The organism is Parashewanella sp. 2304DJ23-3 (assembly GCF_056591695.1).
In genome coordinates this window covers 1-115,343 of sequence record NZ_JBWQOH010000014.1, presented here as the reverse complement: position 1 = coordinate 115,343, position 115,343 = coordinate 1, and the positions used below count along the sequence as shown (strand labels likewise).

Sequence of the window (115,343 nt, the reverse complement as noted above, 5' to 3'; positions counted from 1 at the left end):
AACGTATAGGTATTGCAGAGTATTTCGAATTCATATTACATGCGGGTAATGGTCACCGAATGAAACCAGCGCCAGACATGTTCATTGAATCCTGCAATCGTCTTCAAGTGCAGCCACAAGAAATACTTCATGTTGGAGATAACTTTGCTGCAGATGTTGTGGGTGCTCGTTCATTTGGCTGTCAAGCGGCTTGGCTTAATCCAGCATTTGGGCGAGTTGAGAAGGAGCTACCTGGCTCACTATTACCGCACATAAGTTTAGATAATGTTTTCGAGTTAACTAACCTGATCTAGTTGCGAAGAAATTCGAGTAAGTAGCTGTGCTGTAGAGGTTGCTTACTCAGAACTCAGGTTAATGCTCTAACTGGTAGCTAATTACATATAAGTTATCGATATCAGGATAAATTTCACTGATGATTTTCTTAAGTTCGGGTAACGCCATGTATTCTTGTTGTGCGTGAAATTCATTCAAATCATCAAATTGAACAGGAACTACAGATAAGATTGTAATATCACAAAAGTGACGGTCAGTTTCTAAAGTATGAACAGACACAGTAGTGCCTGGCACGTAATTACTCTCTGATTCGTCACGAATGGTTATCGTTTTATCACCTGAAACAATGATAGGTTCAAATCGTTCAAAAAAGGTGATTTTTGTTGGTGCTCTGTCCATGAATTTAAAGTCCTAAAATAAAAAGCCCATTAAACTATTATATAAAGTTAAGGGCTCTATTTTAACGAGAATACAATGATCTAACCGTGCTGACGTTCAACTTTTTTCACCCAGCCAGCAGGTGCTTCAACAGTACCTAGTTGCATACCGGTATAAAGCTCATACATTTTCTTGATGGTAGGACCAACGTTGCCATCGCCTACAGTGATAACACGTTTATCTTCAAAGATGTAAGAGCCTACAGGCGAAACGACTGCCGCAGTACCAAAACCACCAGCTTCGACAATTTCACCAGATTCGATGTCAGCAATAAAATCTTTTAGGTAGACGGTTTGTTGTTTTACTTCACAGCCAAGCATCTCACCCATTTCTAACATTGAAAGCGAGGTGATTGATTTTAGAATGGTATCGGTAAACTCTGGAATAATTATCGTACCGTCTTTGCGCACGTGGAAGTGATTCATCGCACCCACTTCTTCAAGCTTGGTATTGGTTGAATCAAGATAAAGTACTTGCGCTGCACCAAAATCAGCCGCATGTTTAGCGGCACGTAATGAGGCTGCATAGTTACCTGCAGCTTTTGATGCGCCTGTACCGCCAGGTACTGCTCGATGATAGGTTTCTGTGATCAATAAACGAATGGCATTATTCGCACCCGTTTTGTAATAAGCACCACTTGGACTCATCACAACACAAAAAGTGTACTTTTCACTTGGGCTGACAGACAGTCTATCTTCTGTTGCAAAAATAAACGGTCGAATGTAAAGACAAGCGCCCTGCTGCTGGGGAAACCATAGACGATCAATATCAATCAATGCGTGAATCGCTTGCTGCTGAATGGCTTCATCAAGATGAGGGATACATACAATCTCTGCAGAATTGTTCATGCGCTCTGCGTTCTTATCGATACGCCATGTATAAATCTCGCCATCATCATGCATAAAGGCTTTAGCACCTTCGAAAATAGATTGGCCATAGTGAATGCACATTGCCCCTGGCATCATTGCAATTGGGCCATAAGGAACGATTCGAGCGTTATTCCACTCACCATCTTCATAGTCCATTAAGAACATATGATCTGTTCTTAAACGACCAAACCCAACTTCACCTTCTGGTATAAATTGTTGTTGACGACGTTCCGAATCTGACTTCAATTGGTAATCTATTTGCATACTAAAGGTTGTGCCTTTACATTGATAAATTTGGCGCCAGACTAGGTTTCAGGGTGATCAAAGTCAAGTTTGCGGCCAGATCAAACATGATATAGATCACCAAAACTCTGTAAAGATAACAGACCGCAATCTGCGAAAGCGATTATTTTTCTAACCAATCTCCTACAGCCTGAACCACTTTACCTTCATGCTCAACCCATCCGACCCACGCTAACTGTTTTGCTTCTTTTGACAGTTCAGGCATCGGCTTAACTGAACCAATAAAATGAGATTTATCGTTACTCGATAGTGTTTGAAAGCTGAGTACCGTAAAGTCTTGCTTTAACTTTTTACTTCGATTTTCACCACGAGTCACTTGAGTTACAAAACCGCTACCGACCAAAGCAAGGTGAAACTGATAATTTGAATGATCGACTAATTTTTCGTTAAGAAAAGCATCAATGTTCCCATTTTCAATATTCAGCGTTAATTTAGGTGCGTGAGACGTTTTTATTTGTTTCAGTGAATCATAATCTCGATTAAACCACCCACGCCATTCATGACTGTTTACAACAAATTGAGGAGTATACACTTGCCTAATATTGAGGAGATTCAAATGATCATACTGGCGTTTGCTATAACGGCGATCAGAAAAGGGATCTTTCCAGCCTAAATAATTCCAATAACTCACATGAAATGAAATAGGGAAATAAGTGTCCCACAAGCTATCATTTTTCATAAAAGTAGATATCCACTCTTCTGCTGGCGGGCAACTGCTGCAACCTTGTGAGCTAAATAACTCAATCATTATTGGTGTTTTATCGTTACTCTGTTTTTCAAACTGTAGATAGCTTTGAGCCTTTGCAGATACAGCAAAAGCTGACACAAAAAATATCAGTGAAACGAACTTTAATCCAAGCCTCATAATAACTCCTACTCACTTTTGTTATTTGACCAGCGAAGCGCTAAATACATTTCAGATGAAATATTGGACTAATTACTCAGGTCAATATTCTAGACAACCATAAATAAGAAGTACTAATGGACAAGTATCACCCAATAAAATGCGCACATTATGATCATATAGAGTTAGCTTGTATTCGCCAGAGAGCACTATTAGTTGAGCTCATGTGCGGTGAAAAGATTACAGGCAAAGCCATTAACGTTGAAGCCAGCGCCAATAAGTGTGAATGGTTAACAATAGAAACATCCAGCCAACTTCGAAAAATACGTTTAGACAAGATTGCCGTCATTCGACACCAACAAGAAGGCATCGCCCCACTGACACTAAAATAATTTTCCGGTAGTCAGCTATAATTCAGTTATTCCTCCATAGGATGGAGACTAAAAGCAAATGGAAAAAGCAATGAAACTATCAATAGTTACAGCAGCAATACTCTGTTGTGTATCCTCAGTAGTGTGGGCACATGATGACAATCAAGATCTTGAAGTTCAAAAACTCAAACATGAAGTTCGAATGCTCAAAAAAGAGGTTCGGCACCTAAAAGGTATTATCGCTAATGGCAGTTACGATAGAGGACCAAATATTAATATTGATGATGGAACTAAAGGCCAGTGGGGTTGTTATTTAGATGACATTACTGCGGGGGGGGTCTATGGCACAGGGCGCACTGAAGCAGAAGCAAGAGGTAAAACATTGGCCTCATGTAATAAAAAAGGCGGTGCTTGCTTCGATATGAACGTGAAATGCAATCGCTCTGATGAATAATTAATTAGAGGGAGCTACCTCCCTCAATGTTTGTTTATTCAGAAACTAAAACACTCGGAATCGGTTTAAGTTCTTGAGTTTTAGGGCTACGACTATTAACTGAAACCGTATCAACTTTCATTGGGAACAACCAATATTGAGAGCGTGTTTCATGGCATTTTGCCCAATCGCAATGATCGTATGACCAATTAACAACAAATTGAGCCTCTCCAAATTTATATTTATATAGGCATCGGTTACGTTGATCTCTAAATTGGTAATTGAAGTTATCTTTGTTGAACTAAACTTGATTCGATATTTGCAACGATAATCCCGCCAAAACTCTCCATCACTTCGACGATATCATTAAAGTGCTTAGACAGCTCGAATTTGACCGTTGAGTTATCTTTTACAACCACCTTCGTAAGCAAGAATACTGGTAACATCATCTAAATTTCCTTACTAAGCTACTTGTTTAGCTTGTTTTGGTAATGCCTCACAATAAGTTTTCAAACCACCCAGTAGTTTGCCAAATGCTATTGATGCACCAAACCTAAGCAATGGATATAGAGGATACGCCAACAGTTTAGGCTCAAGTGACAGATAGGTCCTTCCATTGGCATTCCCTCTCCCGTCTTCTTTTCTCCAATCGCATAAGAATGTGGAATCGGTCCCATCCATAAATGGGCTTTATCAAGTTCAGGGCCAAGAATTTGCCAAACATCAGCTACAGGTCGATTGATTACAATTGATTTTGTGATTTTCATATAAACACCTCAAATAATGGGTTGAAGATTTGTTGTACTGTTGAGGTGTAATGTAGAAGAGCGGTGATTGGCTTTTTTGATATGCCTTGCTGTGTTTACTTTAACTTCGGGGATCAACAGGAAACAATAATTAATCCTTATTAATACTGAACTCAAGTAAACCATGCGTCACGAAAAGAAATTCGTGTAATAAAACCCTCGCCGTTTATAGCAATTTTGAAATATTCACTTTTGAAAGGTTTATTAAGTGGTAATCAATGAAACCTTGGAAATATTAACTTCTACTCATGAATGCTGCATTTCTACGATTGTTAAAGCACTATAATGGTGACGTAACTAAGGGGTGGCATATGGCAGGCGTACATAGCACATCTGTGGCATCAACCAGCGAGATGTTTGAGACAGCTAAAACTTCTCATTTTATTGCCTCTTTGCGCCCTGAAAATTCTGAGTCGGTTACCTTTGAACTAAAAGGCCGTTGTAAACAGGTTAGCTATACCGTTTCTGTCAATAAAGAAAACCAGCTACAAGTAAAATGGCAGTTAAAATTTTTCTGCTTAACTATAGCAAGCAAAACAATCACCGCTGGAACCGATCACTCACGCTACAAGACTTCTCAACAGTTGGTTCAAGATCTAACGGCTTCAGCTCACCTAAATAAAGATATTCGGTTTGCAACGGTCGATAAACTAGTTTATCAAAAAGGTTGCACAAAAGAACTCAAGAATTTGTTTTCTGAAGAGGTTAATCAAGCTTCTCCAAGACAGAATCTTTCGCAATTACAAATCTGCTACCTTTTGAGACATGAGAAACTCACTGATGAACAAATGATTGATTTAATTGATTCTTCAAGGCTATGTAGTAAGTCTAAGTATATCGAAGGCATGACTAAATATTTGTCTCAAAAACAACTCAACAAATTAATAAACCACCTTATACAGGACGATAAAAACTATGACGTGGTGATGAAACTACTAGATGCGTTACCTGATGACCGTCATGGCACGATTATCATAAAACCCTTTTCATCATGCGTTAACTTTGCAGAAACATTGAATGCAAAACAGTTTCGATTACTTTGTGTCTGTTTAGATTACCAACAATCCATAGCCTTGTTACAAACAGAAGGCATATGCGCTGAGTTTAAAGAAGAAGTTGATGAACCTTCAACGATAACTGAAAAGTTTAAAGTGTTGACTCATGAAGCCTCTCTGACTAGGTGGTCAATAAATGGCGACGATGAATTTGATTTAGACACTTTTCCAAGTCCTAATTATCAAGCTCGAGAAGAACTTACAGAAGTGAATCAAACTAAAAAATTACAGTTAATTTTGCATGATTTACAACAACGCATGGCAACAAAACCAGCTGAAGCACTTGATGAACTGAAGAATTACACAACAACAGAAATAGCCACGATGCTTCCAACACTTTTTGCAGCTGGTTTTGTAACAGAAATAATTGATGCTATTCCAAAAGAAAAGCTAGCGATCATTATGCAACTGCAAAAAGCAAAGTCTTTATATACAACCTTAAGTTCAGTAAGTAATATTTCTAAAGATCATCTCTTAAAATTAACCAATCTCAGTTGTCGATGTCTACACATGGTGAAGTCCACAGCAGGAGAAATCGATTATCAAAAGAGAATAGAAAAAGGAGAGCAACAAGAGTTCTTAAAAAAAGTAAAAAATGAAGCTTAAAAAATATAAAAATCCAATATATCCATTTTAGAACGCCTAGAAAGCCACCATGCCCCCTATTATTAGGAGGCAAAACTAGAGAAACTTACCTACCGTCTTCAGCACGACGTTTTTTAAAGTCTGAATCCATTAGCCACTTTGGCCAGTCATCATTATTGGCAAGTTTAGTAAGAATATCGCTGATCAACGCTAAATCTTGTTTTACCCCGCCTAAACTCCACGTTGACGAGTATGTATCAGCTTCTTTATGGTACTTATGAGCAATATAATCTGGGTCAGTATCACCAAGGCTCATAAACAACAATCCCGGTACACCAGCTTGGGCTAATGCAAAATGATCTGAGCGGAAAAACAAACCATTTTGTGGACGAGGATCAGGCTTAACAAATCGACCTTGCACTTTCGCAGCATCAGCTAAGTAATGTTCCAATTCCGACATACCATTGCCATAACGCAAAATGTAATCGACACCTTTATTGACGTTCATACCATCAATATTGAGAAAAGCGACAATATCTTTGGTAGGCACTGGTGGTGCTTTTGCAAATTGCTGTGCGCCAATTAACCCTGTCTCTTCTGCGGTAAAATTAGCAAAAAGAATATTGCGCTTGAATGGTTTATTTTTAGCCATGACTTTCAAATTGCGCGCCAAGTCTAAAACGCCAGCACTGCCTGAAGCATTATCAACAGCGCCGTGATAAGTATGTACTTTGCCTTTACTGTCAGTTATCTGCCCCAAGTGATCCCAATGCGCTTGCATGACGACGGTTTCACTTGTGGCTGTTTTAGCCGGTAATTTAGCAATCACGTTATATGATGTTGCTTTTTCAATCGTGTTATTTAACCTTAAATTTGCATTTATCTTTAAATCGACAGCTTTGAATTTATTCGAAATTGCCTTCTGTTTTAATTTATCGAAGTCGAGTCCTGCTTGTTTAAAGATTTTTTGAGCCGTTTGATGTTGAATCCATCCCATTACAGCAACTTGATCTTGGTTATCATGAGCATCAATTAAGGTTAATTTACTACCACTATTTGAGTTTCTAACCACTCCCCAACCGTATGCCGCAGGTGCTGTTTCATGAACAATGAATACTGCTTTTGCGCCTTGCCGAGCCGCTTCCTCATATTTGTAGGTCCATCGACCGTAATAGGTCATCGCATTACCAGTGAACAATTTAGGGTTTTGGGTGGCAAAACCAGGATCATTGACCAATACAATGACGGTCTTACCTTTAACATCAAGGCCTTGATAATCATTCCAATGGTATTCAGGTGCGTTAATACCATAACCAACAAAGACGACATCACTCTGTTTTAATGCAATGGTTTTACTGATCCTTTGCGTTCTCGCCGTAAACTCGGTTAAGTTTTTAAACGACTCATCACCAACCTTAAGGGTCATATTTTGATCGGGCGTGATCTTCGCCATTGGAACGGGTTGTAGGAATTTTCCTTTGTATCCTGGCTCTAAACCCATTTTTTTATATGCACTCACTAAATAGTCTGTAGTCAGTGTTTCTTGTGGACTCAATGGTGCTCGACCAGCAAACTTAATCGAAGACAGTGTTTTTACATCTTGTCGATATTGCTGTTCGTGAAATTGGTAATCCGATGCAGCAACGGTAAAGCTCGTCATTGCAAATATTCCTAGAAGAAAACTCGATTTCATAGAAGTAATGTCTTGTGTTGTTGTAGAGTTTTACTGACCTTATCATTTTGACTCGTAAGAAAGATCAGCACCGTATTGATTCAATTATTTCGGTTCAAAAGTAAAAGCTTGTCCAGCAACAGAAGCCTCAACCATGAAACCAACTTTAGGAATAATATAAATGGACATGCCATTCACATAAGAGCCAACTGATGTTTGAGCACCACCTGACTGACCCGCTCCGGCAGAGTTTCCTGTCGTTCCAGCTTGTGCAGAAGCCCCTAAATTTACGACTACCGCAGAAGCTTGAGCATTGAGTTCAAAGTTACCCTTAATAAATTTGTCATAAGCTGATTTGTCTTTAAAAAAAATGATTTCGCTGTACTCTTGGGCACCAAATTGAAACCCGATTGAAGCTTGAGTAATTTTTGAGGTGCCAATAAACTCACCTTGCTTGTATACTCGGCCTTTACCGTAAGCCCCACCAACAACGAAACCTGCTTTACCTACACTGGGAAACAAAGCGTATCCGTAAGCAGAATTAATGTATTGGCTTGTTTCTGATGCATGAGAAAAGTTGTCGAGCGCATTCGTATATTCGTCCGCTGCAAAGGCTGAGTTTGCAGTGAGAAGAACGAAGCATAAAAGTCCTGTAAAACGTTTAATGGATTGAATAAACATCACTACCTCCAAACAAAATAGGTATTACTTCTTATCTTTAAAAATCGTGGATAAAAAATCCTTTTCTTCATTATCGAGTAAATCAGTATGCCGCTTATCTTTTTTACCATAATTTTGGGCAATTAAGCCATTTTGATATGCGATTACCGTCAATTGCTGCAAACGATATATGGCTAGCACGTAAAGTGTGATCAACAAATTAAACCTAGTCAGCGTTTGGGCTATCAGCCAATATTGGTCTCCAAAAACAAATGGAAAACTCGCCAGTAAGCAACGTATTAACCAATTAATAATGATCGCGACCGCCAAAACTAAGAGCCACTTGAGCTTTAGATCGTCTACTGCGGTTCTAGGCAAAACGGATTCAATATGCCTTTTAAGTCTCATCACCCGAATAATGGCAAAAAAGTACACCACCGTTTGCGTCAGCAGTAATGTGGGCAATGTCATACCTAATAATGAAAACGTATTAATATTACTGACTTTGATCGTTTCACTGACTAAAAATGCCTGAGTATTAAAGTGAGTTAGGGTAAAGAATAAAACAACCAATGCGACAACCAGTGCCGGCATGTAATGCCAAAATAAAGATTTACTATTGAAGACGACTTGGCAATTCAATTCCGATTTACAATATAGATACAAGAGTGGCATCAACAAGAAGTACATTGGCGTTATCATGGCCAGTACGATATGAATAGGCAGAGGAGCATTCTGCTTGCTGATAATCCCAGTAAAGAAATATAGTGATAATGTCACGAAGATGGCTACCACTATCATTTGTTGCGATCGATTTGATGACGACGGCTTTAACCACAGTAAAGCAGCAAGAACTGCGCAGTGAAGTCCTCCAAGTAAAGACAGCCACCAATAAGCTTGTTGAAAAAACTCAGATATCGACTCCAAAATCCCCCCTAAAAAGCAGATAAATGACCTAAAAACTCGATTTAACGCAAAAAAAACAATATTTTTTAGTAATTAGTTAATAAAAGGTAATAAAACACTTGCATTTAGTATGCTCAATGCTCTAAATATAGCCACCGTAGGATGATAATTCGACAATTTTATATCATCTTAAACACATATTTATAAATAGCTACTAGGGGACAGGACTGTGAAATTTGTGCTGCTACTTATCATTGTTGGCGTTTTCGTTTTTCTTTATATGCGCAAAAATAACGAAAAAGACAATAAAACAATGACAGAGGATACTAACCAAACTCATACAGAAGCTAAAACAGAGCAAGAGGCTGATGTTGAGTCAGTAAAAGTAGCTCAGCCAGAAGTAGCTTCAACTCAAGAGACCATTGACGAAAGTGAGCCTGTAAAAGAAGTAGAAGAAACTCAAGAAGTTGATGAGCCAGAACCCGTATTGGAAGAAGCAAGCTCAGTACAACTCGATTGGGCTAATAGCAATCTCACTAAAGCACTAGAGCTACAAAATGCGGCGTCTAACGCAGAAGACACATACTCTGCCATCACTGCAGCCATTTCTGAGTGCTATAAGCAGCGAAAATCTCAGCAGTATTTGATTTATGGTTATTCGCTAGCAAGCGAGTATGAAAAAGCTTTTGAACAATATCTCGCTTACCGTAGCGAAAATAACATTAAGTCTGTTATTAAGGGCACAGCATTTATGCAGTTAGCGACCTTAGCTCAAGACAATGGTAACTTTGAGCAAGCAATTGAAGTATGCAATAAAGCCATTGCTCATGAGTTGACTGACGGCACTGTTACAGGTTTCGAAGGCCGTATTAAACGGATTGAAAAAGCGAAAGAAAAAGCCTCAGCATAACAAACCAAATCCGAGTATAATCTGTCAGATAGACTGTTAAATTATATTCGGATTATTTTGACTGCTCCAATCTCTCTTCACTCCATCCAATTTGATTTCGAAAGTAAAAACGTATCATTCATTGCTGACATTGAGTTTGAACAATTCAATGCGTTTGCTGAGTCTTTTGTGGCATTGATAGACTCCAGAGTCATCCAACGCCATTGGGGAGCAGACAGACATCAATGGTTACTCGAATTCGAAGGCTGCTTTTTTACCTTAAACTATGAATTCTATGCCGATGTTTGTTGGTTACACGTAGAGCAAGAAAACGATTGGGAAACGCTAGAGTATTTAGCCAGCCTAATCGCTAAAATAAACCATGTTTGTCCTAGGAGTAATGCTAGTGAACACTAATCAACCATCAGGTATGGATCATCACAGTGCAGAGTTTGATTATCGTGCATTGACCCCCGATTTAATTCTTGATGCAATTGAAAGCATTGGCATTTACCCTGAAAGTGGTTTATTAGCTCTGAATAGTTATGAAAACCGTGTTTATCACTTTCGTTGTGATGATGGCAAAAAGTATGTCGTCAAATTTTATCGACCTGAGCGTTGGAGCACAGAACAAATTATAGAAGAACATACGTTCTCTTATGAAATTGCAGAAGCAGAAGTACCACTTGCTTTACCGCTGACCATTAACCAACAAACATTACATGAGTACAAAGGTTATCGGTTTGCGCTATTTCCTTCTATGGGAGGCAGAAACTTTGAAGTCGATAATTTAGAACAATTGGAAATGGTTGGTCACTTTATTGGTCGCTTACATCAATGTGGTAAAAGTAAGGGGTTTAATTATCGTCCGGCATATACGCCGCAATCTTTAGGTGACGATTCCATTGATTGGCTTAAACAGTCGGGTCATATCCCCAGCTCACTAGAAACCGCATTCTTTACTATCACAGAACAAGTTCTGACTGCCAGCAAGCAAATTTGGCAAAAGCAAAACCCTTCTCAATTCCGATTACACGGTGATTTGCATCCAGGCAACATTTTGTGGACACCTGATGGACCTGGCTTTGTCGACCTAGATGATGCTCGTACAGGCCCCGCCATACAAGATTTGTGGATGATGCTCACAGGGGATCGTCCTCAAAAGGTCATGCAACTTGAGATTTTGCTTGAAGCTTATGAAGAGTTTTGTGATTTTGATACCAAAGAGTTAGCGCTCATCGAACCGCTTAGAGCAATGAGAATGCTCTATTACAACGCATGGATTAGTCGTCGCTGGCAAGATCCCGCCTTTCCTATGCACTTTCCTTGGTTTAATACTGAGAGATATTGGGAAGATCAAATTTTGGCTTTCAAAGAACAACTTGCGGCGTTAGATGAAACACCTTTAAGTTTGATCCCATATTAAAAGTAATCTGCTTCATTTCAATGAAGCAGATTTTTTATACACTTTCCACTCTATCGTGTTCAAAAAAAAATAAATCACTTTACTTTCATAAAGTTAAAAAACAAAAGCATTCTGGATTGTGATTAATTTTACAGCGCTGCCTGTTTGAACGTACAGAAAAATTCGATATCGACCTACTGCCGGAGTTAAGCCACTACCTCATTTTCTTAAATTCCATCGAGTTATAGAGCAGGCTTTAATTTACCGCTATACTGATAAAATTCATAAACCACTTGAGTTATAACAATAAAAAGGTTTATGTTAACGACCAAATAATTGAAGTCTGTTTTTTAGTCAGTAGGAAAAACAATGAAGAAGATACTTTTAATGGCTGCAGCGCTATTGCTTGCACCAATGCTTTCTCAAGCTGCAACAGTTTATAAAGAAGGCGTTCACTACAGCGTTATCAACCAAGGACCTAAAACGAAAACACCGGAAATTAAAGAGTATTTCTCTTTCTTATGCCCTCATTGTTTTCAGTTTTATCTAAACGTACTTCCTAAACTTGAAAAGCAGTTACCTAAAGGCGTTAAGTTCACTCAGTCGCACGTCGACTTTTTAGGCGGTGATATTGGTAAAGACTTAACCCGCGCTTTTGCTATTGCAGAGCTTTTAAATGTAAAACATAAAATCGAAGGTGCACTATTCAACGATATTCACGTTAAGCGCCAACGTATTTTAGGTATGAAGGACATCCGTAAGATATTTATCGCCAACGGTGTTGATGCTAAAGAATTCGACTCAGTAGTTAATTCTTTTGCGGTCAATGCACGCGTCGCTCAAATGGCTCGCGATGCAAAAGACGATCAAATTAACGGTGTACCAGAATTGGTTATCAACGGTAAATATAAAGTACTTAAAAAAGAAATTAAAACTTGGGATGATTTTATTAACATCGCAGTTTGGGTTGCTAAAAATAAGTAAATTGAACCATTGATTGAAAAAGGAGCTTAACGGCTCCTTTTTTGTACGCGTTTGTTTGTGTTATGTTAATAGAAAATGAACAAGGAAACGTATAATGAAAAAATGGTTTTTAGCACTGACCCTTATGATTTCTTTTGCGAGCGGAGCAAAAGATTTTACTGAGGGCACGCATTATTCCAAATTGGATACTCCACAGCCTACAGCTTCACCAACCATCACAGAGTATTTCTCATTTTTTTGTGGTCACTGTTTCCGATTTTCAACATCTACAGCCCACACGTTAAAAAGTAATTTACCCGAGTCCATTAAATTTAGACAAGTCCATACATTTATCCCCAATCATGTGACTGAAGATTTAACGAAAGCTTATGTTTTAGCTGAGCGTTTAGGGAAAGAGAAACCTGTTGAATCTAAAATTTTTAATTCGATTCACGTAAAAAGAAAACGTCCAACCAGTGCAGATGATGTTGAAACGATGGTAATAGACGCAGGGGTAAGCCCTTCAAACTATAAAGAAGTCAATGCATTTACCATCAGAGCAACCGTTGCAAAGCAAGGTGCTGAGATAAAAAAGCTTGGCATAACTACTATTCCAGACTTAATTGTCAATGGCCGCTACCGTATTCACCGTCCATCGCTCAAATCTGATGACGAGTTAGTTGAATTAATTCAACACCTTGCAAGTAAATAACAATTAATGAGTGTAACACTGGAAACTTTTATACAATTTCTCTGTCCAATAAATGCAGACAATAAAGACACGTATGTCATGAGGTGTAACAATGAGAAGGTTTCCGGTTTACGCTCCTAAGTTAATTGCTAAGCACGTTCGAATTTTTGCTAGCGGAGCCATTTGGGTTAAAGATCTTGGTGTACTTCACTTTAAGCAAGGCCAACTGCTGATGCCACGATGGTGTCGCCCTAGAGTAAAGCAAGCGATCTCTGAAATGAATTCTTTGATCAGTTTGTCTAAAGAACCCGTTTTTTGCTCTTAATTTTCCCTCTTAAAAAAATTATGCAGCGATAATCGCTGCATAATAAAAAATAGAATTACTCGCTGATCTCATCATTAAGTAAACCAACTAGACCGTTTACTTTATCGTTCCAAGAATTTAAATCTTGTTTCAACTTTTCATTTTCAGTGTTCAATTCGGAGTTCGTTTGCTTTAACTCGTCAATTTCCATCTTTTGTAATTCAATGGCTTCTAATGCATTCTGGATTTTAGATTCCAGCTTCGATAATAATTCTAAACTCATGGAAATCCCTATAATTGCTGGGTGATGGCTAGATTTTAACAGTGGTTTAGAGTTGATTAACAGCGAAAAGTGCCCTTATTCGTAAAAAATTACACTTATCGCCACTGAAAGTAACTATTCGTAAGCATGAGCAGTGAAACATAAGCTCGACAACTCTGGTCTGTTTCACGGTATACTTAAACTGACATCAATGAATAATTTTCAAAATGAATGAATTACTGATACTTAGCCCACTGATTCTTACTCTTATTCTGGCGTTAACTCTGCGTAATACGCTCCTAGCATTAGGTCTAGGGACACTTTTTGGCGCTTTAGTACTCAATCATTTTATATTTTCATCAAGTTTTAATTATCTTTCTGAGCTACTCATTGAGCAGTTTTATGATAAACAACAGTGGCAAGCTTGGCATATTGATATCATCATAACCATGTTTATGCTTGGCATCATGACTAAAATGTTGTCGCAAAGTCATGCCGTTGAGTCTTTCTCGAATTGGCTACAGTTACGAATAAAAAACCAACGTCAGGCTAGAATAGGTGTTGTTTTTCTTGGCTGGTTTGTCTTTATTGATGGCTTGTTCAGTTGTTTAGCGGTCGGTAATGTTTGCCAACCATTGAGTGAAAAGTATCGTATATCCTCTTCTCGTTTAGCATACTTTGTCGATTCAAGTGCCTCGCCAGTAACCTCACTCATTCCTGTATCCAGCTGGGGACCTTTTGTTATTGCCCTGCTCGCAAGTTTATCCTTTTTACAGGGAAATCCGTTCAGTAATTTTATCGACATCGCTCAGATGAACTTTTATGCGATTATTACACTGCTGATTTCATTCTATGTGGCGTGGTCAGGCATTGGGTTTGATGATAAAAACCAAGATATTACGTTTGAACATTCTGAATCAGAAGCCAAAGGTTCCCCATGGTTATTGATCGTTCCAATTTTAAGCTTGTTAATTGGCTCAATCGTATTGATCGTGTGGTCAGGGTACCATGCATCAAACAGCCCACATTTCAGCGATTGGATTGCAAACGCAAACATCGGTGAAACCATGCGTAATGCAAGCCTATTTTCAGCACTGATTACATTTGCCCTTCTAATAAAAGATAAAGTCAAAGTTGCCGATTTACTCAAATCAAGTTGGATAGGTATTAAAACCATAAGCTTTGCCGTGACGATTTTAATTTTCACATGGCTTATCGGAGCGGTAATCAAAGAACTCCAAGTCGCAAAATTACTTGCGAGTTGGTCTGGATTGTATTTATCTAAGTATTATCTTCTTAGCGGGTTGTTTGGTTTATGTGCACTCATGGCATTTGCTACAGGTTCAAGCTGGGGTACGTTTGCCATTATGATCCCAATTGGCGGAGAAATTGCCCACATTATTGACCCTATGATGCTGATACCCGCACTCAGCGCGGTTATGGCAGGGTCTGTTTTTGGTGATCATTGCTCACCCATTTCAGATACTAGTGTGTTAAGTGCCACTAGCAGTGGCTGCGAACCTTTTCAACACGTCACCACACAACTACCATTTGCGTTAATTGGTGCATTCAGCGCCTTTATAGGCTTCCAACTGCTAAACTTCGAGGCACCTTATTGGCTTGCACTGTTTGCTGTCATTATCAGTGCTTACATCACTATTCGCTGGTGTTATCGACCGAATGCTGCTGTCTCATTTCAGAGTTGATTTTCCAAGCCAGTAATGCGGAAACTAATAAGCAACAACCGCACACTTTAAACAAGAGATAAAAGTCCATTGTTTGAGTGAAAATAAACACAACGCCATATCCCATTATGGCTTGTGTCGTTGCAAAAGATATCGTCATCCATCCCCAAACCTGTTTGTGATGAGCTCGACCTACAACATCGAGTGTAACCGCAGAGACTAATGAAACAACTCCAGAAGTTAGCCCACCAACAAATAACGAAGAAAGCATCAATGCCCATGTATCGGTTGAATATAATGGTAAAAACACAGCGACCGATTTACAAATAAAAGCGCCAATAAGCACCCTTTCTAAACCTACTTTATCCCCCAAGTAACCTGTTAAATAGGGCCCAACGATGGCTCCAACACCAAACATAACCCAATAAAACCCACCTTCCATGAAGCTCATATTGAGATCCTGAACGATAAAGTTTACCCAATAAATCGTGTGTGCTAGAAAACCAACGGCATCAAGTGCATAAGCGGCTAATAACATCACAACCACTTTTTTATGAGGACTGTTAGTTAATGTGTATGCTTCTTTTTTTGCATATTGATGTTCATAGCCATTATTTAATTGTTTAAGTGGAACCCAAAATCGCCACGAAAGTAATGTAAAAAATAGTGCAGCTGAACCTAAGCCTATCCATGCGGATGAAAGGCTAATGTTTAATAGGTGTGGGACAATATAGCCAGAAACGACAACACCGAGACCTATTCCAGAAAATATCGCACCACTTACCCTTGCTTTGTATTCTGGTGCAGTTCTATAAAAAATATAACCTGGAGCAATAATTGTGAGCCACGCACCTGCTATTCCGGCCCATAAACGACAAAAAACAAACCATGGATAATTAAACGGATTAAAACATCCAAAATAAACAATGGTAATGATCACCATCGACAACTTTATAGTGTTAGCTAAACCAAACTTTTCTGATAAACGATGAGCTGTAATTCCCCCGATTAAATATCCCAGTAGTGTTGACGAACCCAAGTAACCCGTTAATGCTTCGCTATACCAGTCATGACTCACCATTGCCGGAATTAACGGTACAAACGCAAAACGGCCTATTCCCAAACCAATGATTGTTGCACAAATGCCGCAAACACCCGCCCAATATATATTGCTGTATTTATTGTTGTTGTCTTCGTTCATACCCATCTGCCTTGAAGGACTGTGATTTAAGCATGGTTATAGTTGACCAAAAATCAAGCAACCCCCTTGTTAGCATCTATACTTTGTTTGAAGTAATTTAAAAGGATTTTCAAAATGCAAAAAGTTCGTTTTATTGGGCTTATAAGTTGTATTGCAGCTGCTGCCTTCATCACCGCTTGTCACGATAGTAACAGCGATAAAAAAAACGTCATCTCAGAAAAAAATACTAAATTCCTCTATACCAGCACCAATAGTAGTATTGCGAGTGAAGGTAATAAGGTCATTGGTTTTAAAATTGCTGAAGACGGCTCACTGACTGAATTCGATCACTTTCCAACAGGCGGTATTGGTGATGCTGATGATGGTGACTTCGATGCTCAGGGTGCAATGCGAGTGATCGGTGACAAATTGTTGGTGGTTAACGCTGGAGAATCTACGCCAGAGATTGACGACCGAGTCATAGCGGGAAATGGCTCTATCAGTGTATTTCAAATCGACGATATCACTGGCGATCTTGCTCGAATTGATCAACGCCCTGACGTTGACGGTGTGCACAATATGGATTCTTTTGGTCTCCGCCCAGTTACTTTAGATTCGCTCACTGTCGACGGAACCACTTGGGTGGTTGTGGGTAACCAAACAGACACTGAGCACTGCATTACACCAGCAGAAGTGAACCCGACTCTCGAAACCTGCTTAGGTCATGGTACAGAAAACCTCGGTGAATACTTTCAACGTGTTGCCTCTAAGAAAGCTTTCAGAAATATTTATCTGTTTAAGTTTGAGGGTGGCGTGTTAACTCCGGTGAAAAAGCTTGCTGACTACGATGCTAGAGTGAGCGGTCCAGCTCAAGTAGGGTTTAGCCATGACGGCACCAAATTAGCTGTCACGACTATTGGCATCGGCCATATCAACCAAGTTTCTGATAAGAATCTACAAACAGCTGCACGTACATATGTATACGATGTGACTGCGGATGGTGAAAGCTTCAGCATTAATAATGCTCGTTGGTTTGGAAATCAAAGTATTGCCGTTTCAGTAGGTTTTAGTTGGTCAAGTGATGACGAGTATATTTATGTATCTAATGCCATTCTTGCTGAAGGCTTTACAAATTACAGTTTGATGTCACTAGAAGTATCAAATACCGATACGGTATTCACGAGCGACGACAATTCCATCCCGTCAGGTGATGGTGGTATTTCAATTACACTAAATTCACAAGCTGACGACCGCCCAGCGGCATGTTGGACGTGGTTAACTCCAAAAGATGAATACTTATTTGGTGTCGCTTTCAGAACGAATTTAGTCCCGAGCTATCAAGTTGAAGGCGCTATGCTTTCTCGCATCCAAGAAGTGAAACGAAGGAACATTGATGTTCATGACTCAAAAGATATTTACGTGTCTGGAAATGGAAAAACATTGTATGTGCTCGGTGGTTTGCAAACACATACCGTTTCAATCTTTGATCTAGAAAGCGGCTTTTTAACAGAAAAAGTTGGCTCACCTCTGCAAGTTAAAGCTTCTATTAATCCTGACACAAATGAAAACAGGCCTAATACAGAGCACTTTTATTTAGGTATAGCTGGTTACCCAAATTACTACACTGGCTTTTAATTTCATGCCTACCCAAAGCCGTATTTATGCGGCTTTATTCTAAAGGAATTAATCATGGCATCGTTAGTATTTAAGCATGGCTTTTTAGCTTCTTTATTTGTGTTTATTATTGGCTGTAATACAGATTCAGACAATAAGCCAAACCCACCCATTCAGCCAGCAGGTGAGACCAAATTCTTATACATCAGCACCAATGATGTTGATGGTAACCAAGTGGTTGGTTTCAATATTGGTGATGACGGAGCATTAACGGAATTTGTCTCCCCTTTTGATACAGGCGGTTTCGGTGACGCTGATGATGGGGATTTTGATGCTCAAGGTGCAATACGTATCATCGATGACTACTTACTTGTTGTAAACCCAGGAGAAACGACTAACGACCCGAGCATTGTCGAAGGCAACGGGAGTATCAGTGTCTTTGCGATCGACCCTGATGATGGTCAGTTAACTCTTATTGATCAAAATGACACTATGTCAGGGATACAAAACATCGATTCCGGCGGTGTGCGTCCTGTCAGTTTGGATTTTACTACAATAAATGGCGAAACTTGGGTCGTCGTGGGCAATATGCAAGACGGTCCAATTTGTGTGAACCCATCACAAACGAATGATCTTGAAACCTGTACAGATCAGTATAATCGACCGCTCTCTGACTACCTTAACGATAATGCAGATCAACAACGTAGTGTTAATTTATTCCAATTCGACAGCGGAAAATTAACCTTTGTTAGCAATATAGATAATTACTCACCTGAAGTAAGTGGTTCTGCTCAAGTGAGTTTTAGTCCAGATAAAACCAAACTTGCTGTGACTACCTTAGGTATTGGTTATGACGCTTATGCATCACAAGAGTTACAACTCCAAACTCCAGCACATACCTTCATTTACGATATTTCAACAACAAGTAATGGGAACTTATCATTCAGCAACCGCCGTTATTTTGCCAACCCTAAAATCGCTTTTTCGATTGGTTTTAGCTGGTCGCCTGATAGCCGCTTTTTGTATGTGTCCAATGCCATATTACAAAGTAATGCGACTGAAGCAGAAATAATGACATTAGACACTCATGATACGCATAACGTATTCACTAGCGATAAACAGTCCATTCCAACTGCAACTGGACCAATATCGATGAATGAAGATGATGCAACTTGCTGGACATGGATTACGCAAAATGGGAAACGCTTATATGCAATTGCAGCGAACACCAACAAAATCGCAAGCTTTCAAGTTGGTAACGATGGTGCTCTAACCCTAGAGCATACGACTCATCGTCAACGTGCTTTTGAACCAGAGTCTACCGATGTTTTTGTCACGACTAACCAAAAAAACATGTACGTCGTTGCCAATGTTGGCAGTTTTTCTATTGCAATGTTTGATATTGATGCAAACGGTCAACCTTTAGAGAAATCTGAATCGCCTTTAGCAGTCAAGGCCTCAAGAGTCGATAATCAGGAACCTGATGCTACCAAAGAGTTTTACTTAGGTATTGCAGGCTATCCAAACTACTACACAGGTTTTTAAGTTTGAATAAGCCATTATACCGCAGCAATAATAACTTCGGTATAATGGTATAAATTTTGTAGCTAAGTTATTTATCTCGTGATTCAAGTATTTACTAAAATCCATATCTCAGCATTAGACCTCGAAAGCCTATGTGTCAGTGTTTGCGGCGCAAGCGCTCAACATAGTTATAGATTTTGTTTAATTAGGCCTATAAAGCGGGTGATAGAACATGCTTAAAATTTCTAATTCCATTACGCTTGCAAGTTGGGAGATAGAATTAAATGCCATTCGCGCTCAAGGTAGTGGGGGGCAGCGAGTTAATAAAGTCGCAACGGCTATTCACCTAAGGTTTGACATTAAAAGCTCATCATTGCCTTTATTTTATAAAGAAAGATTACTCAAGTTTTCAGACAGTCGTATTACTGATGATGGTGTCATTATCATTAAGTCACAATCTCACCGGACTCAAGAAATGAATAAGGAAGACGCTCTAAACCGTCTTAAAGAGCTTATTTTATCTGCAACTGTAATACAAAAAGCAAGAAGAGCAACTAAACCGACTAAAAGCTCACAACGAAAGCGAATGGATAGCAAAACAAAGAAAGGGCAAACGAAAGCTTTACGCCAAAATAAAATCAAGTTTTAACCAAGGTTTGATTCTCAATCAACAGCAGATTATGCTGTGCTGTATAGCTTGGTTAAAATGGAAGTGCAATGAAAAAAGTTTTACTGGTCAATGGACCAAATTTAAATCTGTTAGGCACCCGCGAACCGCAGCATTATGGCAATCAAACGTTAGCTTCAATTGTATCGTCTCTGACAGAGCAAGCACAATTAGCCAATATCCATTTAGACCATATTCAATCCAATTCTGAGCATGAGTTAATCAATGCTGTTCATCAAACTGACGCTGAATTCATTATCATCAACCCTGCTGCCTACACTCACACAAGTGTCGCATTACGCGATGCGTTAACTGGGGTGAAAATCCCATTTATTGAGGTCCACCTCTCTAATGTTCATGCTCGCGAATCATTCCGTCACCATTCTTACTTTTCAGATAAAGCAGTGGGTGTAATCTGTGGCTTGGGTGCAAAGGGTTATCATTATGCCCTAGACTTCGCAATTGAAGCATTGAACACCCCATGACTAAAGTTAGCGCCAACTAACTGGCAATTTGACTTGGGACCACAAATCTGAGCAAAGAGCTTCATGCTCTTGCCAGTCTCCTTTCTCAATCCATTTCACAAGGCTGTCTCCAACTTTTGGATACTTTACTGGTTCAGGAGATGACTTTTTTAACCAGCGATTTAAGCTATCCTCATCCAGCTTTTTCATAGCATCGGCCGCCGCAAGTAGCTCCAGTGCAGCCACATTAGAGAGTTGTTCAAACTGACCCAGTAAAGGCTTAACTAATATTTTCTTTCCTAAGGTTAATGCTTCACTTACCAGTTCAAAACCTGCATTGCATACTACACCACCACATGAGGCAAGGTTTTGTTTAAAGCCAACCCTGTCAAAGCCATGCCAGATGATATGTGAAGGTACCTCTATGCTTGGTTGTTCTGCGTGGTAGATTAAAAACTGGTAGTCATCAAACCTTGATAAAAACTTCACTATGGCGTTAGGTGCTTCAAATGGCAAATACACCAATACCTTATGATTATATTCAGCCTTTATTTCACCGACATCTACAAACGGTGGCAGAATGGGAAAACCAAAGTGATGCCAGTGGCAACCGAGTGCAATATCTACTGGTGCAAAATGATTTACGAAAATATCGTTAAACCAATTTTTTCCAACTTTAGGTACATTATGCTTCATAGCTGCTTGGTGACTAATGCTGATTGATTGAACGCCTTGACGCTTGGCTGCCCATGCGGAAATAGGTTCATAGTCATTTAATACAAGATCATAGTTATTAAGATCCAGTGAATCGATGTCTTTGAGAATGGAAGTAGAAAAGTTACGGGAAACTGTTTTGGAAACATCTATCCGCCCCGCTTTGGTTTCAAAGGTCATGCCTCGCATGACTTGATAATCACCAAATGGGGCCATATCGAAATAACCATCAGCTTTTCTACCGCTGAACATATAATCGACATGAATGTCAGATTTTTTAAGTGATTCAGCCATGACTCTTGCACGGCTTAAATGCCCATTCCCTGTACCTTGGACACCATAAAGAATTCGCATCTATCTTCCTTCTGCCCCAAGATAAAATGAACGGAAGCTTCATTTTTCTAGCGACAATTATCCGGCAACATAGGTGTTCGCTATCATGACTGATGAAACACCCAATATCGCGCCAGCAAAAACATCAGTTGGATAATGGACTGCAAGAGCGATGCGAGATAAACCAATTGCGATTGCCCAAACAAACCATACCAACCCAACTATTGGGAATACCATGAACACAGCACTGGCCATAACAACGGCACCTGCGGTATGTCCTGAAGGTAAACTAAATTTGTCTGAAGGTTCAAAGTCTGCACTCAGACCTTGAAAAGCATGGCAAGGACGAATACGTCGAATGCTATTTTTGAGTAATAAATACAACGGCATCTCAATAATAAAGCTCATCATTAATAAGTTGAATAGAGACTGGCCTTTAGGGTGAAGTAATAAACACGCCACTGAAAAAAGCGCATAGATATGCCCATCACCACTGGCTGATATCCGTCTCACTAATGAACTTAAACCCAGTAGACGAGTTTGACGGACAATCCAGTAGAAGCTACCTCTATCTAACTCATTTATGATCTTGAGCATTCGATTCACTCCACGCCTCAGACAAGGTAAATATAGTCAAGAGATATGACGCTTGGGTTAAATATCAACGAAAGATTTATGACAGCAAAAGGCCGTAATGAGCTACCCCATTACGGCCTTTTAAATTTTTTATTGTTTAAAGCTTAAGCAGCTGCTGGCTTTAATGCACCTTCACGATACATTTTTACTAAATAATAGATGTTGATGCACGCAATGAATGCATTCATGCCCGCTACAGGCCAAGCTTCGATTAACGCACCATAGCTAGAGAACAATGCACAACCAATAAAGTTCAAAACACGTAGCTTAACGATGTCTTTCATCATTAACGAAATAGCTACCATCACTGATGCTAGATAACCTAGGATTTCTACGTAGTTTAATGATTCCATCTTACACCTCATAGCTGCTCATTATCTTCCCAGAGCTGAACGGGGGATCCTTGCCCCTAGAGCTTTCTTTAAATTTAATAACTCGATTGGGTATATGCTAACAAAGGCAGCCAAAAGCACGTAATAAAAAAACGTAAATAAATGACACTCGTCATATTTAAAATATTTTTTGCGAACAAGTAGACAAAATTTAACCAATGTTATTTGCTTGTTAATGCTTTTTTGAGGTAAGGCTTAAAGAAAGCGTAAATCTTCTTGAGATCAATCAAAATTTTGTAGAATTCGGCGATGAGATTTCTGCATTTTGATGACTTTTGTGTTTATACTGGGTCGAAAGCAATTAAGCGAGTACTCGTGGGAGAGAAATATGGAATACAACACTTCAGAGCTTTGCGACATGTACTTAGACGTTGTTGATGTTGTCGAGCCAATGTTCAGCAACTTTGGCGGCTGTAGTTCATTTGGTGGCTCCATTGTAACCATTAAGTGTTTCGAGGATAACGGACTTATCTCAAGCATGTTAGCTGAAGATGGTGCCGGTAAAGTTCTACTTGTTGATGGCGGGGGCTCTCTACGCCGTGCATTACTTGATGCAAACCTTGCCGAAGTTGCATCCAATAATAATTGGGAAGGCATTGTCATTTATGGTTCCGTGCGTGATGTAGATACATTAGATGAACTGGATATTGGGATTCAAGCCTTAGCTTCCATTCCTATTGGCGCAGAAAGCCATGAAGTGGGTGAGACTGATTTACCCGTCAATTTTGGTGGTGTAACTTTCTTACCTGGTGATCATATCTACGCCGACAACACAGGCATAATCCTCTCACCAGAACCTCTCGATATTGAATAATAAACATAACAATAAAAAAGCTGACCTTATGTCAGCTTTTTTATTTGTTACCTCTCAGCCATTGAATAAAGAATAAAAAAAGCGCTCTTTTCTTGGTAAATAGTAATTATCATAATTCAATGACATCACCACAGACTTAGCACTACCAATAATTTCACTTCGTGGTACAAAACCAATGACTCTAGAGTCTGCACTGTGATCTCGGTTATCACCTAACGCTAGGTAATACCCCTCAGGTACAGTAACCTCTCTAAAACTCGCTAAAGATGACGGCGTTTTAGACAAGCGTACTTGATGCTTCAGACCAAGTAAGTTTTCAATTTTATCGCTCGACACTGCATTGCTCGAAATATTCTGGTAATCAAGCTGATCACCATTGATGGTGAGTTGGTTATGGCTTAACACGACTCTGTCACCTGGTACACCAATCACTCTTTTGATTAATCGATTATCAGCCACCTTTGAATCAAAAACGATAATATCACCACGTACAGGATTTGAAACTTTATAGAGTGAGATGTGAGTGAAAGGCACTCGTACATCGTAGGCCATTTTGTTGGTATAAATTCGATCACCTTCAAGAATTGTGGGCTTCATGGAGCCTGTTGGAACCGTATACCAATCCGCGACAGCACTACGAAACACACTCATCAAAACTAAAAACAGCAATAGTGATTTATTGTCTTTTAATGATCTGATTAACCAACGTTTCATAAAGTTCCTTCTCACTCACAGTCAAAATAATTTTTTTATACTGCGTAAGTAGACGACATTCTCTTAGTAAGGTTCACATTCAAATGTAACTTAATATTTATATGAGAGTTTCAAACCGACCACTTCGATACATTCCCATGATGAACCCCGTACTGCCGCCTATCACACCCGTACACCACCCTATTAAGCATCCTATTTTTTCTTTTCTAAGCTGCTTTTCGATTTGAGTTAACGATAAGCCTGATTGGTTTTGTATCCTTGCTGCGTTAGTTCGATAAAGCACAGAGACAAAACGATTAATACCAAAAATCACCACAAGATATGCCAAACATGGGAGTAACCACCCTTCACTAACGGCATAACTCGCCACCAGCAAAAATGTACTGAACGCTAAAAATAGATTTTGCGCTTTTCTATTTTTGTTAAGCAAAGCAATATCTTCTGGATTATCAAACTTAGCAATGGCTTTTTTAGCCACAGTATTACTGACAAAAATCGCAATTAACCCTCCAACAAACGCACCGCCCAATACTGATACTATTTTTAATAACCAATGGCTTTGTGATGATGCAGCTGCAAAACCAATGCTCGCTGCTGCCGTTGGAGAAGCGGTCATCGCAGCAACGGCAATGCTTGACGAAATACCTATCGGCACCGATGACAAAATCAATTTGCCATATTGAGAAAGTACCCTCTCTTTTAAATGCTCTCTGACTCGCTGCAAACGCTTACGTACCAATGATTCACTGATCTCCAATAATTCGGCTACAACTTTAGTACTTTGATCTTCTCGATAATACAACACCACAATCTCTCGACTTTCATCTGTTAATTGCTCAAGTAAATGGCTAATCAAATGGCTTTGTTGCTCTTTTATCAATGACAGATCATGGTCATGACTATCGTCGCAAACTTGATTAAGCATCTCATCGATATTCTCAGCGTCTAACTTACTGCGATCAACCATACCTAAATCACGTATATGATTGATGGCAGTGTACCTTGTTAATTGCCTGACCCATGGCAAAATGCTGCTGTTGCTCTTAAGTTCATCAATCTTCTGCCACACTTTAATAAAGACTTGTTGAGTTACATCCTCGCTATACGCTACATCTCTGGTAATGGCTAAAGCAATTGAGTTAACAGTATTTGTGAGCTCCTTGACCAATATTGGAAACGCTTTTCTATCCCCAGATTTGATGCGCTCAACTATAGGTTCAAGTTGCAACATTATAAGCCCTCTACAAAATCTGAAATTTGTGCTTGTAACCACTGAGGCTCATCCCACATTAGAAAATGCTTACCTTGAGTATTCATAGTTAATTGAGCCTGTGCTTGTTTAACTATTTGCCCTTTATAAAGAATCTCCATGGCTTGTTTGTCCTTGTCTAAATCAAACCCACCAGAAGCTCCTAACAGTAAATAAGGAACGGTCAGCTTCGATAAATCTGGTCGTAAATCTGTCGTCATAACACTGTACATTGCACTGGCTGCGGTTTGAGGATCGGATTGTTTTGCCATTTCCAGCAACTCTGACACCTTTCCTTGTTGTTTAGTTTGAATATGCACAGACTGCATTGTCATCATCACCATCTTATCTGGTGTCGCAGTTTGATACATGGTCTTGATAAACTCGGCTTGCCGACTCAGATCACTCACTTGGGTCGCATTGCTTCGGCTGAACACAGGGCCAATAAATGGCAATCCATCTACCGATAGTACCCCTGCAATTGTGACGTCCTGATGTAGGGCAATATCTAAAGCCAATAATCCACCCATGCTGTGGCCTACAATACTGATATTTTTTAATTGATTTATAGTGATGTAGTTTGAAATATCACTCTTAGCCGCCTCGTAGATATTTGCAGATTGATTACACTTTGGTGTTTCACCAAATCCTGCAATACTGATAATGTGCACGCGATGTTGAGTCGCCAACTTTGCTGCAATGGGTTGCCAGACTCGTTTATCGCTGATAAACCCTGGAATCAAAACAATATTACTTTCTTTATTAGTCCCTAAAGAATCCACTTTTATGCATGGTTCATTGGCATTTGTGAAAGCGCTCACGAGTACAAAAGATAAAACGATAACTTGATTAATAACGTTCATTAGTTTTCCTTAACTGATTAATGCTTTTAAATGCGTTATTAACTAAGTCACGGCCAGTGAATCATGTGTGACAAATTAATTTAATTTTTTAGAAAAATTAAAAAGCGATATGTTTCAAGCTACATTATTGAGCTTCAGCGTTATAAATACGTTTTAAACCAATTCACAATTTCTTGTTGTTGTTTGTCTCTATTCTTAGAGAAGTGGTGATTATCTTCAGGGTAAACCACTAATTTATGTGGGATCTTGTGTGTAGTTAATGCTGCGGCCAGTTTCACTGAATGTTCGACAGAAACTCGTTTATCTTTAGCACCATGAATCAGAAGTACAGGCACATCTTTAGGCAGTTGATGAACCCATTGAATCGTTGAACGTTTCTCTAACTCTTGAAGTTTATTAACAAAATAGTTTGGAATTCGATGTTTATATACGTTTTCCATAGCAGGACGAATTTCCAGTCCTCGAACTAAATCATAATTTCCCGATGAGGCTGCAACGGCTTTGACGTTACTCACTTCTTTCAAGGCTAAAAAGGTTTGCATTCCGCCACGACTGCCGCCGAACATTCCTATGCGCTCAGCATCCGCCCCTTCGATATTTTGAACCAACTTAAGCAACTCAATGACATCATTGACGTCCTTACCACCAAATTCATCAAGGTTGTCTTCTTTCGTTAGTGAGCCTCTATATTGACTGCCAACGATCACAAAGCCTTGCTCTGCGATGGGAAATAAACCTCTCATCATATTGGCGAAAATCATCGTTCCGTACCCCCCATTTCCACCGCGGTTATAAACCAGTACTGGATACTTTTTATCTGTCACCTTAGGCTTAATCACAAAGCCGGCAACATCGATACCGTCAACTTCATAGCTAATATTTTGACAAACGAGATGCTTTTTATAGTGATCGTATTTTTCTTTACCAAAAATCCTATCAAACCCTTTCATCACCCTGCCGAGCTTGTCTTTGTCACCTTTGAGCTTTTTATTGTTCTTTTTTTCAATAAATCCGTACCAAGCCTCATAACTTGAAAATATGGAACGAAAACAGTCTTGTTGAACTGTGACTCGCTCATTATTAATGATATTAGTAGCTTGGATCGCAAAGCTGGATAGAGCTAACGATAAAATGACGAGACTTTTTTTCACAATAATTCCCTGTGTTTGATGGCAACAAGTGCTGACGTACCCTGATTCAATCGAATGAATAAAATCCTACAATAGCAATTAAGATATTGATTTAAAAGCTAACAAACTGGCAAAATACCGAGTATAAAAACGACTTCTAAGGATAGAATTATGACGCTGCTGAATAGGCTGTTTTTGTTTGCTCTTTGCGGATTAATGAGTATTTCTTGTTTTGCAGTATCTAAAAAAGAAATTCCTACTGCCCTCAAGCCCTGGCAATCTTGGGTACTGACACACGATAAAGAGTTGCAATGCCCATTCATTAATCGTTCTTCCTACTCCGATCCCCAAAACCACATTTGTGCTTGGCCCAGTGAACTTAGTATTAATGCTTCAGACGTAAATGCTAAGTTTCAACAGACGTGGCAAGTGATGGTTGATACTCTGGTTCCATTACCCGGTGATAAACAACATTGGCCGACCTCTGTAACGGTTAATGGTAAGGATTGGCCGATAATTAATCATGAAAGTAAGCCTCATATTCAATTGAATCCTGGTCGTCATCAAATTGTAGGCAAACTAAATTGGCCTCAGTTACCTAAAGTGTTATCGCTTGCGAAGTCTACCCACATAGTCAAACTCAAGGTCGATAACGATGAGATTGCTTTCCCGAAAATCGAACGACACCAGCTTTGGTTTGATCAGCAAGCTGAACCGACATCAGGGCAAGATTTAGAAACATTAGAAGTGGTAAGAAAAATCAGCGACGGCGAACTTTTGAAACTTGAAACACTCGTTTACCTCGATATTTCAGGTAAAGCTCGAGAAGTGAATTTTGGTCAAGTTTTGCCACAGGGGTTTGAATTAGCAGGTATCACTTCTGCCCTCGATGCTTTTATGAATGCTAAAGGTGAGCTTTATGCATTAGTGAAACCCGGCGATTGGTCGATCAAAATCGTAAGTTATGCGCAGCCTACAACATTATCCTGGCAGCGACCTTCCCCATCGACCATTTGGCCTAAACAGGAAATATGGGCATTAAAAGCCGATGAAAAGCTGCGTACAGGAAAACTTGAAGGCGCAAATCTCACCGACAATAGCCAGGCCGATATGCCAAGTTCTTGGGAAAAACTCCCGAGTTATTTAGTCACCGAAAACACAAAGCTAAATTATGTTATTCAACACCGAGGGAGCCCAGCTCACCTTGAAAACCAGTTAACACTAAAACGGCAATTATGGTTAGCTTTTGACGAGCAAACGTTCACGTTCAGTGACGCAATCACTGGCAGCATGAGAAGTGACTGGCGGATGGATATGTCGGAACCTTATGTACTGAATTCTGCAAAAGATAATGACGGTCCAATACTCGTAACCCAATTTGATAAACATACGGGCATCGAAACTCGTTACCCTAAAGTGAATATTCAAGCGCAAGGGCAACTCACAAAAAATTCGATGATTCCTGTCACTGGTTGGCAAGATAATTTTGATACCGTCAATATCAAACTTCATTTACCACCAGCAACGATGTTATTGGCTGCCTTTGGTGTTGATCATGCCAGTGGCAGCTGGTTAGGCAAATGGACGATTTGGGTGAGCTTTTTAGTACTGATTTGTACGGTCATGACTTGGAAAGTCATTGGAAAACCAGAAGCTATGGTCACTTTTGTGCTGTTATTACTCATATTCCATGATCAAGCAGCACCGATTGTATCAGTCATCAACTTTATCATTGCTTCAGCAATCTATCGTTTCCAGCCTTTTGAGAAGCTGCAATCTATCAGCCGCAATTACTGGATATTAAGTTCTGCGATCGTATTTTTATCTTTACTGTATTTCAGTGCAATACAGCTTAAATCGACGATTTATCCACAAATCACCCATGCGCATAATGTGAAATTGCAACAGGTATCATCGCTAACAAGCCATGCAATAAAACAAACGCAGTCTGAGCAATACACTAAAGAAAGACGCAACGCCGCAGCTTTAAAGACCCGTCCTATGGCCGACAGTGTAGAAAGAATTCAAGTAACAGGAAGCCATATCAAACAAGTCGATATGCTCGGGCGATATCAAGCTGACACTCAAATTCAAGCCGGAACAGGGATGCCAAATTGGCGATGGCAACAACATACGATCAACTGGCAAAGCAATGTGGCTAATGGGCAGACTTTCAATCTGTATATTTTATCAGGCTACAGTTACCTTGCAGTTAAATTAGCTGGGATAATTATGGCTCTACTTTGGCTTGCGGTTGTGCTTCGAAAGGAGTCTCTACTCTTCGTTGAAAAGCTAAAGAATCAAACGCAACTTAAAACTTCTGAAGCTAACTCAATTTTCGCAATTGTATTATCAGCGGGTTTATTGTCATTGACGCCAACCACCTCAGAAGCTCAAGACCTTCCCGAAAAGTGGATGTTAGATGAATTACATGCCAAGCTCGTCCAAGCTCCAGATTGTGCACCACGTTGCGCTTCAATTAACTATTTACAGGTCGAGACGTATAAACAGCAATTAACGGTAACACTTGAAGTTCATGCGACACATGACTCTGCGGTTGCGATCCCAAGTTCGCCATTTTGGTTTGTTCAACGTGTAGATATCAATGGACAAAGCTCGAATTTGTTAATCAGAAAGCACGATAAGACTTACTTACCCATAAAACCCGGCATCACTGAAGTTAAATTAATTGGAACCATTGCTGCAATGGAAACGTTCCAACTTAGATTTATTGATAAGCCATTGAATATTAAAGTTATTAAAGGCGACAACTGGCAAGTTGTTGGCACTCTAGAAAACCGTTTAACGAGTAACACGCTTGAATTTACTGCGGTTTCACCAAAACAACATCAATCTCAGCAGTCTCGCTATGCCGTTAAACCTTTAGTTAAAGTTCATAGACGTTTATTGCTGGATAATGAATGGTCTGTCTATACCAGTATCGAGCGAGTAGCGCCAACTACTGGAGCGATAAATCTCTCTGTGCCGCTACTTGCAACTGAGCGAGTATTTTCTGATAAAGTTAACGTTGAGCATCATCAAATAAAGATAAATATTCCTGCAGGTTCAAACCGTATAGCTTGGCGTTCAAAAATTAGTAGAAGTAATGAAATCAAACTCAGTGCCAAAGCCAATTCTGGCTTTGTAGAGCATTGGTCTTTTATCATAACACCAACTTATCACGCTGCTTTTACTGGTTTACCCAATGTCATCGAGCAGCAAGACAACAGTGACTACTATCAATATCACTTTTATCCTCTACCCGATGAAACCTTGACCGTTGCAACAGAACGACCTCAAGCCGTAAAGGGAGGAACGCTCGCTATCGACTCGGTGAAGCAAGTATTAGATCAAGGTCTACGCAGTAGCACCTTAACTCTCGACTTTGCTTACCGAAGTACACAAGGTGGTGAACATACGATTGCTTTACCCCAAGATTTCGAGCTTAAACAGGTCGAGCATGATAATAAGTTGATCAATATTCAAACTGAGCAAGGCAAGCTTACTTTGCCTATATCACCTAAAGAACATCGTTATCGCATAATTTTACGATCATCAGCATCGATTAGTCCGTGGTTAACATCGCCTGAAGTCAATTTGAATGCCCCAATCAGTAACATTGAAACACACTTAAATATCGGAACAGGCCGATGGATCCTATGGGCTGATGGCCCAACACTTGGCCCTGCTGTTTTGTATTGGGGGGAGTTGTTAACATTTATTTTAGTCGCTCTCGTACTGACTCGAATACCATTCTCACCACTATCTACTGTGGCATGGTTAATTCTCGGCTTAGGGTTAAGTCTAAATAATTGGGGGTTCTTAATTTTACTTTTCGTCTGGTTTGCGGCCTTGTCTGCTAGCCAATACCGTCCACAAACGTTATCTCGCTCTTGGTTTAATCTCAGTCAGTTGTTGCTATTTGGCTTAAGTGCCATTGTTATACTCAATTTAATTGCCATTATTCCACTCAGTTTGCTTGGTTCTCCAAACATGGGCATCATGCCGTATGCTGGCAGCTATCAACCTCTATCTTGGTTTTTGGATAAATCGGCTGGCGAATTGCCACAGATTCAGATCATTTCTATTTCAAACATTTGGTACAAACTGATCATGCTGATGTGGGTGTTGTGGCTATGCTTTTCTTGCCTCAACTGGATTAAGTGGGCTTGGCATAAATTGGGCGCTCAAGGTTTTTGGAAATCGCCAGAGAAAAAAGTTCTTAAACCAAAAACACCCAGCAACGATAAAAGCTGATAAACACGATACTGATGTTGGCGCTTCAATTGTTGGCGCCAAGCATCATTTTACAACACTACGCTTCTAAAAATTGAGAAAATGCCTGCTGCACGAACTCAGCGTAATATTCAATTTCCTCAGTAGAAGTAATCTTATTATCCAAACTTAACAACGAACGTTTGTGGGATAAATTTCTGAAAAATTCATAACTCTTAACCAATTTATTCACTAGCTTAGATTCAATCATTTCATGATCTGAAAGCGTTGATAAGATATTGATATTATCTGTCCATTGCGTCACTTCTGGATTATGGTTGGCATAGGCCAACACCAGATACTGCGACAAAAATTCAATATCGACAATCCCACCTGAGCTGTGTTTTAAATCGAATTCACCAGCCTTGGCCGTTAACAAATGTTCAGTCATTTTGGCTCGCATCTCACGCACATCCGTCACCAAGGCTTTTAAATGCCTGACTTTGGTTAATATCTGATGTCGTATGTCAATGAACTCTTGACCTAAGCCCGCATCACCATACACTTTTCTTGCACGTACTAACGATTGTTGCTCCCAAGTTTTCGCTTGTTGTTGATATCGCCCAAAACTCTCAATTTCACTCACAAGTAAGCCGGAAGCACCTGATGGTCTGAGACGCATATCCACTTCATACAATTCTCCTGAGTTAGTTCGAGTCGAAAACAAATGTATGATTCGCTGCGCTAACTTGATATAAAAACGATTGCAGTCGATGGGTTTATTGCCATCTGTCTGTGCAAAATCGTCTTTATTGCCATGCAAGAACACCAGATCCAAATCTGAGCCATAGCCAAGTTCTTTTCCTCCGAGTTTGCCATAACCAATAACTGCAAAGCCCTTTTCATTATTCTTTAGGTAACTTGGCTTACCATGTCTTGCAGTGATCTGTTGCCAAGCTTGATTCACCACTTGCCCAATTATCGCTTCAGCTAAACACGTTAAGTGATCGCTGACCTCAGTAATTGGCAAAACACCGGTAATGTCTGCCGCAGCAATTTTTAATTGTTGTGTGAGTTTAAATTGACGCATGGCTTCCATTTGCTGCTCCATGTCGTCCTCTGGAACTCGCAAACTGTATTGATGCGCTTCGCTGGTATAATCTTCAAAGTCAGTGGTGTTATAAAGTTGAACGGGATCAATCAATTCATCAAGTAACATTGGGAAATGCGCTAATTGCTCTGCAATCCATGGACTAGCAGCACAAAGACGGACGAGTTGTTGGCGAGCCCCCGGGTTTTCATAAAGCAATTCAAGATAAGTGGTGCGACACACAATTTGCTCGAGTACCTTACCTACAGGCTTCAACACAAAAGTGGGATCAATGTGCTCGGCCACTTCGGCAATGATAAATGGCATCAGTTTATCGAGTTTATCTTGCCCTTTCGGCCCAATAGGGCGCTTAAGCACTTCACTGCGCCACTTATAAAGCACGGAAACAAATTCAGATTGTTTTTGGTGTTGATTAATCCAGACAAACTCGCCTACATCAGACTGCGCCTCATCCCATAGGTGTTCAGCCCAAGTAATATGATCCTCTTCTTCTTGCTCACCACCAATTGACAGCTTGAATAACGCATTGACTGACTTCATTACCTGCTGAATTCGTTCTCTTAACTTGGTTTCATTATCCATTTGCATTGACCAACAAATACGTTGCCAGTCTAATTCATCCTCAGGTAAGGTTTGGGTTTGCTTGTCATCAATCGCTTGTAATAAATTTTCGAGCTTTCTTAAAAAGGTATAATTGTTCCTAAGCTCTACCACATCGTTATAGTCCATCAAGCCCTGATGAAAGATGCTTTCCATAGACGCATAGATACTCTGCTGGCGAAGGTTCGCTTGTCGTCCACCATGGATCAGTTGATAGTGTTGCACAATAAACTCAATCTCACGAATACCACCTGCACCCAATTTAATGTTATTGATCAGATTACGTCGTCTCACCTCTTGAGAAATCATGTTCTTCATCTTACGCAACGAATCAATCGTGGTGTAATCAATATAGCGACGATAGTTAAACGGTCGTAATAGCTTGATAATTTCTGTTCGCTCAGAACAATGAGGGCCAAGAATCCGCCCTTTTACCATGGCATAACGTTCCCATTCACGTCCCTGATCTTGATAGTAATGCTCAAGTGCGTTGTAACTGAAGACTAATGGACCGCTATCGCCATAAGGTCGTAACCGCATATCAACTCGATAGACAAACCCATCAACGGTGACTTGATCTAACAGCGCAATCAATTTTTGTCCCATCTTTGTAAAAAACTGTTGATTATCGAGCTCTTTTCGACCGCCCTGAGTGTAACCTGCTTCCGGGTAAGCAAAAATCAAATCAACATCTGAAGAAAAGTTCAGCTCTCCACCACCGAGTTTTCCCATGCCAAGAACCACGAGTTTTTGTGTGTCGCCATCTGAGTTAACTGGCGTGCCGTAGCGTTTGCAAAGCAGATCAAATAGCCAGTCTCTGGTTACTAAAATTGTTACTTCCGCTAATGTAGAAAGATCCACTAACGATTGCTGCACATCACCGACATTTAAAAAGTCCCGCCAAGCAATAGAAATCATATGGCGATTACGAAAATCTCGTAGCACCTTTTTGGCCTGCTCAATATCAGTAATTTCAGATAATTTTTTTTGTAAGATGCCTCGATAAAATAGACAACGATCATCTTCTAAAACTTCATCCACAATGGCCGGTATCCAGTGTGGATGCCGAGACAACTGGCCATACACGAAATCACTTAGGCCTAATACGACTTCAAGCTGATATCGCTGCTCAGTAGAAAAAGAAGCAAGCACATCAGGCGCTTTTTGGCTTAGTTCATCAAAACGAACGGCTGCAAGTTGCTTTACATCTTTTGATAAAGGCTTGTTTGCGTTAACTTCAGAGGTCATAATCTTTGGTAACACCTTTTATTCGACATATTATGTCATTGGTGATATATCTATCTTTTGATCCTAATGGTCAATCTTAAAAAAGGCCATTAGCAATAAGCAAATTCAGTGTTTAATACTGATTATATTTTGGAGCTCATATGGCAGGAATGCTAAAACGGGTGCTCTTATCCAGTCTTTTGTTACTTTCCATCATTGGATTGTCAGGCTGTGGCGATGATAGACCCGACAAAATTGCTCAATATCAACAATTAGCCGCCAATCGCATTGATGTTCTCGCATCAGAGATAAATAGCGGAAAAATTCGTAATGCTGTGCTGTTAAAACAGTATGCTGAAGTTTTGGAAACTAAAAAACCTGAACTTTTGCCACTGCTAGAACAGCTTTCTCTTGATGCAACAACTGAAGGTCCTATCTATCAAGGGCTAAAGAGTCGAATGCAAGATTCTCGCAACGCGAGTAATTTCATCGATTTAGATGCCCAACTGAATGAAGTCGAGAATATCTATCAGGCTGCAGACCCAAGCTTGTATAACGACATGTTATCAGACCCGTTAAATGCCATTGCCGATATGTCAGACGGAGCATTGGCCCGAATTAACGCCATGAGTAAAGCTTCTGAATTACTTGCCAATGGTTCAGAAGATTTTGGCGCTGGCAGCCAATTAGTTGGTAATCCGTCTTATGGTAGCTGGCAAACTAACAGCAGTGGTACATCATTTTGGGCGTGGTATGGCATGTACTCCATGTTCTCTAACCTGTTTCATCGCCCAATTTATTATGACAACTGGTCAAGCCGCCGAGGTTACAGCTATTACGGTGATTACGGGCGTAACCGCTATACATCACCAAAACAACATAAACGCCAAGATAAGCTATATCAAAACACCAAAAAGCGTTTTAGTAATCAAGGCCGTCAGTTTAAAAGCCCGTATGCGAAGACTCGTACTGGTTCGAGTAGTTTAAGTCGCTCAAGCCAAGCTGCACAAAAGTCCTTTAAAAGCTCGGGCAGTAAATTCCGTTCCAATTACTCAAGCAGCGCTAAAAGCAGTAGCAGCGGTTTCCGAAATTCATCAAGCAGAACATCACGTGGCGTTCGCCGCGGTAAGTAAGGAAAGATTATGTTTTCACTACAGGAATATGGCCTAACACAAGATTTATTGATCATCCTATTGATTGATCTGGGCATTGCGATGTTACTGCTGACGTTAATGCGCTACCTGTTGGGTTGGAGTGCAAAAGTAGACAGTAGCCATGAACTCGCAGAAAGAGATAATTTTGCGTTTGGTATCAGTACCGCTGGTGCCATCGCTGCTTTGGGTATTGTATTAACCGGAGCCATTACAGGCGAAGCGGCTCATAACTATTCAACAGAAGCGATTGGTCTAACCGCTTATGGTGTTTGTGGCATCATTTTAATCAAACTTGGACGTCTACTGCATGACAAAGTTGCGCTGAATGAGTTTAATAAAACCGAAAGTATTTTAGGCGGAAATGTGTCTGTCGCAATTGTAGATGCAGGCGCTTCTATTGCTACGGCTATCATCATTCGTGCAACGTTATTGTGGGCAGAAGATCTCACACTTGTGACTTTTATTGCTATCTTTAGTAGCTTTATTATCTCGCAATTAATGTTGGTACTGCTGACTCGCTGGCGTGAACACAGCTTTGCGAAACGCAACCAAGGCAACTCATTCCAAAAAGCACTTCAGCAAGGAAATGTGGCTCTCGCCGTTAGGCATGTTGGTTATATGATTGCGATGGGATTAAGCTTCAACGCTGCAAGCCACTTTATTGAATTTTCACCTCATGCGTATGTCAGTAACCTCATTGCTTGGTTGGTATTTTCCATCGTGATGTTGATTGTGCTGTCGGTCTTACAGGGTATTGTAAAATCCGTCGTGCTTTCGAAAATCAACCGTACCGTTGAAGTTGAACAACAACATAATGTCGGTTTAGCCTCAATCGAAATGGCGATCAGTGTTGCTGTTGCATTAATTCTTACTGCATTAATGGCATAAACATACTATGACGCAAACCGTGAGTATTTCATCAAATTCGAGACAGTCGCTGTCTCGAGTCGATGATATGTTGTTACTACTGATCATGGGAGTGCTTGCCGCTTGTGGTCTGATATATGAATATCTACTTTCCCATTATGCAGGGCGTATTTTAGGTGCACTTGAAGCCGCCATTTACACCATGATAGGCATTATGATTGTCTCAATGGGGTTAGGCGCATTTGCAGCACGTAAAATTAAAGATGCTTTTACGGGTTTTGCAACGCTCGAATTAATTGTGGCCATCTGTGGTTCGAGTGCCATTATAATCACTGCTGCTGTTATTGGTTTTACCTCTGAATTTCCACAAATCATTGCCAATACATTTAACTTGCCTCCCGATCAGCTACCCGATGGTGGCAGCATTCAAACCATGCAGGCCGTGGTCAAATACCTTCCTTATGTATGGGGCACGATTCTTGGACTAATGATAGGTATGGAGATCCCACTGATTGCTCGAGTTAGACAATCGCTTTCAGAGGAACACTTACTGCATAATGCCGGAACCATTTATGGTGCTGACTATATTGGTGCAGGGGCTGGTGCTGCTATCTGGGTTGGCTTTATGCTCGCAATGGACATTGAGCTAGCTGCAACCTTAACAGCCAGTGCTAATTTAATTGCAGGCTTTGTGTTTTTGTTCCGTTTTCGTGATCGCATCAAGCACTTTTCTTTATTGGTTGTTGGGCACGTTTTAGCCAGTTTTTTATTGCTTGCATTAGCGACTTTTGGCCCCGACTGGCAACAAGGTTTTAATAACTTGTTGTATAAAGACAAAGTCGTATACAGCCAAGCGACTCGTTTTCAACAGTTAACGTTTACAGAGCGACTACGAGGTAGTGGTCTTGAGCCTGTTTACTCTATGTACATCAACGGACGTTTGCAGTTTTCCAGTGAAGATGAACATATTTATCACTCGTTTTTGGTCGACCCTGTCATGGCTATCAGCCCAAGACACGACAACATTTTGATCATTGGTGGTGGAGATGGTCTGGGTTTAAAGCAAGTTCTAAAATGGGATCCTAAACACGTTACATTAATGGACTTAGATGGTGAATTAATTAAGTTATTTTCCAGCGATATCACCGCAATGCCCAGCGCCTTAAATAAAGCTTTACGCCGATTAAATGGCGATGCTCTAAACGACTCTCGTTTGAAGTTGATGTTTGATGATGCCTTCAATGGAGTCGATAAATTAATTAGAAGCCATCAGAAATATGACACCATCATTGTCGATCTGCCTGATCCAAGCCATCCAGATTTAAATAAACTGTATTCTGATGCGTTCTATCGCAAGCTTAAAGAGCTACTCAGTGCTGACGGTGCGATTAATATACAATCAACCTCACCCTATCATGCAAAAAACGCCTTTATTTCTATAGGTAAAACGTTATCTTCCACAGGGTTCCAAGTTCAGCAATATCACCATAACGTGCCGAGTTTTGGCGAATGGGGCTGGACTATTGCAACCCTGAGTGGCAAAAAACCTGAAGCCCGATTGGAACAAGTAAAGCAATTCCCTATCAAAGAAGAATGGCTTACGCCCTCTTTAGCTCGTGCAGCTTTTGAATTTCCTGGGAATTTTTATCAACATGCTAATCATGTAAAGCCCAATATTTTAGGGTCATTGCAGCTTTATCGCTATCACCAAAAAGCGTGGGCGCAAGAGCAAGATGTTGAAGTATTTAATTAATGGTCGCTCCAGTGACTTTATTCAGATTGTGAAGGCACTGGATTGCGGGCAAACAAAATTGTCGTGATGTCATTTCCTGCTTTTATGGAGTGACAGAAGAAAAAATAAAAGAATCAAAAAAAGCGCTTGACATATTATGTCTAGTTGCTAAAGTTGAACTCAAGACATAATATGTCAACAAGGATAAACATGAACATTCACACGATTGCGAATTATTTAAATGGACTTGGCGATCAAGGGCAAACTGGTTTTACTTTTGATTGCATACCGATTGACGGTGAAGTTGAAGTACTACAAGTGAACGTAGTAGACCGAGAAGAAATTCCGGTGTTTATTTCGGTAACCGAGAACCAAGTTTTATGTATCAGTTACCTGTGGGATGAGAGTGAAGTCGTCCTAGAAAAACGAGCAGAAATGTTCCAAACCATGCTTGAGTTGAATATCCCAATGCCACTGTCAGCATTTGCTAAAGTTGACGAAAAATATGTGGTATACGGTGCATTATCATTGAACTCAAGCATGAACGAAATTGAACAAGAAGTGGCGGTTTTATCCGACAACTGTATTGAAGTCATCGACGAAATGGTCGCCTATCTGAAATAAGGAGTAATACCATGGGCATTTTAAATAAAATCCTAACCGCATTTCGTGGCGGCGCTACTGAAATCGGTGAAAGCATTGTAGATGCAAATTCAACCCGTATTTTCGAACAAGAAATTCGCGATGCAAAGAAACACTTAACCAACGCTAAGCGTGAGCTAACGGACGTTATGGCAAAAGAAATGCAAGCCAGCCGTGAAATTGAACGCCTAAAACGCAGCGTTGAAGAGCATGAAGGTTATGCAACTCAAGCGCTTGAGCAAGGCAATGAAGAACTTGCACTTGAAGTAGCTGAAAAAATTGCACAGCTTGATCAAGAATTATCTGAGCAGCAATCTGCAAATGACAGCTATAACCAGCATGCTGCACGCTTAAAAGAGTTGGTGAAGAAAACCGAAAGACAGCTTTCTGACTATCAACGTCAGCTTAGCATGGTAAAGACTACTGAAAGCGTACAAAAAGCGACAGCGACCATCACAGACTCTTTTGCATCTAGCAACTCGAAGCTGATGAACGCTAAAGATTCATTAGAGCGCATCAAAGCGCGTCAGCAACAGTTTGACGACAAGCTGAAAGCTTCAGAAACACTTGAAGACGAAAACAGTGATAAGTCGTTACACGCTAAATTAGCTGAAGCAGGTATTGGTGAGAAGAAGTCTGATGCAAACGCTGTTTTAGACAGATTGAAAGCCAAGAAAGGCTAATCTACTTTCGCCACAGCTAGCTTGCTAGGTGTGGCAACGCACAACCATTGCTCGTGAAGCTCGTTAATTTAAAGCTTCCCTGTTGTACCGATTGATTAACTCCTCCACTGGTTTTTGAATTGGTTTTTTTGCGACTAATGCAGGCCGTCTCCCAACCATCCTGCATTATGTCGCTGTTTTGCTTTCAATGGTGTGTACTTTCATAAAAGGAATTTGAAATGTTTGCCCAATTATTTCTTTGCGTTGGCGGTTTGCTTAGTATCATCTTAGGTTTCAAAGAGGGTGATTATCTATTGTCGCTCTGTGGTGTTATGGTGCTTACAAGCACTGGCTTGTCTATTTTCCAATTAAAAACAGGCAAAACATTATCTTTGTGGCCAAAAAGCTAATCTATATTTAATTTCAGGAGTTCAGTTAACTATGGGATTTTTTAAATCACTGTTTTCAAAAACAGAAGAAGTAACTTCGCGCGAGTTAACTCAACCTGACGATCTTATGATTGGTGATATGATCACCCTTGATGACAGCTTTGCCTTACCTTCACAGCTTAAAGGTAAACAACTTAAAGTCGAAGCTGTTAATACCTACGAATATGAACATCGCCGTGTCACAGAGTGGCAGCTGAAAGGCATTGATAATCAAGCTATCTTTCTTACTCTAGATAAAGATGACGAAGTTTATTTAGCACTTTCAATAAAAGTAACCCGTGACAAAGTTGAGCAACTGTTCGATATGGAAAGCTTTAGCCAAATATTTGAAGAACCTGGCGAAGTTGAACTCTCGGTAATCGAAAATCATCCGCTGAAAGATCTCAGTCAATGGCTCGGACAACACTATCGTCAAACTACTTTTGCTGATTTCGGCTATTATCACCCTAAAGATTATCGAAAAAGTCGTCCTTCACAATCTGAAAATGAGAATCAAGGTGATCCATTTGAAAGTTATCAGCTGATGGATGACACCGAAAGTTACGCATTAGATATTGAAGTATACGAAGGTGGTGAAACTGAAGTCAGCTTAGTGCTTTATCGACCAGTAACAGATATTCGTGAATATTGGCCGATCTAAAAACGAGGAAGCATCTCTTTCTGGCATAAGTGCTGTTTTTTGGTAAGATTGACAGAATATGACATAAAACTGATCAACATTATTCAGGCATAGGTAACGCTTTCCAAATATGAGTAAAACCAAAAACAGTTTGCCAGAGCAATGGCAACAAAACCAAAAAGCAGCCAAAGCAACACAAGTTGCTTTTGATTTAGACGAACACTTCCAATATTCCATTCGAAAAGCGGCCCTTGATGCTGGGGTAAGCCCTTCAGATCAAATTCGTACGATTCTTGGTTTATCTGTATCTAAACGTCCTAAACGCCCTCGCTTGACGGTATCACTCAGCCCTAATGATTATGTACTTCTTGCCGAGAAATACGGGTTAGAGTCGGACTCGCAACTTGAAATCAAAAAGCGCGTACTCGATGATTTAGTGAATTTCGTATCCGAAGAAAACGCATAATCTGGCGACTGTTCCAAAGGACTTGAGTAATGATCAATAAAAAATGGCTCGAAGATAAACTTGAGGGCCCTTCTCCATTTGAATTAGCAATGATGCTGTTATCACTCATTGCGGTGATCATTATGCTCACCCTCACCTTTGGTAAGTTAGATCCGCAAACCCATAAATTACTATTCTTTATTGATACGGGTATCTGTCTCATTTTTATCACCAATTTCTTCTTTGGTTTTTTTCGAGCGGACAGTAAACGCCTCTACTTTAAACAGCATTGGATAGATCTCGTTGCTAGTGTTCCTGCAGTGGAGCCACTTCGAGTCGCACGAATCTTTCAAATTTTACGAGTGGTTCGTTTAATTCGTGCCAGTCGCTCTATCTTGCTCCCGCTTGTAAAACAGAAACGAGAAGCGACGATGGCCAGCCTTCTAGTGGCTGTTGTTACCATTCTTGCCATCGCATCTATCGTCATTTTGTTGGTTGAAAGTGGCGCAGAAGGTGCCAACATACACACTGCAGAACAAGCTATTTGGTGGGCATTAGTCACTATTTCTACCGTGGGTTATGGTGATTATTACCCTGTGACCACAGCGGGACATATCATTGGTGGCCTAGTTATCATTTCTGGTGTGAGCTTTTTTGGTGTGGTTTCTGGTTATATGGCGTCGATTTTTGTCGCCCCCGATGAAAATAAAATCAACGAGCAACAAGAAATTCATCAAGAAGCGATCAAGCTTGAGCTTCAACAAGCATTGAAACGTATGGAAGCTAACCAAGAACAAATGGAACGTAACCAAGCTCAAATGTTAGCTGAAATAGCTAGTCTAAAAGAACAACTTAAATAGCTTTTTTCTTCCTAATCATGCAGATATGCGTATCCACATTTACAAATGTATATTTTATGCTAGCTTATAAATGCAATGGTTAATTTATAAGCATAAGAATTCATTAGTACAGTAAATTAACAATAATAAGTATTTCGTTTAGGGAGCAAATGAAATGGAGCAAGTAAAGGAATTACTGTTTCTACATCAATCAGATGAACCATGCTATTTAGCAGCTTTAGCTGAATCGTTTGGCATTAAAGTTACTGTACTTAATGACCCATCTCAAATCACTACATTCGCAGATACTCATCAAGCTTTGTGTTTGATTCCGCAAAAAGGGATGCAACTTGATCAAGATGGTATTCCTATTGAAGCGCACAAACTGATTAATGAGTTACCCATTGCTTTATACCAAGCTGATCGCAATACCATTTCAGAAAGTGCAGCAATCTTGCTTGGTGTTCAAGGGCTGCTTTATAGTGACATCAGTATGGATTTGCTCATGTCGAGCCTAACAAAAATGCTCAAAGGCGAACTATGGTTCGACAGACAGTCACTGAGTGAAACTGTAAGAATGCTTATTAAGAGCTCAGATCCAATAATCACTTTTAATCAATCAAGTAAACAAACACCGCTACCCAGAAATTTAACTTCCAGAGAAATCACTATCATCAAGCTTGCATCCAGTGGTGCTCGCAACAAAGAAATTGCAGAAAAGTTACAAATTAGTGAGCACACTGTCAAGGCACATATTTCTTCTATTTTTAGAAAAACAAATTCAAGAAACAGAGTGGAACTTATGAGGTGGGCAGGTATTAATCTAGCAAAACAAATGGCATAACAAGTTATGCCATTGTTATTTTTTTGAACACATATTAGCTCATTTTAAGAAGCTCATAGCCTCTTTTCGCTTTACTCTCTGAACCAGCTTTTACCTCTATCCAAGAGCTCAATGTTTCAGACAAAGACAAAAGATCCTCTTCTGAACCTCGAATCAGTTCGAGTTCAACCTCTGAAATCGGACACTCTCTGTCGTTAGCAATGATTTTTCCAATATCTAATACGACTTCTATTTCACTTTGCTCAAACTCTACATTCCATTTTTTTCGTAAAAAATTAGTTTCAAATAGCACTATCAAGTCAGCTTGAGTCGTTTCAATATTGGCATCACTCGGCCAAATCTCACTAGGGAAAAGCGATAATTGAGGGCAGATAAACGAAAACGGGATATCTACGTTAAATTCTGGCCGTTTGTGTAATCCACCTTCCACTTTTCCTGCCGTTTTCAATGTTTGCTCTTTATGTGTATCCACTTGGCGAATACGAAGCCCCATATCCCAAGCTCTCAATGTCAATGAGCGTGTATCAAAGTATTGGTTTACTAATTGTTTAGCGCCAACATACTTCGAATTGAGCTTCTTATGAATAACGTCTGCTGCACGCTGAGCGTCATTTTCTTTTATTAATAGTTTTACTTCAGTTTCAATAGTCATAATTTGAACAAATTGTAATCAAACATTCTTTTTTCTGTCATCTTAACGACACAATGTAACATTGCTGTCATATTTGGTCGTCAAAATGCCACTTGCGATAACGAAACGGTCGCAAAAAATGAATCTGAGTTGCAAAAACACTCGATCGCTGTTTTTTTGAGCGAAATAAGTGCACAATAAGCAAAATTAATCGGCTCAATTGTGAAAACACAGTTTCAAAATGCGAATGCTTAGGTTAACATTCGCCCGCTTTTCCACATAGGTGGAATAACCAAAATAGCCATAAGCGGGAAATACCCGATACCTTATAGGTAAATTGGATATTTTCAAATTAAATAGGTACACGGCAATGCCAGTAAACTCTATTTTAGGCGTGTTTGCAAAATCGCCAATTAAGCCTCTTCAAGAGCACATTGACAAAGTATTCGATTGCGCATCGGAACTTACACCTTTCTTCCAAGCCGCAAATAAAGGCGACTGGGATGAAGCGATTAAACGTCGTAAAACTATCAGCATGACTGAGCGTGAAGCTGATGTTTTGAAGCGTGACATTCGTCTTCAACTTCCTGGCGGTTTGTTCATGCCTGTTGAGCGTACCGATCTTCTTGAGTTAGTCACTCAGCAGGATAAAATCGCTAACAAAGCAAAAGACATTTCTGGACGTGTTATTGGTAGAAACATGACCATTCCAGAAGACCTCCAAGAACTCTTTTTTTCCTATTTAACACGTTGTTTAGACGCTGTTTCTATGGCAAAAGAAGCAATCAATGAGTTGGATGATTTACTAGAAGCCGGTTTCCGTGGACGTGAAGTCGATCTAGTAGCAAAAATGATCCACGAACTCGATAACATCGAAGATGACACGGATGACTTACAAATTCAGTTAAGACGCCAACTTTTTGCGATTGAGTCTGACATGAATGCCGTCGATGTTATGTTTTTATATAAAATCATCGAGTGGGTTGGTGATTTAGCCGATTTAGCTGAGCGTGTCGGTTCTCGTCTTGAGCTTATGCTCGCCCGTGTCTAACTAGTTTTCAAGGTTTATAAAAATGGTTGATGTATTAGTCACCAATGGCCCATGGCTTATTGCTTTTGCGGCTGCGTTCGGATTTTTAATGGCATGGGGTATCGGTGCCAACGATGTAGCAAATGCAATGGGAACCTCTGTCGGTTCTGGTGCAATCACAATTAAACAAGCAATCATTATCGCAATGATATTTGAGTTTGCCGGAGCTTATTTAGCGGGTGGCGAAGTAACCAGTACGATTCGTAAAGGCATTATTGATTCTGCGTATTTTGTTAATGCGCCAGAGTTATTAGTCTACGGTATGATCGCCTCATTACTTGCAGCAGGCTTATGGTTAGTGCTTGCTTCAGCTCTAGGCTGGCCTGTATCAACCACTCACTCTATTGTTGGTGCAATTGTTGGTTTTGCCGCAGTGGGTGTTGGCTCAGATGCAGTTGAATGGGGCAAAGTTGGCGGCATTGTTGGTTCGTGGATTATCACTCCCGCAATTTCTGGCTTTATCGCATTTTTGATTTTCCAAAGTGTACAAAAACTGATTTTCAATACAGAAAATCCATTAGCGAATGCTAAGCGTTATGTGCCTTTATACATGGGTTTTGCTGGCTTTGTAATGTCTTTAGTGACGATAACGAAAGGCCTCAAACATATTGGATTAAGCTTCACAGCCGTTGAATCCTATACCCTCGCAGTTGCGATTGCCGTCATCGTTGGCGTGATTGGTAAAGTAGTAATTGGCCGTCTTAAGATGGATGAAAAAGCGGACAAGAACGATCACTTTGGTAACGTTGAAAGAGTATTCGCTGTATTAATGGTTGTAACGGCGTGTTGTATGGCATTTGCTCATGGTTCAAATGACGTAGCCAATGCGATTGGTCCATTAGCAGCTGTTGTTTCAATTGTTGAAGCTGGTGGTGAGATCAGCAAAAAAGCAGCGCTTGTTTGGTGGATTCTACCTCTAGGTGCTTTCGGTATTGTATTGGGTCTAGCTATCTTTGGTAAGCGAGTAATGCAAACCATCGGTAAAAACATTACTCACTTAACACCAAGCCGTGGTTTTGCAGCCGAGCTTGCAGCAGCGTCTACTGTTGTTATCGCTTCAGGCACTGGTTTACCAATCTCTACTACACAAACTCTAGTGGGTGCAGTATTAGGTGTTGGCATGGCGCGCGGTATTGCTGCGATTAACTTAAGTGTGGTTCGTAACATTGTTGTATCTTGGGTGATTACACTACCTGCAGGTGCAGCGCTATCAATTATGTTCTTCTTTATGATTAAAGGTATCTTTAACTAAGAAGCGTTACTTGATATTAATCACACTTAAGAGGGAAGCATTCATGCTTCCCTCTTGCATTAAGTGCAACAAATCCATAGCATTACAATTATTGTATTTTCGAATGAGATCGTATTTGTGTTAAAAAAGCTTGCTCTATCACTGTGCTTTTTAGTTCTTCCTTTTCAGTTACAAGCCGAAGAAACTCGCTATATCTCTGAAAATGTTTATGTTTATTTACACTCAGGCCCTGGCTCACAATATAAAATTCTAGGCAGCGTAGCGGCTGGACGAGAAGTGACCCTTCTGCCGGAAGCCCAAGGTGGTTTTTCAAAAGTCATCGATAACAAAGGTCGAGAAGGTTGGATTCAATCAAAAATGATTGTAAAAGACCCAACATTTAGAATCACCGAACCCAAACTACAGCAACAAATAGATGACTTACAAAAAGAGTTAAATACTGTAAAAGCGGTGAACGCTATGTCTTCTCAAAGTACGACAGAACTTGAACAACAATTAGCTTCAGCGATTCAAGCTCGCAAAACGGCAGAAAGCAGCCTTGCGGCAGTTAAACAGCAATTGTTAGCCGCCAATCAAGATGAAAAGTATCGCTTCTGGCGTGAAGGCGGCATGATTGCAGGAGTGGGTTTATTGATTGGACTCATCTTAGCTTACTTCCCGAAACCTGGGAGAAAGCGTAAGACGAGTTGGTAAAACACTAAGTATTCATTAGAGCACTTATTTTAAGTGCTCTAATGGTTACTAGAACCAGGCATTCTGCTATAGGCATCACTTCGTCCGATAGCACCATTAAATTTCGACACTAATGCTTCTCTTGTTTTACCAGACTCATACTCTTCAACACCTAGGCTGTCAGGAAGCTTTGACGAGATTGCTGACCAGAGAAAACCAAATGCCCCTGCAATTTTCGATCCTATAGCCTCTCTCTCTGCACTGGTAGCATGTAGTTTCCCATTTGCGCTCACTACATTTATTCTGTATTCACGCGGTGATTTGCCTTCCGAACCAGATTCTACAATGAAATGCCCTTTATAGTTTTGGTTTGTTTCAGCGAAGTCCTTATTTTCCCGAATGAAACGATTGATGCTATTACCAACTTCATGTTCATTATTTAAATTTGGATTAGCTCTGGAAACAGCCATAATGACCTCATGTGCTCACGGTAAGTTCTGAATATTTTATTACCTTTTGATAAGACTTAATTAAATTAATGATAAAGATATGATTAAGCTTTATTCATCAACTTCAAAAACCAAAACCCATACAGATCAAACAAAGCCAGTATTGCCGTTTTAAATAGTGTTCTAAATCACATTTTGCAGGTATAATCCGCAAAATTTCCAATATTGTATACAAAACCGAGCTCATCAATACGTCGTATTAATTCAAAATGAACTCGAATAATAATAGCGCACAGTGCCCTGCATGGGCCTAGATGGAAGCATAACTATGTTCAAAGCGAGTGAAGTTCTGGCGGGTCATTTTGACCAAGCTAACCTCTCTGAGTTGTTTCAAGCAATTACTGATAATTATGTAGTTGATGAGGAACAATATCTGTCTGAGCTGATTAAACTGGTCCCGTCATCGGAAACAGAAATTAATCGCGTAACTCAGCGTGCACATGACCTCGTTCATAAAGTACGACAATATGAAAAAAAAGGTTTGATGGTGGGTATTGATGCCTTCCTTCAACAATATAGCCTTGAAACGCAAGAAGGCATTATTTTAATGTGCCTTGCCGAAGCCCTTCTCCGTATTCCCGATTCAGCAACAGCTGACGCCCTGATTGAAGACAAACTTTCTGGCGCTAAGTGGGACCAACACCTAAGCCAAAGCAATTCAGTATTGGTTAACGCTTCAACTTGGGGCTTAATGCTGACGGGTAAAATCGTTAAGCTAGATCAAAACGTTAATGGCAAACCAAGTAATTTACTGGGCAAGCTCGTCAACCGTTTGGGTGAACCTGTCATACGCCAAGCGATGCTTGCCGCAATGAAGATCATGGGCAAACAATTTGTACTTGGTCGAACCGTTAAAGAAGGCTTAAAGAATAGCGAATCTAAACGTAAACTTGGTTATACCCACAGCTACGACATGTTAGGTGAAGCGGCGTTAACTCTTAAGGATGCCAAAAAGTACTTTAACGATTACGCCGATGCTATTCGTGCATTAGGTGAACAAAACTATAACGAAGCCGAGGCACCACGCCCGACAGTTTCGATTAAGTTAACCGCACTTCACCCTCGATACGAAGTCGCCAATACCGAACGCACACTTACAGAGCTTTATGATCGTGTTATTGAGTTAATAACCCTAGCACGCAGCGTAAATATCGGTATCCAAATTGATGCTGAAGAAATGGACCGCTTAGAGTTATCGCTTGAGCTATTTAAAAAACTATATCAGTCAGAGACAGCTAAAGGCTGGGGACAACTGGGCATTGTAGTACAAGCTTACTCTAAGCGAGCACTTCCAGTCTTAGTTTGGCTAAACCAACTTGCAAAAGAACAAGGCGATGAAATTCCGCTGCGTTTAGTAAAAGGCGCATATTGGGACAGCGAACTAAAGTGGGCGCAAGAAAATGGCGAGCCTGGCTACCCGCTTTATACTCGTAAATCGGGTACAGATGTTTCATACCTAGCTTGTGCACGCTTTTTATTGTCAGACAAAACTCGTGGTTACATTTACCCACAATTTGCGACCCATAACGCACAAACGGTTGCCAGCATTACCGATATGGCCGGCGATCGACAATATGAATTCCAACGTCTGCACGGCATGGGTGAAGAACTATACGATACCATCCTTGCTGAAGCTGGCGTAAAAACTGTCCGTATTTATGCCCCAATTGGTGCTCATAAAGACCTACTGCCTTATCTTGTTCGCCGTCTACTTGAGAATGGCGCAAACACATCATTCGTGCATAAGTTGGTTGACCCAAAAACACCGATTGAATCATTAGTCGTTCATCCGCTTTCGACACTGAAGCGTTTTAAAACCTTAGCTAATAATAAAATTGTTCTACCAGAAGATATTTTTGGTGAAGAGCGTAAGAATTCCAAGGGAATGAATATGAATATTGCTTCTGAGTCTGAGCCATTTTTCAAAGCTCTCGATCAATACAAAGACACTAAATGGTCAGCAGGCCCTATCGTCGATGGTGAAACACTTTCAGGGGATAAGCTTGATGTCGTCAGTCCATACGACAACCGTGAACTGGTTGGTCAAATAACTTATGCTGATGACAGAGCCGTTGAACAAGCAATGAGCTCGGCACATAACGCATTTTATTCTTGGGCACGTACACCTGTTGAAGTTCGTGCTAATGCGCTGCAAAAGCTTGCTGACTTACTTGAAGAAAACCGTGAAGAGCTGATTGCGCTTTGTACTCGTGAAGCCGGTAAAAGCGTTCAAGATGGCATCGACGAAGTTCGTGAAGCTGTTGATTTCTGTCGTTATTACGCAGTAAACGCCAAAAAGATGATGGCACAGCCTGAAGTGATGCCTGGACCAACGGGTGAACTTAATGAGCTATTCTTACAAGGCCGTGGTGTCTTTGTGTGTATCAGCCCTTGGAACTTCCCATTAGCAATTTTCTTAGGCCAAATCACGGCTGCGCTTGCGACAGGTAATACCGTTATCGCGAAACCAGCTGAACAAACTTGTATTGTTGGTTACCGTGCAATTAAATTGGCTCACGAAGCGGGTATCCCTAAAAACGTGCTGCAATTCCTACCAGGGACAGGCGCAACTATTGGAGCTAAAATCACCGCTGATGAACGTATTGGTGGCGTGTGCTTTACTGGTTCTACGGGTACAGCTAAACGTATCAATATGACGTTAGCAAACCGTGATGGTGCGATTATTCCTCTGGTTGCGGAGACTGGCGGTCAAAATGCAATGGTTGTTGATTCAACGTCTCAACCTGAGCAAGTCGTCAATGATGTAGTAGCTTCATCATTCACCAGTGCAGGCCAACGATGCTCTGCGCTTCGAGTTCTCTATGTTCAAGAAGATATTGCTGAGCGAGTGCTTGATGTCATGCAAGGTGCTATGGATGAACTCAGTATTGGCCACCCAGGATTAATTAAAACTGATGTTGGCCCTGTAATTGATAAAACTGCACAAACCAACTTGAACGCACATATTGACCATATCAAGCAAGTCGGTAAGTTAATTAAACAAGCTGAGCTGCCTGCTGGAACTGAACACGGTAACTTTGTTGCACCAACAGCCGTAGAGATTGACTCTATAAAAGTACTTGAGAAAGAACATTTTGGACCAATCTTGCATGTGATCCGTTATGACAGCAAAGATTTAGAAAAAGTGATTGACGATATTAACAGTACAGGTTTTGGTCTAACTCTAGGGATACACAGTCGAAATGAAGGTCATGCATTAGCCATTGCGGATAAAGTGGGTGTCGGTAATGTTTACATTAACCGTAACCAAATTGGTGCCGTTGTGGGTGTTCAGCCGTTTGGTGGTCAAGGTCTTTCAGGTACCGGCCCAAAGGCTGGTGGTCCTCACTATTTAACTCGCTTTGTGACAGAAAAAACTCGTACCAATAACATCACTGCAATTGGTGGTAATGCGACGTTGCTGTCATTAGGTGATAGTGAAGATTAATTTTTGATCGAATATGGATGATCGCAACTACTTATTTCGGTGATCATCCATTCTATCTCTAGTTTGAGATGCTTAGCCAACCATCATCAGTATCGATAACCTTAATTTTATTTTCATTGTGAAATGCCGACATCTCTTTGCTTAACTTACCTTCGTTTGTTGGAATCCCTTGCCAACAATTACAAAAATCATCAACTTTTAGCAACTTTTTTTGTAATTCCTTACAGGTTTTCGGGTCTTGAAAACCATGGGCGGCATTCTTTAAAGCCGCAGCTTTAATTTGCCAAATAGCAAAACTCTCCCCACTTTGTCTATTAAAGCTAGCAGTATAGGATTCATAAAATTGGCCATCCTTTTCTACTGTCACCCTTCCTTGTGCCAATTGTTCTAATCCATCATCCAACCATTCTATTTCTACATTCAAAGTATCACTAACTTTTAAGTAGTAACTCATGTTAACCTCAATAGATATTCGCTATTTACAATATAATCTAATTATCAATTCGCTATGATTATTGTTTGTTAATGTATTTAATAGCTTATATATGAGTCTCAACTAAATTAGGAAAGTTCATGGAAGCCAATTATCGCAGTGACCTTATAAACCTCTATAACTCAGCACTAATCATCATTGATGTTCAAGGTAAACTTGCACAATTAATGTTTGAAAGTAAGCGATTGCATGAAAACATTAAAACCTTGATAAAAGGCGCAGAATTGCTCGAAATACCTATTTTCTGGCTTGAGCAAACTCCTGAGAAACTTGGCCGTACATCTGAAGATATTGCTGAACTGCTATCTCCAAACATTCAGCCTATTTCTAAGAAACATTTTAGTGCTTGGCAGAATGAAGAATTCAAACAAGCATTAGAGCATTCTGGTAAGACTCATTTTTTAGTTGCAGGAATTGAAGCACATATATGCGTTTACCAAACTTGTAAAGACCTACAAAACAATGGCTTTCAAACTCATATTGTACGTGATGCAATTTCATCGAGAACAGAAGAAAATAAAGTTTGTGGTATAAAAATGATGCTCGATTGTGGTGCCAATTTATCTAACGTTGAGTCAGCTTTATTTGAACTGCAACACGTTGCTGAAGGCGAGCGATTTAGACAGCTCATAAAATTGGTAAAGTAGTAGCTCTCATACGATGTTCATCAAAGGTAACTTTTCGTGGCCTCACTGATCTATTTTGATCATCGTCAGTTTGGACGATGTGTCGATGTTTATTGAAATGGGAAAACTCAAAATCATCAAATTTTACAGCCTTCCTTTTGACCTCATTCATAATGCTACTTTTTCTGGCCAATTGTAATTGCAAAGACTGTGTATATACATCAGTGATATCGACAGATGGTATATCTGCTGACGGACTACTCACAAAGTGTCGTAGACTTCGATAAGCGCTGCCAAATATTCCAAATGAATGGCTTTGTAACCCTTCTCTAACAACAATATCCCAAACGTCCATATTTGGCGCTGAATCAACATTCACCCATTCATCAGCTTCATTTAACTTATGTTGCTCCTCGAAGAAAGTGCGACTATCCACAATAGACACTTTCCATGCAGGTCCGTCTCCAGAGCTTGTTTTGGTCACTCTGTATAGCTCTCTATTCAAGACTTCATGATTAACTGTAGATTTAATAACAACAGAAATAACATAAGATGTGTAATCTGAGCTTTTGTCACAATATGAAGATTGAATTTCAACTAAGCCTGTAGGGCACATAATTTCAGGTAACATAACTAGAGGGTTTGAACCATAATTTACAGAATGATATCACTTAAAATTGAACCTAAGCTTTCTACACGTTTGAGTTTTGAAAAGACGTTCTGAAATAATAGAACTTAATTAGTGATAGTTGCGAATACAACCATACAGAGTGTATATCTTATTGTTACTTCCTGGCTTACAACACGGCAATGGTGGAAAGTGAATATTCTGACAATCAAGTCGTAATAAGCTAAAATGCTCCCCATTTTTCGCTTTCATTATTATCAGTATTTACCATGAATTCAGAGCAAACCTCACTGTCAGAGTCTTACCTCCAACGTTTCGCAGGCATCGGCCGTTTATACGGTCAACCAGCACTGCACAAGTTTTCTCAATCTCATGTGGTCGTGATAGGAATTGGTGGTGTAGGTACATGGGTTGCTGAATCTTTAGCTCGTTCTGGTATCGGTCAAATATCTTTGATCGATCTTGATGACATTTGCGTGACTAATACCAATCGCCAGATTCATGCGCTAAAAGACACTATCGGCCGATCAAAAGTTGAAGTCATGGCTGAGCGTATCAAAGACATCAATCCTGATTGTATCGTTAACGAAATTGAGGACTTTATCACCTTGGATAATCTTAATGAGTATCTAATCTCTGCTAAGCAAGGTGGTGATATTGATTACGTCATCGACTGTATTGACGCCGTAAAACAAAAAGCGGCATTAATTTCATGGTGTAAGCGATACAAATTACCTATCGTAACCGTAGGCGGTGCTGGTGGCCAGATGGATCCTACTCAAATTCAATTGAGCGATCTTGCTAAAACCTACCAAGATCCTCTACTCGCTAAAGTAAGAAATATTTTACGTCGTGAGTATAACTTCTCTAAAAACACCAATCGTCGTTTTGGCGTCGATGCTGTGTTTTCTACTGAGCAACTGGTTTACCCGCAAGAAGATGGTACAGTCTGTGCCAATAAATCTGGTTCTGACGGCAATATGCGGATGGATTGCGCTTCTGGCTTTGGTGCAATAACAACGGTAACCGGCACTTTTGGATTTGTTGCAGTAAGTAAAGCACTCAAGAAACTCGCCGCTAAAGCGTAAAGAACGGCTATACCCCTTCATTAAATGGCATAGTTCCTGCTTTCTATTCAACACAACATTTTAATGGCAGTTGGATAGAAAGATGAACAAGTTTACTTTATCTTCGCTGAACTTTTTCTCGGGACGCATACTTTCAAAACAGTGGATGTCAAGATCCATGCTTTGGTTGGTTGTGTTATGTGCGAGTCTTCTGTTTTTGCCGGAGAACATACTAGGCAAACTGGGATTATATGAGCATATTCAACCATACAGCCATTTTGTGGGCCTAGGGTTGGTTATTGGTTGTGCTTATTTTTGCAGTCGAGTTTTTGACTACTTACTTGATATTGGCATCAATCACTACAGTAGTAAGCAAGCGACAACGGCGATTGAAAATAAAATCCACTACTTAGATCCTACAGAGAGAGCCGTACTCAGGGAGTTCTTTTTACAAAGCAGTGCAACGTTAACCTTACCTAAGGATGATGTCGCCGTTACAAGCTTAATGAATGCACATATCCTAGAGTGCATCGGTAATGAATTACACTATGCGATTCAGGGGCCAACGGCTGATTTCAAGATCACATTAAAAGCTCGAAGCTATTTAAATCGCCAAATTTTACGCTTACCGAATGGAAAGCCTAACGAACTTGAATTGAAACAACTGATAAAAGCCAGACCTGCATTTATTCACAGTCTCGTACAGCAAAGAAAACAGGCTGCTTAAATAATACGTTACGTGAGGGAGAACGAGTATGCTTCTCCCTTTTAATCCCCCAAAACTCTCAACCCCAAACTACATCACGCATTCAAGATGATGAAATACGTATCTCTGTTTGCTATTTGTTGTGGAATGTAGAACCGAATTTTTGTACTGAAAACACATCAGACGCATTTCAGACATAAAAATACAGCTTGCCAATGGTAGCTAATTAAGGCGGTTGAGGGGGGAAACCTTAATTCAACTGGGCAAGCTGCTTCTATTCGTGACAATAGTATTTTACTAGACCGTCACGTATCTGTATCACGAGGCAAGCGAATTACTTACTTTTGCTCAAGTTGCTTATTTTTCAGGTTCTTGGGCAGACTTCTGTACGAACATCCATAAGATGTAAGACACAATGCCCATTGTGGAAAAGATCACGATCATTGATAATAAACCGATCCAATTTCCGAACATTAGATCTAACCAGAATGCCATAATAGAAGTCCTCTTTCGTTGTAATTCAACTTGAGTTTAGGACATCACATTCTCTTAACTAATGATCAGGATCAAACTCTTCTCCTAATCCTTGTCATTCATATGGAGATCGAATCAGTGCTTGATCTAAGTCAATTTTTAAACGATTTGGAATTAAGACTAACGTATAAAATCTTCAAAACTTTCCAATACATTTTGAAAATCTTCAAAACCGCAATAAGCGAATGATTCAGCGCTATAAAGATTAAACCCTTGCTCTATTTCTTCTTCTAATTCATCACCAAGATTTAAACTATTTTCAAATACAGTAACTTGCTCTGAGCTAATCTCAATTGAAATTTCTTTGCCGACTGAACGCCACTCCTGAATACGTTTATCAAGCACACTTTCTAAAGCACTTTTTACGTCAGCAAGTTTTACTTTGTCGGTACTTAGCTCTTCAGTAAACCAACGACCGAGCACTTGATGCTCCATTGAAAAAATAGCTACTACACCGTCATCAAGGGTATTACGACGAAATTCAAAATCCATGAGTACAACCTACAACAAAAAAGTGTTCCTTATATTACAAAAAAGTTTCTGGTATCAAAACGAAAAAAGGCGCAAATTGCGCCTTTTTACATGGAGGTAACAACTATTTATTTAGTTGCTGATTTTGGCTTTGCTTCTTTTTTCTCAGCTTTTGGAGCTTCAGTTTGCGGTTTTTCGATTGAAACAAGTTCAACCTCAAAAATCAGCGTAGAATCTGCAGGAATGGTACCAGTATCACGGTCACCGTAAGCTAGGTTCGCAGGGATAACAAAACGGTACTTAGAACCCACTGTCATCAACTGAACACCTTCAGTCCAGCCTGGAATAACACGGTTTAATGGGAACTTAACTGTTTGCTTACGCTTGTAAGAACTATCGAATTCAGTACCATCAATCAAAGTACCTTTATAGTTTACTTCAACCGTATCCGTTGCTTTTGGATGATCGCCTTTACCTTCACGAAGAACTTCATACTGTAGACCTGAAGCCGTTGTCTTCACGCCAGGCTTTTTCGCATTTTCAGTAAGGTACTTTTCGCCAGCAGCTTTGTTCTTAGTCGCTTCAGCTTTAGCATGCGCTTCACGTTTTTCAACTAAACGTTTATCAAGACCTTGAAGTAACTTTTGCATATCTTCTTCAGACAACTTCACTTTATCGTGAAGACCGTCAGAAAAACCTTCAATGATTAACGCACGATCAACTGGCATACCAAGATCTTCTTGTTCTTTAATGTGCCCGCCCATGTATTTACCAATTGAAGCACCTACACTGTATGACTCTTTCTGTGCCGGAGTTGTTAATTCAGTACCAGCTGACTCTTTGGTGGTTTTTTGCTCTTGATTACATGCAGAAAGCCCGAGTACAGCCAACGCAACTAACGACAATTTATAAACAGTTTTCATGTAAATGCTTCCTCAGCGTGTTTCATAATCACAATCAACAAATTGATTTTAAACATAAAACCATTCAATTCGGAATGACTTATAACCATTTTTGATAGTGATTCAGGTTCAATATAATTAATAGGGTAAAATTATGTAAGTTACTGTTTTAACGGCCTAGACCAGTGCTGTCAAGGTTTAGAGTCTCTGCTTTATAAGAAGTTCAGCAATAATTCAGTCATTTGAGTAGAATATGGGACAATAATTCTCAAAAAGAAACTCACATGTCAGAATTGCAAAAACAAGTTGATGATTTGGAAACTAAATTAAGTTTTCAGGAACTAACTATTGAAGAACTTAATCAAGAAATTATCCGATTGAACGATATCGTTGCTGATCAGCAGCATAAGCTACAATTATTAATACAAAAAATAACGGCAATTGAACCAAGTAACATTGCTAGTCAGTCTGAAGAAACACCACCACCGCATTACTAATGCAGTGATGGGAGTCGAGGTGCAAAATGAAGCCTGAAATTCTAGAGATAGCGCAAGTCGGTGAAGCAGTATTAACTGAAAAAGCTAAGCTGGTCACTGAGTTTAACTCTGAGCTGTTGAAGCTCTCAGAGCAAATGATGGTAACGATGGTTGCAGCTGAGGGGTTAGGCATTGCAGCCCCGCAAGTGCATCAATCTATCTCAATGTTTATTATGGCTTCAAGACCCACACTTCGATACCCAAACGCTCCAACAATGGAGCCGACGGTGGTTATAAACCCGACCATATTAACTCACAGTGAAACCATGCTCGTTGACGAAGAAGGTTGCTTGTCAGTTGCGAATAGAAGATTACCCATTGCGCGTTATGATGAAATTAATGTGCAGTACCAAGATTTGCAGGGACATGTTATAAAACAAACACTCACAGGCTTTCCTGCACGAGTGTTTCAGCATGAAAATGATCATTTACTCGGTATCACCGTTTTAGAACGATCCCAAATGCCTGAACAAGCTTTCATCGAACAATAAATTATTGAAGTAAACAGAAAACTAAGCAAACAGGATATTAAGCATGAAGCGATTGGCCGTAGGCTTTTTTCTTATAGCAACACTCACTGGCTGTGCCACCAACAGCTTATTTGTGAGTTATCCTTCTCAGCTTAATAAACAACGCCAAGCCCTTACCACAGCACAGCCCTTGTCATCGATTCAATCCGTTTCTGATAATACGTCTGGAAATGACGGTTTATTATATGCCCTCGAAGCAGGCCGAATCGCTCAAGTTGCTGGTGAATTTGGACAAAGTGAAAAGTTTTATCAACAAGCTGTAAAAGACTATCAAGCCTTTGATGACAAAGCGACGATCAGCCTTTCAAGTGTAGGAGCTAATGCAAGCTCACTGCTGTTAAATGACAATGCTATTCCATATCGTGGTCCAGGATACGAACGAGTGTTATTGCACCAATATCAAGCTTTGAATTACTTATTCCAGAATGATTATCAAGGTGCGTTAGTTGAAGTCAGAAGAGCAAACGAATTACAGCAAACCGAACAAGACAAGTATGCGAAGTCGAAAAAATCAGCTCGACTGTTGGAAAATGGTGCCGTCTCAGAAGAAGAAAAACGGCTCTCAGCCAATGCGGGTTCAGTAACCAGTTCATACCTCAACGCTTACAGCTTCTTTATGACAGGGTTATTGCACGAAATGCTCAACCAGCCCAATGATGCTTTTATCGATTATCGAAAAGCGGCACAGATTTGGCCAGGAAACCCTTACCTAGAGCAGTCTCTTGTTCGCTTAGCAAAACAGCTTTCCATGCCTCAATATGCTGAATTTAAAAAGCGTTGGGGTGAAGCAAAGTTACCGAGCAAAAATCAGGGTGAACTGATTATTGTCTATGAAAAAGGCTTTGTACAAGAAAAGCAAAGCTTCACTATCCCATTTACGATCAACGGTAGCTGGCAAACTGCTTCACTAGCAACTTATAATCGCCCAGCGGCCAACCTGAATCCTGCGACCGTAAATATCAATAATACGGAAGTGATACAAGCGAGCCCAATCACCAACATTGACGCTTTAGCCATTAATGCTTTAAAAGAAGAATTACCGTATGCTTTAGCAAGACAAGCGGCACGTATTGCCGTGAAAGCGGAGCTGGCAAGAAAAAGCACCAGCAAACATAAACGAAGAAATGATGAACTGGATTTAGGATCTATTGCTGCTCAGATCTTTAACGTTATCACTGAGCAAGCAGATAGGCGCAGCTGGTTAACCTTACCAAATCAAGCCCAAATTGCGCGGGTAAATCTGAACTCCGGCAGCTATCCTTTGTCTATCGATAACAGTAAACCGTATTCAATTAACGTTGAGGCCGGTCGTAAGACATTGGTTTGGGCAATAAAAACTGGAAATGTAACTCGTTTTTATTCAATAATTATTTAACTCAAGTTTACAATCAAAATGGAACTGACTATGAAACATTTAAAATCTGTATTGATGCTTGCCGCAGTTCTTGGGCTTTCGGCGTGTCAATCAAAAGTAGAATACGGTGATGCGAAAGAAGTAGAAACCGTCAATGCCAACTTTGGCTCAACGGATTTACAAGCTATCACAACCAAAATGGTTGATAGTATGTTGACGTTCCCACCAGTGTTAGCTTTAACCGCTAACAACAACCGTCCAATTATTTTTGTTGATAGCATTAAAAACAAAACCTCTGAGCATATTGATACGGAATCCATTACCGATTCAATCAGTAACCGCCTGCTTCGCTCTGGTAAATTCCGCTTTGTTGATATGACCAAAGTTGATTCTGTGCGTAAACAACTGGATTACCAAAACAACTCAGGTCTCGTTGATCCTTCAACAGCGATTAAGTTCGGCCGTCAAATTGGTGCCCAATATATGCTTTATGGCAACCTTTCGAGCATTGTTAAACAAGGTGGCAGCACGAAAGACGTATACTACAAAATGACCATGCGTTTAATGGATCTACAAACTGGATTGATCGAATGGTCTGATGAAAAAGAAATCCGTAAAACGAGAACAAAATCGTTTTTAGGTTTATAAAATATTGATACATCATATTTAAGGGGCTTCTGATTAGCCCCTTAATTTTGGAATAGCTAGAACATAAGAGCCACGGATGCGCTTACTGACTCCTTCAATATCCACTTCTTATTAATTGCTTGCAGTTCAAAAAACATGAACAGTTCAATTATAATCTAAGCTACTTCAAGTGTTTATGATATAAAAAAGTAACTTGCGTAATTACTTGTAACTCATAAGAATAACCTTATGACATATTCGCTCTTATAATTGTGTCATTCAGTTTCAAAATTCCGTTTGTAATTCCTAGTCAAATTAACAAGGCTGAGCAAAACAATTGAATAAGTGAGGCTCCAGAGTGAAAAGAAGCATTTTCTTACTACCCCTTGCAATAATGATACTTGGTTGCTCGAATATTTCGCTGCCAAAAAACTTGCAACCCCAATCAAAATATCTGACAGAAGAGCAAGCACAATTACGTGCACGGCAAGTTTCAGATGTTCATTACCAGTTAAATTATCAGTTAACGGGACAAGAAAACTTTCGTTCGCAAACCACACTTAACTTTAAATGGCACGGTGGAGATCTCCCTCTGCGTGTAGATTTAAACCAAGCTCAAATTCATAAGGTAACCATAAATCAGCAGCCATTCTACCCTGATTACAACGGTGATTATTTGCTGTTTAAGCCTGACTTGTTAAAAAACGGGGAAAATAAAATCGTCATCAATTTTACTCGTAAGCACAGCACCAATGGCGAGGGCTTAAACCGCTTTGTCGACCCGGTCGATCATAAAGTGTATTTGTACTCTCACTTTGAGCCTGCCGCCGCACAGCAAATGTTTGCTGCATTTGATCAACCTGATATCAAAGCGACATATCAACTCACGGTGACTGCGCCCAGTGATTGGACGGTGATCAGCGCCACAAGAGAAAGCAGTGTTCAGCAGCAGGGAAAAAATAAGATCTGGCATTTTCCCGTTTCACCCAAATTAAGTACATATAATTTTTCAATGCATGCTGGTCCTTATAAAATATGGCAAGATAATAGCGGAAAGTACCCACTTCGCTTAATGGCAAGACAATCTGTCGCATCGCAAATTGATCCCAAAGCTTGGTTTAAATACACCAAAGGTGGGCTAAAATTCTATGGAAATTATTTTGGAATACCCTATCCATTTAAAAAATACGATCAAATCCTAGTACCTAACTTTTTATATGGTGCGATGGAAAACGCTGCAGCCATTACCTTCGCTGAAAGTGCATTTTTACATAAATCCAAACGCACAGAATCTCAAAAATTCATTCTTGCTGAGGTAATTCTGCATGAAATGGCACACCAATGGTTTGGTAACTTAGTCACCATGAAATGGTGGAATGGTTTGTGGCTCAACGAGAGCTTTGCTTCATTTATGAGCATCCTAGCCACTGCAGAATCCACAGAATTTAATTATGCATGGCGCAGTTTTTATTCTGGTAGTAAGCAAAGTGCTTACCATCAAGATGGGCTTGTAACCACTCACCCAATTGAAGTTCCTGTGGCTTCAACAGCTAATGCTTTCGACAATATTGACGCCATAACTTACAGTAAAGGGGCTGCAGTACTGGCGCAATTACGTCACTTATTAGGTGATGAAGTCTTTAGGCAGGGTGTGCACTACTACTTAACTCAGTACAGTTACAAAAATGCCACGCTTGATGACTTTGTTTCTGCTCTAGGCCAAATAGCAAATCGCGACCTGTCTACGTGGCAACAACAATGGTTATATAAAGCGAGTCTCAATAGTATTCAGGCCGACTATCAATGTCTCAACCACAAAATTACTTACTTCAACCTGTTGCAGTCGCCAACTGACAAAAACTTCCCAACACTGCGAGAGCAAAAGGTTAACGTTGGGCTATTTAAGCTCGGTCATAAACGTATTTATCAAACCAAAAAAGTCACCGTCACCTACCAAGGTGCGAAGACACCAGTTAGCAGTCTTGTGGGTGCGGCCTGCCCTGATCTCGTCTATCCAAATCTTGATGATTGGGGCTTTGTTCAAGTAAACCTCGATACTAAATCGTTCCATACCGCAGAAAAAAATCTTAACCTTGTTAAAGACCCACTGTTGCGCTCAATGTTATGGCAAAGCCTGTGGGATAGTGTAGTTTCAGGTAAATTATCTTTAAGTGATTATATTGGTGTGCTTTTAGTCAATGCACCAATGGAAACGGATTACACTATTTTGAGTCAGCTTACTGGCAGTATGGTGCGTGCGAGTGATTATTTATCAAAGATACAGCCAAGCCATCCTGATTATGCCGATCAAGCTCAAAAAGCGTTATCTCAATTAGCGATTCGTATGGTCATGAGTAACACCCATGACTCAAGCATTCAACGCTTATGGTTTAACACATACATCGATTTAGCTTCCAATAACGAATCACTGACTCATCTGCAACAATTATTGCAAGGCACTGATCCACTTGATGGTATTACATCTGAATCACAAGCTTTAGATCAAGATACGAGATGGCACATTATCAAGCAGCTTAATCGTTATGGCGTAGAAGGGTCAGATCAATTGATCAAAGACGAGCTTAAACGTGATGCTTCTGATACTGGACAAAAAGCAGCGATTGCCGCCGAAGTTATTCGTCCAGTTGCCAGCATTAAACGTGAATGGCTCAATAAGATATTTGATAATAAGCTCACTTTTTCCAAGTTACGCATTGCGATGAAAAATTTATACCCCAGTGAGCAGCGTTTACTGAGCGAAGCCACTGCAGAACAACGCCTGAGCATGCTGCCCAAGCTTGATAAACTTGGTCCAGTGTATATGAGAGCTTACAGCAGTAATTTGATACCATCATCGTGTGATCAACCAGGTATTGATCGCATAGAGCAAGTGCTCACTAACAATGAGGGACTATCCGAATTAGTAAAACGCAGTTTGCGAGAGTTTAAGCAAGCAGAACAACAATGTGTTCTGATCAAAGAGACTTTGAAACCTTAAAGCTTTTGAAATTTTAATATTTATTAAAGACTTAGCATCAAAAATGTCATGCCAGCTTTTCTGGCATGACTACTTACATTTATTCAAATAAATGCTTGATCGCTGCTAAATCACCCTTGCCCGCCGCAATTTCTTCTGGCGTTAGCCCTGATACTTCATGTGGGAATACTAACCATTCATCTGACTCATGAACAAAGTAATCAGGGGTTAACTCCACTTTTTTGTTTTTTGGCTTGTAGTAAGGCGTTGCTATACGAATATCTTCCGGTAAGTTCAAGCGCATTTGCTGCTTTAATTTTTCAAGTAAGGCTTCTACGCTTCGTCCTGAATCAAATACATCATCAACAACTAAAATACTTTCGTCGGCATTCGCATGCTCGATGATGTAGTGCAAACCATGAACGCGAATTTCTTTACTTTGCTTATCGGTACCAATACCGTAATAAGATGAGGTACGGACGGCAATGTGATCGGTCTCTATTTGCTTATAATCAAAAAACTCTTGAACAGCAATACCAATGGGCGCCCCACCACGCCAGATTCCGACGATATAGTCAGGTCTAAAACCACTTTCATATACTTGCGCCGCTAAACGAAATGAATCTTCGAGTAACTGCTGAGCACTAATATAATGTTTTTCTATCACAGGTAGGTCCCCAATTGTTTTTATTTTGATATCAATTGGTTTGAGAAAAGTAATACCAAACCTAAATGCACACAGATAAAATGCCATGTGAATTAGATAACAGTATAACCAAGTTTTCTATCTCAAACTTGGCGGTGTATTTTACTTTAAAATGGCTTACTTGGTTGAATTAATTTAGCTAAAATTGCGGATGATCAAAAAAGCCGCTAATTAACAATACGTAGCGGCTTTAAGAAATACATAAATTAAAGAAAGGGCTATACCAACTCAGCTACACCAGCCATCATCGTTTTAGTATGACGCTTAGTTTCATCTTCTTTAAACTCTTTTGACAATACGGTATCAACGTAATACCAGTTACTTTCTACTTTTTCAGGCGTAAAGGTTACTGTCATAAACCCGCGATCACCCATATTGGCGTATTTTAAGTCTTCAACCAACTGTAAAACTGCTGCTTCAGTTGCAGGTAACTCTGGTTGCGGTATTTGTAAGTAATACTCTAACCCCGGAGAAGAAACTGAAGCGGTTGCAAATTCGACTCCAACCACATCGCCATTTACATCACGAAGCTCATTTGCCCACGCATTATGAGTATCCCCTGCCAATACAACAAAGTTCTGTTGGCGAGATTTAGCTGTGCCGAAAATCACTTCACGCTCGTAAGCGTATCCATCCCACGCATCCAAATTATATGGAATCGATGGCAGCTGTAACATGGATAACACTTCTGGTGTTAATAAGTGCTGACCAGCAGCTAATGCCTGAAGCTCACCAGCTGTCAATGTCGGATCGCCAGCTTGTGCTCTTGCCGCTATTTGTGCAAGTTGTGCTAATTGAGCAAATTGCGAAATGCTGATTTGCTGTGTTGCAATGGCTGCAGGTAAAAACACTTTCCCCATTAGCACTTGCTGACCCAAAACTTGCCATTTAGCCGTTGATTGCAACATTTCACCTTGCAACCACAATAACTGAGTTAAGCCAAGCATTGTGCGATTGGTATCGGTAACATCAGCCATGAAGCTGTCGCCATCAAAACCACCCGTATTTGGGTCGATATAGTTTTCGAATGCAAGTTGTTTGTCACGACCTAATAGGCGTGTATCAAGCATGTGCAGATCTAATAAATCACCATATGAGAAACTACGATAGATCTCTTCATGACGACCTTCACGCCAAGGGCGGATCGGTAACCATTCAAAATACGCCTGTAACGCTGCTTGTTTACGCGCAGCAAAATCGCCTTCTTCTTCTTGATGATTCTCAGCACCATCTTTATAAGAATCATTAGAGACTTCATGATCATCCCATACCATGATGAACGGGCTTTGTTGATGCAGCTTTTGTAGGCTATTGTCCGAGCGATATTGTGCGTAACGTTGACGATAATCGGCTAAATTGACAATTTCACGATCCGGCATGACTTCACGGCCTTGAACTTTATTGGTGCCATTAGCAGAGCTGTCATTACCGTATTCATAAATGTAATCACCGAGATGAATAACAGCATCTATTTCCGATTGCTGCGTCGCAAGCTCGTAAACATTGAAGTAACCTACTGGGTAATTAGCACAAGATAGAACAGCAAACTTAACTTGAGCGATCTCGCCTTCAGGTAACGTTTTAGTCATCCCTACTATCGACGTGTTATCACCAGACATAAAGCGATAATAATACGTTTGCCCTGGTCGTAAACCTACTGCATCAATTTTTACTGTGTAGTCACGTTCAGCAGAGGTTGTCATACTGCCATCACGAATTACGTCGCTAAAATCACTGTCCGTTGCGACTTGCCAACTAACACTGACTTCACCTTGCTCATCAGGTGAAACTCTCGTCCATAAAATGACGGCATTGCTTGCAGGATCACCACTGGCAACACCATGAAGAAACTGTCCAGAAATTCGGTCTTTCTTATCATCACTGCTACATCCCATCAAACCATACGACAGAACTGCGGCCCCAACACCTTTTGCAGAAAATGCTAAAAAGTCACGACGGTTATATTTTGTTGTCATTATTATTCCTTGTTATTCTTTTCCCTGAGCCAACACAATGTGTATTCGCTAAAGAGGTCTGACGTCTTATAACCCAGTAAGGTTACACAAATGTTTAATATATGTAACTATGTTCTACTACTTTTTTCTTAGTCCTTTTACCATTTCAGTAATTAATAGCTATAATCGCAAGAGAAAGTGCCGATGTATTATTCAAAGGTTTACCTTTTTTCGTAAAAGGTCGTATTGTTTAAAAGTAAACGATTAGATAATCATCATTTGATAGCGCCATAAGTCAGAAGAATCTTTGGCTGCATAAGGAATAACTTGAGTGGAAAAAAAAATCACAACATCTTCTGCTAACAAAAATGAAGTTTCTGCTCGACGTAAGGCATTGAATTTAGGTGGTCAATTAGGCTTAGTGGCTGATGGTGATTACAAACCAGCCAGTGCTTCAGTTGCTGCACGTGGTGAGCACCGTCAAAGGAAGCTCATTGCGAACTATCAAAAAAATTTAGAATCCATTTATCAGTTAGCGTTAGATCATACCCCCTCAGACGTTACAGGCATCGACTTGGATCCAGATTGGTTATATCACTTTTTTGAAATGGCAGAAAAAATCCATAACCCTAAAATGCAAGATCTATGGGCTAGAATTCTGGCAAGAGAAATAGTAAAACCAGGTAACTTCACCATTGAGACTTTAGATACGTTAAAGAAACTGACACAACGTGAAGCGCTGATTCTCGAAAGGGCGTTAGGGCTTGGTTCTACGTTTAATAATGAAACGCGTTTGAAACTGTTAAGTCGCTATAGAATCACAGGCGGCTGGACGAATTATTTTAGAAATAACCCAATCCGATTAATCGATTTATCAAAATGTGGACTCCCTTATTCCAGCATTTTAACTATGATCCACGCTGGCATTTTGCATCCAGAAGAATTTGAAACTGGCAAATTAACCAAAGGAGAAGAGGTAAAAGTCACATACCCTCATAAACAATTATCATTGACACCAAAAATTCCACATATCGTGATTGGCTATTATCGATTTACCAACATAGGAAATGAGCTGGCGCAGTTGGTGTCCCCAAGATTAGAATCCAATGTTTTTGAAGTGATCAGAAGTACACTAATTGACGATTTTGTAATTCAATGAGCCAAGGCTAAGATTAAACATCTTTAATTTTAGTATCATACTGTATTATGTATGGTAAATTTGGTCTTTAAGTTCGTTGACGCAAAGGGTTCATGGCCACAACTTTCATTCAGTGTAATTATTTAGCCGTAGGCTTTACTGATACTGGCCAGTTGCAATCGGTTTCTCAGTACATCGAGCTACAAAAACAAAAGAAAACGCATCTTCCGACACTTATGCTTTATATGCATAGGAACAGTAGAATTTATCCTGTTGAATATACTGTCGTTTGGCATACTCTTCGTGGGCCAAACAATCTAACCCGCACATTTGCTGAACTCGAACCTTACAACCAAACTTCTATTTCACATTCGTTGTTATTACAATCAGTTGAGTCTGATTTCATGCACAAATGTAATTGGCACTTACGGGCGAGCTGCGCTTTTGAACCATTAGTTAAGTTTATAGATTCACAAACCGCTAAACCTAGAGGGAAAATTGAAAGAACAAAAAGCCTAGCAGTCCTTGGCACCAAATTTGATTTGGACTCTTTTCCTTCTAAAAAGCTAGCACGTTCCACAAGTTTAAATGACTTACCTTCGGAGACAGATGACGGTCAGAAGTGGGCCCAACTTCGCACACAACGAGATTATTTTGTTGCTAACAAATCTTCACCTAATTCAACGCGCTCTGAGATCCGGGCACAGCTAGAAGAAGCTGAGGTGATCAGAAGCAAATTCATGTTTCAATTGTTAGAAGAAGATATTGATCCTAACAATAAAGTTGCCGTTAAGACGTTTTTAGATAACAAAGCTAAAGCCCAAAACATAAGCTCACTGCCTACCTCTGAAACAGCACCAGAATCTGTAGAAAATAGCTGTAAAGACTATGTTGTTATAACTCCTCCCCCAGTAAGGAGAGGTTCGCCCAATGACGACGTTGAATTAACAGGACTGCTGCTTGCCCAGTCCACTCAAGAAATCGAAAAAGAAAAAGAAAATATCACCTCATATCAACTATCAAGTGATAAACCTGATTCCTTCCTAGATGGTTGTCTAATGATAACGACTAATTCGACACCTGAAACTGGTGTCGATTGTTTAGATTCACTTCTAGGTTCAGAGCCTTCCCTAGCTCAGTCTGAAGAAGATGAGACAACCTTTACAACGCAGACTCACTCTTTTGATGGCTCTACCGAGCTTGAATCTTCAAATAGTTCTGAGATCCAAATTGATGACTTCACAATTGTGTCAGCATCAACCTGTTTAGACGACATAGACATTGTTGAGCCCATATCATCTAAATTGCAAAGTACTGAAACCAAGATCATTGAGTATTTTAAAGCTAACAAGATTGACTTCGTTCCTCCCTTAGAAATAAATTCTCAATTTGAAATAACAAAGGGCAATGATTTTGTTAATGCTTCCCAAATAGAGTCTTATCAGCAATCATATGTATCTATCGAATTCGATACTGTGCGGATCTCGCAAATGAAAAAAACATTTCAAGCGTTCAAGGGAACCATTAAACGTTACTTTGACAAACAACTCCTCAATTCAGGGAGAAAGAATATTGGCCAAGGTGGGGTTTATGATTGTTATGTTGCACTACAGGGGTTTTCAAGTGCTAATCAACTAGAAAAGCACAGTATTGATATACATGAGGAGCTTTCTGTTAATGACTCAATATTAGCCTCAAGTTTGCTCGCACACCATTCAGCGTTTACAACACAAGCTAACTCAAAACTATTGCTTATCCCTGTTGGTGTACACGCTAAGCAGTTAGCCTTTCTTGAATCTCATCACGCCATTCTATGTGTGTTCACCAAAGAGCGTATTTTTGTTATCGATTCAAAAAATAAGTTTGCTTCGCTGTTCAACAAGCACCCTAAAATTACCTATATTTGTACTCAGTTGCAATCGTTAGGTAACACGGTCGATTGCACTCGATTCGTCACCCATACAGCCATGCATTTGATCACTTGCTTGTTAAAGGAAAATCCAGATGAAACGTCTGATGAAACTGCAACCATAATGCGAATTCTTGAGAGTGTACCTCAGCCTGAGGAAATGGAAGAAGCGGCTAAAGAAGCCGAACATGATGAAGGTGAGGTTCAACCCTTCTGTGAGCTATAACCTATTGCGTCGATAATGCTTAATCTCAAAATCAAATCTGAACCCCAAAAATACTTGATTTGCTGTTTCCGGTTTTTGCTTTATCAATTGCCACTCAACAAACCATTTTAATTTGTCCGTTTGAAACCATTCAAAGGTAGTATTGACGAGTTGCTGTTTTTGATGCCTATCTGAATCGGGTTCAAATTGAGAAACGCCAAACTTCAATTTATGCTCAGCCGTTAATTGATAGGACATGGCGACATCTGCAGTAAAGCCATCATTCTGGTTAAATCGAGTTTGTTGAAACGACGTTGCCCAATACAGTTTTTCTGTAACTTGGTGAGACAGGGATAGACCAATGACTTGCTGTATATCAAGTTCAAAATCTTCTTGATAATACGCCACAGCAAAATACATGTTTTGCCAATGATAGCGTCCTCCGAAACCAAGATAATGGTTACGAGTATGCCAAGGCTTATTATGAGTTCGTTTATCAATTTGCCAGTTCCAATCACCACTCTGTAATTGATAACTCACCATGCTATTTACTCTTGCAGGGCTGATAATGTCATAACCTAATGGAGATGCTAAGCGATTAAATATATCAACAGGTTCCGCGATTAAGTTATATTGCGCCGCATTTTGCCTGCCATAGGTGAGTTGGCCCCAATGTCCTGCTAAACCAACATACGCTTTTCTGCGACTGCCAAACTCATAATCACTTTTCATTGTCGGGCGAACATCGCCATGAGCCACTAATCGCACATTTTCAATGAAAGTATACTTTAGCTTCACGCCAGTTCGCGAAGAACTGTCATCCCACTTCCAAGCTTGGTCACCCCAATCTAATATCCCAAAGCGGGGGCGAAGCGACAAATAATACGTTAGCGCATCTGGGTCATCCATTATCTGAGTTGGTAACTCGGGGAGCATAGACATATCATTTGAGGGCTCTCTTGGAATGATATCCTTAGCCAAACCTGAAAATGGTAATCCAGTAACGATCAACCAGATAAAATTTCTAAGCATTGTTCCTCCGTGAATAACGCTTAGATTATAGTCAAAGTAATTTAAGCTGCTGAGGCCGCATCCAATGCCAGTAGATACTCTAAAATTGCATGCACTTGCTGACCTAAGTCACCTTTGCTGGTGTTAATAGTGAGCTCGGCCGCTATGGGCTCTTCATACTCAGCATCGATACCTGTGAAATCTTTGATTTCTCCAGCTCGTGCTTTTTTATATAAGCCTTTGGGATCTCGCTGCTCACATACGTCTAAAGGAGTGGCTACGTGAATCTCAACAAATTCATTTTCGGAGAACTGGCTACGCACCCATTCCCGCTGTTGCCGTGAAGGTGATACAAATGCGCCAAGAACAATCACACCAGCATCAAGCATTAACTTACTCACTTCGGTCACTCTGCGCATATTTTCATTACGATCACTTTCTGAAAAACCAAGATCGTTACATAAACCATGACGAACATTGTCGCCATCAAGCAAATACGTGGCAAAGCCCTTCTGATGTAAGATCGACTCCAGAGCGCCAGCTAAAGTAGATTTCCCTGAACCAGACAAACCAGTAAACCATAACAGCCTCGGTTGCTGTTTTAGCAGCTTTTGACGCTGAACTTTATCTATCTTATGTGAATGCCATGATATGTCAGACATAAAAGCTCCTTTTTGTTGTTGAATTAAGATCAGTTAAATGGAAACCACATTGGGACAAGTATTATCACCAGTGTTGAATACAGCAGTGACAACGGTAACCCGAGTTTTACGAAGTCGATAAAGCGGTAGTTACCCGCATTGAACACCATTAAATTGGTTTGATAGCCGTAAGGTGAGATGAAGCTCGCACTTGCACCGAATACAACAGCAATAATGAAAGGTTTAGCATCAACACCGAGAGTTTCAGATATGGCCAAAGCAATGGGAAAGGCCAATGCAGCTGCAGCGTTATTGGTGATGAGTTCGGTTAATAGAACTGTCATGAGATATACACCAATAAAAGCACCCAGAGTTCCATAACCCGAGAATAGAGACATCAAGCCATTGGACAATTCAGTCGCAAGTCCGGTACTCATCATCAGATCAGCCAAACACAATGCACTGCCAACGATGATAAGCAACGAAGTAGGAAAGCGTCTACGGATGTGCTCAAGATCTAATACTCGAGTCAACAAATACATCAATAACAATATCACTAGACTCTTTGCCAGTGACACGAAGCCAAGTAGACTTGTCGCCAATGCAACAGCAAAACTCGCCATCACCCAATGGCTGCGCCTTGGCGTTAACTGCACAGATAAGTCCAGAGCATTGATTGAGGCGAACTCATGCCTCGGCTGCTGTTGTTCAAACTCACTACCTGGCGTCACCAGCAGTAAATCGCCAGACTGTAATTTCACATCACCAAGGCCACCTTTAAGCACTTGGTTCCCACGACGAACACCCAGTACAGCAGCAGAAAACTTTTCTCGAAATTCGGCTTGTTTCAACGATTGTCCAACGAGATGACTGCTCGGCGCAATCACCAGCTCTACTAGGTTTTGACCATCCGCTTGGTGTTTGCCAAACCATTCCAAGCCATCAAACTGTTGCAGTAACTCTACAGAATCTACTGCACCACTGAACCTCAGTTTATCGCCCTCCACCAGCACCATGTTCGGTGGTACGGGAGACATCGCAACACCATTGCGTTCTAACTCCGCCAAATACAATTTTTTGAGTGCACGTAATTGATTATCATGCACGCTCTTCCCGATCAGTTTTGAGCCCGCTATCACTTTAGCTTCTAACAAAAAAGGTAATTCTGTTTCGGCTTGGGTGTCGTCACGTTCAGGTAACCAATGAGATATCACAATGAGTAACGCCATGCCTGCCACCACGAGCACCAAGCCTACTTGGGTAAACTCAAAAAAGTGCAGTGGTTCTAATCCAGCATGCTCAACAAACGAATTGACAATTAAATTGGTGGATGTACCAATTAAGGTCAACGTTCCCCCCAAGATAGTGGCGTAATTTAATGGCAATAATAGCTTAGAGGCGGCGTGGGATTGATTTCGCTGAATAGGTCCAATTAATGAGGCTACCACAGCGGTATTATTGGTGAATGACGACAACAAAGCCGTCGAAAAGCCCAACTTCGCCAAGGTCGACGTAAACGATCCTTTGGCGATCAATTGACTCAACTTAGCGAGTAAATGTGTTTTCTCTAAGACACTCGCAGTCAGAATAAGCAAAACCAACGTGATCAAGCCGCTATTGGTAAAGCTAGTCAGAGCATGAGAAATATCCACCAGCCCAAGTAAATAACAGGCAATGACAGCACCAGCAAAACACATTGCTGGCGACGCTTTACCTGAAAACAACCCGCCAAGTAACCCAATTAAGATGATACTTAACCACGCCGCATCGGTCATTTACTGATGTCCAACGCCTGCCAATGTGGATAGTTTTTTCTCACCCAAGTATTCAATTCGATTTCCGACTCTGAATATACCTGCTCGAGTATTTCCTGCGCCTTAACTTCTGTCACCATTACCGCCGCTGCGGTCGCATTGGTTAGGCGATCGATAATGATCATCGCTCCAGTAGTGTGGTTTTCTCTATATGTTTCAACGAACATCGACTCTGTGAATGCCATTTTTACTTTAGCGATCGTATTTAACCCAACGGTACTTTCAGCACGTTTGTCCAGTGTATTCACATCTGTGACGTACTCAATATTAGTAATTTTTACTTGAGTCAATTTGCCTGCCACTTTCACATCATAAAGCTGATTAAGCTTCAGTGGTGACTCTTGCATCCACACCAACTCAGCACTTACTTGACGAGTTGGCGTTGGCAAGATGTCTTGGCTTTTAACGATGACATCTCCACGTGAGATATCGATTTCATCCTCTAGCACCAAAGTTATTGCTTCGCCTTTCGTCGCCATTGATTTGTCACCGTCAAAGGTCACAATGTTAGCAATCACTGAGGATTTCTCCGACGGCAATACTGTTATGGCATCACCCACGATGATATTGCCACTCGCCACCGTACCAGAAAACCCCCTGAAATTAAGATCAGGGCGCTGTACATATTGCACCGGAAAACGAAAATCTTGTTGTTCGCTATCAATGTCAATGTTTTCCAGCACAGTCAGTAGCGGATCAGATGTGTACCACGGCATATGCTTTGAAGCGGCAACAACGTTGTCGCCAGTCAATGCTGACAGAGGAATATATCGAATGTCTGCTGGTGCCAGTTGCTTGGCAAACTGGTCAAAATCAGTTCTTATCGAATCAAACACACTTTGCTGGTAATCCACTAAATCCATTTTATTAATGGCGATCACTAAATGCTTAATACCCAGTAAACTCGCAATGTAAGCATGACGTTTAGTTTGGGTTTGCACACCATGACGAGCATCGATCAGAATCACAGCCACATCACAAGTCGATGCACCCGTTGCCATGTTACGCGTGTATTGTTCATGTCCCGGTGTATCAGCAATAATAAATTTACGTTTTTCACTGCTGAAATAGCGATAAGCCACATCAATGGTAATGCCTTGCTCACGCTCGGCTTGCAAGCCATCGACTAACAAAGCTAAATCTAAAGCTTCGCCAGCATTGCCTATCTTGGCACTTTCTTGCTTCAGGGTGGCTAATTGATCATCGTAGATCTGAGCACTGTCATGCAGTAATCGACCAATCAACGTACTCTTACCGTCATCAACACTCCCGCAGGTTAAAAAGCGAAGTAGTTGCTTTTGTTGTTGATGAGCCACATATGTTTCAATATCTAAGTCTTCGACTCTTTCAGCGACCATTAGAAGTACCCCTGACGTTTTTTCATTTCCATCGATCCCGCTTGATCGCTATCAATCAAACGCCCTTGTCGCTCACTTGAACGTGTAAGTAACATTTCTGTAATGATCTTATCGAGATCATCCGCATTAGAGGGCATTGCAGCCGTCAAGGGATAACACCCAAGGGTTCTAAACCTCACTTGCTCATAACGAACTTCATCAGACTCATGTGGCAAGCGATCATCATCTACCATGATCATCATGCCATCACGCTCAACGACAGGGCGTTCAGCAGCGAAGTACAATGGAACAATCTCAATATTTTCTTGTTTGATGTACTGCCAGATATCAAGTTCTGTCCAATTTGATAATGGGAAAACACGAATGCTTTCACCTTTGTTAATAGCACTATTAAAGTTTTTCCACAGCTCCGGACGCTGATTTTTTGGATCCCAGCGATGATGTTCGTCTCTGAAAGAGTAAACCCGCTCTTTGGCACGCGACTTTTCTTCATCTCGGCGTGCACCACCGAATGCGGCATCAAAACCATATTGATCTAGCGCTTGTTTAAGTGCTTGAGTTTTCATTACGTCAGTGTGTTTTGCGCTACCATGATCAAATGGGTTAATACCTTGTGCGACTCCATCAGGATTCGTGTGCGTCAGTAACTTAAAGCCATATTTTTGAGCTTGACGATCTCGAAATTCAATCATTTCTTTGAATTTCCACGTAGTATCAACGTGCAATAGTGGAAACGGTATCTTTCCTGGATAAAAGGCTTTACGTGCTAAGTGCAGCATCACCGATGAATCTTTACCAATGGAATACAACATCACGGGGTTACTAAACTCTGCAGCAACCTCTCGTAGGATATAAATACTTTCTGCTTCCAATTGCTGCAGGTGAGTCATCGTTTGGGTCATAGCATTTGCTCCAATTTATCGCTATTAAATACCGCAGCCATCTCTTGCGAAGTGTGTTGTATATTTTGTGGCGACTGACTTTGTTGTGGTAAAAACCAATTCAAATCTTGATGTAAACTGGCCACTTCACCGATTATCATCATCGCAGGATCTGCGATATCAGTTTCAGCTATCAGTTCACTGAGTTTTTCTAATGTGCCAATCATCACTTTTTGTTTTGTGGTGGTAGCGGAATAAACTAAAGCAACGGGAGTGTGGGGCGAGCGTCCACCCTCAATAAGCCCAGCTTTAATGTTCGGCGCCTGTGACTTACCCATATAAATTGCGAGTGTATGGTTAGATTGAGCGTACTCTTGCCATTTCACTTTTTCACCCGCTCCAGCTTTGCAATGGCCGGTAATAAACGTGACGCTTTGCGCAAGTTCACGATGAGTCAATGGGATCCCAGCATAAGCTGAAGCACCTGCTGCTGCGGTAACGGCAGGTACCACTTCGAAATCAATTTCTGCAGCAACTAAGGTACTGACCTCTTCACCACCTCGACCAAAAATGTATGGGTCACCACCTTTCAAACGTACGACGTTTTTGTGATGAAATGCCTTCGTGATCAACAACTGATTAATATCGTCTTGTGCAGCGCTGTGTTTGCCTGAACGTTTACCTACAGCAATTACTTCACAGTTAGGATTAACAAGCTGCATGATCTCGTCGCTGACCAGTGCATCATAAAGGACTACATCGGCTTGTTTAATGAGTCGCCACGCTTTAAGGGTAAGTAGATCTGGATCGCCAGGGCCAGCACCAACAATATAAACTTTGCCTTTTGCGCCATTATCGGTCAGCGGCACCAGTTCCATTTTTTAGATTCCAACTAGATTAAAACTTGTAGGAAATATAGCGAAGCTTTTATATCTTTTTAAATATATAAAACGGAAAACTTATTACCTTTTAATATAAGAGAGTTGTTTTTATAACAATTTCTATTACAAAGACAAAAATAACTAAATTGGCAGCTTAATTCAAAAAACGTATAGTAATGCTCAAATTTTAATGTTTGCTCATTATTTACTATGAAAAAATGGACTTTAATTGCTAGCACTTTTTTGGCTTTATCATTATCAGCCCACGCTGAAGATTCGTTGCTGGAGCGACGGGTATCCCAAGAACTTGAAGTCTTAGATAACCCGTTTGCATTGAGCTCGCATAAGGTGAATTATATTCTACCAGTGACCTATAACAGCTCACCAAACGAAGCTCCGTTTATCAATCGGGATGATTATTATCCTTTTGATAATTTAGAGGCAAAGTTTCAAGTCAGTTTAAAGTTCCCAGTCTGGTATAACATGTTTGGTGACAATGGCCATTTGTACTTTGCTTACACCAACCAGTCGTATTGGCAAGTCTATAATCAGGAGCACTCTTCTCCTTTTAGAGAAACAAACCATGAGCCTGAAGCGTTACTGCTGTTTAATAATGATTGGAAAATTGGTCGCTTCGAAAATAAATTTTTAGGTTTAGGCATTACGCACCAGTCTAATGGCCGAAGCGGTAATTTGTCACGCAGCTGGAATCGCATTTATGGCCTTGCGGTGTTTGACCATGGTCCCTTCATTTTTTCGGCGAAAGTTTGGTGGCGCATGCCTGAAGAACCTAAAAAAACACCTGCTGATGCGAAAGGAGATGATAACCCAGATATCAACAAATACATGGGGAATTTTGAGCTCTATGGCGCCTATGCTATTGATAAACACCGCTTCACATTAAAACTCAGAAACAACCTCCGTAGTGATAACAAAGGATCGGCCGAGTTCACCTACAGTTACCCACTTGTTGGTCACATGCGTTTATACGTTCAGTACTTTAACGGCTACGGTGAAAGTTTGATTGACTACAATGTTAACACCAATCGTCTTGGTGTCGGTGTGTCAATTAACGACATTTTCTAGTTAGACTAACCATAAAAAAACGGGCTTATAGCCCGTTTTTAGTCTCAAAGGTTCAAAAGATTACTTTTTGTAAACAATTGACTCTTTAATCACAATCCCTTCATCTTGCACATCAAAGCTAAACTTGAACTGATTATTTCCTTTCATCATATCCAGTTCTTTTGGCATAGGTTGACCTGATAATTCAGACGCTTTGATCAGGTGCTTCATCAGTTTCCCCTGATCCATTGCCATCGAAAGAATACCATTTTCTGTAACAGCTTCATTACTTAAACTATCCGCCAGCTTTTCACCTTTAACATCGGTATAAACCACCAAATGTTGACCTTTTAATGCTAACTTCGGCTTGATGTTCAATTGCGGTGGAATTGGAAGCAATGTCGATAAATCAACAGCATCACCATTTGCTTTCAATTCAACATTCGCCAGCATAGGCACAAACGTCTTAAGGGTGTTAAACAGTTGCTCTGGCTTATCAGCAGAGACACTCACGAGTGCATCGAGTTGACTGATTGAAGGACCTTGAGTTCCATCAAATTCGAGATCAATAATGGAAGCGGCAATACCTTTTAAGCCTGCAGCCATTCCTGTTGCCATTCCAAGCATCGCAGGGCTTTGCTGGGACAATTGGTGCTGCATTTGCGCTAACGGTTCGCACTGGTAAGCTGGCGTTTGCAAGTCTGACCAAACATCCGTTAACCCACTAACAACATCGCTGGTGTTCAGCGCTAATCCCATAGCCATCACACTGTCTTTGTCGTTAGCAACAAAGTTAGGAATAAAACCACGAAGCTTTTTAAGGCCGTCTATCATCGTTTTATTATTCGATTCAGCAATGACCGAAACATCCATTTTTGCATGATCAGGCTGAATATCTAATGCCGTTAAGCCTGCTACAGTACGTGGCCAGTTTTCTGCAATGCCTTGAAGTTCTTGTGCACACTCAGGCGTTTGAAATTCAGATAGTGGGTTCTCGCCCGCTAACGCAAACATTGAAGTTAATTGCTGAGCAAAATCATTACCGTCTGTTGTCGTAATGCCTTTCACTAATGCTTTTTGGTTGATGTAAAATACACTTCTTGGATCAAAGTCGTATTTATCAATTATCTGTTCTAACTGTCCAGACTTAGCAAGAGAGTGCTTTGGTTTTACTAAGCTGAATGCCTGTTTTAAAGCGCTATTATCCGGAGCAAAGCCAGTCAGTGTTATTGTTAATACACCATCTTTTTCAGCAAAGATCAGATCCATTGGCTTACCATTCGCACCTTTATCCATAAGTTGATAAGCACGATAAATGACGCCGTCTAATTCTTTGATTTGATGATTGAAGCCACTGTCTTTTTCCGCACTATCAAGGTGCTTCCAAAAAGCATCGGGTGAGGCTAATTCTACTTTAATCACTGGCATCGCACCTACGGTATACATAAATGACTTGCCTGAATCTGGTAACCCGTATGACTGTGCGAAGGTTTCTGGCTCTGTTACCGCCTGCTGAAACTGCTTTAGAAGAGACAGTAAAAATTTAGTATGAGTCGACTCATTTTCACCAAGATTATCAAAAGCGGATGTATCCATTGGCATCATACTGGTCGCAGTATGAGTAATGTAATCTTTTAAAGGGAAGTCTTCTAAACTGCCTGAAAATATTAAGGTATCAGCCGGAATATATTCTAAATAGACAGAATCTGAGGCCGTCGACGATGAGTTTTGAGTGTACCAATACCCTGCCGCACCTGCCGCAACAACAGCAAGGGCGATAGCCGCTTTTTTCATTATAAGCTCCATTTATTTATGCGGAAAATCACGGCTATAGTGAGTGAAACATTATGTTAACGCAAGGCTTATTCTAGCTATCTTCAGCTTTTTGCACTTTAGATGCGAAATAAATCAAAAACAAAACAGGTATTCCAATTACACTTGAGGCAATGAAGAAATTTACATACCCAAAACTGTCAACATAAGCACCAGAAAAACCAGCAATAAACTTAGGGAATAACTGCATTACAGAAGACAGTAATGCATATTGAGTTGCGCTGTATCCTGAACTGGTCAAACTCGAAAGGTATGCAATAAATGCTGATATTGCGATCCCCTGACTGAAGTTATCGACAGAAATAATGGCCGTTAGTAATGGAATATTATGACCCACCACCGCTTGTATGGCGAACAACGCATTGGTAAATATCACCAGTACCGCCCCAAGAAACAGGATTTTCATAATCCCGTAACGAGCGGTTAGTAAACCACCAGCAGCAGCACCAACCAAGGTCATAATAATGCCAAAGACCTTGCTGATTGCGGCAATTTCTTCCTTGGAAAACCCCATGTCTACATAGAAGACGTTCGCCATAATTCCCATCACAATATCAGAAATGCGATAACAGGAGATGAGAACCAAAATCAGAATAGCGTGTTTACCATAGCGTTTAAAGAATGCCACAAATGGGGTAATACAAGCTTGATGAAACCAAGCCATAAAGTCCGCCATTGTTTTTGGAAACTGTTGACGGTATTTTTTCTGTAATTGAATTTGATTTTCAGTTATTTCCGTCTTATCAACTTGCGGCTCTGTACTCAATAACGTCGCAATGACACCCACGATCATTAACCCTGCCATGATTTGATAAGATACCTGCCAAGCATGAAGGTTATAGGCATCGTTGCCAGGCTCTATCCAAGCAGCGATCGTTAACGCACCAGCCGTGGCAATGATCATTGCGCCTCGATATCCCACTAAATAAGCCGCGGAGAGTGCGGCTTGCATTTTTTCGGGCGCTGATTCAATCCGGAAAGCATCAATCACAATATCTTGAGTGGTTGAAGCAAAAGCAACAATAAAAGCACAAACGGCTAAGTGCTTAATATTTTCTACTGGATCACTAAACGACATGCCCAATATCGCAAAGAACAATGCAAATTGTGCAATCAGGATCCAGCTTCGCCGCTGACCAAATCGTTTACCAATGATCGGAATACATAGCCTATCGACCAGTGGAGACCACAACCACTTAAAGCCATAGACCAATGCAATCCAGCTAAAATAACCAATTGCGGTTCGATCTACACCCGCTTCACGTAGCCAGAATGATAATGTTGAGAACACTAACATCAAGGGTAAGCCAGAAGAAAAGCCAAGAAATAAAATGCTCACCACACGCTTTTGAGCATAGACAGAAAGCATGTCAGACAGACGAGACAAAAATGCCATTAAAGAAACCAATAAAAAAATAACTGTTTCAAGCTTACGAGGGGAGTATGGCTAAATCAACAGCTTTAATGCAGCAAAAAAAAAAGCCCGCACTGATTAGTGCGGGCTTTCTGTTTTTTATCCTACTCGATGAAGCTCTGCTGTTTCTGGACTAACCCCAATTACGCCTTTGGGAACTGCGCCATTTCCACTCAAAAATTCACAACATTCTTTGATTTGTTTTCGCAAAACTTTGTTACCCCGGATTGCCCAGGCTGGCCACTTTTCAAAACTGTAAAGTAGATGCCAAAAAACGGTCTCGATGTCTGATTCCGATTGTGTTTCACCCTGAAAGTTATACTGCTGCCACTCTTCCAATGTGTCCCATAAATACATTTTTACTTCATTGTAATCAATCTGCTGACAAAGAAATGCCTTGCCGTAGTGAGCAAGCTGGGGCGCTTTTTCATCGATGAAATTTTGCTTTTTCATCGTTCGCCTCAATATTATGTTTTTGTAGCTTATCCAGTATAAACACTAGATCGCGATCGCGATTGTTTTTTTAATAAAAAACTGTTTATTTTGATCGGAATTATTCCGACCTAGGTAATAACGTCGCTTTTTTCAAAATAATCGCCTCAACAGGAACATCAGGCCAGTCGAGTGTTTTATTGAATTCCGTTTTCACTAGAGCCATTTTCTGTAAGATATCTAACCCTTCTGTGACTTCACCAAACACCGCATAACCCCAACGTCTAGGTGATGGATCTAACCGTTCATTATCCGCTACATTAAAATAAAACTGTCTGGTTGCGGTATGTGGCGAGTTCTCTCGAGCCATAGCAATCGTACCTAAACCGTTCGATAAACCATTGCCTGATTCATTAACGATCGGATCCATTTCTTTCTTTTCTTTTAGATCAGGATCGAGTCCGCCACCTTGAACCACAAATTCAGGAATGATTCGATGAAAAATCGTATTATCGTACTCACCTTTAACCACATAAGTTAAAAAGTTATCGACAGTGATCGGGGCACGAGTTCGATCTAATTCGACCACAATCTTTCCCATTGAAGTATCAAGTTCGACTTTTGGATACAACGTATTTTTTTGAATATCTAACGCAAGCGCAAATTGACTGACGCTCAAAAGAATGCCGACGAGCAAAGCACGTAACATAGTGTTGTCCTTAATCTATCTCTAGTTTTGGCTGATAAAGCTTTGTAATTGCTTGTCGTTAATAATGTCAGTAGTCAACTTATCGATCAAGTTATTCAATTCTTGCTCAATGGTAGCATTATCTAATTTGAAGGCACCGTTCATCGTGCCCGAAACCGTATAATCTTTGCTGAATGTTCGATTACTGCTATTCCCTTTTACTTTAAGCACTATCGATGTCGTCGCATCATAATCGAAGCTTGACTGTTTAACTTTTACTAAAAGTTGCTCAAGATTAAACGTAAGTTGAGTAGGTGCTTGTGCGTTGACACTGACATTGGCTTTATTAAAGCCTGCTATCAAGGTTTTTTGCAGCTGTTGCCTAGGAGGCGTAGCAGGAGAAAGCAGCTTTCTTTCTGCATCCGAAGCGCCATTAACTTCAACAAGGTAATTGGCTTTCCTTTGATCGACAACCTGAATATTGATGGGTAATTTTGCAAAAATCTGATGATTTATCACCGGTACTTTAGGTGAAAGTACAATCGGTTTAGGGGCTGAACTACATGCTGATAATGACAATACTGAAAGAATGATCAACCAATTTTTCATTGCAACCCTCGATATTACAAGTGTAATTATTTATTCAACACCTTTGAAATATAGTCATTAGCGTTGGAAAGACTACCAAATGATTTGATTAAATTGTTACGTCCTTTTTCATTAATCTCAGGAACGTTAGATTCCACCATCATCCAAACCCAAGTTTTAATCAACGCCAGTGGCGGGTATTTGGGCTGTTCTTTATCTAACATCGGAGCATCCATAGTATTTTGTTGTAGTAGATTTGTACTATGGACACCGAGGGTATCAAAAATAATCTGAGATTGGAAAGTAATTGCACTAAATGAAATTGAATTATTTAGTTTGCACGACTGAACAATAATTTAATGGGTTAACGTCTGATTCTGAAAACAATATATTTATTCACTAACACGTTAAACATGCACTTATATCAAGTCGTACAATACATTCCATCAAACTTTTTATATCTCGTAATGCAAACCACACTCTCGTTTCATACCGTTAAATCGAGTCTCTTCTTCCAGCATTCCTAATTCTAAAGGCTTACTTGAATGCGTATCGCCAACAGATACGTAATTTTCGTACCACAGTGGATGATAAGGCAACTCGTTATCGACCAGATATTGATGGATGTCTTTATTGCTCCAATCAATAATCGGAAGTACTTTAAAACGGTCACCATGAATGGCTAATACATCCAATTGGTTCCGACTTTTTGCTTGCTCTCGTCTCAAGCCTGCAAACCAAGTGCCTGCGTTTAACTCTTTTAACGCTCGCTGCATTGGCTCAACTTTATTAATGCGATTGTAGCGCTCAAGGGCATCCAAACCTTGTTCCCATAATTTGCCAAAGCGAGCTTCTTGCCAAGCAGAAGACGTTGAAGAACGATACACTTTCAAATTCAGTGATAGTTTCTCGGTCAGTTCATCAATGAATTGATAGGTTTCCGGAAATAAATATCCAGTATCAGTGAGCACGACAGGAATATCTGGACGAGCCTGAGATAACAAGTGAAGCATAACCGCCGATTGAATCCCAAAACTTGAAGACACTATCGCTTGCTCAGGCAAATTGTCTAGCGCCCAAGCAATACGATCTTCAGCGGATAAAGCCGCAAGCTTTTCATTTAACTCGACCAACCCTAGCTGTTGTTCACTTTTTGAAGCTTTTAGTAATGCGTGAATCTGAGCCTTATCCATGAAAATCCCTTGCAGCTTCAATCACCGCTTTTACGACGCCACTGCGTACCACAAAATCACCGAAGCTTTCACCTGCATGACGTTGCTGAGAATATTGCTCAAACAAACCATCGAGCTCTGAAAAGATCGTGTCTTCATCCACATTATCTTTATAGAGTTTGTTCAAGCGCTTACCTTCAAAGTCAGCACCTAAATAAAGGTTATATCGACCCGGCGCTCGACCAACAAGTCCTATCTCCGCTGCAAACGGGCGAGCACAACCATTTGGACATCCCGTCATTCGAACAACAATCGGGCGCTCTGCGATATTATGTTTTGTCTGTAGTGCATCGATTCTGTCCATGAACTCAGGAAAATAACGCTCTGCTTCAGCCATGGCCAATGGACAGGTTGGCAATGCGACACACGCAATCGATCGACCTCGACTTTGAGTTAGCACTTCGCCCATTAAGCCATGCTTGCGGGCAATACCTTCAATTTGCACTTTCTCTGTTTCGTCAACGCCAGCCACAATCATGTTTTGATTCGCTGTCATCCGAAAATCGCCATTATGGATCTTAGCGATTTCTCGTAACCCTGTTTGTAATAGCTGGCCTTGAGTGTCTTTAATACGCCCACACTCAATAAATAAAGTTAAATGCCATTTACCATCAAAACCTTGAGTCCAACCATAACGATCGCCACGATCTTTTAGTTCAACATCTCGCTTTGGTCCAAATTGGATGCCCGCACGTGCTTCGACTTCAGCTTTTATCGCTTCATAGCCTTTATCAACAAGCGTGTATTTGAAACGCGCACGTTTACGATCAATACGATTACCCCAATCTCGTTGAACGGTCATTACCGCTTCTGCAAATTTGAGCACATCCTGCGTTTTTACAAAACCAAACTCTTTCGCCAATTGTGGGAAAGTATTGACATCACCATGTGTGGATCCCATACCACCACCAGCAACAAGGTTAAAGCCAACCAACTTGCCCTGCTCTGCAACGGCGATAAAACCAAGATCATTGGTATAAACATCGACATCATTTTCTGGCGGTACTGCTACCGCCATTTTAAATTTACGAGGCAAATAAGTATTGCCATATACTGGCTCAACCGTTTCTTCTTCGGCACTCACCAGTTTTTCATCATCCAGCCAGATCTCAGCATACGCTTTCGTATGTGGCAGCAAATGATCCGACAACTCTTTAGCTACAGCATAAGCTTGTTGATGCAATTCTGATTGCACAGGATTCGGATTACACATTACATTTCGGTTTACATCACCACAGGCAGCAATGGAGTCTAACGCTTGTTGATCGAGCCCTTGAATGAGCGTTCTAAGATTTCGCTTTGGGATCCCGTGATATTGAAACGTCTGCCTCGTCGTTAAACGAATACTGTTCGATGTTGTTAATTCTGACGATATTTTATCAACCGCTAACCACTGCTCCGGCGTACAGATCCCACCCGGAATCCTAGCTCGAAGCATAAAGCTGTAAAGTGGCTCAAGCTTTTGTTGCTGACGTTCAGGGCGTAAATCTCGATCGTCTTGCTGATAAAAACCATGGAACTTGATCAGTTGCTGATCATCATCTGCAAACGCACCTGTTACCTGAGAACCAAGTCCTTCCTTGATCGTGCCACGTAAGTAATTACTGTCGGTTTTGATATATTCGTTGGCAGCTAACTTACTCATTAGTACACATCCTTCTGGTAACGTTTGTTGATTCGTAATTCGTTATAAAATGCTTCGGCTTGCTCTACATCTAATCCGCCATGCTGCTGTGCAATCGCTAATAAGGCTTGATGGACGTCTTTTGCCATATGTTTTGCATCACCACAAATGTAAAGGTGTGCGCCTGTTTGCAGCCATTGCCATACTGCCTCGCCACGTTCGAGTAATCGATGCTGAACATATACTTTTTCAGCTTGATCGCGAGAGAAAGCCACATCTAAACGACTCAACACCCCTTTTTTAAGAAATTGCTGCCACTCAGTTTGATATAAGAAATCTTGTTCAAAATGAGGATTGCCAAAGAACAACCAACTATCTCCAGTTACTGTCTCAGTCGATCGTTGCTGTAAAAATGCACGAAATGGCGCAACACCAGTTCCTGGGCCCACCATGATGATCGCTGTCGAGGGTTCTTCTGGTAAACGAAAGTGTGAGTTTGGCTCAACATACACTTTCACCGTCTGCCCTTCTTCGCATTCTGATAAAAAGCGAGACGCTGCACCTAAACGCAATGTGCCTTGGCGTTCATCCGCGACTTTAGCCACAGTCAAGTGCACTTCTTCATCCACTTCGTCTTGGCTCGAAGCAATCGAATATAATCTCGGTGTTAACGGGCGCAGCACGTTGATAAATTGTTCAGCCGACACGCTTGCTGAGTATTCACTGATCAGTTCGATCACTTGATGATGAGTAATGTAATCTCTCAGCTGTTCTTTATTCTCTAGTAACTGATTCAGCTCTTCGTTTTGAGCATATTCAGCCCAAGCTGACACAACACTTGGCGTGAGCTGTGTAAGTTCTTTTTCTTCTGTCAGTACGTGTTGCAGTACGTTGTCACCTACAACCTCATCATGCACAAGTCCAAGAGTGGTAATAATTTCATTTACTAACGCTTGTTGGTTGCTGAACCATACTCCTAACGCATCACCCACTTGATAAGTAATCCCTGAACCTGCAAGATCAATTTCAACATGACGAACATCTCGATCTGAATCACGACCTGTGAGTTTTTGGCTGACAATTAACTCAGCAGCATACGGATTTGCTTTGGTATAGCCATGAACTTGCTGAGTTGCTGAACCATGGGTATTTAACGGCACCACTTGCGCAGTCTTAGTTACTGTCTTTTCTAATTCGACCACCAGTGCTTGTGACCAAGACTCTGCTGCCATTTCATAATCCACATCACATTCCGTAAGCGGCACAATTTCTTGTGCCCCTAATTCAACGAGACGTTTGCTGAAATCTTTTCCTGTTTGGCAAAAATACTCATAGCTGGAGTCACCTAACGCCAGTACCGAAAACTTGAGATCGGATAATTTTGGTGCGCGCTTGGAGTGCAAAAATTGGTGCAAGGCTACTGCATCATCAGGCGCCTCACCTTCACCATGGGTGCTCACTATCATCACAATATGGCTTTCATTTTTAAGCTGACGTGGTGAATAATCAGCCATCGAAATCAGTTCAACACTGAGTCCTTGAGCTTGATACTTCGCAGCGGTCTTTTCCGCAACACTACGCCCATTACCTGTTTGGCTGCCATAAAGCAGTTTGATCACTGCTGTAGGTTCGGTACTTTTGTTGGCAGAAACAGGCAAGTCCGATTTAAGTTGGCCCGCAAAATAGCCACTAAGCCAAGCTTTTTGAATTGGAGAGAGATCAGTCGTTAACCCCGTCAAGGACTCAAGTTGTCTTGCGGTTAACGGCGAAGCTGAAGTTAAAACAGAATCAAGCACAGTATTTACCATCCCTAGCAGGAAGTCTCAAAATATGTGCAAGCTTAGCTCAGGTTCTTATACTTAAATAAGAATAAAAACTAATTTTTAATAACCTTTAAGAATAAGAAGATTGCCAGAACTTATATTAACAAACTTTTACAACTCACTTCCCTTGAATTCATCGATTTGCCCCTCATATCTGAAAATAAGAATTACTGCAGTATGCAGCATTAATTAGAGGAACTCCCTGTGACTACAATCGTATCAGTACGCCGTAATAATCAAGTTGTTATTGCAGGTGACGGACAAGTTTCATTAGGCAATACCGTAATGAAAGGTAATGCCAAAAAAGTACGCCGTTTATATCATGAAAAAGTATTAGCCGGTTTCGCTGGCGGCACAGCTGATGCCTTCACGCTGTTTGAACGTTTCGAAGCGAAACTAGAAATGCACCAAGGACATTTATTACGTTCAGCCGTTGAGTTAGCCAAAGATTGGCGAACTGATCGTATGCTACGCAAACTCGAAGCTATGTTGGTTGTGGCAAACGAAGAAAGCTCATTGATCATCACAGGTAATGGTGATGTTGTGCAACCAGAGCATGATTTGGTTGCCATTGGTTCAGGTGGTAACTTTGCCCAAGCTGCGGCATTAGCCTTAATCGAAAATACGGAATTGAGTGCGAAAGAAATTGCCGAAAAAGCACTGACGATTGCTGGTGATATTTGTGTATTCACCAACCAGCACAAGACAGTTGAAGAATTAAACTACTAATCGGAGCGGTATTAGATTATGTCTCAAATGACTCCACGTGAAATTGTTCACGAACTTGATGCACACATTATTGGTCAGCAAAAAGCAAAACGCTCCGTGGCGATTGCCTTACGTAACCGCTGGCGCCGTATGCAGCTCGATAGCGATCTTCGTCAAGAGATCACCCCAAAAAACATCCTTATGATTGGCCCGACTGGTGTCGGTAAAACTGAAATTGCTCGCCGTTTAGCAAAATTGGCAAATGCACCGTTCATCAAGGTAGAAGCAACAAAATTTACTGAAGTCGGCTATGTGGGTAAAGAAGTCGAGCAAATCATTCGTGATTTAACTGACTCGGCAATCAAGTTGACTCGTGAACAACAGATGAAGCAGGTTCGCCATCGTGCAGAAGAAGCTGCTGAAGAACGCGTGCTTGATGCTTTATTGCCACCAGTTAAAGATGACTGGGATCAAGACAGCAATAAAGATTCATCAACCCGTCAAGTTTTCCGTAAAAAGTTACGTGAAGGACAACTTGATGATAAAGAAATCGAAATTGATATTGCAGCGCCTCAAGTCGGCGTAGAGATCATTTCTCCTCCTGGAATGGAAGAAATGACTAACCAACTTCAAGGTTTATTCCAAAACATGGGACAAACTCCTTCTAAACGTAAGAAGTTGAAGATTAAAGATGCAATGAAGCAGCTTACTGAAGAAGAAGCGGCGAAGTTAGTCAATCAAGATGATTTAAAAGAATCAGCCATCGAGCTGGTTGAACAACACGGTATTGTGTTCTTAGACGAGATCGACAAGATTTGTAAACGTGGCGATACTTCAGGCCCTGATGTTTCTCGTGAAGGTGTGCAACGTGATCTTCTGCCGCTGGTTGAAGGCTGCACCGTAAATACTAAACACGGCATGGTAAAAACCGATCATATTTTGTTCATTGCGTCAGGTGCGTTCCAAATGGCGAAGCCATCGGATTTGATCCCGGAACTGCAAGGTCGTCTACCAATCCGCGTTGAATTAGATGCACTGTCTTCTGATGACTTTAAACGTATTTTGACTGAACCAAATGCGTCGCTTACTGAGCAATATGTAGCCTTGATGTCTACTGAAGGCGTAACCATTGAGTTCGCTGATAGCGGTATTGAAGCGATTGCGAATGCCGCATGGCAAGTGAACGAACGTACTGAGAATATCGGTGCTCGTCGTCTTCATACCGTCATGGAGCGCTTGATGGAAGAGATGTCCTATGATGCTTCTGATAAGTCAGGTGAGTCACTGGTTGTTGATGAAGCGTATGTTAAGTCTCACTTAGACAACTTAGTTCAAAATGAAGATCTCAGCCGTTTTGTGCTTTAATCTAGATGTTATCCGTTATGCAGTTACCGCTGCATAACGGTAATTACAAGAAAAGAGTGCTTACTATGCCAGCTCCAAAAGTTACCCAGCTCAAGCTCAAACAAAAAAGCCGTATACTTGTTATTGCTTTTGCAGATAATACTGCTGGAGAACTCAGTTGTGAATTTTTACGCGTTCACTCTCCGTCAGCCGAAGTACAAGGTCACGGCACTCCCGTTTTAGTCACGAATAAAAAGCAGGTTAACATCAGCAATATCGACCCCGTGGGTCACTATGGCGTAAAACTGGTTTTTGACGACGGTCATGATACTGGTATTTTTTCTTGGGAAGTCTTGCACCACTTAGTCAATCATCATGACTCACTTTGGCAAACTTATCTTGAACGCTTGACCAAAGAGAAAGGTTCAAGAGAAGCCATTATCCCTATGGCAGTCAAATATAGCCCTTAATGATTTAACATAAACATTACGATATTGACGGTTTTTCAATAATTCACGCACCACTTTTCTGCTTTCCCTCAACACAAGCATCAGAAAACCAAGGCGTTATTCAGCCTATATTCAGCCATGTACCTTTATTAATGGTGTTTAGCTTTAAAAAGCATAAACAATTAATGTTTAACATAAGGTAATGCTCATGGGTATGAAATGTAAACACTCTGCTTCTGTGGTTGCGGTATCGTTACTGATATCGACAAGTGCACTTGCGGCTAATTTTGTTAACCTCGGTGAAAAAACGCAATCGTCCCAGCAGACATTTCATACCTCACGTATGACACCTGGATTCAGTGCACCTCAAACTCAGCCAGATGTTCAGCTTGATAATCGAATCAGCTTTAAATTGATTAGAACGATTCCAGTCGCTAATGGCCATCACAAATATCGTTTCCAAGAGTACTTTGACGGTGTACCTATCTATAATTCTTACGTCGTATCAAACAGCAAAAGCCTTACCCATCATATCAAAGAACAGGTTTACGGCTCAGTTTTAGCCAATTTGAACGTAGACGAAAATTTTACTAAACCTGATGTTTCTGCAAAACAAGCGATGACTATTGCGATGGCGAAAGATGACTCGTTAGTCACACTTGCAAGTAAAGCTAATGTGCAGAGCAATGAACAACAGGCTCAGAACCAATCATCACAGCTAGTTATCTATATGGGTGAGGATCAACAGCCTCATCTCGCTTATATAGAAAAATTTACAGTTTACCAACCAGCGGTATCTAGACCTTTTACTTTCGTGGATGCACACACTGGAGAAATTATCCGAACTTGGAATAGCATTGCCCATGAAAATGACAACAATTCTGACAATTCAAGCACGGATAGTCCTAATAGTGAAAACGTTCAAGCTTCAGGCGTCGGTGGGAACCTCAATCAGAGAAATATATATACCGCCGGGAAAAATGGCATTCCACTCACTCGTATCAATGGTGTTTGTTACTTTGACACCAGAAACGTCAGAACTGTAGATTTACATAGTCAAGGAACCAACAAAAAAGGTGAATTAAAATTTGACCCAAAAACGCTAAAAGCTATGAGTTTTTACTGTCCTGATGATGAAATCAATTATGTAGGAGATTGGAGTAAAAAAGACTCTTATCCAGCCTACGATGTTGAAGATGATGCTCAATACTTTGGCGCTAAAATTTACCAAATGTACCAAGACTGGTTCGATGAAGCACCGATTCGCGGAAAGTTATATATGCGTATTCATTTTGGAAAGAATTATGACAACGCATTCTGGGATGGAAAGTACATGAACTTCGGAGACGGAAAAAACTTTTATCCTCTAGTATCGCTCGACGTCGCCGCTCATGAAATAACTCATGGTGTAACGCAGTATAGAGGGAAGTTAGAAGGCGGAAGACCAAATTGCGAAGCCTGTGCTATCAATGAAGCATTCTCTGATATGGCTGGTGAAGCTGCTAAAGTGTATGTCTACCACCATAACGACTTTTTAGTTGGCCCTACTGTTATTAGAAAAAACCCTGATTTAACCAAAGCATTGCGTTATTTTGCAGATCCAGCGAAAGATGGTAAATCTTTTGCAAACTATCAAGACTATTTAAGTGGATACAGAGAGCAAAAGTACGCAGATACAGGATTAAATGAACACTGGGGCGCAGGTATTTTCGACAAAGCTTTCTATGAATTAGCAACGACGAAAGGCTGGAATGTCAAAAAAGCATTTACGGTTTTCTTCAAAGCAAATGAAACATATTGGTATCCCGGTTCAGGTTTTACTCAAGCCGCTTGTGGTGTATATAACGCCGCTTCTGATAACCATATGCCAAAAGTTGATGTTGTAAATGCCTTTGATAAAGTGGGTATCTACAGTTTAAGCGATCGAGATTGCTTTACTGTACCTAATAAATCTTAGTTGTTTCTTGCCACAAACTTAAGTTTAATAGCCCTTTAGTTATTTCGTTAAAGGGCTTTATTTTGAACGCTGCAGTATCTGAACTTGCCAATCGTCGTCATCAAGGCGCTCCTGGCACAGAACTTTCTCCAGAGCACAAACCGAAAGATTTTGAACACGCTTTTTCACTGCAACAGCAGGTAGCAGCAGAATATTGCCAACTTGCAGGTACGCAGGTTAACGGCTGGAAGTGTGTACTACCAACAAAAACGACAACCATGTTGGCTCCTTTGTATGCTAATGGTACTCAAGTTAACACTGAAACCTGCACTCTTTTCCCATCCACAGATAACTTAGCACTGGTTGAACCTGAAATTGTTAGTATTTTTAAACATGGTTTACCAGTGAGAGATGAGCCATATTCAGAGCAAGAAGTTGAAGCCGCAATAGGTTCAACTCATTTTGCCTTAGAGCTTATGCAAAGCCGCTTTAGTGAACCAGAAAAAGTGACGTATTTTGAAGCCCTTGCTGATGGTTTGTTAAACCAGGGAGTTTACGTCGGCCCAGAGATATCAAAAGACATTCCTTTAGAAGTAATGGCGGAATTTGAACTGCGAATCTCGTCAGAACAAGAAGTCTACTTGGATAAAGCGGTGACTCATCCAAATAAGCACCCGAGAATTGCCATCTATTGGTTAGTGAATGAATTAAGAGAACGTGAGATTGCCATCAATGCGGGCGATAAAGTAATTACAGGTTCATACGCAGGCATCGTTAAAGTTCCCTTCAATCAACCCGTCACTTTCAAATATGGTGAGCTTGGAGAGTTTTCTGTAACGTTTAAAACTAAATAATCTAGCTCGAAACCCTGACGATGTTACTTACTGAGCAACATCGTCTGTTTTAAAATTTGGCACCACCACATAAGCGTGCTGATCCCAATCATATTTGTACGTTTTATCCTGCCATTGATAATAGCTTTTACCATCTTTCATGACCGTTCTGGCATTGGCAGGCAAACTCGAAATACCTGTCGAGTAGTCCATCCCTGTAGTGACACTTTGTTGCTGAATGACAACAGGTTCAGACTGAGGTTCAGATTGATGATACAACCACTTACCCGCTTCATACGCTAACGGAACCGTAATAGCAGCTCCAACAAAGTCATCCCAGTGATTGTGTCGATACCACCAAGGCCAGCGATGTCGCCAATAAGGGCCATTCCAATGTCTGTGCGCCCAATGACGGCGAGACCAATAGTCTCTACGATGTTCATGCCGCCAATGACGGTTATACCATCGTGCCGAATGATGCCTATGGTGAAACCCTGTCAGGGTAAAATGCTGGCGAGTAAAGCTGCTACCATGAGGCTCAGGGAATTGCGCCACTTGCTGTTGTACTAATGAATTGTTAGCCAAGAGCGGCCAAGATGCACTCAGCATCACAACAACGCCAAGTCGTTTGATCAGAGATAAGGTCATAATTCTATGCATATCACTGCTCCTCTCATTTAAACTAACAGCCAATAATCTCAGTATATACAGTGGTTGTTTTTCAAGCAATTTAACTGACAAAGCTTTAATTTACTTTTCATGCTTCTTTACAGTCACAGATGCATAACGTAAGTCACTAGAATTCATCATTATCAAAATAATTTGATATGACGCACAATTCGCAAAAATGCTATAGTTCGGCTTATTAATTATCTTTCATCTAGGAACTTATGAGTTTTAAGGATTTAAGAAGTTTTATCGATCACTTAGAGGCTAATGGCGAACTCAAACGCATCAGCCACGAGGTTGATCCAAATCTTGAAATGACCGAAATCGCCGATCGAGTGCTTCGAGCACAAGGACCTGCATTGCTATTCGAAAACCCAACTGGGCATACCATGCCAGTATTGGCAAATCTGTTTGGTACGCCTAAACGTGTTGCAATGGCGCTCGGTAAACAAGACCCAATTGAACTTCGGGAAGTCGGTGAATTGTTAGCTTTCCTTAAAGAACCTGAGCCACCAGCTGGGTTTAAAGACGCCATAAGTAAAATCCCGAAGTTTTCGCAGGCACTAAAAATGCCGACCAAAACGGTCAGAGCAGCACCTTGCCAAGAAGTGGTGATCAAGGGAGAAGATGTCGATTTAACTCAGCTGCCGATTCAGCACTGCTGGCCAGGTGATGTTGCACCACTAATGACGTGGGGTTTGACCATCACTAAAGGGCCAAGGCAAAAAAGACAAAACCTTGGGATTTATCGACAGCAACTGCTTGGCAAGAACAAGCTGATTATGCGCTGGCTCGATCACCGTGGTGGCGCTTTAGATTTTAAAGATTTCAAAGAAAAGCATCCAGGTGAAAAATACCCTGTAGTCGTTGCTTTCGGTAGCGATCCAGCAACCATTTTAGGGGCAGTAACACCAGTGCCTGACTCAATGAGCGAGTACGCCTTTGCAGGTCTATTACGCCAAGAGCGCACAGAGGTTTGCAGTGCCATCAGCTGTGACTTAGAGGTCCCAGCCACCAGCGAGATCATTCTTGAAGGTTACATTGATCCTGAAGAAACGGCTGAAGAAGGCCCGTATGGTGATCACACTGGTTATTATAACGAAACGGAATCGTTCCCAGTATTCACGGTCACGCACATTACCCATCGAAAAGATGCCATTTATCACAGTACCTACACTGGCCGTCCACCCGATGAGCCAGCAATGTTAGGTGTGGCACTTAACGAAGTGTTTGTACCTATACTGCGAAAGCAGTATCCAGAAATTATCGATTTTTATTTACCACCAGAAGGTTGTTCATACCGCATGGCAGTGATATCAATCCGTAAACAGTATCCGGGGCATGCAAAGCGTATCATGATGGGGGCCTGGTCTTTCTTACGTCAATTTATGTATACCAAATTCATCATCATCGTTGATGAGGACGTGAATTGCCGTGATTGGAATGATGTCATTTGGGCGATTACGACCCGTATGGATCCAACACGTGATACCACCATGATTGACCATACACCTATTGACTATTTAGACTTTGCTTCGCCTGTTGCCGGTCTTGGCTCAAAAATGGGTTTGGATGCGACCAATAAATGGGAAGGCGAAACCACCCGAGAGTGGGGCACGCCGATTGTGATGGATGAAGCCGTAAAGCAAAAAGTTGATGACATTTGGGAGCAGCTTGGCATAGATAAATAGTACAATAAGTGCCTGAGGATAAGTTCGTTGAACACTATCGTCAGGTACTTAAAAAACCTATAAATAAGCGAAGCGCCAACAATGCGCCACCTTAACTAATAATGATAAATCAAGGAAACACGGAAGCGAGATGAATACCCTTTCTTGTCACGTAAAAAGTATTACTCCATTTAATGACTCTGTTTATCAGGTAATTTTAGTGCCTGAAACTCAATTTGAGTTTAAAGCTGGTCAATATCTATCTGTTGTTATGAGCGAAAAAGACAAACGTCCGTTTTCCATTGCTTCTGCTCCTCACGCTTCTGAGCTCGAACTGCATATCGGTGCTGCCGTTGCTGAAAGCTACCCTATGCAGGTTGTAGAAAACATGAAGCAAGCGTTAGCTGATAACAGTACCATTACTATTGAAGCACCAGCTGGTGAAGCGTTTTTAAGAGCTAACAGTAATCGACCTAAACTACTTGCAGCTGGTGGTACGGGCTTTTCATACATAAAGAGCATCATCGAAGACCTCATCGAAACAGGTGACACAACACCCGTTACTTTTTATTGGGGATGTCGTACATCTGATGCGATGTACTATAAAGAAATCGCTGATGGCTGGAACCAAGCATACGACTGGTTGCGTTTTGTTCCTGTGGTTGAAGACGCTGCTGAAAACTGGGTTGGAAAAACAGCTAACTTGCTCGAACAAATTAAACTCGATCATTCTGATGTATCAGCATTTGATATTTATGTGGCTGGCCGCTTTGATATGGCGGGTGCTGCACGTGATATGTTTAGAGAGTTAGGAGTGAACGAAGCTCATCTATTTGGTGATGCCTTTGCATTCTTAAAATAGCTATATCATGTTTCTTGAGGTTGATATTCATTTATCAACCTTGTTGCATTTGTTCTTTAAATACTTTTCTTTGATGTAGAATCAATTCTCGCCTTGCTTCTTCAGAAAAAAGTTGTATTTCCTCAAGTAGATTATGCGCTAGAACAATATCTTCATAATCTGCAAACATAAACTGTCTTTGGTTATACAGACCTGCTTTGCATGCAAACTCCTCTTTATTGTGGGTCGATCCCACATAAAAAAGATGCCTTACCGTTTTATCAGAAAAGCTATCTGCAATTTCTTGATGATTGCTCATCGAGTCATCAATAAAAATAATTTCATCATGTGGAATTTTATTTTCATTAAAATAAGCAGTTAGGCGCTCTCCTTTTGTTTTCTTATTCAACTCATCTTCTTTACTTTTCGGCTTTTTATTTTCCAGAATAACTAAATTTTTTCTTTGTTCTCGGTTCACATTTATAGCATCTAGTTTCTGGTCGGTAAAAAAACCATTTGTCAGTAATATAATTTTGCAACCGGGGAATGATTCTTTTAATTCCAAAAGATACTTACTGATACTTTTTTCTGTTTCAACGTATCTATCTTTATTTAGTGTCAAACCAAACCTACTGTCTTTCTTTACTTTTTCACTAACCAGTGTTTCATCAACATCAAAGACAAAAACTGGTTGGTCCGTTTCAACGACTGCTGGAACACTCGAAAGAGACGATACACCATTGACCATGAAAGGCTTATGCCCAGGTTTCTGAATATGCATTGGCGCTTTAATAAATTCGGAGTTACCCTTCGATGCCATAGTCAGCTTCAATGAATTAGCTTGACTGTTTGCGAAACACACTTCTGCTTGTTTCGGTTGACCGTCAGGCAGTTTCGTCCCAATACCAATTCCACCATCTGGATTTGCTTTTAGTGATGCCAAGTTAATAGACTTAGTCATTTTCAACGCAGTCATTTTCAACGTACTGCCTTGTACCGGTAAGATTTTATCTAAAGCAACCCGATATCGAGATTTAAACCAAGCATCAGGTATTTTCCGTTTAAACCAACTTTTTTCACGGATAAAGAAGCTTTCTAATCCTTTTTTTGTCTTAACTTTTTTTACCTCAAAAGTTCTCTTGTAAGTAGAGTTGTCTGCGTTTGAAAACTCAATATGTATTTTGGTCCACCGATCAGCCTCAAGTGAAAATAAGTCTTTTTCGCCTCCAGTAATATCGGTACTTTTAGCCCCTGAATTCCAAGAAGCTTTTACTGTGACAGTTCTCTTAACAGACATAATTCATTGAGTTATATAATGAATGGATACCCGTATTATATTTGTATCTATTCGTATGATAAAAATTAAATTAATTCAACACACTGGTCCTAAAATCATTAAACACAACAAATAGACTCATAAAATCAAACGCTTAATACGGTGTCTCCGCACGCGTATATTAATAATATTTAATATCAACAGTAGTGTTGAAGATACGCTGTTGTTTACAAGCCTCCAATGATCCCTGACAGCTTGAACACGCTTCACTCAACATTATTTGAAAGCAAGCACATTCGACTACAAAACCTCAGGAAATGGCACACCCAGTTTCAACATTGTTTGGTTTATATCGTCACAGATCTGTGTTTTTCGTTGTTCTTCTTTAATTCTCAATTCTTTTTCTTTCTTTTTTTGATCTTGAGCATACTCGTCTAACATCGCTTTCCTTTGCTGATATTGTGCGACCGCCATTTCACGCTTCCTCAATTGAGCATTCAAATTGCAACCTATACGAGTACCTTTATCTTTGAGGTATATCTTTGCTTCAGCTTGTTTCGTTGTTAAGCCTTGACTGGCGTCCTTCATTTCCTCTTTAACATAGCTTTCAAACTTATACGCCGTGCCTTGAGCAAACAATAAATGAGAAACAGGAGGGATTGCCCTGAATTCTAAATGCTCTGAATGATCAGCGTTTTTCTGCTTCGTCACATTAGCAACGCTATTGTGTTGATCTAATTCATCATCCATAAAGATAATTTGATCGGCCTCAAGAAAGTCATTGTTAAAATAATTCCAAATTTGGTTACCTACATCTACGCCATACTTTTCTTGATCTGCAGTTGAAAGTTCACCGTCTATAACCCTGTCATAACAATCACCCAATTGAGCTTTTTTCATTTTACTCACAGTGCCTTTACCCTTAGAGACAAGGATAATTTGAGCATCAGGGTAATCACTCTTTATCTTTCTTAGTGCTTGTTGTGTTCTCGTTTCAAATGCCTCAAAATTTCCTTCTTCTGTCATCACTTTACTATTAGTACGCTTAACTAAAGTGTTGTCTACACCGATGGCAATTAACGGCTTTGTACCCGTAATCATTTTTGGTAAAGATAGAATGGATGTTGAAACATGAATATCTTGATCGCCATAACAAAAAGCGGTTTCAGAATAAATAACACCGTCTTCTTTTAAGACATCAACAGGCATTGGTGTATCTTGTATACGTTTACGAGCTTGAATTGGGTAATATTCTTGCATTTCGAACTCAAGATTTTTGGGTGTGAAGTATTCGTCAGTAAGCTCAACCTCATGTAACTTTGATGACATTGCCTCCAGTTCATGTGGTGTTTTCTCTATACTTGGCAATTGAATTGGAGGCACTTCCTCTTGACAACTACCCCAGTCACGCAACTGCGTTGCACCATCAATGAATTCAGTTGTTTCTTTCCCCGAACACAACACTCCTTTCCAAACAGGCAATGAGCGTTCCAGTTGCTTACTTTCTTTTGATTTAATACCTATTGCTGCTAAAGCTCGTCTTATTCTGGAGTTTTCTCTTAACACATAACTGGCAAGACCACTTTGGGTTCGCACTTGCTTCACTTGATATACTTTTCTTTTCACTTTCCCTGTTAATGAGTCTTTCATTCTGAATGTTACTTTTTTCCAGTCAGATACTGCTGTGCTTTTTCTTCTTAACTCACTGACATCCATTTTAATAACCTGATTTTTCTGAAAATCAACGTTACATTCTATTTCAGCACATGTTTGTCTAAACTTTGCTCTTATAGCGGATTGTTTTCTAGTATGCATAGCTTTTAGATACAAGTTCAAATTATAACCAAGCAGTAAACTCTCATGCTCCTCAAACAGTTCACCCAATGAACTGTATTCATCCATACTGAGCGCTTCTAATCGATTATCTGTAGCCCCAATATGCAGTAAATGATTAATTTTAATTTCTGGAAACGTCTCTTTTACATCATTACAGGAAAATCCATCAGCCATTTCATGATGAGATTTTATTGAATTAGCAACAAAAATAATTTCCTGAGGCTTTATCTCTTTGTCTTTAAGGTATCTAAGTACACGTTGGCCTTTATCTATTCCAGCCAAATCAGATCCTGAAAATAAAATGTTACTTTCAGGATCTAACAATTCATAGCTACCACAATGAAATCCTTCTAAATCATCTGTAGAGATGCCGACCCTTTTCAGCTTTTCAATTAACTTGCCTTGCTGGCTATTACTCATTAACAAAATCTTATGATCTGGATACATCCTTTTGAGCTCTAATAGCTTTATTTTTGTGTTCGTTTCTACTTCTTGTGATATACCGGCAAGCCCTTCAGATTCCCGATACTTTTTGGGCAAAGCACTGAGTAGAACATCGTCAATATCAATGACAATTAACGGGTCTTGCGCTACGGCTAAATTTTTGATTTGCGACACGGAAGAGATGGCTTTAACATCAAAAGACGTATTTTTCTCTGTTTTCATCGTTATAGCACTTGAAGAAAGGAGCGGTTCTGAGCCATGTTCGCACTTCAAAATAACGGGTTGAGCACTCCGCTGTATACCAAGCTCAATGTCCCGAGTAACTTTCCTACCGTGCACTTGACCAATAGCAGCTCCTTCCTCTGGATGTTGGCATAGCGAATCTATTGAAACTTGATATGTTTTCTTTGTGATTTCAGGCGTTGCAACTTCTGCTTCCTCTCCTTTATGAAATCGTCTCATAGGCAATGCTTCTTGGATTGCTACCCTGTATTTTGACTTAAATATCCTTGATTCAATTTTTCGCTTAAACTTACTGCACTCTCTGACGTGAAAACCGGTCACATTACTTTCGACTTCTACTTTTTTTACTTGAAAACGTTTTGTAAAAATCCTTCCTCTCTCATCCCTAAATTTTACTGCAGTGTCTTTCCAAACGTTGTTTTCCAACGCAAATAGCTGCTCCGAACCTTTCGTTAGAGTGGCTCTTTCTAATCGGCTATCCCAAAAAGCGGACACAGTTAGTGGCTGCAGCATATTCATACGGTTGTATTAAAGTGCTTTGAGTTTACTTATTCTGGGGGGAATGTGACGAGTTTATAGATAAAAATTAAGCTTCAGCTGTGGTTAAAAAAAACGAAATTATTACTTAATTTCAATGGCATACAAACAAATATTTATATTAAAGTAAAGAAAGCTTAATTTCAGCAATCAAATAAGTTAATCGTGTAAAACATCGAAAGTACATACAGTTATAAATTATTATGTATTTCGACATTCTTCATCATAACCCAATAAACACAAACATCTTTTCTTTTATTAATATGCCACCAAAGCTCAAATTTTAAGGCACAAAAAAGCCCACAAAAATGTGGGCTTTGAATCAGTACTTCAAGAATCGATATTATGCTCGAGCAGCACGCTTACGATCATTTTCTGTAAGATTCTTCTTACGAACACGGATGCTCTCAGGCGTTACTTCCACTAGCTCATCATCATCAATAAATTCAAGCGCACGCTCTAAAGTCAATACGATTGGTGGAGTCAGAACCTGTGCTTCATCAGTACCTGATGCACGCATGTTAGTTAGCTGCTTACCTTTCAAACAGTTAACCGTTAAGTCATTTGAACGAGCATGAATACCAATAACTTGACCTTCATACACTTCAACACCGTGTCCAAGGAACAGGCGACCACGATCCTGAAGACCAAATAGTGCGAACGTTAACGCTTTACCCGTACCGTTTGAGATCAATACACCGTTTTGACGCTGACCGATGTCACCACCTAATGCTGGACCATAGTGATCAAACGTGTGGTAGATAAGACCTGTTCCTGAAGTCGCAGTTAGGAATTCAGTTTGGAAGCCAATTAAGCCACGGCTTGGGATCATAAAGTCAATACGTACACGACCCTTGCCATCTGGCTGCATGTCGCGCATATCACCTTTACGAGCACCTAGACGCTCAATAACCGCACCTTGATGCTCTTCTTCAACATCAACCGTTACGTTTTCGTATGGCTCACACATTTCGCCATCAATTTCTTTAACGATAACTTCTGGACGAGATACTGCTAGCTCGTAGCCTTCACGACGCATGTTTTCAATCAAGATTGAAAGGTGAAGTTCACCACGACCAGAAACACGGAAGCGGTCTGGGCTGTCTGTTTCTTCAACGCGTAATGCTACGTTATGTACTAATTCTTGCTCAAGACGCTCAAGGATATTACGTGAAGTTACGTACTTACCTTCTTTACCAGCAAACGGAGACGTGTTTACTTGGAACGTCATTGTTAGTGTTGGTTCATCAACCGATAATGGTGGTAATGCATCTGGTGAACCTTGAGGGCAAATGGTGTCTGAAATTTTCAGTTCACCAAGACCCGTAATCGCAACGATGTCACCCGCATTCGCTTCAGTAACTTCATGACGGTCAAGACCCATGTAACCAAGAACTTGGCCAACTTTACCGTTACGTGTTTTGCCTTCAGCATTAACCACAGTAACCTGTTGGTTAACTTTAACGCTACCACGCTTGATGCGACCTACACCAATTACACCAACATATGAGTTGTAATCAAGCTGTGAGATCTGCATTTGGAAGTCACCTTCTGCGTTTGCATCTGGTGTTGGTACTTTATCAACGATAGCTTCAAACAGTGGAGTCATATCTTCGCTTTGTACGTCTGGATCTAATGTTGCAAATCCATTCAATGCAGAAGCGTATACCACAGGGAAATCTAACTGTTCGTCAGTTGCACCTAAGTTATCAAATAAGTCGAATACTTGATCCATTACCCAATCAGGACGAGCACCTGGACGGTCAACTTTATTGATAACAACAATTGGTTTTAGACCTTGAGCGAATGCTTTTTTAGTTACAAAGCGAGTTTGTGGCATAGGACCATCAACCGCATCAACAAGAAGCAATACTGAATCAACCATAGAAAGAACACGTTCTACTTCACCACCGAAGTCAGCGTGTCCAGGAGTGTCTACGATGTTAATACGGTAGTCATTCCACTTGATGGCAGTATTTTTCGCCAGAATTGTGATCCCACGTTCTTTTTCGAGATCGTTCGAGTCCATCACCCTTTCAGTCGCTTCACCGCGTGTTTCTAGTGTTCCTGACTGCGCCAGCAATTTGTCAACCAAAGTCGTTTTACCATGGTCAACGTGAGCAATAATGGCGATGTTTCGTAATTTATCTAGCACTGAATAAGCCTCATACCATCAAATATCCGTGTTATTTCACGGGAAATTTCTAAAGCAGATACCATGTCATTTAGACAGGGCATCCCAAAAAGCGTGCTATTCTACTCTAGCTTAAGATTTAGCGATAGGATTATTTTTTGTTCAGTTGGATTTATTCACCGCTTTTTATGGAAAGTGTTTATTTTTTATGAATTATCCGTTTCGGGTGTATCAATATAACCCAATTCTTTTTTGAGTAGTTCCTTTTCAAAATACAATGTTATAGCCCTAGAGTAATATACTTTTGGATCAACGGTTAATGCCCTTTCACCTTCAAAAATAGCTTTTATTTGTTCTAACTTTTCATTTAATAGCTTTTCTTTTTCTGCTCGTTGTTCGGTTGTTAAGATTGGAGGTGTATCAGAGTACTCCCGCATCTTTTCTTGAAAAGCCACCAATTCAGCTGAGGGAATAATTGGTGTTTCAATAACAGTAGGAGTGTCATTAATTCTTACTTTCTTACTTTGTATTTTTGGAGCTTCATCATGAACAGTTTGCATGGCTTGAAGGCGTGTGCTTCGCCTTAATTGAACTTGTGCCTTGTGTTCATCCCCTTTGATGATTTTTCTTTTTTCTCTAACGTCTAACTTGCTTTTAGTAACTATGCCTTCTTTTGCTTTTATTTGAGCCCGTAACGCTAGGATGTTTTTCTTCCTCACTTCAAAATCTTTATCTTTTAAACAAGCCAACATACTACGAATAGAAGAAGAATACGTATTTACGCCATGTTGTTTTAGTAACGCTTTGATCTTAAAGATATCCGTATCAGAAAAGTTCAGTCGCATGTCTGAGTTCACCTCAGAAGCCACTTTAGCAGAACTAGAACTTTGTAAATGTAACGGCTTATTTTTATGACCATTATTCACTGAGCAGCTAGAGCCACAATCACTAGACTCTTCTCTGATTGCATGCTGGGTATCTACAGTATGAAAATCTGTTTTCATCGGGCTATCAGGATGGCCTTCATTTAATATTTGTTCAATCTTCCAAGCGTTTTGCCCGATATAGACTTGAAAACCATCTAATTCACTTGATGATTTGAGTCGATCACTTATTCTACGTGGTACAACAAAGGTCTGAACATCATAATCAACCTTAAAACCTAAACAAGCATTGGAACTACTCATAACCCCACCGTACTTCAACAGATGCTCAATATTTTACCTCTTTTATGCAAAAACAGCTCATTAACAATAGTTCAATATAACTTATGAGTTATTACCAAAAGCTCAAAACGCACCATAATGGTGCAACACAACTATCACACTGGTGCAAAAACATTGTTTAATTTGGTGCACAAAGGTGTGTTTTTTATAGTTATCAAGCAATTGCATATATGGCATAGGTCTAGCTATAAAAAATATATCTAATGTAAGCGTGCTATAATTCAGCGCTGTAGCCACAGAGCTATTGCTACTAATAAGTCGCAACATAATATTTAAAATGAACCATCCTCTACCCTACTGGAGATAGTAAGAATGTCTGTTGAATCAGTTCTAGAACAGTTAGAAGAACTTGACGTAAAGTTTGTTGACCTTCGCTTTACCGATACCAAAGGTAAAGAACAACACGTATCAATTCCAGCACACCAAGTTGACGAAGACTTCTTCGAAGACGGCAAAATGTTCGATGGTTCATCTATCGCAGGTTGGAAAGGCATTAACGAATCTGACATGGTATTGATGCCAGACGCATCAACGTTCGTTTTAGATCCATTCACTGAAGACACAACGGCTCTTATCCGTTGTGACATTCTTGAGCCAAGCACGATGCAAGGTTACGACCGTGACCCACGCTCTATTGCTAAGCGTTCAGAAGACTATCTTCGTTCAACTGGCATTGCGGACACGGTATTAATTGGTCCTGAGCCAGAATTCTTCTTATTTGATGATGTTCGTTTTGGTAACGACATGTCAGGTAATTTCTTCAAGATTGATGACAAAGAAGCCGCTTGGAACTCTGGTAAAGAGTATGAAGATGGCAACACAGGTCACCGTCCATTCGTTAAAGGTGGTTACTTCCCAGTTGCTCCAGTGGATTCGTCACAAGATCTTCGTAGTGCAATGTGTCTTATCATGGAAGAAATGGGCTTAGTGGTTGAAGCACATCACCATGAAGTTGCAACGTGTGGCCAAAACGAGATCGCAACACGTTTCAACACGCTAACGACTAAAGCGGATGAAACTCAAATTCTTAAGTATGTGGTTCATAACACCGCACACGCTTTTGGTAAAACAGCGACCTTTATGCCTAAGCCAGTTGTTGGTGATAACGGTAGCGGTATGCACGTTCACCAATCACTTTCAAAAGATGGCGTAAACTTATTTGCGGGTGATAAATACGCTGGTCTAAGTGACATCGCACTTTACTATATTGGCGGTATCATCAAGCATGCGAAAGCATTGAACGCTTTCACGAACCCAAGCACCAACTCGTACAAGCGTTTGGTTCCACATTTTGAAGCACCAGTAATGCTGGCGTATTCTGCACGTAACCGCAGTGCTTCGATTCGTATCCCTGTAGTACCAAGCCCGAAAGGTCGTCGTATTGAGACTCGCTTCCCAGATCCTATGGCGAACCCATACTTGGCGTATTCGGCGTTATTAATGGCCGGTCTTGACGGTATTCAAAACAAGATCCACCCTGGTGATGCAATGGATCAAGATTTGTACGACCTACCAGCTGAAGTTGCAGCGGGTATTCCACAAGTTGCTACATCTTTAGAAGATGCTCTTGAGTCACTACAAAACGACCATGACTTCTTAACTGCAGGCGGTGTATTCAGCGATGATTACATTCAGTCTTATATTGACCTTAAGACGTTAGAAGCTGAGAAAGTAAGCCGAACTACTCACCCAGTTGAGTTTGAACTGTACTACAGCTTGTAATTTTTGATTTCAAACTTGGTTTGAGTTGAAGTTTTGAAGCCCTAGCGAATGCTAGGGCTTTTTATATTTTCACTACTTCAATATCTCCAAAAATATTATGTCGAGCGATTTTGATTTTCACGTGCGAAAGCTCGGGGTTAGTATTTAATAAATCTATAATCGACTGTTTGTTTGAGTCTGAGATATCAAAACCTAGAATTAAGCTATCAAAAGCATCAAACGGAATTTTCTTTAAGTATATTTCAGAGTAACTTTGAAAAAGCTTAAATTTATCTTCTGTGCCTTTTAGATTTAATTTAGGGGTTAATTCTTTTCCGTGACTTTCTTCACATAAACTTAATGGGCACACTATTCGTGCTTCTTCTTCATGTGCCCATTCCTCAGACTTAGTAAATATTAACCTTCTACTTAGATCTTCAAAATCGATACCTTTTGCAAAAAGCTTAGATACAATACCATTTGTATCACATAGATCCTGAACATAGAAATCCTCAATTGGGACGCCATTTACTCTACAACAGCCTTCAAAGTATGAGAATGAAGCTCTTTCTTCTTTTGTATATTTAACATCTGTAGGAACATATTTATTAAAAAACGGATGACTTTCTTTGAAAGATATTGCAAGTCCCTTACCTTCTGAGGCATATCGATCCCACATTAACTTGTTATTATCACTTTTACATAATGACAAAATACCTAACTGAGAACTTAATATTTCAATTATATTTTTATTTAGGCTTTCAATTATCGTTTCAAACTGTGCCTCATCAAAGGCTTCCATAGTATCGTAGCCAGTATCCTCTTTGAGTAAATGTGGAAAACTTTCTCCAACCCTCACTCCTGTTGGCATTAAAAATCTTATTAGTTCTTCTTCAGATACTTCGTAGTCTGAGTTTATCTGAAATTTGTCATACTCATCTTTTGCCCACTTTAAATCAACTGGAGAAAACTTATTAAAATAAGGATAAAATTTTGCTTCACTACCTTTGTCACTCAATAAGTTAGGTTGAGTAAACCTAAAAAAACCATTTCTTAAAAATTCACTTCTCGGTAGTTGCTCTGCATTTTTAGTATCTGAAACCAGACCATAATACTTCACTAGCACTTTATTGTTCTTCCTTTAAAGCAACATATAATCGTATAAATTACTCATAATGAGTTTTTCAATATTAGACTTTAACGAATCTTTATAAAAATAGCTAAAAATCAAAGTCGTGGGCTTTCTGCCCACACCCGAGGAAGAAGGGAGTTCTTCAGCAAACTCCCCTCTTCCATCTCCCCATGCCGCCCCACAAAGTTAAACGCAATTCCTCTTATGATAAAAAACATCTAACGCTTCGGATGGTACATCCATGTACCCCCGAATCTAGCTCAGCATCCATGCTGCGCTTACGCTATTTTTCACCAACGATGAATTGCAACTTTGCCATGGGGAAACGTTGTAGCCTGCGAGGGTATTGGTAGTATCTGAAAAAAGAGTAAACGTCATACCCGTGAAAACCAGAACTGAAATAACGACAGTTTTGTATGTCGATCATCTAGTGACTTTAAGCTTTTATGTTTAAATCAAAAAAGCCATTGGACACCTGCCTTCGCAGGTGTGACGGTATAGAAAAATAAATACTGTTTAAGGGCTGATGGATCCCCTTTGAAGCTGTGGAAAATAGGATTGAATTGAAAATGGCGTGAGCCCGACATGGACGTCGGGCTAGGCTCTGAGGTACAGGATGTACCATCAGAGCCGTTAGGCATTTATTCAATCCTATTTGGAACGCTTAGCTTCGTCGGGGCGGCACGGAGTGTTCCAAGAGAGGGTTTGCTGGAGAACCCTCTTTTGGTCGGGTTTGGGCTGACAGCCCAAGGTTTTAAAAATTTCGAAGAAATTTAAGTCCTTTAAAGCTGTATGGTGTGCAGCACCACGACTTTTAAACTTCGCAGAAGTTTCATTCCCAGCACAGCTTGATATGCCAATATCAAAAACAAAAAAGCCCCAGCAAATGCTAGGGCTCAAAATTCCACTAAAAGTAATTTAATAAATTACTTTTTCTTCTTCGCCTTAGGATTTGGCAAATCAGTAATAGAACCTTCGTAGATCTCAGCCGCTAGGCCAACAGACTCATGCAATGTTGGGTGAGCGTGGATAGTTAGAGCGATGTCTTCAGCATCACAACCCATTTCGATTGCAAGGCCGATCTCACCTAACAATTCACCACCGTTAACACCAACAATCGCACCACCAATCACACGGTGAGTGTCTTTATCGAAGATAAGCTTAGTCATGCCGTCTGCACAATCAGAGGCGATTGCACGACCACTTGCTGCCCATGGGAAAGTTGCAGATTCAAAGTTAATACCTTGCTCTTTTGCTTCTTTCTCAGTTAGACCAACCCATGCGACTTCTGGTGCAGTGTAAGCAATTGAAGGGATCACTTTAGGATCGAAGTAGTGCTTCATACCAGAAATCACTTCAGCCGCTACGTGACCTTCATGCACACCTTTGTGAGCCAACATTGGTTGACCAACGATGTCACCGATAGCGTGAATGTGCGGTACGTTAGTACGCATTTGCTTATCAACGTTGATGAAACCACGCTCATCAATCGCAACGCCTGCTTTTTCAGCGTCGATTAGCTTGCCGTTTGGTGTACGACCAATCGCAACAAGTACTGCATCATAACGTACAGGCTCAGAAGGTGCTTTTTTGCCTTCCATTGATACGTAAATGCCGTCTTCTTTCGCTTCAACTGCGGTCACTTTAGTTTGCATCATCAAGTTGAACTTCTTCTTGATTTGCTTAGTGAATACGCGAGCTACGTCTTTATCAGCCGCAGGGATAACTTGATCCAGCATTTCAACTACATCAATTTCACTGCCTAGTGCTTCGTACACAGTACCCATTTCTAGGCCAATGATGCCGCCGCCCATAACAAGCAGTTTACCTGGAACTTCTTTAAGCTCTAGTGCGTCTGTTGAATCCCAGATACGTGGATCTTCATGTGGAATGAATGGCAGTTGGATTGGCTTAGAACCCGCAGCAATGATTGCGTTATCAAAGTTAACAACGGTAGTGCCGTCTTCGCCTTGAACTTCAATCGTGTTAGGGCCTGTGAACTTACCGTAGCCGTTAACTACGTTCACTTTACGCATTTTAGACATTCCGCCTAAACCGCCAGTCAGTTGACCGATCACTTTTTCTTTGTAGCTGCGAAGCTTATCTAAGTCGATTTGTGGCTCACCGAAAACAACACCGTGGTTGCTTACTTCTTTCGCTTCCTCAATTACTTTCGCAACGTGAAGTAGTGCTTTTGAAGGGATACAACCTACGTTTAGACAAACACCACCAAGGGTGCTGAAACGTTCGATGATGATAGTTTCCAGACCTAAGTCGGCTGCACGGAATGCAGCAGAATAACCAGCAGGACCTGCACCTAATACTACGACCTGAGTTTTGATTTCTTTACTCATGTTTTCCTCTAATTTTCATTCATTCCGTTGGGAGCGTTAATATTTACTCAGTAAATACATGCGAATGGTAGGAAATTCGCTACTCCAGCCAACTGAAGATGTCCGCAAAGATGTCTTGGTTTACGTTCTACTCAATAAAAGTACAACATAAATCGTTATTCAGTTATCTAACGCTAATTTTAACGTGTGTTTGTGACTCAGCACAAACAAAAAGAGGCTGTAATTACAGCCTCTTTGTAAAACTTACAATACTAACTTACGAATATCGGACAAAATGCCCGATAATGTGACCGAGAAACGTGCCGCCATGGCACCGTCAATCACACGGTGATCGTAAGACAGTGAAAGTGGTAACATAAGCTTAGGTTCAAACTCTTTACCGTTCCACTTAGGCTTAATTTCTGACTTAGATACACCAAGAATTGCCACATCTGGATAATTCACGATTGGCGTAAATGCCGTACCACCAATGCCACCAAGGCTTGAAATGGTGAAACAACTGCCTTGCATGTCTGCCGCTTTCAGCTTGCCATCACGCGCTTTAACAGACACTTCTGTTAGTTCTTGCGACAGCTCCATAACGCCTTTCTTGTCAACGTCACGGATAACTGGAACAACAAGACCATTTGGTGTATCAACGGCGATACCAATGTGAACGTATTTCTTCTTAACCAGTGATTCACCGTCGGCACTTAGGCTTGAGTTAAATACTGGGAACTGACGCAGTGCTTTGGCTGCGGCTTTCATCATAAATACGAGTGGCGTGATCTTAACGCCCAGCTTTTGCTTCGCCATAAGCTCATTTTGTTGCTTACGGAAGGCTTCAAGCTCAGTGATATCGGCTTCATCAAACTGCGTAACGTGTGGGATAGTCACCCAGTTACGGTGCAAGTTCGGGCCAGAGATCTTCTGAATACGACTTAGTGGCACTTCTTCGACTTCACCAAATTTGCTGAAGTCGACTTTTGGTGCTGCAATCACGTTTAGGCCGCCAGCGTTTCCGCCCGTTGACGATGCTGCGGTTGCTTTAGGACGAGATAACTCGTACTTAACATAAGCTTGCACATCTTCTTTAACGATACGACCTTTACGACCACTGCCTGTCACTTGAGTTAGGTCAACACCAAACTCACGCGCTAAACGACGTACCGCAGGTGAAGCGTGTACGGTTTTACCGCTTGCCACTGGTGCTTTAGCACTTGGGTGATGCGGTACTGGTGGTTGTGATGGTTTAGCTGCAGGTGCTGGTGCAGCAACTGGTGCTGCTTTTGCTGCCGGTGCAACAGGCGCAACTGGTGCTTCGCCTACCACTTCTAACGTAATCACTAATGTGCCTTCAGAAACCTTGTCACCTTCTTTTAGCTCAACAGACTTAACCACACCTGCTTTTGGTGATGGTACATCCATGGTCGCTTTGTCAGTTTCAAGCGTAACCAGACCGGCATCTTCTGCAATGCTGTCACCAGCTTTGACTAAGATCTCGATAACTGGTACGTCAGTGTCACCACCGATGTCTGGGACTTTAATGTCAATAACTTGTGCTACTGCTGGTGCTGGTGCAGCTGGAGCTGTTTCAACAACTGGGGCTGATTCAACTGCAGGCGCTGCAGCTTCGCCACCAGACACTTCAAGCGTGATAACCAAAGTGCCTTCAGACACTTTGTCACCTTCTTTTAGCTCAACCGACTTAACCACACCCGCTTGAGGTGCTGGTACATCCATGGTCGCTTTATCTGTCTCTAGCGTAACAAGACCTGCATCTTCAGCAATGCTGTCGCCGACTTTCACTAAGATCTCGATAACAGGAACATCAGTGTCACCACCGATATCAGGGACTTTAATATCGACAACTTGTGAACCTGACGCTGCTGGTGCAGCCGCAGGAGCAACTTCAACCGCCGGTGCTGCTTCAGCTTTTGGCGCTTCAGCCGGAGCAGCGGCTGCGCCAGCTTGCTCCATCATTGCGATGAGTTTACCTTCAGATACGGTATCACCCACAGCGACTTTAAGTTCTTTTAGGACACCTGCAAATGGCGCAGGAATATCCATGGTCGCTTTATCACTTTCGACGGTCACAATTGATGCGTCTTCAGCCAGTGTTTCACCAACTGATGCACACAATTCGATGACTTGTACTTCGTCCCCACCAATATCGGGAACTAAAACTTCTTTTAACTCAGCCATTAGTTTTCCCTCTTATGCGTATTGTGGGTTCACTTTGTCCGCATCGATGCCGTATTCTTTGATGGCTTTAGTCAGCACATCAACAGGCAGTTCGTTACGGTCTACTAGGCTCTTAAGCGCAGCAACCACAATGAACTTAGCATCAACTTCAAAGTGATGACGTAGGTTGTCACGGCTATCACTGCGTCCGAAACCATCGGTTCCCAGTACTTTATAGTCCGTTGGCATGTAAGCGCGTAATTGCTCACCGTACACTTTCATGTAATCGGTTGCCGCAATCGCTGGGCTATCGCTTGAGATAACGCTACTGATGAATGGCTTCTTAGCTGGTTCAGTTGGGTGCAACATGTTCCAACGCTCAGCCGCTTGACCGTCACGAGTCAACTCGTTAAAGCTGGTTACTGAGAATACGTCTGCAGAGATACCGAAGTCTTTCGCCAGTGCTTGTGCTGCTGCACGTACTTGCTCAAGAATCGTACCACAGCCCATAAGCTGTACTTTACCTTTACCGCTGCCTTCAACCGTTTCAAGCTTGTAAATACCTTTCTTAATGCCTTCTTCGGCACCTTCTGGCATTTCAGGCTGAACGTAGTTTTCGTTCATGGTGGTTAGGTAATAGAACACGTCTTCTTGGTTGTCGCCATACATGCGCTCAACACCGTCTTGTACGATAACCGCAATCTCATAACCATACGTTGGATCATAAGTAATACAGTTAGGAATGGTGTTCGCCATTACGTGGCTATGACCGTCCTGATGCTGTAGACCTTCGCCATTCAGCGTTGTACGACCTGATGTACCACCCACTAAGAAACCACGTGCTTTCATATCACCCGCAGCCCAAGCTAAGTCACCAATACGTTGGAAACCGAACATTGAGTAGTAGATGTAGAATGGGATCATCGGCGTGTCGTTCACTGAGTAACTGGTTGCCGCAGAAACCCAAGATGACATTGCACCTAATTCGTTAATACCTTCTTGAAGCACCTGACCTGACTTATCTTCACGATAGTAAGCCACTTGGTCTTTATCTTGAGGAACGTATTTTTGGCCTTCGTGTGCATAAATGCCCACTTGACGGAACAAACCTTCCATACCAAAGGTACGTGCTTCATCCGGAATGATTGGTACGATGTTGTTACCAATCTTCTTGTCTTTAAGCAATGCCGTAAGAATACGAACAAATGCCATTGTCGACGAAATTTCACGACCGTTTGAGCCTTTAAGAATGCTGTCAAAGATTGAAAGCGCAGGCGTTTCCAGCTTCTGAGAGAACTTCTCAAGACGACGAGGCATACTGCCGTGCAGTGCGTCACGACGCTCCATCATGTATTTGATTTCTGGAGAATCTGGACCTGGGTGATAAAACGGAATCTCTTCCAATTTGTCATCCGGTACAGGAATATCAAAACGATCACGGAAGTGACGAACGGAATCCATCGCCATTTTCTTCACGTTGTGAGCGATGTTTTTACCTTCACCCGCATCACCTAGACCATAACCTTTAACGGTCTTAGCAAGAATTACCGTAGGGCGACCTTTGGTCTTCTTAGCTTTATCTAGAGCAGCATAAACTTTAACTGGATCATGACCACCACGGTTTAAGCGCCAAATGTCTTCATCAGACATATTTGCGACCATTTCAGCCGTTTCTGGGTACTTACCAAAGAAGTGTTCGCGAGTATAAGCGCCACCTTTAGCTTTACAGTTTTGGTATTCACCGTCTACGGTTTCTTCCATCAACTGCAGAAGTTTACCACTGGTATCACGCGCTAATAACGCATCCCAATAACGACCCCAAATTACTTTCGTCACTTCCCAGCCAGCGCCAGCAAATGTACCTTCAAGTTCTTGGATAATCTTACCGTTACCACGTACAGGGCCATCAAGACGCTGTAGGTTACAGTTGATGATGAAGACTAGGTTGTCTAACTCTTCACGTGCCGCAAGGCCAATTGCACCTAATGCTTCTGGCTCGTCACACTCACCGTCACCTAAGAAACAGTAAACTGTCTGCTCAGAGCAATCTTTGATGCCACGGTCAGTCAGGTATTTAAGGAATCGTGCTTGATAAATCGCTTGAATAGGACCAAGACCCATAGATACTGTCGGGAACTGCCAGTAATCACCCATTAATTTAGGGTGTGGGTATGAAGATAGACCTTTGCCATCAACTTCTTGACGGAAGTTAGCGAGCTGATCTTCCGTTAAGCGACCTTCTAGGAATGAGCGCGAGTAAATACCCGGTGCAATGTGACCTTGGAAATACACCAAGTCACCACCGTCTTTCTCGTTTGGTGCACGGAAAAAGTGGTTAAAGCACACATCATAAATGGTTGCGCTTGAAGCGAAACTTGAAATGTGGCCACCAAGCTCAAGATCTTTCATTGAACCACGAAGTACCATTGCCAATGCATTCCAACGCACTAAAGCGCGAATACGGCGTTCAATTTCTTGGTTGCCTGGCATTTGTGGCTCTTGGCCAACAGGAATAGTGTTTAGGTAAGCGGTGGTTGACTTGTATGGTAGATAAGTACCGTTACGACGTGCTTTATCAATCATCTTTTCTAAAAGATAATGAGCGCGCTCTGGGCCTTCTTCTTCCAATACGGCTTGCATAGCATCAAGCCATTCCTGAGTTTCTAACGGATCTACGTCTTGTAGCATATCTTCAGACATGACACTGTCCTTCTCTATATACAGATTTAATTTCAAGCAATAACTTAATGAATGCTTTAGTCATTACTCTTCAAACGGCGCAGGCTTCGCTGCAACCGACTGTCCTCTTCCCGCATCGATAACATGACTTCTTCAATGTAGCTCAAATGCTCATTAGAAGCCTCACGAGCTGCGTGGGGATTTCGTTCTACAATGGCCGCCAACAATGCTTGTCGGTGTTTATTTGCCATTGTTGCCGCCTCTTCACGACGGCTTAATAACACTAAGTTTTGAGCCACGTTCTGATGTAGAACCTGCTCTAAACTTAATACTAAATGTAGCATCGCAACATTGTGCGATGCTTCAGCGATTGAGCGATAAAAACGGACAATCGCCGCTGCTTTATCTTCAATTGCCTCAGCTTGTTCCACTTCAATAATACGGCGTTTTATCGTCTGCATATCTGCATCTGTGCCGCGAAGTGCTGCAAAATAGGCCATCATGCCTTCAGTAGCATGACGAAACTCCAATAAGTCATACTGACTTTCGGAGTCATTTTGCATGAGCTCTACAATGGGATCAGCCATGCTTTGCCAAAGCTGTTGTTTAACGTAGGTGCCACCTCCTTGGCGGCGCATTAGCAACCCTTTTACTTCGAGTTTCTGAATCGCTTCACGTAAGGAAGGACGAGATACATCAAACTGTGATGCTAGCTCTCGCTCTGGAGGTAACTTCTGACCGGGCTGTAAACTGCCCTCGAGGATCATCCGTTCCAACTGCTCCATAATGACGTCAGAAATTTTTGGTTGGCTAACTTTACTGTATGCCATATAGCTTTTTGGCTCCCTGTAAATTGGTCTTACCAATTTTTTTGAGTGGCGGCACTTTATCAAATTGATGTGTTAATGTCCACAAAGTTGCCTTTTCCGGACTGTGATCTCGCTCACTCGAATGTCTGAGCATAGATGATTTTTCTGGGAAAGGGGTCTGACCAATTAACATGAACGATGCTAGAAACTGTAATCTTGAGTTGCTATAGTGCTATTAACTTGATGATTTTGAAGCATCTACAATGACTCTTTTGATAAAAAATGGTTGGTTAAATAAGGCGAATAAAAAGCCATCCCCTTTTTATAATCAACGACCTAACACTGACATTTCGTTGCTTGTGATACATAACATCAGCTTACCTGCCGGCGAATTTGGTCATACTTATATTGACGACTTGTTCTTAGGAAAACTTGACTGTGATGCACATCAAACGTTCCAAGAATTAAAAGGGTTAGAGGTCTCGGCTCACTTTTTGATTAGAAGAAACGGTGAAATTACTCAGTTCGTCAATTGTAATGAGCGTGCATGGCATGCTGGTGTCTCTGAATTTAAAGGACGTTCCGGCTGTAATGACTTTTCAATTGGGATCGAACTTGAAGGTGCTGATACCTGTAAGTATGAAGATACACAGTACCAAAGCCTATTATTACTGACTAAAGCGATCATGGAGGCGTACCCTACAATCACACCTGAACGAATCACAGGGCATTGTCATATCGCACCAGTAAGAAAAACCGATCCAGGCCCTTATTTTGATTGGCAATATTACCTCAGTGCATTAAGCTAGAATCGAACAATAAAAAAGGACGACGGTGAAGTAAGATGGCACTTTTTTCATTATTAATTGCAATATTTGCAGAGCGATTAAAAGCCCTTCCAACTGATTGGCAAATTGATCAATTACTTTCTAAATATCATCAAACTTTTGTTGGTCAAAGTGCACTGTCGTCCAATACCTTCCTTGTCATTACTGTTTTCTTACCTTCATTACTTGTTGGCAGCTTATTGTGGTTTGTCGAAGGGATGTTATGGGGGCTGATAACCTTAGTCGTTTGGGTTTTCGTTGCTACAGCCTGTTTCAGTCACACCAAAATAAGACAGACCTTCAAGCATTTCATTGAATCCGCATTAAAGGGTGACGTTCAAGCTTGTTATCACCTGAGCAATGAACTGGACTGTAAAACTTGCAGTGATGCAATATCAGAAGATGATCTTGGTCATAAAGTCGGTGAGTCAATCGCTTGGATTAATTATCGCAACTATGGTGCAATAGCAATTTACCTCATAGCTTTTGGGCCTATTGGTGCCGTACTCTATAGTACTATCCGATTTTACTTTGACCTCAGTGCCAAACAAGATCGAAGTACACCGCTCGCTTCAACGCTATTATTTATAATGGACTGGGTGCCAAGCCGAATATTTTCTTTTGGTTATCTAATGAGTGGTCATTTCTCTCGAGGGTTTTCAACTTGGTTGCCGTTAGTCAGCCGTCCAACAAGTAATGCAAAGCGCATTATTTCAGAAACAGCGGTTTCATCTGAAGTACTTCCAGATAAATCAAATGCGCCGATTTGTATTCAATCTACCTTGGCGCTATTGACACTCACCAAGCGCACCTTCATTTTCTTAGTGACTTTACTTTCACTGTTCACTATTTTTGGTTGGGTCGCATAACTCTGTTTCGATTGTTAAGAGGCTGAATAAGCCTCTCAACAGATTAAAATATCCGTCATAACTGAACCCCACAGCTATTATGAAATAAGCAGTTATGGTAACCTTCGGCTCAAATTTTATACCTACCTGTACTGTAGATATCAGGAAAGTGCTTCATGTTAGAAAATGATATTCGACTTGCTGTAACCGCAGCCCTAAACGAAGACCTAGGTCTTACTCCATCCGCCACGCAAGAAGGCGCTCCAGACGTGTCACGAGCAGAGAAATTACTGCAAAGTGATATTACAGCTCAACTGATTCCAGCTGACAAACAAGTTGAAGCTGTTTTAATTACCCGTGAAGAAGGCGTCTTTTGTGGCAAAGCCTGGGCAGAGCAGGTGTTTAATCAATTGGGTGGTGAAGTTGCTTTACATTGGTTAGTGGATGATGGTGATTTAGTTATTCCAAATCAAACGATATGTGAACTATCAGGTCCAGCGAGAGCGATTCTAACGGGTGAACGTACAGCAATGAACTTCATCCAAACGCTATCAGCCGTTGCAAGTTTAACTAAAATTTATGTCGATAGAATTGGTGACACTCATACTAAACTGCTTGATACTCGTAAGACACTTCCAGGTTTACGATTAGCACAAAAGTATGCCGTTACCTGTGGCGGTGGTCATAACCACCGTATTGGTTTATTCGACGCTTTCTTAATTAAAGAAAATCACATTATGGCGTGCGGCAGTATCAAACAAGCAGTCGACACAGCTCGTGAAATGCATTCTGATAAAAAAGTTGAAGTCGAAGTTGAATCTCTCGAAGAGTTAACTCAAGCATTGGATGCACAAGCAGACATTGTTATGTTAGATAACTTCGACATTAATATGATGCTCGACGCAGTAAACCTAAATAACGAGTACAAAGCTAAGGGCGGCGAGACTAAATTAGAAGTTTCTGGGAATGTCACACTAGAAACCATCGCAGACTTTGCCAAAACTGGTATCGACTTTATCTCTGTCGGCGCACTGACCAAGCACGTAAAAGCACTTGATCTTTCATTAAGAGTTAAGCAATAACATCAAATCAAGCTGGTTCATTCACTGAACCAGCTTCTTAAGCAGCTTAAGCACTTCTTATATCGATTAACAAATACATCGGTAGTAATAGAGCTCTATTAAAAGCCCATCCAATTCACTCACCTCTTGAGAACGAAACAAACATACTCTAAAAGTGAAGCTTTGCTGTGCCCTAAGGAGATCACATAGCTATTCCCTATGATGCTCTGTAAGAGGTTTTCGATTTTGTTAATCGAC

107 protein-coding genes (1 of these 107 running past the window's edge) are annotated in these 115,343 nt (G+C 40.7%); 53 read left to right on the top strand and 54 right to left on the bottom strand.

What is annotated here, in order from left to right:
* Positions 1-293 carry the 3' portion of an HAD-IA family hydrolase gene (locus AC1EU2_RS18385; RefSeq protein WP_480299736.1) on the top strand. 424 nt of this gene lie to the left of the window's left edge, so 293 of the gene's 717 nt are visible here — the last part of the coding sequence; its start codon lies off the left edge, out of view; its stop codon occupies positions 291-293.
* Positions 294-351: 58 nt separating this feature from the next.
* Here the strand turns inward: AC1EU2_RS18385 and yqfB are convergent, their stop codons facing one another.
* From yqfB to AC1EU2_RS18370, 3 genes are all read right to left on the bottom strand, one after another.
* Entirely contained in the window at positions 352-672 is a 321-nt protein-coding gene (gene yqfB / locus AC1EU2_RS18380) for a N(4)-acetylcytidine aminohydrolase (protein WP_480299735.1), read from the bottom strand.
* An 80-nt stretch (positions 673-752) separates the two neighbouring features.
* The gene (locus AC1EU2_RS18375) at positions 753-1,844 is read right to left on the bottom strand and encodes a branched-chain amino acid aminotransferase (RefSeq protein WP_480299734.1); all 1,092 of its coding nucleotides are present in this window, start codon (positions 1,842-1,844) and stop codon (positions 753-755) included.
* Positions 1,845-1,986: 142 nt separating this feature from the next.
* Positions 1,987-2,748, bottom strand: coding sequence for a DUF1223 domain-containing protein (locus AC1EU2_RS18370; protein WP_480299733.1), 762 nt, complete (start codon positions 2,746-2,748; stop codon positions 1,987-1,989).
* 116 nt (positions 2,749-2,864) lie between these two features.
* Between AC1EU2_RS18370 and AC1EU2_RS18365 the strand changes: the two genes are divergently transcribed.
* Positions 2,865-3,119: a Rho-binding antiterminator gene (locus AC1EU2_RS18365; protein WP_480299732.1), complete on the top strand. Its 255-nt coding sequence runs from the start codon at positions 2,865-2,867 to the stop codon at positions 3,117-3,119.
* A 70-nt stretch (positions 3,120-3,189) separates the two neighbouring features.
* Entirely contained in the window at positions 3,190-3,552 is a 363-nt protein-coding gene (locus AC1EU2_RS18360; protein ID WP_480299731.1) for a hypothetical protein, read from the top strand.
* 266 nt (positions 3,553-3,818) lie between these two features.
* Here the strand turns inward: AC1EU2_RS18360 and AC1EU2_RS18355 are convergent, their stop codons facing one another.
* Both AC1EU2_RS18355 and AC1EU2_RS18350 read right to left on the bottom strand, forming a co-directional pair.
* Positions 3,819-3,980 carry a hypothetical protein gene (locus AC1EU2_RS18355; RefSeq protein WP_480299730.1) on the bottom strand — a complete coding sequence of 54 codons (162 nt, stop codon included), beginning with the start codon at positions 3,978-3,980 and terminating at the stop codon, positions 3,819-3,821.
* Positions 3,981-4,067: 87 nt separating this feature from the next.
* Positions 4,068-4,298, bottom strand: coding sequence for a hypothetical protein (locus AC1EU2_RS18350; RefSeq protein WP_480299729.1), 231 nt, complete (start codon positions 4,296-4,298; stop codon positions 4,068-4,070).
* A 350-nt stretch (positions 4,299-4,648) separates the two neighbouring features.
* Between AC1EU2_RS18350 and AC1EU2_RS18345 the strand changes: the two genes are divergently transcribed.
* Positions 4,649-5,998, top strand: a complete 1,350-nt coding sequence (locus AC1EU2_RS18345) for a hypothetical protein (RefSeq protein ID WP_480299728.1) — start codon at positions 4,649-4,651, stop codon at positions 5,996-5,998.
* Positions 5,999-6,083: 85 nt separating this feature from the next.
* On the opposite strand, the gene AC1EU2_RS18340 is transcribed toward AC1EU2_RS18345, so the two are convergent.
* The 3 genes from AC1EU2_RS18340 to AC1EU2_RS18330 all read right to left on the bottom strand — a co-directional run bounded on the left by AC1EU2_RS18340 (position 6,084) and on the right by AC1EU2_RS18330 (position 9,236).
* Positions 6,084-7,637 carry a M28 family metallopeptidase gene (locus AC1EU2_RS18340; RefSeq protein ID WP_480299727.1) on the bottom strand — a complete coding sequence of 518 codons (1,554 nt, stop codon included), beginning with the start codon at positions 7,635-7,637 and terminating at the stop codon, positions 6,084-6,086.
* A gap of 117 nt (positions 7,638-7,754) precedes the next feature.
* Complete coding sequence (locus tag AC1EU2_RS18335; RefSeq protein ID WP_480299726.1) at positions 7,755-8,330, bottom strand: lipid-binding SYLF domain-containing protein; 576 nt, start codon at positions 8,328-8,330, stop codon at positions 7,755-7,757.
* 24 nt (positions 8,331-8,354) lie between these two features.
* Positions 8,355-9,236, bottom strand: a complete 882-nt coding sequence (locus AC1EU2_RS18330; RefSeq protein WP_480299725.1) for a hypothetical protein — start codon at positions 9,234-9,236, stop codon at positions 8,355-8,357.
* A 208-nt stretch (positions 9,237-9,444) separates the two neighbouring features.
* On the opposite strand from AC1EU2_RS18330, the gene AC1EU2_RS18325 reads away from it, so the two are divergent.
* The 6 genes from AC1EU2_RS18325 to AC1EU2_RS18300 all read left to right on the top strand — a co-directional run bounded on the left by AC1EU2_RS18325 (position 9,445) and on the right by AC1EU2_RS18300 (position 13,488).
* Positions 9,445-10,125 carry a tetratricopeptide repeat protein gene (locus AC1EU2_RS18325; protein WP_480299724.1) on the top strand — a complete coding sequence of 227 codons (681 nt, stop codon included), beginning with the start codon at positions 9,445-9,447 and terminating at the stop codon, positions 10,123-10,125.
* A gap of 57 nt (positions 10,126-10,182) precedes the next feature.
* The gene (locus tag AC1EU2_RS18320; protein ID WP_480299723.1) at positions 10,183-10,521 is read left to right on the top strand and encodes a DUF3630 family protein; all 339 of its coding nucleotides are present in this window, start codon (positions 10,183-10,185) and stop codon (positions 10,519-10,521) included.
* Positions 10,505-11,530 (top strand): serine/threonine protein kinase, encoded by a 1,026-nt coding sequence (locus tag AC1EU2_RS18315; RefSeq protein ID WP_480299722.1) that lies wholly within the window; start codon positions 10,505-10,507, stop codon positions 11,528-11,530. The genes AC1EU2_RS18320 and AC1EU2_RS18315 overlap by 17 nt, the downstream gene beginning before the upstream one ends.
* 348 nt (positions 11,531-11,878) lie before the next feature.
* Positions 11,879-12,493 carry a thiol:disulfide interchange protein DsbA/DsbL gene (locus tag AC1EU2_RS18310; RefSeq protein WP_129946129.1) on the top strand — a complete coding sequence of 205 codons (615 nt, stop codon included), beginning with the start codon at positions 11,879-11,881 and terminating at the stop codon, positions 12,491-12,493.
* Between the two features lie 94 nt (positions 12,494-12,587).
* On the top strand, positions 12,588-13,184 hold the full coding sequence (locus tag AC1EU2_RS18305) for a thiol:disulfide interchange protein DsbA/DsbL (protein WP_480299721.1): 597 nt from the start codon (positions 12,588-12,590) through the stop codon (positions 13,182-13,184).
* Positions 13,185-13,275: 91 nt separating this feature from the next.
* Positions 13,276-13,488 (top strand): DUF1107 family protein, encoded by a 213-nt coding sequence (locus AC1EU2_RS18300; RefSeq protein WP_204998432.1) that lies wholly within the window; start codon positions 13,276-13,278, stop codon positions 13,486-13,488.
* 55 nt (positions 13,489-13,543) lie between these two features.
* Here AC1EU2_RS18300 and AC1EU2_RS18295 read toward each other — a convergent pair whose 3' ends face one another.
* Complete coding sequence (locus AC1EU2_RS18295) at positions 13,544-13,750, bottom strand: cell division protein ZapB (protein ID WP_480299720.1); 207 nt, start codon at positions 13,748-13,750, stop codon at positions 13,544-13,546.
* Positions 13,751-13,956: 206 nt separating this feature from the next.
* Here AC1EU2_RS18295 and AC1EU2_RS18290 point away from each other — a divergent pair, with 206 nt between their 5' ends.
* Positions 13,957-15,435 (top strand): Na+/H+ antiporter NhaC family protein, encoded by a 1,479-nt coding sequence (locus tag AC1EU2_RS18290; protein WP_480299719.1) that lies wholly within the window; start codon positions 13,957-13,959, stop codon positions 15,433-15,435.
* On the opposite strand, the gene AC1EU2_RS18285 is transcribed toward AC1EU2_RS18290, so the two are convergent.
* The gene (locus tag AC1EU2_RS18285; RefSeq protein WP_480299718.1) at positions 15,386-16,615 is read right to left on the bottom strand and encodes a YbfB/YjiJ family MFS transporter; all 1,230 of its coding nucleotides are present in this window, start codon (positions 16,613-16,615) and stop codon (positions 15,386-15,388) included. The two genes, AC1EU2_RS18290 and AC1EU2_RS18285, sit on opposite strands and share 50 nt — an antisense overlap.
* Before the next feature lie 114 nt (positions 16,616-16,729).
* Here AC1EU2_RS18285 and AC1EU2_RS18280 point away from each other — a divergent pair, with 114 nt between their 5' ends.
* From AC1EU2_RS18280 to aroQ, 4 genes are all read left to right on the top strand, one after another.
* On the top strand, positions 16,730-18,229 hold the full coding sequence (locus tag AC1EU2_RS18280) for a hypothetical protein (RefSeq protein WP_480299717.1): 1,500 nt from the start codon (positions 16,730-16,732) through the stop codon (positions 18,227-18,229).
* Positions 18,230-18,283: 54 nt separating this feature from the next.
* The gene (locus AC1EU2_RS18275) at positions 18,284-19,753 is read left to right on the top strand and encodes a beta-propeller fold lactonase family protein (RefSeq protein WP_480299716.1); all 1,470 of its coding nucleotides are present in this window, start codon (positions 18,284-18,286) and stop codon (positions 19,751-19,753) included.
* A 211-nt stretch (positions 19,754-19,964) separates the two neighbouring features.
* Entirely contained in the window at positions 19,965-20,381 is a 417-nt protein-coding gene (arfB, locus tag AC1EU2_RS18270) for an alternative ribosome rescue aminoacyl-tRNA hydrolase ArfB (RefSeq protein ID WP_480299715.1), read from the top strand.
* Positions 20,382-20,449: 68 nt separating this feature from the next.
* Positions 20,450-20,884 (top strand): type II 3-dehydroquinate dehydratase, encoded by a 435-nt coding sequence (gene aroQ, locus AC1EU2_RS18265; protein WP_480299714.1) that lies wholly within the window; start codon positions 20,450-20,452, stop codon positions 20,882-20,884.
* 6 nt (positions 20,885-20,890) lie between these two features.
* Here the strand turns inward: aroQ and AC1EU2_RS18260 are convergent, their stop codons facing one another.
* The 3 genes from AC1EU2_RS18260 to AC1EU2_RS18250 form a co-directional block, all read right to left on the bottom strand.
* Positions 20,891-21,931 (bottom strand): MJ1255/VC2487 family glycosyltransferase, encoded by a 1,041-nt coding sequence (locus AC1EU2_RS18260; RefSeq protein WP_480299713.1) that lies wholly within the window; start codon positions 21,929-21,931, stop codon positions 20,891-20,893.
* Positions 21,932-21,988: 57 nt separating this feature from the next.
* On the bottom strand, positions 21,989-22,507 hold the full coding sequence (locus AC1EU2_RS18255; protein ID WP_480299712.1) for a phosphatase PAP2 family protein: 519 nt from the start codon (positions 22,505-22,507) through the stop codon (positions 21,989-21,991).
* A 143-nt stretch (positions 22,508-22,650) separates the two neighbouring features.
* The gene (locus AC1EU2_RS18250; RefSeq protein ID WP_480299711.1) at positions 22,651-22,899 is read right to left on the bottom strand and encodes a YgjV family protein; all 249 of its coding nucleotides are present in this window, start codon (positions 22,897-22,899) and stop codon (positions 22,651-22,653) included.
* Positions 22,900-23,266: 367 nt separating this feature from the next.
* On the opposite strand from AC1EU2_RS18250, the gene rraA reads away from it, so the two are divergent.
* The gene (gene rraA, locus AC1EU2_RS18245) at positions 23,267-23,752 is read left to right on the top strand and encodes a ribonuclease E activity regulator RraA (RefSeq protein ID WP_480299710.1); all 486 of its coding nucleotides are present in this window, start codon (positions 23,267-23,269) and stop codon (positions 23,750-23,752) included.
* 54 nt (positions 23,753-23,806) lie between these two features.
* On the opposite strand, the gene lepB is transcribed toward rraA, so the two are convergent.
* The 4 genes from lepB to AC1EU2_RS18225 all read right to left on the bottom strand — a co-directional run bounded on the left by lepB (position 23,807) and on the right by AC1EU2_RS18225 (position 27,729).
* On the bottom strand, positions 23,807-24,466 hold the full coding sequence (lepB, locus tag AC1EU2_RS18240) for a signal peptidase I (protein ID WP_480299709.1): 660 nt from the start codon (positions 24,464-24,466) through the stop codon (positions 23,807-23,809).
* A gap of 97 nt (positions 24,467-24,563) precedes the next feature.
* Entirely contained in the window at positions 24,564-25,697 is a 1,134-nt protein-coding gene (locus AC1EU2_RS18235; protein WP_480299708.1) for an RNA polymerase sigma factor, read from the bottom strand.
* Positions 25,697-26,578: an alpha/beta fold hydrolase gene (locus tag AC1EU2_RS18230; RefSeq protein WP_480299707.1), complete on the bottom strand. Its 882-nt coding sequence runs from the start codon at positions 26,576-26,578 to the stop codon at positions 25,697-25,699. Before AC1EU2_RS18230 ends, AC1EU2_RS18235 begins: the two co-directional genes overlap by 1 nt.
* Before the next feature lie 140 nt (positions 26,579-26,718).
* Positions 26,719-27,729 carry an alpha/beta hydrolase family protein gene (locus AC1EU2_RS18225; RefSeq protein ID WP_480299706.1) on the bottom strand — a complete coding sequence of 337 codons (1,011 nt, stop codon included), beginning with the start codon at positions 27,727-27,729 and terminating at the stop codon, positions 26,719-26,721.
* A 150-nt stretch (positions 27,730-27,879) separates the two neighbouring features.
* On the opposite strand from AC1EU2_RS18225, the gene AC1EU2_RS18220 reads away from it, so the two are divergent.
* A complete protein-coding gene (locus AC1EU2_RS18220; protein ID WP_480299705.1) occupies positions 27,880-31,965 on the top strand; it encodes a hypothetical protein in 4,086 nt (1,361 codons plus the stop codon).
* 58 nt (positions 31,966-32,023) lie between these two features.
* On the opposite strand, the gene glnE is transcribed toward AC1EU2_RS18220, so the two are convergent.
* Positions 32,024-34,882: a bifunctional [glutamate--ammonia ligase]-adenylyl-L-tyrosine phosphorylase/[glutamate--ammonia-ligase] adenylyltransferase gene (gene glnE / locus AC1EU2_RS18215; RefSeq protein ID WP_480299704.1), complete on the bottom strand. Its 2,859-nt coding sequence runs from the start codon at positions 34,880-34,882 to the stop codon at positions 32,024-32,026.
* Positions 34,883-35,022: 140 nt separating this feature from the next.
* Here glnE and AC1EU2_RS18210 point away from each other — a divergent pair, with 140 nt between their 5' ends.
* The 10 genes from AC1EU2_RS18210 to AC1EU2_RS18165 all read left to right on the top strand — a co-directional run bounded on the left by AC1EU2_RS18210 (position 35,023) and on the right by AC1EU2_RS18165 (position 43,114).
* A complete protein-coding gene (locus AC1EU2_RS18210) occupies positions 35,023-35,994 on the top strand; it encodes a hypothetical protein (RefSeq protein WP_480299703.1) in 972 nt (323 codons plus the stop codon).
* Between the two features lie 9 nt (positions 35,995-36,003).
* On the top strand, positions 36,004-36,903 hold the full coding sequence (locus AC1EU2_RS18205) for a DUF350 domain-containing protein (RefSeq protein ID WP_480299702.1): 900 nt from the start codon (positions 36,004-36,006) through the stop codon (positions 36,901-36,903).
* A gap of 7 nt (positions 36,904-36,910) precedes the next feature.
* Complete coding sequence (locus tag AC1EU2_RS18200; protein ID WP_480299701.1) at positions 36,911-38,635, top strand: polyamine aminopropyltransferase; 1,725 nt, start codon at positions 36,911-36,913, stop codon at positions 38,633-38,635.
* A 189-nt stretch (positions 38,636-38,824) separates the two neighbouring features.
* On the top strand, positions 38,825-39,238 hold the full coding sequence (locus AC1EU2_RS18195; RefSeq protein WP_480299700.1) for a YjfI family protein: 414 nt from the start codon (positions 38,825-38,827) through the stop codon (positions 39,236-39,238).
* 11 nt (positions 39,239-39,249) lie between these two features.
* The gene (locus tag AC1EU2_RS18190; RefSeq protein WP_480299699.1) at positions 39,250-39,939 is read left to right on the top strand and encodes a PspA/IM30 family protein; all 690 of its coding nucleotides are present in this window, start codon (positions 39,250-39,252) and stop codon (positions 39,937-39,939) included.
* Positions 39,940-40,157: 218 nt separating this feature from the next.
* On the top strand, positions 40,158-40,328 hold the full coding sequence (locus AC1EU2_RS18185; protein ID WP_480299698.1) for a hypothetical protein: 171 nt from the start codon (positions 40,158-40,160) through the stop codon (positions 40,326-40,328).
* Between the two features lie 31 nt (positions 40,329-40,359).
* Positions 40,360-41,007 (top strand): hypothetical protein, encoded by a 648-nt coding sequence (locus tag AC1EU2_RS18180; RefSeq protein WP_480299697.1) that lies wholly within the window; start codon positions 40,360-40,362, stop codon positions 41,005-41,007.
* Between the two features lie 109 nt (positions 41,008-41,116).
* Entirely contained in the window at positions 41,117-41,452 is a 336-nt protein-coding gene (locus AC1EU2_RS18175; protein WP_480299696.1) for a hypothetical protein, read from the top strand.
* Between the two features lie 29 nt (positions 41,453-41,481).
* A complete protein-coding gene (locus tag AC1EU2_RS18170; protein WP_480299695.1) occupies positions 41,482-42,291 on the top strand; it encodes a potassium channel family protein in 810 nt (269 codons plus the stop codon).
* Positions 42,292-42,445: 154 nt separating this feature from the next.
* Positions 42,446-43,114, top strand: coding sequence for a helix-turn-helix transcriptional regulator (locus AC1EU2_RS18165; RefSeq protein ID WP_480299694.1), 669 nt, complete (start codon positions 42,446-42,448; stop codon positions 43,112-43,114).
* A gap of 34 nt (positions 43,115-43,148) precedes the next feature.
* Here AC1EU2_RS18165 and AC1EU2_RS18160 read toward each other — a convergent pair whose 3' ends face one another.
* A complete protein-coding gene (locus AC1EU2_RS18160) occupies positions 43,149-43,766 on the bottom strand; it encodes a CYTH domain-containing protein (RefSeq protein ID WP_480299693.1) in 618 nt (205 codons plus the stop codon).
* A gap of 349 nt (positions 43,767-44,115) precedes the next feature.
* On the opposite strand from AC1EU2_RS18160, the gene AC1EU2_RS18155 reads away from it, so the two are divergent.
* The 3 genes from AC1EU2_RS18155 to AC1EU2_RS18145 all read left to right on the top strand — a co-directional run bounded on the left by AC1EU2_RS18155 (position 44,116) and on the right by AC1EU2_RS18145 (position 46,780).
* Positions 44,116-44,796: a TIGR00153 family protein gene (locus AC1EU2_RS18155; protein WP_480299692.1), complete on the top strand. Its 681-nt coding sequence runs from the start codon at positions 44,116-44,118 to the stop codon at positions 44,794-44,796.
* A gap of 22 nt (positions 44,797-44,818) precedes the next feature.
* A complete protein-coding gene (locus AC1EU2_RS18150; protein ID WP_480299691.1) occupies positions 44,819-46,087 on the top strand; it encodes an inorganic phosphate transporter in 1,269 nt (422 codons plus the stop codon).
* Positions 46,088-46,204: 117 nt separating this feature from the next.
* Positions 46,205-46,780 carry a TIGR04211 family SH3 domain-containing protein gene (locus AC1EU2_RS18145; RefSeq protein ID WP_480299690.1) on the top strand — a complete coding sequence of 192 codons (576 nt, stop codon included), beginning with the start codon at positions 46,205-46,207 and terminating at the stop codon, positions 46,778-46,780.
* A 38-nt stretch (positions 46,781-46,818) separates the two neighbouring features.
* Here the strand turns inward: AC1EU2_RS18145 and AC1EU2_RS18140 are convergent, their stop codons facing one another.
* Entirely contained in the window at positions 46,819-47,229 is a 411-nt protein-coding gene (locus tag AC1EU2_RS18140) for a hypothetical protein (protein WP_480299689.1), read from the bottom strand.
* Positions 47,230-47,536: 307 nt separating this feature from the next.
* On the opposite strand from AC1EU2_RS18140, the gene putA reads away from it, so the two are divergent.
* Positions 47,537-50,716: a bifunctional proline dehydrogenase/L-glutamate gamma-semialdehyde dehydrogenase PutA gene (putA, locus tag AC1EU2_RS18135; RefSeq protein ID WP_480299688.1), complete on the top strand. Its 3,180-nt coding sequence runs from the start codon at positions 47,537-47,539 to the stop codon at positions 50,714-50,716.
* A gap of 58 nt (positions 50,717-50,774) precedes the next feature.
* On the opposite strand, the gene AC1EU2_RS18130 is transcribed toward putA, so the two are convergent.
* Positions 50,775-51,170, bottom strand: coding sequence for a hypothetical protein (locus AC1EU2_RS18130; RefSeq protein WP_480299687.1), 396 nt, complete (start codon positions 51,168-51,170; stop codon positions 50,775-50,777).
* Positions 51,171-51,289: 119 nt separating this feature from the next.
* Between AC1EU2_RS18130 and AC1EU2_RS18125 the strand changes: the two genes are divergently transcribed.
* A complete protein-coding gene (locus tag AC1EU2_RS18125; RefSeq protein WP_480299686.1) occupies positions 51,290-51,856 on the top strand; it encodes an isochorismatase family protein in 567 nt (188 codons plus the stop codon).
* Here AC1EU2_RS18125 and AC1EU2_RS18120 read toward each other — a convergent pair.
* Entirely contained in the window at positions 51,837-52,466 is a 630-nt protein-coding gene (locus tag AC1EU2_RS18120; RefSeq protein ID WP_480299685.1) for a hypothetical protein, read from the bottom strand. The genes AC1EU2_RS18125 and AC1EU2_RS18120 overlap by 20 nt on opposite strands.
* A gap of 287 nt (positions 52,467-52,753) precedes the next feature.
* Between AC1EU2_RS18120 and tcdA the strand changes: the two genes are divergently transcribed.
* Both tcdA and AC1EU2_RS18110 read left to right on the top strand, forming a co-directional pair.
* A complete protein-coding gene (gene tcdA, locus AC1EU2_RS18115) occupies positions 52,754-53,551 on the top strand; it encodes a tRNA cyclic N6-threonylcarbamoyladenosine(37) synthase TcdA (RefSeq protein ID WP_480299748.1) in 798 nt (265 codons plus the stop codon).
* 82 nt (positions 53,552-53,633) lie between these two features.
* Complete coding sequence (locus AC1EU2_RS18110; RefSeq protein ID WP_480299684.1) at positions 53,634-54,257, top strand: superinfection exclusion B family protein; 624 nt, start codon at positions 53,634-53,636, stop codon at positions 54,255-54,257.
* 336 nt (positions 54,258-54,593) lie between these two features.
* On the opposite strand, the gene AC1EU2_RS18105 is transcribed toward AC1EU2_RS18110, so the two are convergent.
* The 3 genes from AC1EU2_RS18105 to fkpA form a co-directional block, all read right to left on the bottom strand.
* Positions 54,594-54,731, bottom strand: coding sequence for a DUF3149 domain-containing protein (locus AC1EU2_RS18105; protein WP_129945187.1), 138 nt, complete (start codon positions 54,729-54,731; stop codon positions 54,594-54,596).
* A 159-nt stretch (positions 54,732-54,890) separates the two neighbouring features.
* The gene (locus tag AC1EU2_RS18100; protein ID WP_480299683.1) at positions 54,891-55,262 is read right to left on the bottom strand and encodes a YacL family protein; all 372 of its coding nucleotides are present in this window, start codon (positions 55,260-55,262) and stop codon (positions 54,891-54,893) included.
* A 107-nt stretch (positions 55,263-55,369) separates the two neighbouring features.
* The gene (gene fkpA / locus AC1EU2_RS18095; protein WP_480299682.1) at positions 55,370-56,164 is read right to left on the bottom strand and encodes an FKBP-type peptidyl-prolyl cis-trans isomerase; all 795 of its coding nucleotides are present in this window, start codon (positions 56,162-56,164) and stop codon (positions 55,370-55,372) included.
* A gap of 263 nt (positions 56,165-56,427) precedes the next feature.
* On the opposite strand from fkpA, the gene AC1EU2_RS18090 reads away from it, so the two are divergent.
* The 5 genes from AC1EU2_RS18090 to pepN all read left to right on the top strand — a co-directional run bounded on the left by AC1EU2_RS18090 (position 56,428) and on the right by pepN (position 62,188).
* The gene (locus tag AC1EU2_RS18090) at positions 56,428-56,640 is read left to right on the top strand and encodes a SlyX family protein (protein ID WP_480299681.1); all 213 of its coding nucleotides are present in this window, start codon (positions 56,428-56,430) and stop codon (positions 56,638-56,640) included.
* A 26-nt stretch (positions 56,641-56,666) separates the two neighbouring features.
* A complete protein-coding gene (gene def / locus AC1EU2_RS18085; protein ID WP_480299680.1) occupies positions 56,667-57,170 on the top strand; it encodes a peptide deformylase in 504 nt (167 codons plus the stop codon).
* A gap of 43 nt (positions 57,171-57,213) precedes the next feature.
* Positions 57,214-58,584 carry a COG3014 family protein gene (locus tag AC1EU2_RS18080; protein ID WP_480299679.1) on the top strand — a complete coding sequence of 457 codons (1,371 nt, stop codon included), beginning with the start codon at positions 57,214-57,216 and terminating at the stop codon, positions 58,582-58,584.
* Between the two features lie 30 nt (positions 58,585-58,614).
* The gene (gene lpoB, locus AC1EU2_RS18075) at positions 58,615-59,211 is read left to right on the top strand and encodes a penicillin-binding protein activator LpoB (protein WP_480299678.1); all 597 of its coding nucleotides are present in this window, start codon (positions 58,615-58,617) and stop codon (positions 59,209-59,211) included.
* A 373-nt stretch (positions 59,212-59,584) separates the two neighbouring features.
* A complete protein-coding gene (gene pepN / locus AC1EU2_RS18070) occupies positions 59,585-62,188 on the top strand; it encodes an aminopeptidase N (RefSeq protein ID WP_480299747.1) in 2,604 nt (867 codons plus the stop codon).
* A gap of 79 nt (positions 62,189-62,267) precedes the next feature.
* On the opposite strand, the gene AC1EU2_RS18065 is transcribed toward pepN, so the two are convergent.
* On the bottom strand, positions 62,268-62,834 hold the full coding sequence (locus tag AC1EU2_RS18065; protein ID WP_480299677.1) for a phosphoribosyltransferase: 567 nt from the start codon (positions 62,832-62,834) through the stop codon (positions 62,268-62,270).
* A gap of 257 nt (positions 62,835-63,091) precedes the next feature.
* The gene (locus tag AC1EU2_RS18060) at positions 63,092-64,849 is read right to left on the bottom strand and encodes an alkaline phosphatase D family protein (RefSeq protein WP_480299676.1); all 1,758 of its coding nucleotides are present in this window, start codon (positions 64,847-64,849) and stop codon (positions 63,092-63,094) included.
* Positions 64,850-65,159: 310 nt separating this feature from the next.
* On the opposite strand from AC1EU2_RS18060, the gene AC1EU2_RS18055 reads away from it, so the two are divergent.
* The gene (locus AC1EU2_RS18055; protein ID WP_480299675.1) at positions 65,160-65,987 is read left to right on the top strand and encodes a TIGR03899 family protein; all 828 of its coding nucleotides are present in this window, start codon (positions 65,160-65,162) and stop codon (positions 65,985-65,987) included.
* A gap of 92 nt (positions 65,988-66,079) precedes the next feature.
* Positions 66,080-68,101 carry a hypothetical protein gene (locus AC1EU2_RS18050; protein WP_480299674.1) on the top strand — a complete coding sequence of 674 codons (2,022 nt, stop codon included), beginning with the start codon at positions 66,080-66,082 and terminating at the stop codon, positions 68,099-68,101.
* On the opposite strand, the gene AC1EU2_RS18045 is transcribed toward AC1EU2_RS18050, so the two are convergent.
* From AC1EU2_RS18045 to cobA, 6 genes are read right to left on the bottom strand one after another with little or no spacing between them, the layout of a single operon-like run.
* Positions 68,096-69,112 (bottom strand): porin, encoded by a 1,017-nt coding sequence (locus tag AC1EU2_RS18045; RefSeq protein ID WP_480299673.1) that lies wholly within the window; start codon positions 69,110-69,112, stop codon positions 68,096-68,098. The two genes, AC1EU2_RS18050 and AC1EU2_RS18045, sit on opposite strands and share 6 nt — an antisense overlap.
* Before the next feature lie 41 nt (positions 69,113-69,153).
* Positions 69,154-69,753: an adenylyl-sulfate kinase gene (cysC, locus tag AC1EU2_RS18040; RefSeq protein ID WP_480299672.1), complete on the bottom strand. Its 600-nt coding sequence runs from the start codon at positions 69,751-69,753 to the stop codon at positions 69,154-69,156.
* A gap of 29 nt (positions 69,754-69,782) precedes the next feature.
* Complete coding sequence (locus tag AC1EU2_RS18035; RefSeq protein ID WP_480299671.1) at positions 69,783-71,507, bottom strand: SLC13 family permease; 1,725 nt, start codon at positions 71,505-71,507, stop codon at positions 69,783-69,785.
* Complete coding sequence (cysN, locus tag AC1EU2_RS18030; RefSeq protein WP_480299670.1) at positions 71,504-72,904, bottom strand: sulfate adenylyltransferase subunit CysN; 1,401 nt, start codon at positions 72,902-72,904, stop codon at positions 71,504-71,506. Before cysN ends, AC1EU2_RS18035 begins: the two co-directional genes overlap by 4 nt.
* On the bottom strand, positions 72,904-73,806 hold the full coding sequence (cysD, locus tag AC1EU2_RS18025; protein ID WP_480299669.1) for a sulfate adenylyltransferase subunit CysD: 903 nt from the start codon (positions 73,804-73,806) through the stop codon (positions 72,904-72,906). Before cysD ends, cysN begins: the two co-directional genes overlap by 1 nt.
* A complete protein-coding gene (cobA, locus tag AC1EU2_RS18020; RefSeq protein ID WP_480299668.1) occupies positions 73,803-74,663 on the bottom strand; it encodes a uroporphyrinogen-III C-methyltransferase in 861 nt (286 codons plus the stop codon). The genes cysD and cobA overlap by 4 nt, the downstream gene beginning before the upstream one ends.
* Positions 74,664-74,876: 213 nt before the next feature.
* Between cobA and AC1EU2_RS18015 the strand changes: the two genes are divergently transcribed.
* Positions 74,877-75,752, top strand: coding sequence for a phospholipase A (locus tag AC1EU2_RS18015; RefSeq protein WP_480299667.1), 876 nt, complete (start codon positions 74,877-74,879; stop codon positions 75,750-75,752).
* 60 nt (positions 75,753-75,812) lie between these two features.
* Here AC1EU2_RS18015 and AC1EU2_RS18010 read toward each other — a convergent pair whose 3' ends face one another.
* The 9 genes from AC1EU2_RS18010 to AC1EU2_RS17970 form a co-directional block, all read right to left on the bottom strand.
* On the bottom strand, positions 75,813-77,525 hold the full coding sequence (locus AC1EU2_RS18010; protein ID WP_480299666.1) for a hypothetical protein: 1,713 nt from the start codon (positions 77,523-77,525) through the stop codon (positions 75,813-75,815).
* Positions 77,526-77,598: 73 nt separating this feature from the next.
* Entirely contained in the window at positions 77,599-78,960 is a 1,362-nt protein-coding gene (locus AC1EU2_RS18005; RefSeq protein ID WP_480299665.1) for an AmpG family muropeptide MFS transporter, read from the bottom strand.
* Positions 78,961-79,077: 117 nt separating this feature from the next.
* Positions 79,078-79,431, bottom strand: a complete 354-nt coding sequence (locus AC1EU2_RS18000; RefSeq protein ID WP_480299664.1) for a hypothetical protein — start codon at positions 79,429-79,431, stop codon at positions 79,078-79,080.
* Between the two features lie 100 nt (positions 79,432-79,531).
* Positions 79,532-80,119, bottom strand: a complete 588-nt coding sequence (locus tag AC1EU2_RS17995) for a peptidylprolyl isomerase (RefSeq protein ID WP_480299663.1) — start codon at positions 80,117-80,119, stop codon at positions 79,532-79,534.
* 21 nt (positions 80,120-80,140) lie between these two features.
* Positions 80,141-80,707, bottom strand: a complete 567-nt coding sequence (locus AC1EU2_RS17990) for a YajG family lipoprotein (protein ID WP_480299662.1) — start codon at positions 80,705-80,707, stop codon at positions 80,141-80,143.
* A 26-nt stretch (positions 80,708-80,733) separates the two neighbouring features.
* Positions 80,734-80,910 carry a hypothetical protein gene (locus AC1EU2_RS17985; RefSeq protein ID WP_480299661.1) on the bottom strand — a complete coding sequence of 59 codons (177 nt, stop codon included), beginning with the start codon at positions 80,908-80,910 and terminating at the stop codon, positions 80,734-80,736.
* A gap of 231 nt (positions 80,911-81,141) precedes the next feature.
* A complete protein-coding gene (locus AC1EU2_RS17980) occupies positions 81,142-81,879 on the bottom strand; it encodes a phosphoadenylyl-sulfate reductase (RefSeq protein ID WP_480299660.1) in 738 nt (245 codons plus the stop codon).
* Positions 81,872-83,563 carry an assimilatory sulfite reductase (NADPH) hemoprotein subunit gene (gene cysI, locus AC1EU2_RS17975; protein ID WP_480299659.1) on the bottom strand — a complete coding sequence of 564 codons (1,692 nt, stop codon included), beginning with the start codon at positions 83,561-83,563 and terminating at the stop codon, positions 81,872-81,874. Before cysI ends, AC1EU2_RS17980 begins: the two co-directional genes overlap by 8 nt.
* Positions 83,563-85,350, bottom strand: a complete 1,788-nt coding sequence (locus AC1EU2_RS17970) for an assimilatory sulfite reductase (NADPH) flavoprotein subunit (RefSeq protein WP_480299658.1) — start codon at positions 85,348-85,350, stop codon at positions 83,563-83,565. The genes cysI and AC1EU2_RS17970 overlap by 1 nt, the downstream gene beginning before the upstream one ends.
* A 219-nt stretch (positions 85,351-85,569) precedes the next feature.
* Between AC1EU2_RS17970 and hslV the strand changes: the two genes are divergently transcribed.
* The 5 genes from hslV (at position 85,570) to AC1EU2_RS17945 (ending at position 90,656) form a co-directional block, all read left to right on the top strand.
* On the top strand, positions 85,570-86,094 hold the full coding sequence (gene hslV / locus AC1EU2_RS17965) for an ATP-dependent protease subunit HslV (protein WP_480299657.1): 525 nt from the start codon (positions 85,570-85,572) through the stop codon (positions 86,092-86,094).
* Between the two features lie 18 nt (positions 86,095-86,112).
* Entirely contained in the window at positions 86,113-87,438 is a 1,326-nt protein-coding gene (gene hslU / locus AC1EU2_RS17960) for an ATP-dependent protease ATPase subunit HslU (RefSeq protein WP_480299656.1), read from the top strand.
* Between the two features lie 65 nt (positions 87,439-87,503).
* Positions 87,504-87,887 (top strand): gamma-butyrobetaine hydroxylase family protein, encoded by a 384-nt coding sequence (locus tag AC1EU2_RS17955; protein ID WP_480299655.1) that lies wholly within the window; start codon positions 87,504-87,506, stop codon positions 87,885-87,887.
* Positions 87,888-88,074: 187 nt separating this feature from the next.
* On the top strand, positions 88,075-89,823 hold the full coding sequence (locus tag AC1EU2_RS17950) for a M4 family metallopeptidase (RefSeq protein ID WP_480299654.1): 1,749 nt from the start codon (positions 88,075-88,077) through the stop codon (positions 89,821-89,823).
* Positions 89,824-89,885: 62 nt separating this feature from the next.
* Complete coding sequence (locus tag AC1EU2_RS17945; RefSeq protein WP_480299653.1) at positions 89,886-90,656, top strand: hydratase; 771 nt, start codon at positions 89,886-89,888, stop codon at positions 90,654-90,656.
* Between the two features lie 27 nt (positions 90,657-90,683).
* Here AC1EU2_RS17945 and AC1EU2_RS17940 read toward each other — a convergent pair whose 3' ends face one another.
* Positions 90,684-91,295, bottom strand: coding sequence for a hypothetical protein (locus AC1EU2_RS17940; RefSeq protein WP_480299652.1), 612 nt, complete (start codon positions 91,293-91,295; stop codon positions 90,684-90,686).
* 230 nt (positions 91,296-91,525) lie between these two features.
* On the opposite strand from AC1EU2_RS17940, the gene ubiD reads away from it, so the two are divergent.
* Positions 91,526-92,995 (top strand): 4-hydroxy-3-polyprenylbenzoate decarboxylase, encoded by a 1,470-nt coding sequence (gene ubiD, locus AC1EU2_RS17935; RefSeq protein WP_480299651.1) that lies wholly within the window; start codon positions 91,526-91,528, stop codon positions 92,993-92,995.
* A 130-nt stretch (positions 92,996-93,125) separates the two neighbouring features.
* A complete protein-coding gene (gene fre, locus AC1EU2_RS17930) occupies positions 93,126-93,836 on the top strand; it encodes an NAD(P)H-flavin reductase (RefSeq protein WP_480299650.1) in 711 nt (236 codons plus the stop codon).
* A gap of 34 nt (positions 93,837-93,870) precedes the next feature.
* Here fre and AC1EU2_RS17925 read toward each other — a convergent pair whose 3' ends face one another.
* The 4 genes from AC1EU2_RS17925 to AC1EU2_RS17910 all read right to left on the bottom strand — a co-directional run bounded on the left by AC1EU2_RS17925 (position 93,871) and on the right by AC1EU2_RS17910 (position 101,472).
* Complete coding sequence (locus AC1EU2_RS17925) at positions 93,871-95,112, bottom strand: HAD family hydrolase (RefSeq protein ID WP_480299649.1); 1,242 nt, start codon at positions 95,110-95,112, stop codon at positions 93,871-93,873.
* Positions 95,113-95,391: 279 nt separating this feature from the next.
* Positions 95,392-98,127, bottom strand: a complete 2,736-nt coding sequence (locus AC1EU2_RS17920; RefSeq protein WP_480299648.1) for a hypothetical protein — start codon at positions 98,125-98,127, stop codon at positions 95,392-95,394.
* Between the two features lie 367 nt (positions 98,128-98,494).
* Positions 98,495-100,306 (bottom strand): translational GTPase TypA, encoded by a 1,812-nt coding sequence (gene typA, locus AC1EU2_RS17915; RefSeq protein ID WP_480299647.1) that lies wholly within the window; start codon positions 100,304-100,306, stop codon positions 98,495-98,497.
* A gap of 185 nt (positions 100,307-100,491) precedes the next feature.
* Positions 100,492-101,472 (bottom strand): hypothetical protein, encoded by a 981-nt coding sequence (locus tag AC1EU2_RS17910; protein ID WP_480299646.1) that lies wholly within the window; start codon positions 101,470-101,472, stop codon positions 100,492-100,494.
* Positions 101,473-101,823: 351 nt separating this feature from the next.
* On the opposite strand from AC1EU2_RS17910, the gene glnA reads away from it, so the two are divergent.
* A complete protein-coding gene (gene glnA, locus AC1EU2_RS17905; protein ID WP_480299645.1) occupies positions 101,824-103,233 on the top strand; it encodes a glutamate--ammonia ligase in 1,410 nt (469 codons plus the stop codon).
* A gap of 61 nt (positions 103,234-103,294) precedes the next feature.
* Here glnA and AC1EU2_RS17900 read toward each other — a convergent pair whose 3' ends face one another.
* The 7 genes from AC1EU2_RS17900 to AC1EU2_RS17870 all read right to left on the bottom strand — a co-directional run bounded on the left by AC1EU2_RS17900 (position 103,295) and on the right by AC1EU2_RS17870 (position 112,542).
* On the bottom strand, positions 103,295-104,338 hold the full coding sequence (locus tag AC1EU2_RS17900) for a DUF2971 domain-containing protein (RefSeq protein ID WP_480299644.1): 1,044 nt from the start codon (positions 104,336-104,338) through the stop codon (positions 103,295-103,297).
* 461 nt (positions 104,339-104,799) lie between these two features.
* Positions 104,800-104,985, bottom strand: a complete 186-nt coding sequence (locus AC1EU2_RS17895) for a hypothetical protein (protein WP_480299643.1) — start codon at positions 104,983-104,985, stop codon at positions 104,800-104,802.
* Between the two features lie 285 nt (positions 104,986-105,270).
* Positions 105,271-106,698: a dihydrolipoyl dehydrogenase gene (gene lpdA, locus AC1EU2_RS17890; protein ID WP_480299642.1), complete on the bottom strand. Its 1,428-nt coding sequence runs from the start codon at positions 106,696-106,698 to the stop codon at positions 105,271-105,273.
* Positions 106,699-106,941: 243 nt separating this feature from the next.
* Positions 106,942-108,882, bottom strand: a complete 1,941-nt coding sequence (aceF, locus tag AC1EU2_RS17885; protein ID WP_480299641.1) for a pyruvate dehydrogenase complex dihydrolipoyllysine-residue acetyltransferase — start codon at positions 108,880-108,882, stop codon at positions 106,942-106,944.
* 12 nt (positions 108,883-108,894) lie between these two features.
* Entirely contained in the window at positions 108,895-111,561 is a 2,667-nt protein-coding gene (aceE, locus tag AC1EU2_RS17880; protein ID WP_480299640.1) for a pyruvate dehydrogenase (acetyl-transferring), homodimeric type, read from the bottom strand.
* Positions 111,562-111,617: 56 nt separating this feature from the next.
* On the bottom strand, positions 111,618-112,370 hold the full coding sequence (gene pdhR, locus AC1EU2_RS17875; protein ID WP_129945233.1) for a pyruvate dehydrogenase complex transcriptional repressor PdhR: 753 nt from the start codon (positions 112,368-112,370) through the stop codon (positions 111,618-111,620).
* Positions 112,357-112,542, bottom strand: coding sequence for a hypothetical protein (locus AC1EU2_RS17870; protein WP_480299639.1), 186 nt, complete (start codon positions 112,540-112,542; stop codon positions 112,357-112,359). The genes pdhR and AC1EU2_RS17870 overlap by 14 nt, the downstream gene beginning before the upstream one ends.
* Positions 112,543-112,612: 70 nt before the next feature.
* Between AC1EU2_RS17870 and ampD the strand changes: the two genes are divergently transcribed.
* The 3 genes from ampD (at position 112,613) to nadC (ending at position 115,106) form a co-directional block, all read left to right on the top strand.
* On the top strand, positions 112,613-113,158 hold the full coding sequence (ampD, locus tag AC1EU2_RS17865; protein WP_480299638.1) for a 1,6-anhydro-N-acetylmuramyl-L-alanine amidase AmpD: 546 nt from the start codon (positions 112,613-112,615) through the stop codon (positions 113,156-113,158).
* A gap of 35 nt (positions 113,159-113,193) precedes the next feature.
* Entirely contained in the window at positions 113,194-114,045 is an 852-nt protein-coding gene (gene ampE, locus AC1EU2_RS17860; protein WP_480299637.1) for a beta-lactamase regulator AmpE, read from the top strand.
* 155 nt (positions 114,046-114,200) lie between these two features.
* Positions 114,201-115,106, top strand: a complete 906-nt coding sequence (gene nadC, locus AC1EU2_RS17855) for a carboxylating nicotinate-nucleotide diphosphorylase (protein WP_480299636.1) — start codon at positions 114,201-114,203, stop codon at positions 115,104-115,106.
* Positions 115,107-115,343: the final 237 nt, after the last annotated feature.

Coding starts and splice junctions, on each gene's coding strand:
- AC1EU2_RS18315 (WP_480299722.1), top strand. CDS start 10,505: ATGCTAGTGAACACTAATCAACCATCAGGTATGGATCATCACAGTGCA.
- AC1EU2_RS18120 (WP_480299685.1), bottom strand. CDS start 52,466: ATGTTACCTGAAATTATGTGCCCTACAGGCTTAGTTGAAATTCAATCT.
- AC1EU2_RS18210 (WP_480299703.1), top strand. CDS start 35,023: ATGGCAGGAATGCTAAAACGGGTGCTCTTATCCAGTCTTTTGTTACTT.
- AC1EU2_RS18045 (WP_480299673.1), bottom strand. CDS start 69,112: ATGCTTAGAAATTTTATCTGGTTGATCGTTACTGGATTACCATTTTCA.
- AC1EU2_RS17910 (WP_480299646.1), bottom strand. CDS start 101,472: ATGAGTAGTTCCAATGCTTGTTTAGGTTTTAAGGTTGATTATGATGTT.
- AC1EU2_RS18255 (WP_480299712.1), bottom strand. CDS start 22,507: ATGCTCAAGATCATAAATGAGTTAGATAGAGGTAGCTTCTACTGGATT.
- fkpA (WP_480299682.1), bottom strand. CDS start 56,164: ATGAAAACTGTTTATAAATTGTCGTTAGTTGCGTTGGCTGTACTCGGG.
- AC1EU2_RS18165 (WP_480299694.1), top strand. CDS start 42,446: ATGGAGCAAGTAAAGGAATTACTGTTTCTACATCAATCAGATGAACCA.
- AC1EU2_RS17990 (WP_480299662.1), bottom strand. CDS start 80,707: ATGAAAAATTGGTTGATCATTCTTTCAGTATTGTCATTATCAGCATGT.
- rraA (WP_480299710.1), top strand. CDS start 23,267: ATGGAATACAACACTTCAGAGCTTTGCGACATGTACTTAGACGTTGTT.
- AC1EU2_RS18175 (WP_480299696.1), top strand. CDS start 41,117: ATGAGTAAAACCAAAAACAGTTTGCCAGAGCAATGGCAACAAAACCAA.
- AC1EU2_RS18305 (WP_480299721.1), top strand. CDS start 12,588: ATGAAAAAATGGTTTTTAGCACTGACCCTTATGATTTCTTTTGCGAGC.
- AC1EU2_RS18370 (WP_480299733.1), bottom strand. CDS start 2,748: ATGAGGCTTGGATTAAAGTTCGTTTCACTGATATTTTTTGTGTCAGCT.
- AC1EU2_RS18340 (WP_480299727.1), bottom strand. CDS start 7,637: ATGACGAGCTTTACCGTTGCTGCATCGGATTACCAATTTCACGAACAG.
- AC1EU2_RS18280 (WP_480299717.1), top strand. CDS start 16,730: ATGCAAAAAGTTCGTTTTATTGGGCTTATAAGTTGTATTGCAGCTGCT.
- AC1EU2_RS18230 (WP_480299707.1), bottom strand. CDS start 26,578: ATGAACGTTATTAATCAAGTTATCGTTTTATCTTTTGTACTCGTGAGC.
- AC1EU2_RS18105 (WP_129945187.1), bottom strand. CDS start 54,731: ATGGCATTCTGGTTAGATCTAATGTTCGGAAATTGGATCGGTTTATTA.
- AC1EU2_RS18100 (WP_480299683.1), bottom strand. CDS start 55,262: ATGGATTTTGAATTTCGTCGTAATACCCTTGATGACGGTGTAGTAGCT.
- AC1EU2_RS18290 (WP_480299719.1), top strand. CDS start 13,957: ATGAATGAATTACTGATACTTAGCCCACTGATTCTTACTCTTATTCTG.
- AC1EU2_RS18140 (WP_480299689.1), bottom strand. CDS start 47,229: ATGGCTGTTTCCAGAGCTAATCCAAATTTAAATAATGAACATGAAGTT.
- AC1EU2_RS17955 (WP_480299655.1), top strand. CDS start 87,504: ATGCCAGCTCCAAAAGTTACCCAGCTCAAGCTCAAACAAAAAAGCCGT.
- AC1EU2_RS18190 (WP_480299699.1), top strand. CDS start 39,250: ATGGGCATTTTAAATAAAATCCTAACCGCATTTCGTGGCGGCGCTACT.
- AC1EU2_RS18080 (WP_480299679.1), top strand. CDS start 57,214: ATGAAGCGATTGGCCGTAGGCTTTTTTCTTATAGCAACACTCACTGGC.
- AC1EU2_RS18035 (WP_480299671.1), bottom strand. CDS start 71,507: ATGACCGATGCGGCGTGGTTAAGTATCATCTTAATTGGGTTACTTGGC.
- AC1EU2_RS18335 (WP_480299726.1), bottom strand. CDS start 8,330: ATGTTTATTCAATCCATTAAACGTTTTACAGGACTTTTATGCTTCGTT.
- lpoB (WP_480299678.1), top strand. CDS start 58,615: ATGAAACATTTAAAATCTGTATTGATGCTTGCCGCAGTTCTTGGGCTT.
- AC1EU2_RS18205 (WP_480299702.1), top strand. CDS start 36,004: ATGTTTTCACTACAGGAATATGGCCTAACACAAGATTTATTGATCATC.
- AC1EU2_RS18300 (WP_204998432.1), top strand. CDS start 13,276: ATGAGAAGGTTTCCGGTTTACGCTCCTAAGTTAATTGCTAAGCACGTT.
- fre (WP_480299650.1), top strand. CDS start 93,126: ATGAATACCCTTTCTTGTCACGTAAAAAGTATTACTCCATTTAATGAC.
- AC1EU2_RS18155 (WP_480299692.1), top strand. CDS start 44,116: ATGCCAGTAAACTCTATTTTAGGCGTGTTTGCAAAATCGCCAATTAAG.
- AC1EU2_RS18130 (WP_480299687.1), bottom strand. CDS start 51,170: ATGAGTTACTACTTAAAAGTTAGTGATACTTTGAATGTAGAAATAGAA.
- pdhR (WP_129945233.1), bottom strand. CDS start 112,370: ATGGCATACAGTAAAGTTAGCCAACCAAAAATTTCTGACGTCATTATG.
- arfB (WP_480299715.1), top strand. CDS start 19,965: ATGCTTAAAATTTCTAATTCCATTACGCTTGCAAGTTGGGAGATAGAA.
- AC1EU2_RS18180 (WP_480299697.1), top strand. CDS start 40,360: ATGGGATTTTTTAAATCACTGTTTTCAAAAACAGAAGAAGTAACTTCG.
- aceF (WP_480299641.1), bottom strand. CDS start 108,882: ATGGCTGAGTTAAAAGAAGTTTTAGTTCCCGATATTGGTGGGGACGAA.
- yqfB (WP_480299735.1), bottom strand. CDS start 672: ATGGACAGAGCACCAACAAAAATCACCTTTTTTGAACGATTTGAACCT.
- AC1EU2_RS18090 (WP_480299681.1), top strand. CDS start 56,428: ATGTCAGAATTGCAAAAACAAGTTGATGATTTGGAAACTAAATTAAGT.
- AC1EU2_RS17940 (WP_480299652.1), bottom strand. CDS start 91,295: ATGCATAGAATTATGACCTTATCTCTGATCAAACGACTTGGCGTTGTT.
- AC1EU2_RS18360 (WP_480299731.1), top strand. CDS start 3,190: ATGAAACTATCAATAGTTACAGCAGCAATACTCTGTTGTGTATCCTCA.
- AC1EU2_RS18050 (WP_480299674.1), top strand. CDS start 66,080: ATGGCCACAACTTTCATTCAGTGTAATTATTTAGCCGTAGGCTTTACT.
- AC1EU2_RS18275 (WP_480299716.1), top strand. CDS start 18,284: ATGGCATCGTTAGTATTTAAGCATGGCTTTTTAGCTTCTTTATTTGTG.
- hslU (WP_480299656.1), top strand. CDS start 86,113: ATGTCTCAAATGACTCCACGTGAAATTGTTCACGAACTTGATGCACAC.
- AC1EU2_RS18060 (WP_480299676.1), bottom strand. CDS start 64,849: ATGACAACAAAATATAACCGTCGTGACTTTTTAGCATTTTCTGCAAAA.
- AC1EU2_RS17995 (WP_480299663.1), bottom strand. CDS start 80,119: ATGTTACGTGCTTTGCTCGTCGGCATTCTTTTGAGCGTCAGTCAATTT.
- AC1EU2_RS18125 (WP_480299686.1), top strand. CDS start 51,290: ATGGAAGCCAATTATCGCAGTGACCTTATAAACCTCTATAACTCAGCA.
- AC1EU2_RS18285 (WP_480299718.1), bottom strand. CDS start 16,615: ATGAACGAAGACAACAACAATAAATACAGCAATATATATTGGGCGGGT.
- AC1EU2_RS17970 (WP_480299658.1), bottom strand. CDS start 85,350: ATGGTAAATACTGTGCTTGATTCTGTTTTAACTTCAGCTTCGCCGTTA.
- AC1EU2_RS18310 (WP_129946129.1), top strand. CDS start 11,879: ATGAAGAAGATACTTTTAATGGCTGCAGCGCTATTGCTTGCACCAATG.
- AC1EU2_RS18200 (WP_480299701.1), top strand. CDS start 36,911: ATGACGCAAACCGTGAGTATTTCATCAAATTCGAGACAGTCGCTGTCT.
- AC1EU2_RS18005 (WP_480299665.1), bottom strand. CDS start 78,960: ATGGCATTTTTGTCTCGTCTGTCTGACATGCTTTCTGTCTATGCTCAA.
- glnA (WP_480299645.1), top strand. CDS start 101,824: ATGTCTGTTGAATCAGTTCTAGAACAGTTAGAAGAACTTGACGTAAAG.
- AC1EU2_RS18150 (WP_480299691.1), top strand. CDS start 44,819: ATGGTTGATGTATTAGTCACCAATGGCCCATGGCTTATTGCTTTTGCG.
- AC1EU2_RS17920 (WP_480299648.1), bottom strand. CDS start 98,127: ATGCTGCAGCCACTAACTGTGTCCGCTTTTTGGGATAGCCGATTAGAA.
- AC1EU2_RS17925 (WP_480299649.1), bottom strand. CDS start 95,112: ATGTCTGTTAAGAGAACTGTCACAGTAAAAGCTTCTTGGAATTCAGGG.
- AC1EU2_RS18375 (WP_480299734.1), bottom strand. CDS start 1,844: ATGCAAATAGATTACCAATTGAAGTCAGATTCGGAACGTCGTCAACAA.
- AC1EU2_RS18170 (WP_480299695.1), top strand. CDS start 41,482: ATGATCAATAAAAAATGGCTCGAAGATAAACTTGAGGGCCCTTCTCCA.
- AC1EU2_RS18110 (WP_480299684.1), top strand. CDS start 53,634: ATGAACAAGTTTACTTTATCTTCGCTGAACTTTTTCTCGGGACGCATA.
- AC1EU2_RS18365 (WP_480299732.1), top strand. CDS start 2,865: ATGGACAAGTATCACCCAATAAAATGCGCACATTATGATCATATAGAG.
- AC1EU2_RS18195 (WP_480299700.1), top strand. CDS start 38,825: ATGAACATTCACACGATTGCGAATTATTTAAATGGACTTGGCGATCAA.
- ampE (WP_480299637.1), top strand. CDS start 113,194: ATGGCACTTTTTTCATTATTAATTGCAATATTTGCAGAGCGATTAAAA.
- cobA (WP_480299668.1), bottom strand. CDS start 74,663: ATGGAACTGGTGCCGCTGACCGATAATGGCGCAAAAGGCAAAGTTTAT.
- AC1EU2_RS18160 (WP_480299693.1), bottom strand. CDS start 43,766: ATGACTATTGAAACTGAAGTAAAACTATTAATAAAAGAAAATGACGCT.
- AC1EU2_RS18000 (WP_480299664.1), bottom strand. CDS start 79,431: ATGAAAAAGCAAAATTTCATCGATGAAAAAGCGCCCCAGCTTGCTCAC.
- AC1EU2_RS18220 (WP_480299705.1), top strand. CDS start 27,880: ATGACGCTGCTGAATAGGCTGTTTTTGTTTGCTCTTTGCGGATTAATG.
- aceE (WP_480299640.1), bottom strand. CDS start 111,561: ATGTCTGAAGATATGCTACAAGACGTAGATCCGTTAGAAACTCAGGAA.
- AC1EU2_RS17985 (WP_480299661.1), bottom strand. CDS start 80,910: ATGTTAGATAAAGAACAGCCCAAATACCCGCCACTGGCGTTGATTAAA.
- ampD (WP_480299638.1), top strand. CDS start 112,613: ATGACTCTTTTGATAAAAAATGGTTGGTTAAATAAGGCGAATAAAAAG.
- aroQ (WP_480299714.1), top strand. CDS start 20,450: ATGAAAAAAGTTTTACTGGTCAATGGACCAAATTTAAATCTGTTAGGC.
- AC1EU2_RS17870 (WP_480299639.1), bottom strand. CDS start 112,542: ATGTTAATTGGTCAGACCCCTTTCCCAGAAAAATCATCTATGCTCAGA.
- putA (WP_480299688.1), top strand. CDS start 47,537: ATGTTCAAAGCGAGTGAAGTTCTGGCGGGTCATTTTGACCAAGCTAAC.
- AC1EU2_RS18010 (WP_480299666.1), bottom strand. CDS start 77,525: ATGAAAAAAGCGGCTATCGCCCTTGCTGTTGTTGCGGCAGGTGCGGCA.
- nadC (WP_480299636.1), top strand. CDS start 114,201: ATGTTAGAAAATGATATTCGACTTGCTGTAACCGCAGCCCTAAACGAA.
- AC1EU2_RS17895 (WP_480299643.1), bottom strand. CDS start 104,985: ATGCCTAACGGCTCTGATGGTACATCCTGTACCTCAGAGCCTAGCCCG.
- pepN (WP_480299747.1), top strand. CDS start 59,585: ATGATACTTGGTTGCTCGAATATTTCGCTGCCAAAAAACTTGCAACCC.
- cysN (WP_480299670.1), bottom strand. CDS start 72,904: ATGGTCGCTGAAAGAGTCGAAGACTTAGATATTGAAACATATGTGGCT.
- AC1EU2_RS18260 (WP_480299713.1), bottom strand. CDS start 21,931: ATGCGAATTCTTTATGGTGTCCAAGGTACAGGGAATGGGCATTTAAGC.
- AC1EU2_RS18350 (WP_480299729.1), bottom strand. CDS start 4,298: ATGAAAATCACAAAATCAATTGTAATCAATCGACCTGTAGCTGATGTT.
- AC1EU2_RS17980 (WP_480299660.1), bottom strand. CDS start 81,879: ATGGATAAGGCTCAGATTCACGCATTACTAAAAGCTTCAAAAAGTGAA.
- cysD (WP_480299669.1), bottom strand. CDS start 73,806: ATGACCCAAACGATGACTCACCTGCAGCAATTGGAAGCAGAAAGTATT.
- AC1EU2_RS18345 (WP_480299728.1), top strand. CDS start 4,649: ATGGCAGGCGTACATAGCACATCTGTGGCATCAACCAGCGAGATGTTT.
- AC1EU2_RS18185 (WP_480299698.1), top strand. CDS start 40,158: ATGTTTGCCCAATTATTTCTTTGCGTTGGCGGTTTGCTTAGTATCATC.
- AC1EU2_RS18355 (WP_480299730.1), bottom strand. CDS start 3,980: ATGATGTTACCAGTATTCTTGCTTACGAAGGTGGTTGTAAAAGATAAC.
- def (WP_480299680.1), top strand. CDS start 56,667: ATGAAGCCTGAAATTCTAGAGATAGCGCAAGTCGGTGAAGCAGTATTA.
- ubiD (WP_480299651.1), top strand. CDS start 91,526: ATGAGTTTTAAGGATTTAAGAAGTTTTATCGATCACTTAGAGGCTAAT.
- AC1EU2_RS18015 (WP_480299667.1), top strand. CDS start 74,877: ATGAAAAAATGGACTTTAATTGCTAGCACTTTTTTGGCTTTATCATTA.
- cysI (WP_480299659.1), bottom strand. CDS start 83,563: ATGAGTAAGTTAGCTGCCAACGAATATATCAAAACCGACAGTAATTAC.
- AC1EU2_RS18235 (WP_480299708.1), bottom strand. CDS start 25,697: ATGTTGCAACTTGAACCTATAGTTGAGCGCATCAAATCTGGGGATAGA.
- cysC (WP_480299672.1), bottom strand. CDS start 69,753: ATGTCTGACATATCATGGCATTCACATAAGATAGATAAAGTTCAGCGT.
- AC1EU2_RS18295 (WP_480299720.1), bottom strand. CDS start 13,750: ATGAGTTTAGAATTATTATCGAAGCTGGAATCTAAAATCCAGAATGCA.
- AC1EU2_RS18250 (WP_480299711.1), bottom strand. CDS start 22,899: ATGGAATCATTAAACTACGTAGAAATCCTAGGTTATCTAGCATCAGTG.
- lepB (WP_480299709.1), bottom strand. CDS start 24,466: ATGAAACGTTGGTTAATCAGATCATTAAAAGACAATAAATCACTATTG.
- lpdA (WP_480299642.1), bottom strand. CDS start 106,698: ATGAGTAAAGAAATCAAAACTCAGGTCGTAGTATTAGGTGCAGGTCCT.
- AC1EU2_RS17950 (WP_480299654.1), top strand. CDS start 88,075: ATGGGTATGAAATGTAAACACTCTGCTTCTGTGGTTGCGGTATCGTTA.
- glnE (WP_480299704.1), bottom strand. CDS start 34,882: ATGACCTCTGAAGTTAACGCAAACAAGCCTTTATCAAAAGATGTAAAG.